At 67.2% G+C, this 110,715-nt stretch carries 106 protein-coding genes and 2 pseudogenes (2 of these 108 only partly in view); 62 read left to right on the top strand and 46 right to left on the bottom strand.

The features are described 5' to 3' along the window. Positions 1-391, top strand: the 3' end of a protein-coding gene (locus ACFPFG_RS18645) for an acetyl-CoA hydrolase/transferase family protein (RefSeq protein ID WP_312373394.1). It extends 1,124 nt beyond the left edge of the window; only the last 391 of its 1,515 coding nucleotides appear in the window; its start codon lies beyond the left edge, outside the window; it ends in the stop codon at positions 389-391. A gap of 129 nt (positions 392-520) precedes the next feature. Beyond that, positions 521-994, top strand: coding sequence for a hotdog fold thioesterase (locus ACFPFG_RS18640; RefSeq protein ID WP_012202024.1), 474 nt, complete (start codon positions 521-523; stop codon positions 992-994). On the opposite strand, the gene ACFPFG_RS18635 is transcribed toward ACFPFG_RS18640, so the two are convergent. The 6 genes from ACFPFG_RS18635 to ACFPFG_RS18610 are packed head-to-tail and all read right to left on the bottom strand — an operon-like array spanning position 995 to position 7,234. Then, positions 995-1,708, bottom strand: a complete 714-nt coding sequence (locus tag ACFPFG_RS18635) for an ABC transporter ATP-binding protein (protein ID WP_380107775.1) — start codon at positions 1,706-1,708, stop codon at positions 995-997. Then, complete coding sequence (locus ACFPFG_RS18630) at positions 1,701-2,459, bottom strand: ABC transporter ATP-binding protein (protein WP_380107773.1); 759 nt, start codon at positions 2,457-2,459, stop codon at positions 1,701-1,703. The genes ACFPFG_RS18635 and ACFPFG_RS18630 overlap by 8 nt, the downstream gene beginning before the upstream one ends. Continuing rightward, positions 2,452-3,537: a branched-chain amino acid ABC transporter permease gene (locus ACFPFG_RS18625; protein ID WP_183018667.1), complete on the bottom strand. Its 1,086-nt coding sequence runs from the start codon at positions 3,535-3,537 to the stop codon at positions 2,452-2,454. The genes ACFPFG_RS18630 and ACFPFG_RS18625 overlap by 8 nt, the downstream gene beginning before the upstream one ends. A 3-nt stretch (positions 3,538-3,540) precedes the next feature. Further along, positions 3,541-4,413, bottom strand: coding sequence for a branched-chain amino acid ABC transporter permease (locus ACFPFG_RS18620; protein WP_013799989.1), 873 nt, complete (start codon positions 4,411-4,413; stop codon positions 3,541-3,543). Between the two features lie 42 nt (positions 4,414-4,455). After that, complete coding sequence (locus ACFPFG_RS18615; protein WP_013799988.1) at positions 4,456-5,619, bottom strand: ABC transporter substrate-binding protein; 1,164 nt, start codon at positions 5,617-5,619, stop codon at positions 4,456-4,458. 58 nt (positions 5,620-5,677) lie between these two features. Further along, on the bottom strand, positions 5,678-7,234 hold the full coding sequence (locus ACFPFG_RS18610) for a benzoate-CoA ligase family protein (RefSeq protein WP_380107770.1): 1,557 nt from the start codon (positions 7,232-7,234) through the stop codon (positions 5,678-5,680). Between the two features lie 174 nt (positions 7,235-7,408). On the opposite strand from ACFPFG_RS18610, the gene ACFPFG_RS18605 reads away from it, so the two are divergent. From ACFPFG_RS18605 to boxA, 4 genes are all read left to right on the top strand, one after another. Further along, positions 7,409-8,323 (top strand): helix-turn-helix transcriptional regulator, encoded by a 915-nt coding sequence (locus ACFPFG_RS18605; protein ID WP_312373384.1) that lies wholly within the window; start codon positions 7,409-7,411, stop codon positions 8,321-8,323. Between the two features lie 194 nt (positions 8,324-8,517). Continuing rightward, positions 8,518-10,188, top strand: a complete 1,671-nt coding sequence (boxC, locus tag ACFPFG_RS18600; RefSeq protein WP_312373382.1) for a 2,3-epoxybenzoyl-CoA dihydrolase — start codon at positions 8,518-8,520, stop codon at positions 10,186-10,188. A 38-nt stretch (positions 10,189-10,226) separates the two neighbouring features. Beyond that, positions 10,227-11,654 (top strand): benzoyl-CoA 2,3-epoxidase subunit BoxB, encoded by a 1,428-nt coding sequence (gene boxB, locus ACFPFG_RS18595; RefSeq protein ID WP_047475127.1) that lies wholly within the window; start codon positions 10,227-10,229, stop codon positions 11,652-11,654. A gap of 26 nt (positions 11,655-11,680) precedes the next feature. Next, on the top strand, positions 11,681-13,024 hold the full coding sequence (gene boxA, locus ACFPFG_RS18590; RefSeq protein WP_380107767.1) for a benzoyl-CoA 2,3-epoxidase subunit BoxA: 1,344 nt from the start codon (positions 11,681-11,683) through the stop codon (positions 13,022-13,024). 141 nt (positions 13,025-13,165) lie between these two features. Here the strand turns inward: boxA and ACFPFG_RS18585 are convergent, their stop codons facing one another. Both ACFPFG_RS18585 and ACFPFG_RS18580 read right to left on the bottom strand, forming a co-directional pair. Continuing rightward, a complete protein-coding gene (locus ACFPFG_RS18585; RefSeq protein ID WP_380107765.1) occupies positions 13,166-13,933 on the bottom strand; it encodes an aspartate/glutamate racemase family protein in 768 nt (255 codons plus the stop codon). 14 nt (positions 13,934-13,947) lie between these two features. Continuing rightward, positions 13,948-14,829 (bottom strand): amino acid ABC transporter substrate-binding protein, encoded by an 882-nt coding sequence (locus ACFPFG_RS18580; protein WP_012202010.1) that lies wholly within the window; start codon positions 14,827-14,829, stop codon positions 13,948-13,950. 222 nt (positions 14,830-15,051) lie between these two features. On the opposite strand from ACFPFG_RS18580, the gene ACFPFG_RS18575 reads away from it, so the two are divergent. After that, positions 15,052-16,287, top strand: coding sequence for a D-amino acid dehydrogenase (locus tag ACFPFG_RS18575; protein ID WP_380107763.1), 1,236 nt, complete (start codon positions 15,052-15,054; stop codon positions 16,285-16,287). A 355-nt stretch (positions 16,288-16,642) separates the two neighbouring features. Here the strand turns inward: ACFPFG_RS18575 and ACFPFG_RS18570 are convergent, their stop codons facing one another. From ACFPFG_RS18570 to ACFPFG_RS18555, 4 genes are all read right to left on the bottom strand, one after another. Next, entirely contained in the window at positions 16,643-16,930 is a 288-nt protein-coding gene (locus tag ACFPFG_RS18570) for a hypothetical protein (protein ID WP_380107761.1), read from the bottom strand. A gap of 46 nt (positions 16,931-16,976) precedes the next feature. Continuing rightward, positions 16,977-17,630, bottom strand: a complete 654-nt coding sequence (locus ACFPFG_RS18565) for a hypothetical protein (protein ID WP_043780170.1) — start codon at positions 17,628-17,630, stop codon at positions 16,977-16,979. 446 nt (positions 17,631-18,076) lie between these two features. Next, on the bottom strand, positions 18,077-18,982 hold the full coding sequence (locus ACFPFG_RS18560; RefSeq protein WP_183018676.1) for a LysR substrate-binding domain-containing protein: 906 nt from the start codon (positions 18,980-18,982) through the stop codon (positions 18,077-18,079). 53 nt (positions 18,983-19,035) lie between these two features. After that, positions 19,036-19,608 (bottom strand): cob(I)yrinic acid a,c-diamide adenosyltransferase, encoded by a 573-nt coding sequence (locus tag ACFPFG_RS18555; protein WP_183018677.1) that lies wholly within the window; start codon positions 19,606-19,608, stop codon positions 19,036-19,038. Positions 19,609-19,787: 179 nt separating this feature from the next. On the opposite strand from ACFPFG_RS18555, the gene ACFPFG_RS18550 reads away from it, so the two are divergent. Beyond that, positions 19,788-20,135 carry an EF-hand domain-containing protein gene (locus ACFPFG_RS18550; RefSeq protein ID WP_183018678.1) on the top strand — a complete coding sequence of 116 codons (348 nt, stop codon included), beginning with the start codon at positions 19,788-19,790 and terminating at the stop codon, positions 20,133-20,135. An 81-nt stretch (positions 20,136-20,216) separates the two neighbouring features. Beyond that, positions 20,217-21,641: an FAD-binding oxidoreductase gene (locus ACFPFG_RS18545; protein WP_380107758.1), complete on the top strand. Its 1,425-nt coding sequence runs from the start codon at positions 20,217-20,219 to the stop codon at positions 21,639-21,641. Here the strand turns inward: ACFPFG_RS18545 and ACFPFG_RS18540 are convergent. Further along, positions 21,631-22,536 (bottom strand): LysR family transcriptional regulator, encoded by a 906-nt coding sequence (locus ACFPFG_RS18540; protein ID WP_380107756.1) that lies wholly within the window; start codon positions 22,534-22,536, stop codon positions 21,631-21,633. The two genes, ACFPFG_RS18545 and ACFPFG_RS18540, sit on opposite strands and share 11 nt — an antisense overlap. Positions 22,537-22,662: 126 nt before the next feature. Here ACFPFG_RS18540 and ACFPFG_RS18535 point away from each other — a divergent pair, with 126 nt between their 5' ends. Beyond that, positions 22,663-23,871: a CaiB/BaiF CoA transferase family protein gene (locus ACFPFG_RS18535; protein WP_380107754.1), complete on the top strand. Its 1,209-nt coding sequence runs from the start codon at positions 22,663-22,665 to the stop codon at positions 23,869-23,871. Between the two features lie 71 nt (positions 23,872-23,942). Next, entirely contained in the window at positions 23,943-24,944 is a 1,002-nt protein-coding gene (locus tag ACFPFG_RS18530) for a Bug family tripartite tricarboxylate transporter substrate binding protein (protein ID WP_197954252.1), read from the top strand. 305 nt (positions 24,945-25,249) lie between these two features. Here ACFPFG_RS18530 and ACFPFG_RS18525 read toward each other — a convergent pair whose 3' ends face one another. Together ACFPFG_RS18525 and ACFPFG_RS18520 are read right to left on the bottom strand one after the other, a co-directional pair. Then, the gene (locus tag ACFPFG_RS18525) at positions 25,250-26,539 is read right to left on the bottom strand and encodes a M20/M25/M40 family metallo-hydrolase (protein ID WP_183018682.1); all 1,290 of its coding nucleotides are present in this window, start codon (positions 26,537-26,539) and stop codon (positions 25,250-25,252) included. A 156-nt stretch (positions 26,540-26,695) separates the two neighbouring features. After that, entirely contained in the window at positions 26,696-27,970 is a 1,275-nt protein-coding gene (locus ACFPFG_RS18520) for an MFS transporter (protein ID WP_183018683.1), read from the bottom strand. Between the two features lie 65 nt (positions 27,971-28,035). Here ACFPFG_RS18520 and ACFPFG_RS18515 point away from each other — a divergent pair, with 65 nt between their 5' ends. From ACFPFG_RS18515 to sorU, 5 genes are all read left to right on the top strand, one after another. Beyond that, positions 28,036-29,085 (top strand): AraC family transcriptional regulator, encoded by a 1,050-nt coding sequence (locus tag ACFPFG_RS18515; RefSeq protein WP_380107751.1) that lies wholly within the window; start codon positions 28,036-28,038, stop codon positions 29,083-29,085. Between the two features lie 71 nt (positions 29,086-29,156). After that, a complete protein-coding gene (locus ACFPFG_RS18510) occupies positions 29,157-29,726 on the top strand; it encodes an RNA polymerase sigma factor (RefSeq protein WP_099732597.1) in 570 nt (189 codons plus the stop codon). Next, entirely contained in the window at positions 29,723-30,310 is a 588-nt protein-coding gene (locus tag ACFPFG_RS18505) for a hypothetical protein (RefSeq protein ID WP_380107749.1), read from the top strand. Before ACFPFG_RS18510 ends, ACFPFG_RS18505 begins: the two co-directional genes overlap by 4 nt. Positions 30,311-30,344: 34 nt before the next feature. Beyond that, complete coding sequence (gene sorT / locus ACFPFG_RS18500; RefSeq protein WP_183018687.1) at positions 30,345-31,553, top strand: SorT family sulfite dehydrogenase catalytic subunit; 1,209 nt, start codon at positions 30,345-30,347, stop codon at positions 31,551-31,553. Positions 31,554-31,639: 86 nt separating this feature from the next. After that, positions 31,640-31,987: a SorU family sulfite dehydrogenase c-type cytochrome subunit gene (gene sorU, locus ACFPFG_RS18495; protein WP_183018688.1), complete on the top strand. Its 348-nt coding sequence runs from the start codon at positions 31,640-31,642 to the stop codon at positions 31,985-31,987. Positions 31,988-32,000: 13 nt separating this feature from the next. Here the strand turns inward: sorU and ACFPFG_RS18490 are convergent, their stop codons facing one another. From ACFPFG_RS18490 to mnmG, 8 genes are all read right to left on the bottom strand, one after another. Then, positions 32,001-32,822 (bottom strand): class I SAM-dependent methyltransferase, encoded by an 822-nt coding sequence (locus ACFPFG_RS18490; RefSeq protein ID WP_183018689.1) that lies wholly within the window; start codon positions 32,820-32,822, stop codon positions 32,001-32,003. Between the two features lie 188 nt (positions 32,823-33,010). Continuing rightward, on the bottom strand, positions 33,011-34,045 hold the full coding sequence (locus ACFPFG_RS18485; protein WP_183018690.1) for a peptidoglycan-binding domain-containing protein: 1,035 nt from the start codon (positions 34,043-34,045) through the stop codon (positions 33,011-33,013). A 197-nt stretch (positions 34,046-34,242) separates the two neighbouring features. After that, positions 34,243-35,178 (bottom strand): ParB/RepB/Spo0J family partition protein, encoded by a 936-nt coding sequence (locus ACFPFG_RS18480; RefSeq protein ID WP_183018691.1) that lies wholly within the window; start codon positions 35,176-35,178, stop codon positions 34,243-34,245. Positions 35,179-35,191: 13 nt separating this feature from the next. Then, positions 35,192-35,770: an RBBP9/YdeN family alpha/beta hydrolase gene (locus ACFPFG_RS18475; RefSeq protein ID WP_380107746.1), complete on the bottom strand. Its 579-nt coding sequence runs from the start codon at positions 35,768-35,770 to the stop codon at positions 35,192-35,194. 2 nt (positions 35,771-35,772) lie between these two features. Continuing rightward, on the bottom strand, positions 35,773-36,543 hold the full coding sequence (locus tag ACFPFG_RS18470) for a ParA family protein (protein ID WP_183018693.1): 771 nt from the start codon (positions 36,541-36,543) through the stop codon (positions 35,773-35,775). Between the two features lie 13 nt (positions 36,544-36,556). Then, positions 36,557-37,171, bottom strand: coding sequence for a LysE family transporter (locus ACFPFG_RS18465; RefSeq protein ID WP_183018694.1), 615 nt, complete (start codon positions 37,169-37,171; stop codon positions 36,557-36,559). Between the two features lie 105 nt (positions 37,172-37,276). Then, positions 37,277-37,936 (bottom strand): 16S rRNA (guanine(527)-N(7))-methyltransferase RsmG, encoded by a 660-nt coding sequence (rsmG, locus tag ACFPFG_RS18460; protein ID WP_380107743.1) that lies wholly within the window; start codon positions 37,934-37,936, stop codon positions 37,277-37,279. Next, positions 37,933-39,903 (bottom strand): tRNA uridine-5-carboxymethylaminomethyl(34) synthesis enzyme MnmG, encoded by a 1,971-nt coding sequence (gene mnmG, locus ACFPFG_RS18455; protein ID WP_197954227.1) that lies wholly within the window; start codon positions 39,901-39,903, stop codon positions 37,933-37,935. Before mnmG ends, rsmG begins: the two co-directional genes overlap by 4 nt. A 325-nt stretch (positions 39,904-40,228) precedes the next feature. On the opposite strand from mnmG, the gene ACFPFG_RS18450 reads away from it, so the two are divergent. Both ACFPFG_RS18450 and gstA read left to right on the top strand, forming a co-directional pair. Continuing rightward, positions 40,229-40,816, top strand: a complete 588-nt coding sequence (locus ACFPFG_RS18450) for an NADPH-dependent FMN reductase (RefSeq protein WP_183018710.1) — start codon at positions 40,229-40,231, stop codon at positions 40,814-40,816. Between the two features lie 95 nt (positions 40,817-40,911). Further along, positions 40,912-41,520, top strand: coding sequence for a glutathione transferase GstA (gene gstA / locus ACFPFG_RS18445; RefSeq protein ID WP_013799958.1), 609 nt, complete (start codon positions 40,912-40,914; stop codon positions 41,518-41,520). Between the two features lie 60 nt (positions 41,521-41,580). Here the strand turns inward: gstA and ACFPFG_RS18440 are convergent, their stop codons facing one another. After that, positions 41,581-42,354, bottom strand: coding sequence for an IclR family transcriptional regulator (locus ACFPFG_RS18440; protein WP_088166419.1), 774 nt, complete (start codon positions 42,352-42,354; stop codon positions 41,581-41,583). 114 nt (positions 42,355-42,468) lie between these two features. Here ACFPFG_RS18440 and ACFPFG_RS18435 point away from each other — a divergent pair, with 114 nt between their 5' ends. The 6 genes from ACFPFG_RS18435 (at position 42,469) to ACFPFG_RS18410 (ending at position 47,037) form a co-directional block, all read left to right on the top strand. Then, the gene (locus tag ACFPFG_RS18435) at positions 42,469-43,224 is read left to right on the top strand and encodes an SDR family NAD(P)-dependent oxidoreductase (RefSeq protein WP_183018711.1); all 756 of its coding nucleotides are present in this window, start codon (positions 42,469-42,471) and stop codon (positions 43,222-43,224) included. Between the two features lie 13 nt (positions 43,225-43,237). Beyond that, positions 43,238-43,624: an NIPSNAP family protein gene (locus tag ACFPFG_RS18430; protein ID WP_183018712.1), complete on the top strand. Its 387-nt coding sequence runs from the start codon at positions 43,238-43,240 to the stop codon at positions 43,622-43,624. Positions 43,625-43,636: 12 nt separating this feature from the next. Next, positions 43,637-44,188, top strand: coding sequence for a VOC family protein (locus ACFPFG_RS18425; protein WP_380107739.1), 552 nt, complete (start codon positions 43,637-43,639; stop codon positions 44,186-44,188). An 88-nt stretch (positions 44,189-44,276) separates the two neighbouring features. Beyond that, positions 44,277-45,251: a tripartite tricarboxylate transporter substrate binding protein gene (locus ACFPFG_RS18420; RefSeq protein WP_374617819.1), complete on the top strand. Its 975-nt coding sequence runs from the start codon at positions 44,277-44,279 to the stop codon at positions 45,249-45,251. A gap of 4 nt (positions 45,252-45,255) precedes the next feature. Continuing rightward, positions 45,256-45,837, top strand: coding sequence for an NADPH-dependent FMN reductase (locus tag ACFPFG_RS18415; protein WP_212645600.1), 582 nt, complete (start codon positions 45,256-45,258; stop codon positions 45,835-45,837). An 81-nt stretch (positions 45,838-45,918) separates the two neighbouring features. Continuing rightward, positions 45,919-47,037, top strand: a complete 1,119-nt coding sequence (locus tag ACFPFG_RS18410; RefSeq protein WP_380107736.1) for an alkene reductase — start codon at positions 45,919-45,921, stop codon at positions 47,035-47,037. A 104-nt stretch (positions 47,038-47,141) separates the two neighbouring features. Here the strand turns inward: ACFPFG_RS18410 and ACFPFG_RS18405 are convergent, their stop codons facing one another. Next, complete coding sequence (locus tag ACFPFG_RS18405) at positions 47,142-48,836, bottom strand: methyl-accepting chemotaxis protein (protein WP_183018717.1); 1,695 nt, start codon at positions 48,834-48,836, stop codon at positions 47,142-47,144. A 300-nt stretch (positions 48,837-49,136) separates the two neighbouring features. Between ACFPFG_RS18405 and ACFPFG_RS18400 the strand changes: the two genes are divergently transcribed. Both ACFPFG_RS18400 and cueR read left to right on the top strand, forming a co-directional pair. Beyond that, on the top strand, positions 49,137-49,331 hold the full coding sequence (locus tag ACFPFG_RS18400) for a heavy-metal-associated domain-containing protein (RefSeq protein ID WP_012201975.1): 195 nt from the start codon (positions 49,137-49,139) through the stop codon (positions 49,329-49,331). Positions 49,332-49,375: 44 nt separating this feature from the next. After that, positions 49,376-49,810: a Cu(I)-responsive transcriptional regulator gene (gene cueR, locus ACFPFG_RS18395; RefSeq protein ID WP_380107733.1), complete on the top strand. Its 435-nt coding sequence runs from the start codon at positions 49,376-49,378 to the stop codon at positions 49,808-49,810. Between the two features lie 26 nt (positions 49,811-49,836). Here the strand turns inward: cueR and ACFPFG_RS18390 are convergent, their stop codons facing one another. Then, on the bottom strand, positions 49,837-50,601 hold the full coding sequence (locus ACFPFG_RS18390; RefSeq protein WP_380110294.1) for a TetR/AcrR family transcriptional regulator: 765 nt from the start codon (positions 50,599-50,601) through the stop codon (positions 49,837-49,839). Positions 50,602-50,731: 130 nt separating this feature from the next. Between ACFPFG_RS18390 and ACFPFG_RS18385 the strand changes: the two genes are divergently transcribed. The 8 genes from ACFPFG_RS18385 (at position 50,732) to ACFPFG_RS18350 (ending at position 59,713) form a co-directional block, all read left to right on the top strand. Then, positions 50,732-51,616 carry an ABC transporter ATP-binding protein gene (locus tag ACFPFG_RS18385; protein WP_183018721.1) on the top strand — a complete coding sequence of 295 codons (885 nt, stop codon included), beginning with the start codon at positions 50,732-50,734 and terminating at the stop codon, positions 51,614-51,616. Continuing rightward, a complete protein-coding gene (locus tag ACFPFG_RS18380; protein WP_013799949.1) occupies positions 51,613-52,494 on the top strand; it encodes a branched-chain amino acid ABC transporter permease in 882 nt (293 codons plus the stop codon). The genes ACFPFG_RS18385 and ACFPFG_RS18380 overlap by 4 nt, the downstream gene beginning before the upstream one ends. Positions 52,495-52,516: 22 nt before the next feature. Beyond that, positions 52,517-53,554 carry a branched-chain amino acid ABC transporter permease gene (locus ACFPFG_RS18375; RefSeq protein ID WP_183018722.1) on the top strand — a complete coding sequence of 346 codons (1,038 nt, stop codon included), beginning with the start codon at positions 52,517-52,519 and terminating at the stop codon, positions 53,552-53,554. A 37-nt stretch (positions 53,555-53,591) separates the two neighbouring features. Next, complete coding sequence (locus ACFPFG_RS18370) at positions 53,592-54,773, top strand: ABC transporter substrate-binding protein (RefSeq protein ID WP_183018723.1); 1,182 nt, start codon at positions 53,592-53,594, stop codon at positions 54,771-54,773. Positions 54,774-54,939: 166 nt separating this feature from the next. Further along, positions 54,940-55,770 (top strand): ABC transporter ATP-binding protein, encoded by an 831-nt coding sequence (locus ACFPFG_RS18365; RefSeq protein WP_312373328.1) that lies wholly within the window; start codon positions 54,940-54,942, stop codon positions 55,768-55,770. Positions 55,771-55,783: 13 nt separating this feature from the next. Then, complete coding sequence (locus ACFPFG_RS18360; RefSeq protein WP_380107730.1) at positions 55,784-57,628, top strand: AMP-dependent synthetase/ligase; 1,845 nt, start codon at positions 55,784-55,786, stop codon at positions 57,626-57,628. 9 nt (positions 57,629-57,637) lie between these two features. Continuing rightward, positions 57,638-58,426, top strand: coding sequence for an enoyl-CoA hydratase/isomerase family protein (locus ACFPFG_RS18355; RefSeq protein ID WP_380107727.1), 789 nt, complete (start codon positions 57,638-57,640; stop codon positions 58,424-58,426). A 99-nt stretch (positions 58,427-58,525) separates the two neighbouring features. Then, positions 58,526-59,713, top strand: a complete 1,188-nt coding sequence (locus ACFPFG_RS18350; protein ID WP_312373325.1) for an acetyl-CoA C-acyltransferase family protein — start codon at positions 58,526-58,528, stop codon at positions 59,711-59,713. 60 nt (positions 59,714-59,773) lie between these two features. Here ACFPFG_RS18350 and ACFPFG_RS18345 read toward each other — a convergent pair whose 3' ends face one another. After that, positions 59,774-60,829: a recombination-associated protein RdgC gene (locus tag ACFPFG_RS18345; protein ID WP_380107725.1), complete on the bottom strand. Its 1,056-nt coding sequence runs from the start codon at positions 60,827-60,829 to the stop codon at positions 59,774-59,776. A gap of 309 nt (positions 60,830-61,138) precedes the next feature. Here ACFPFG_RS18345 and ACFPFG_RS18340 point away from each other — a divergent pair, with 309 nt between their 5' ends. Both ACFPFG_RS18340 and ACFPFG_RS18335 read left to right on the top strand, forming a co-directional pair. Beyond that, entirely contained in the window at positions 61,139-61,684 is a 546-nt protein-coding gene (locus ACFPFG_RS18340; protein WP_065344976.1) for a Spy/CpxP family protein refolding chaperone, read from the top strand. A 175-nt stretch (positions 61,685-61,859) separates the two neighbouring features. Beyond that, a complete protein-coding gene (locus ACFPFG_RS18335) occupies positions 61,860-62,522 on the top strand; it encodes an acyloxyacyl hydrolase (protein WP_380107723.1) in 663 nt (220 codons plus the stop codon). A gap of 1,548 nt (positions 62,523-64,070) precedes the next feature. Here the strand turns inward: ACFPFG_RS18335 and dinG are convergent. Beyond that, positions 64,071-66,245, bottom strand: a complete 2,175-nt coding sequence (dinG, locus tag ACFPFG_RS18330) for an ATP-dependent DNA helicase DinG (protein WP_380107721.1) — start codon at positions 66,243-66,245, stop codon at positions 64,071-64,073. Between the two features lie 90 nt (positions 66,246-66,335). Between dinG and ACFPFG_RS18325 the strand changes: the two genes are divergently transcribed. From ACFPFG_RS18325 to ACFPFG_RS18300, 6 genes are all read left to right on the top strand, one after another. Next, positions 66,336-66,632 (top strand): hypothetical protein, encoded by a 297-nt coding sequence (locus ACFPFG_RS18325; protein WP_143343517.1) that lies wholly within the window; start codon positions 66,336-66,338, stop codon positions 66,630-66,632. A gap of 406 nt (positions 66,633-67,038) precedes the next feature. Then, positions 67,039-68,187, top strand: a complete 1,149-nt coding sequence (locus ACFPFG_RS18320; RefSeq protein WP_012201959.1) for an efflux RND transporter periplasmic adaptor subunit — start codon at positions 67,039-67,041, stop codon at positions 68,185-68,187. Between the two features lie 21 nt (positions 68,188-68,208). Further along, the gene (locus ACFPFG_RS18315; protein ID WP_183018732.1) at positions 68,209-71,313 is read left to right on the top strand and encodes an efflux RND transporter permease subunit; all 3,105 of its coding nucleotides are present in this window, start codon (positions 68,209-68,211) and stop codon (positions 71,311-71,313) included. Further along, on the top strand, positions 71,300-72,721 hold the full coding sequence (locus ACFPFG_RS18310) for a TolC family protein (protein WP_380107718.1): 1,422 nt from the start codon (positions 71,300-71,302) through the stop codon (positions 72,719-72,721). The genes ACFPFG_RS18315 and ACFPFG_RS18310 overlap by 14 nt, the downstream gene beginning before the upstream one ends. 231 nt (positions 72,722-72,952) lie before the next feature. Then, positions 72,953-73,657 (top strand): response regulator transcription factor, encoded by a 705-nt coding sequence (locus ACFPFG_RS18305; RefSeq protein WP_017407046.1) that lies wholly within the window; start codon positions 72,953-72,955, stop codon positions 73,655-73,657. Between the two features lie 4 nt (positions 73,658-73,661). Continuing rightward, the gene (locus ACFPFG_RS18300) at positions 73,662-75,062 is read left to right on the top strand and encodes a sensor histidine kinase (RefSeq protein ID WP_380107715.1); all 1,401 of its coding nucleotides are present in this window, start codon (positions 73,662-73,664) and stop codon (positions 75,060-75,062) included. A gap of 7 nt (positions 75,063-75,069) precedes the next feature. On the opposite strand, the gene ACFPFG_RS18295 is transcribed toward ACFPFG_RS18300, so the two are convergent. The 3 genes from ACFPFG_RS18295 to ACFPFG_RS18285 all read right to left on the bottom strand — a co-directional run bounded on the left by ACFPFG_RS18295 (position 75,070) and on the right by ACFPFG_RS18285 (position 77,045). After that, positions 75,070-75,468 (bottom strand): YkgJ family cysteine cluster protein, encoded by a 399-nt coding sequence (locus ACFPFG_RS18295; protein WP_013799932.1) that lies wholly within the window; start codon positions 75,466-75,468, stop codon positions 75,070-75,072. A 129-nt stretch (positions 75,469-75,597) separates the two neighbouring features. Continuing rightward, positions 75,598-76,062 carry a MaoC family dehydratase gene (locus ACFPFG_RS18290; protein WP_012201953.1) on the bottom strand — a complete coding sequence of 155 codons (465 nt, stop codon included), beginning with the start codon at positions 76,060-76,062 and terminating at the stop codon, positions 75,598-75,600. An 11-nt stretch (positions 76,063-76,073) separates the two neighbouring features. After that, on the bottom strand, positions 76,074-77,045 hold the full coding sequence (locus tag ACFPFG_RS18285) for a tripartite tricarboxylate transporter substrate binding protein (protein WP_197954194.1): 972 nt from the start codon (positions 77,043-77,045) through the stop codon (positions 76,074-76,076). Between the two features lie 126 nt (positions 77,046-77,171). On the opposite strand from ACFPFG_RS18285, the gene ACFPFG_RS18280 reads away from it, so the two are divergent. Together ACFPFG_RS18280 and ACFPFG_RS18275 are read left to right on the top strand one after the other, a co-directional pair. Beyond that, positions 77,172-78,092 (top strand): LysR family transcriptional regulator, encoded by a 921-nt coding sequence (locus ACFPFG_RS18280; protein ID WP_026062803.1) that lies wholly within the window; start codon positions 77,172-77,174, stop codon positions 78,090-78,092. A 94-nt stretch (positions 78,093-78,186) separates the two neighbouring features. After that, positions 78,187-79,350 (top strand): CaiB/BaiF CoA transferase family protein, encoded by a 1,164-nt coding sequence (locus tag ACFPFG_RS18275; RefSeq protein WP_380107713.1) that lies wholly within the window; start codon positions 78,187-78,189, stop codon positions 79,348-79,350. A gap of 119 nt (positions 79,351-79,469) precedes the next feature. Here ACFPFG_RS18275 and ACFPFG_RS18270 read toward each other — a convergent pair whose 3' ends face one another. From ACFPFG_RS18270 to ACFPFG_RS18250, 5 genes are read right to left on the bottom strand one after another with little or no spacing between them, the layout of a single operon-like run. Then, entirely contained in the window at positions 79,470-80,447 is a 978-nt protein-coding gene (locus ACFPFG_RS18270; protein WP_192368542.1) for a 5-oxoprolinase subunit C family protein, read from the bottom strand. Then, a complete protein-coding gene (locus ACFPFG_RS18265; RefSeq protein ID WP_043820657.1) occupies positions 80,437-81,348 on the bottom strand; it encodes a 5-oxoprolinase subunit B family protein in 912 nt (303 codons plus the stop codon). Before ACFPFG_RS18265 ends, ACFPFG_RS18270 begins: the two co-directional genes overlap by 11 nt. Beyond that, positions 81,345-82,742, bottom strand: a complete 1,398-nt coding sequence (locus ACFPFG_RS18260) for an acetyl-CoA carboxylase biotin carboxylase subunit (RefSeq protein WP_380107710.1) — start codon at positions 82,740-82,742, stop codon at positions 81,345-81,347. The genes ACFPFG_RS18265 and ACFPFG_RS18260 overlap by 4 nt, the downstream gene beginning before the upstream one ends. An 11-nt stretch (positions 82,743-82,753) precedes the next feature. Next, positions 82,754-83,002 (bottom strand): acetyl-CoA carboxylase, encoded by a 249-nt coding sequence (locus ACFPFG_RS18255; protein ID WP_012201946.1) that lies wholly within the window; start codon positions 83,000-83,002, stop codon positions 82,754-82,756. A 53-nt stretch (positions 83,003-83,055) separates the two neighbouring features. Further along, complete coding sequence (locus ACFPFG_RS18250; RefSeq protein WP_380107708.1) at positions 83,056-83,844, bottom strand: 5-oxoprolinase subunit PxpA; 789 nt, start codon at positions 83,842-83,844, stop codon at positions 83,056-83,058. A 239-nt stretch (positions 83,845-84,083) separates the two neighbouring features. Here ACFPFG_RS18250 and ACFPFG_RS18245 point away from each other — a divergent pair, with 239 nt between their 5' ends. Together ACFPFG_RS18245 and ACFPFG_RS18240 are read left to right on the top strand one after the other, a co-directional pair. Further along, positions 84,084-85,013 carry a LysR family transcriptional regulator gene (locus ACFPFG_RS18245; RefSeq protein WP_380107706.1) on the top strand — a complete coding sequence of 310 codons (930 nt, stop codon included), beginning with the start codon at positions 84,084-84,086 and terminating at the stop codon, positions 85,011-85,013. Positions 85,014-85,155: 142 nt separating this feature from the next. After that, positions 85,156-85,449 (top strand): annotated as a pseudogene (locus ACFPFG_RS18240) (transposase); the annotation flags it as partial. A 43-nt stretch (positions 85,450-85,492) separates the two neighbouring features. Here the strand turns inward: ACFPFG_RS18240 and ACFPFG_RS18235 are convergent. The 3 genes from ACFPFG_RS18235 to ACFPFG_RS18225 are packed head-to-tail and all read right to left on the bottom strand — an operon-like array spanning position 85,493 to position 88,558. Beyond that, positions 85,493-86,707: a diaminopropionate ammonia-lyase gene (locus ACFPFG_RS18235; protein ID WP_380107704.1), complete on the bottom strand. Its 1,215-nt coding sequence runs from the start codon at positions 86,705-86,707 to the stop codon at positions 85,493-85,495. Between the two features lie 60 nt (positions 86,708-86,767). Continuing rightward, the gene (locus tag ACFPFG_RS18230; RefSeq protein ID WP_380107702.1) at positions 86,768-87,766 is read right to left on the bottom strand and encodes a Bug family tripartite tricarboxylate transporter substrate binding protein; all 999 of its coding nucleotides are present in this window, start codon (positions 87,764-87,766) and stop codon (positions 86,768-86,770) included. Positions 87,767-87,784: 18 nt separating this feature from the next. Next, positions 87,785-88,558, bottom strand: a complete 774-nt coding sequence (locus ACFPFG_RS18225; protein ID WP_183018741.1) for a LamB/YcsF family protein — start codon at positions 88,556-88,558, stop codon at positions 87,785-87,787. 115 nt (positions 88,559-88,673) lie between these two features. On the opposite strand from ACFPFG_RS18225, the gene ACFPFG_RS18220 reads away from it, so the two are divergent. After that, positions 88,674-89,609: a LysR family transcriptional regulator gene (locus ACFPFG_RS18220; protein WP_380107700.1), complete on the top strand. Its 936-nt coding sequence runs from the start codon at positions 88,674-88,676 to the stop codon at positions 89,607-89,609. A gap of 211 nt (positions 89,610-89,820) precedes the next feature. Here ACFPFG_RS18220 and gyrB read toward each other — a convergent pair whose 3' ends face one another. The 3 genes from gyrB to dnaA form a co-directional block, all read right to left on the bottom strand. Then, entirely contained in the window at positions 89,821-92,400 is a 2,580-nt protein-coding gene (gyrB, locus tag ACFPFG_RS18215; RefSeq protein ID WP_183018743.1) for a DNA topoisomerase (ATP-hydrolyzing) subunit B, read from the bottom strand. Positions 92,401-92,602: 202 nt separating this feature from the next. After that, a complete protein-coding gene (dnaN, locus tag ACFPFG_RS18210) occupies positions 92,603-93,721 on the bottom strand; it encodes a DNA polymerase III subunit beta (RefSeq protein ID WP_012201942.1) in 1,119 nt (372 codons plus the stop codon). Between the two features lie 121 nt (positions 93,722-93,842). Beyond that, positions 93,843-95,249, bottom strand: coding sequence for a chromosomal replication initiator protein DnaA (gene dnaA / locus ACFPFG_RS18205; RefSeq protein WP_088166400.1), 1,407 nt, complete (start codon positions 95,247-95,249; stop codon positions 93,843-93,845). Between the two features lie 414 nt (positions 95,250-95,663). On the opposite strand from dnaA, the gene rpmH reads away from it, so the two are divergent. From rpmH to ACFPFG_RS18170, 7 genes and pseudogenes are all read left to right on the top strand, one after another. Further along, entirely contained in the window at positions 95,664-95,798 is a 135-nt protein-coding gene (gene rpmH / locus ACFPFG_RS18200) for a 50S ribosomal protein L34 (RefSeq protein ID WP_012207856.1), read from the top strand. A 58-nt stretch (positions 95,799-95,856) separates the two neighbouring features. Continuing rightward, entirely contained in the window at positions 95,857-96,366 is a 510-nt protein-coding gene (locus tag ACFPFG_RS18195; protein WP_183018744.1) for a ribonuclease P protein component, read from the top strand. Beyond that, positions 96,363-96,654: pseudogene (yidD, locus tag ACFPFG_RS18190) on the top strand (membrane protein insertion efficiency factor YidD). The gene ACFPFG_RS18195 and the pseudogene yidD overlap by 4 nt, the downstream one beginning before the upstream one ends. Beyond that, positions 96,651-98,363 (top strand): membrane protein insertase YidC, encoded by a 1,713-nt coding sequence (gene yidC / locus ACFPFG_RS18185; protein ID WP_183018746.1) that lies wholly within the window; start codon positions 96,651-96,653, stop codon positions 98,361-98,363. The pseudogene yidD and the gene yidC overlap by 4 nt, the downstream one beginning before the upstream one ends. A 98-nt stretch (positions 98,364-98,461) precedes the next feature. Beyond that, the gene (gene mnmE, locus ACFPFG_RS18180; protein WP_380107695.1) at positions 98,462-99,883 is read left to right on the top strand and encodes a tRNA uridine-5-carboxymethylaminomethyl(34) synthesis GTPase MnmE; all 1,422 of its coding nucleotides are present in this window, start codon (positions 98,462-98,464) and stop codon (positions 99,881-99,883) included. A 218-nt stretch (positions 99,884-100,101) separates the two neighbouring features. Beyond that, positions 100,102-100,581: a Crp/Fnr family transcriptional regulator gene (locus ACFPFG_RS18175; protein ID WP_183018748.1), complete on the top strand. Its 480-nt coding sequence runs from the start codon at positions 100,102-100,104 to the stop codon at positions 100,579-100,581. Between the two features lie 176 nt (positions 100,582-100,757). Then, a complete protein-coding gene (locus tag ACFPFG_RS18170; protein WP_183018749.1) occupies positions 100,758-101,495 on the top strand; it encodes a hypothetical protein in 738 nt (245 codons plus the stop codon). A gap of 17 nt (positions 101,496-101,512) precedes the next feature. On the opposite strand, the gene ACFPFG_RS18165 is transcribed toward ACFPFG_RS18170, so the two are convergent. Continuing rightward, positions 101,513-102,070 carry an adenine phosphoribosyltransferase gene (locus tag ACFPFG_RS18165; protein WP_012207849.1) on the bottom strand — a complete coding sequence of 186 codons (558 nt, stop codon included), beginning with the start codon at positions 102,068-102,070 and terminating at the stop codon, positions 101,513-101,515. Between the two features lie 97 nt (positions 102,071-102,167). Between ACFPFG_RS18165 and ACFPFG_RS18160 the strand changes: the two genes are divergently transcribed. Genes ACFPFG_RS18160 through ACFPFG_RS18145 form a run of 4 tightly spaced genes read left to right on the top strand, consistent with a single transcriptional unit; the run spans position 102,168 to position 105,185 of the window. Beyond that, positions 102,168-103,169, top strand: a complete 1,002-nt coding sequence (locus ACFPFG_RS18160) for a KpsF/GutQ family sugar-phosphate isomerase (RefSeq protein WP_183018750.1) — start codon at positions 102,168-102,170, stop codon at positions 103,167-103,169. Continuing rightward, a complete protein-coding gene (locus ACFPFG_RS18155) occupies positions 103,169-103,729 on the top strand; it encodes a KdsC family phosphatase (RefSeq protein ID WP_183018751.1) in 561 nt (186 codons plus the stop codon). Before ACFPFG_RS18160 ends, ACFPFG_RS18155 begins: the two co-directional genes overlap by 1 nt. Beyond that, a complete protein-coding gene (lptC, locus tag ACFPFG_RS18150; RefSeq protein ID WP_197954169.1) occupies positions 103,726-104,343 on the top strand; it encodes an LPS export ABC transporter periplasmic protein LptC in 618 nt (205 codons plus the stop codon). The genes ACFPFG_RS18155 and lptC overlap by 4 nt, the downstream gene beginning before the upstream one ends. A gap of 41 nt (positions 104,344-104,384) precedes the next feature. After that, entirely contained in the window at positions 104,385-105,185 is an 801-nt protein-coding gene (locus tag ACFPFG_RS18145) for an SDR family oxidoreductase (RefSeq protein ID WP_380107692.1), read from the top strand. 104 nt (positions 105,186-105,289) lie between these two features. On the opposite strand, the gene ACFPFG_RS18140 is transcribed toward ACFPFG_RS18145, so the two are convergent. Together ACFPFG_RS18140 and ACFPFG_RS18135 are read right to left on the bottom strand one after the other, a co-directional pair. Further along, a complete protein-coding gene (locus ACFPFG_RS18140; protein WP_197954167.1) occupies positions 105,290-105,811 on the bottom strand; it encodes an RNA recognition motif domain-containing protein in 522 nt (173 codons plus the stop codon). A gap of 255 nt (positions 105,812-106,066) precedes the next feature. After that, a complete protein-coding gene (locus tag ACFPFG_RS18135) occupies positions 106,067-106,441 on the bottom strand; it encodes an RNA recognition motif domain-containing protein (RefSeq protein ID WP_012207843.1) in 375 nt (124 codons plus the stop codon). A 493-nt stretch (positions 106,442-106,934) separates the two neighbouring features. Here ACFPFG_RS18135 and ACFPFG_RS18130 point away from each other — a divergent pair, with 493 nt between their 5' ends. From ACFPFG_RS18130 to ACFPFG_RS18115, 4 genes are all read left to right on the top strand, one after another. Continuing rightward, a complete protein-coding gene (locus ACFPFG_RS18130; protein WP_034397481.1) occupies positions 106,935-107,513 on the top strand; it encodes a TMEM165/GDT1 family protein in 579 nt (192 codons plus the stop codon). Between the two features lie 106 nt (positions 107,514-107,619). After that, positions 107,620-108,768, top strand: coding sequence for a homoserine O-succinyltransferase MetX (gene metX, locus ACFPFG_RS18125; RefSeq protein ID WP_197954166.1), 1,149 nt, complete (start codon positions 107,620-107,622; stop codon positions 108,766-108,768). Further along, positions 108,765-109,349: a methionine biosynthesis protein MetW gene (metW, locus tag ACFPFG_RS18120; RefSeq protein ID WP_012207840.1), complete on the top strand. Its 585-nt coding sequence runs from the start codon at positions 108,765-108,767 to the stop codon at positions 109,347-109,349. The genes metX and metW overlap by 4 nt, the downstream gene beginning before the upstream one ends. A 70-nt stretch (positions 109,350-109,419) precedes the next feature. Then, complete coding sequence (locus tag ACFPFG_RS18115) at positions 109,420-110,583, top strand: glycerophosphodiester phosphodiesterase (RefSeq protein ID WP_380107689.1); 1,164 nt, start codon at positions 109,420-109,422, stop codon at positions 110,581-110,583. Here the strand turns inward: ACFPFG_RS18115 and ACFPFG_RS18110 are convergent. After that, positions 110,567-110,715: the final stretch of an NAD(P)H-dependent oxidoreductase gene (locus tag ACFPFG_RS18110; protein ID WP_380107687.1), read on the bottom strand. It continues 493 nt past the right edge of the window; 149 of the gene's 642 nt are visible here — the last part of the coding sequence; its start codon lies beyond the right edge, outside the window — the gene reads right to left on this strand; its stop codon occupies positions 110,567-110,569. The two genes, ACFPFG_RS18115 and ACFPFG_RS18110, sit on opposite strands and share 17 nt — an antisense overlap.

Here is a 110,715-nt window from a genome sequence, read left to right as displayed (position 1 = left end):
CACCCACGTCATGGGCACGGGGATGATGAACGGCATCGGCGGCTCGGGCGACTTCGCGCGCAACGGCTACCTGTCCTTCTTCGTCACGCCCTCGGTGGCCAAGGGCGGCAAGATCAGCTGCATCGTGCCCATGTGCTCGCACGTGGACCATACCGAGCACGACACGCAGATCATCGTCACCGAGCAGGGCCTGGCCGACCTGCGCGGCCTGTCGCCGCGCAAGCGCGCCCAGGTCATCATCGACCGCTGCGCCCATCCCGACTTCCGCCCCCAGCTGCAGGACTACTTCGACCGCGCCCAGCACCAGGGCGCCCTGCACACGCCCCACATCCTGGGCGAGGCGCTGAGTTGGCACCAGCGCTTCGTGGAAACGGGCGACATGCGCGCCTGAAGCGCGCAAGCGCGCCAGCGGCAGTCTCCTGGGCTACAGGCAGCCATCGGCATGGCTGCCCGGACTGGCGTAGCATGCAAGGACGGCCCACGGGGCCGTCTTTTTCGTTGCACCCACAGGACTTCTCCCATGCCGATCTGGAAGCGCAGCTTCACCCTTGAAGACATCACCTCGCTGAGCGCCGACACGGCCGTCTCGCACCTGGGCATCGAGTTCACCGAGATCGGTGACGACTTCCTGCGCGGCCGCGTGCACGTGGACCAGCGCACCTGCCAGCCCTACGGCATCCTGCACGGCGGCGTGAACGTGGTGCTGGCCGAAACCCTGGGCTCGGTGGCGGCAGCCTGCTCCATCCCCGAAGGCTGGCGCAGCGTCGGCCTGAACGTCTCGGCCAACCATGTGCGCGCCGCGCGCCAGGGCTGGGTCACGGGCACGGCCCGCCCCGTGCACCTGGGCCAGACCACCCATGTCTGGGCCATCGAACTGCACGACGAAACCGGCCGCCTGACCTGCACCTGCAGCCTGACCATGGCGCTGCTGCCGCCCACGCATGCGCAGAACGTCAAGCTCGCGGCGCAGCCGCCGGTGGCGGCACAGCCCTGATCAAACCCCCAGCAACTCCGACAGGCGCTGCGGCTGCGTCAGCAGTTCCCGCGAATCGGCCTGCAGCGCCAGCCGGCCCTTGGCCATGACCACGGCGCGGTCGGTGTGGGACAGGACCTTTTTGTAGTCGCGGTCCACGATCAGGGTGGAGATGCCGGTGCTGCGGATGGCGGCGATCACGCGCCAGATTTCGGCGACGACCAGGGGGGCCAGGCCTTCGGTGGCTTCGTCGAGGATGAGCAGGCGCGGGTGCGTCATCAGCGCGCGGCCTATGGACAGCATCTGCTGCTCCCCGCCCGAGAGCTGGTCGCCGCCGTTGGCCAGGCGCTCCGCGAGCCGGGGGAAGGTGTCGAGCACGCGCTCCAGCGTCCAGTGGCGCTCTCCCTGCAGGCCGGGGCGGGCGCTCATGACCAGGTTCTCGCGCACGCTGAGGTTGGGGAAGATGCCGCGCCCCTCTGGCACATAGCCAATGCCCAGCCGCGCCATGCGCTCGGGCGGCGCGCCCGTGCAGTCGCGGCCATCGGCACGCAGGCGGCCGGAGCGTGCCGGAACATAGCCCATGAGCGTGCGGATCAGCGTGGTCTTGCCCATGCCGTTGCGCCCCAGCAGGCCCACGGCCTGGCCCGCGCCCAGCGCCAGGCTCACACCCTGCAGGATGTGGCTGTCGCCGTAGTAGGTATGCAGCTCGTCGATGACGAACATGGGCTCAGTCATGGTCTTCTCCCAAGTAGGCTGTACGCACGACCGGATCGACACGGATCTGCGCAGGCGTGCCCGTGGCCACCACGCAGCCGTTGACCATCACGGTGATGCGGTCGGCGATGCGGAACACGGCGTCCATGTCGTGCTCGACCAGCAGCACGGCATGGCCGCGCTTGAGCTCCTGCAGCAGGGCCAGCATGCGCTCGGTCTCCTCGGCGCCCATGCCGGCCAGCGGTTCGTCCAGCAGCAGCACGCGCGGGCCGGTGGCCAGGCACATGGCCACTTCCAGCTGGCGCTTGGCGCCGTGGCTCAGCGTGCCGGCCACGGCCTGGGCCTGCCCGGCCAGGCCAGCCTGCGCCAGGGCCGCATGGGCCTGGCGCAGGCTGGCCGCGCAGCGCTGGGCGGACAGGCCCAGCTGCCAGGGCCTGAGCGCCATCTGCGCCTGGGCCGCGAGCCGGCAGTTCTCCAGTGCCGAGAACTCGGGAAAGATGGTGGTGCGCTGGTAGCTGCGGCCCACGCCGGCACGCGCGCGCCGGGGCTGGGGCATGCGCGTGACGTCCTGGCCCGCGAGCGCGATGCGCCCCGCGCTGGCCGCCAGTTCGCCCGAGAGCATGTTGACCAGGGTGGACTTGCCCGCGCCGTTGGTGCCGATCACGGCATGGACCTCGCCCTCGTGCAGATCCAGGTCCACGCCGCCAACCGCCGTGAGCCCGCCGAAGCGGCGCGTGAGGCCGCGCACCGAAAGCAGTGCCGCATCAGCCATGTCCGGCCTCCTTGTGGTGGACCTCGTTGCGTACTCCAGCGCGTTGCCGAGCAAGGCCCGCCAGCCCGATCAGCCCCATCAATCCTTTCGGCAGCAGGGCCACGAGCACGATGATGGCCAGGCCCAGGCTCAGCTGCCAGTGATCGGCCATGGGGCCGACGATGGCATGCGTGGACAGCACCTCCTTGAGCGCGATGAAGGCCACCGTGCCCAGCACGGCGCCGCGCAGCGAGCCCAGGCCCCCGAGGATGACCATCAGCAGCACCTCGCCCGAGTGGTGCCAGGACAGCAGCTCGGGGTTGACCACGGCATCGCGCACCGCCAGCAGAAAGCCCGCCACGCCGGCCAGCATGCCGGCCAGCACGAAGGCCGCGAGCTTGTACCCGTAGGTGGTGAAGCCGGCCGCGCGCATGCGCTGTTCGTTGACGCGTATGCCCGCCAGCGCCGCGCCGAAGCGCGACTGGCGCAGCCCGGCCAGGAAGGCATAGACCAGCACCAGGGCGGCCAGCACCACGTAGTACTGCACGCGCGGGATTTCCATGTCGATGGCGCCCAGCGCGGGCCGGGCCATCAGGTAGATGCCATCGCTGCCGCCGCCGATGCCCGTGTCGTGGACCACGAAGTAGGCCATCTGTGCGAAGGCCAGCGTCACCATGATGAAGTAGATGCCGCGCGTGCGCAGGCTCAGCAGGCCCACCAGCAGCGCATAGCCGCCCGAGGCCAGCAGCGCCCAGCCCAGCATGGCCGGCAGGCTGCCGCCCTCGTTGCCTGCGGACAGCACGGCGGCATAGGCGCCCAGGCCCATGAAGGCCGCATGCCCCAGGCTCACCAGGCCCGTGCCGCCCACCAGCAGCTGCAGGCTGAGCGCGAAGATGGCCAGGATCATGGTCTTGACCACCAGGCCCGACAGATAGTCCGACCACCAGGGGCCGGCCAGCGCCAGCAGCGCCACGCAGGCCAGCGGCACGGCGCAGGCCTGCCATCGGCAGGCGCGCTGCGGCATCTCTGCGGGCTGCACAGGCTGCAGGGGCTGCACGGCAGCTGCCAGCAGGGCAGGAGAAGGATTGGATACGGCCATTGTTCAGCTCCTTTGCCCCATCAGGCCCTGGGGCCGCCACACCAGCACCACCGCCATCAGCAGGTAGACGCTCATGCCGCTGAGCTCCTGGAAGAACAGCTTGCCGAAGGTATCGACAAAGCCCACCAGCAGCGAGGCCAGCAGCGCACCCGTGATCGAGCCGATGCCGCCGATCACCACCACCACGAAGCAGATGATGAGCACGTTGCCGCCCATGCCCGGATAGACCGAACTCATGGGCGCGGCGATCATGCCTGCCAGTGCCGCCAGCGCCACGCCGATGGCGAAGACGATGCGGTACAGGCGCTTCACGTCGATGCCCAGGCCGCGCACCATGTCGCGGTTGCTGGCGCCCGCGCGCACCATCATTCCCAGGCGCGTGCGGTTGACCACCCAGTACAGCGCCAGCGCCACCAGCAGGCACACGCCCGAGGCGAACAGCCGGTACCACGGATAGCTCATGAGCCCGCCCAGCGAGAAGCTGCCCGACAGCCAGCCGGGCAGCGGCACGCCATGCACGTCGTTGCCCGCCAGCAGCGAGCGCAGCTCCTCGAACACCAGGATCAGCCCGAAGGTCATCAGCACCTGCTGCAGGTGCTCGCGCTCGTAGAGGTAGCTGAAGAAGGCCCACTCCAGCGCATAGCCCAGCACCACGGTCAGCGCCACGCCGGCCAGCAGCATGGTGATGAAGTGCTGGCCCAGCAGCGGGGACAGCGCAAAGGCCATGTAGGCGCCGATCATGTAGAAGCTGCCATGGGCCAGGTTGATCACGCCCATGATCCCGAAGATCAGCGTCAGGCCCGAGGCCAGCAGGAACAGCAGCAGCCCGTACTGGACGGCGTTCAGGCACTGCACGAGAAAGGTGGCAAGGTCCATGGCGATGTCCGTATGCGTCCGTATATGAGTGCGCCCCGCGCCTCACATGCGGCAGCCGCGGCCGGTATCGCCCAGGGCCTTGATGGCCACGCCCATGCGCTGGTTCTCCTTGCCCACGACCTTGCGCAGGTACATGTCCTGCACGGGGTTGTGCGACTTGCTGATGGTGAAGTCGCCACGCGGGCTGGGGATGGTGGCCTTCTCGATGGCCTGGCGGAACTCGGCCTTCTTCGCGATGTCGCCGCCCGCCGCCTTCAGGCCCACGCCCAGCATCTGGGCGGCGTCGTAGCCCTGCACGGCATACACATCGGGCATCAACTTGTAGGCCTGGGCATAGGCGGAGCGAAAGCGCCGGTCGCGCTCCGTGCCCAGCTCGTCGGCGTAGTGCAGCGTGGTCAGCACGCCCTGGGCGGCCTCGCCCTGGGCCTCCAGCGTGCCATCGGTCAGAAAGCCCGAGCCGTACAGCGGGATGGTCTTGTGCAGGCCGGCCGCATGGTAGTCCTTGACGAACTTGACGGCGCCCGCGCCCGCGAAGAAGGCAAACACCGCATCGGGCCTGGCGGCCGCGATCTCGGTCAGCAGGGCCTGGAACTCCACGTTGGGAAAGGGCACGGTGAGCTGCTTGCTGACCTTGCCGCCCTCCTTCTCGAAGCCTTCCTTGAAGGCATTGGTCATCTCCTCGCCGGCCGCGTATTTCCAGGTGATGGTCATGGCGGTTTTCCTGCCCTCCTGCCTGGCCGCCACCACGCCCATGGGATAGGAGGACTGCCAGTTGGAGAAGGACGAACGGAAGATGTTGGGCGCGCACATGGCGCCCGTGACCGCATCGGCGCCTGCATTGGGCACGATGAGCACGGTGCCGCTTTCCTTGGCCGCGCGCGCCATGGCCATGGCCACGCCCGAATGCACGGTGCCCACCAGCACATCGACCTTGTCGCGCTTGATCAGGCGGTTGACGTTGTCCGTGGCCTTGGCCGGATCGGACTCGTCATCGACCTTGAAGAACTCGATCTCGCGCCCGCCCAGCCTGCCGCCCTGCTCGTTCACGAACATGCGAAAGCCGTTCTCTATGGCCGAGCCCAGCGCCGCATAGGTGCCGCTGTAGGGCAGCATGAAGCCGACCTTGATCCTGTCCTGCGCATATGCGCCGCAGGACAGGGAGGCCGTCAGGGCGAGGACGGCCCAGTGTTTGCGATCGGTGTTCATGCGTGTCTCCTTGTGGTGGATGGGTCTTGCTTTTGCCAGGGGAATCGGAAGGGGCCGTTCAGCCGACGCTGGCCTCGCGCTCACGGAGCCTGAAACGCTGGATCTTTCCGGTGGCGGTCTTGGGAAGTTCGTCCACGAACTCGATGAAGCGCGGGTACTTGTAGGCGGCCAGACGCTGCTTCACGAAGGCCTTGAGTTCGGCCTCGGTGGCGCTGCAGCCGTCCTTGAGCACGACGAAGGACTTGGTCTTGAGCAGGCCGTCGGCGTCGGTCTTGCCGATCACGGCGGCCTCCAGCACGGCCGGGTGCTGCATCAGCGTGGCCTCGACCTCGAAGGGCGAGACATAGATGCCGCTGACCTTGAGCATGTCGTCGCTGCGGCCGGCATAGGTGTAGTAGCCATCGGCGTCGCGCACGTACTTGTCGCCGCTCTTGAGCCAGCCGCCCTGGAAGGTCTCGCGCGTCTTGTCGCGGTTGCCCCAGTACATGAGGGCGGCGCTGGGCCCCTGGATGAACAGGTCGCCCACCTCGCCATCGGCCACCGGGCGGCCGTCCTCGCCGCGCAGCTCCACGCGGTAGCCGTCCACGGGCTTGCCCGTGGTGCCGTAGCGGATGTCGCCGGGCCGGTTGGACAGGAAGATGTGCAGCATCTCGGTGGAGCCGATGCCGTCCACGATGTCGGCGCCGAAATGCGCCTTGAAGCGCTGGGCGATCTCGGCCGGCAGCGCCTCGCCGGCCGAGGAGCACATGCGCAGGCTGACCTGCTCGCGCGCGGGCAGCAGGGGCGAGGCCAGCATGCCCGCAAAGCCCGTGGGCGCACCGAAGAACACCGTGGGCCGGTGCTGCACCCAGCGCGCGAAGGTGGCCTCGGGCGTGGGCCGCTCGGCCATCAGCAGCACGGTGGCGCCCACGCTCAGCGGAAAGCTCAGGGCATTGCCCAGGCCGTAGGCGAAGTAGAGCTTGGCGGCGGAAAAGCAGATGTCGCCCTCGCCCAGGCCCAGCACCGGGCCGCCATAGAGTTCGGCCGTCCAGTACGGATTGGCATGCGTGTGGACCGCGCCCTTGGGCTTGCCCGTGGAGCCCGAGGAATACAGCCAGAAGCCCGGGTCATCGCCCAGCGTGGGCGCCGGTGCGGGCAGCGGCGGCTGCGCCGCCAGCCAGGGCTGCAGCGGCGCAAAGCCTGCGGCGCGCGCCGCCGCTTCGTCGCCGGCCACCCAGACATGGCGCACCTCGTTGGGCGCCCGGTCCAGCGCCTGGCGCAGCAGGGGCAGCAGCACATCGCAGGTCAGCACGGCCTGGGCGCGGCTGTGGCCCAGCATGTAGGCGTAGTCGTCGGCCGTGAGCAAGGTGTTCACCGCCACCGGCACCACGCCCGCATACAGCGCGCCCAGAAAGGCCACGGCCCATTCATGGCGGTCGTGCATGAGCAGCAGCACGCGCTCCTCGCGGTGGATGCCCGCCGCCAGCAGGCCGCTGGCCATGCGCTGCGCCTGCTGCTGCAGCTGGCCGTAGCTCAGCGTGCCGTGGTCGTCGATGTAGGCGATCTTGCCGGGCCGATCCCGGTTGAGCGCGAACAGGTGCGCGGCGAAATTGAAGGGCTGGGTGAAGTCGATCATCGGGGTCTCCTTCGACATCGGGCATCCGGCCCGACTTGTGATCTTCCGCGCAACATGCAATATTGTGCGTGCAACACAAAGATAGTTAGAACACAATCCAACGTCAAGCACTATATTGCATGGCTGGTGTTAACCCCGACTGTTTATCATTCACGCCCTCTTCAAGGAAACTCTATGGACCAGTTCGAGACGGCAGCCCAGTCCGCCGGGGCGGCGGATTCCCTCTCAGAAGCCCCCAGGAACCTGGTGCTGCAGGCGCTGGGCGAGCGTGTGCGCAGCCTGCGCTCGCGCCGGGGCATGACGCGGCGCGCCCTGGCGGCGGCGGCCGATGTCTCGGAGCGCCACCTGGCCAACCTCGAATACGGCACGGGCAATGTGTCGGTGCTGGTGCTGCACCATATTGCACAAGCCCTGCAATGCTCCATGGCCGAGCTGCTGGGCGACGTGACCACCACCAGCGCCGAATGGCTGCTGATCCGCGAGCTGCTCGAAGGCCGCAACGAAGAGGACCTGCGCCGCGTGCGCCTGGCCGCGGGCGAGCTGCTGGGCACGGCGCCCAGCGACCGCCAGCGCCACACGCGCATCGCCCTGATCGGCCTGCGCGGCGCGGGCAAGTCCACGCTGGGCCGCATGCTGGCCGAGCAGCTGGGCGTGCCCTTCCTCGAACTCAACCAGGAAATCGAGCGCATTGCCGGCTGCAGCGTGCGCGCCATCCACGACCTGTACGGTGCCAACGCCTACCGTCGCTACGAGCGCCGCGCGCTGGAGGAGGCCGTGCAGATCTACAGCGACGTGGTCATCGCCACGCCGGGCGGCATCGTCTCCGACCCGGCCACCTTCAACGAGCTGCTGTCGCACTGCACCACGGTCTGGCTCAAGGCCCAGCCCGAGGAGCACATGGCCCGCGTCGTGGCCCAGGGCGACACCCGCCCCATGGCCGCCAATCCCGAGGCCATGGACGATCTGCGCAGCATCCTCGAAGGCCGCGCCGGCTTCTACGCCAAGGCCGACCATGTGGTGGATACCAGCGGCCAGACGCTGGAGCAGAGCTTCGATCAGTTGAAGGCACTGTTCCTGCCCGCACGCTGAGACGGCGGCAGCAACCCACGGCATCCAGGCCCCAGGCCTGGATTTTTTTCGCCTGTACTGGCTGGTGTTTACCCTGGATATGGCCAAAACACGCACTATCGTGCGTGTTGTTGCGTGCATTTTCTGGATGAATCTGCATAATTGTGCCTGCACCGTATCTGCGACTGCACTATTTTTCATCCAAGAGGCCGTCCATGCACCCGTCCAGCCCCACTGTCGATTACCGCACCGAGCCCGCCCAGTACCGCCACTGGTCGTTCACCGTCGAGGGCGCCATCGCCCGCATGCAGCTGAACATCGCCGAGGACGGCGGCATACGGCCCGGCTACAAGCTCAAGCTCAACAGCTACGACCTGGGCGTGGACATCGAGCTGCACGACGCGCTCAACCGCATCCGCTTCGAGCATCCGCAGGTGCGCACCGTCATCGTCACCAGCGGGCGCGACCGCATCTTCTGCTCGGGCGCCAACATCTTCATGCTGGGCGTGTCCAGCCATGCCTGGAAGGTGAACTTCTGCAAGTTCACGAACGAGACGCGCAACGGCATCGAGGACAGCTCGCGCCATTCGGGCCTGAAGTTCCTGGCCGCCGTCAACGGGGCCTGCGCGGGCGGCGGCTACGAGCTGGCCCTGGCCTGCGACGACATCGTGCTGATCGACGACCGCTCCTCCTCCGTCTCCCTGCCCGAGGTGCCGCTGCTGGGCGTGCTGCCCGGCACGGGCGGCCTGACCCGCGTGACCGACAAGCGCCATGTGCGCCATGACCTGGCCGACATCTTCTGCACCAGCGTCGAAGGCGTGCGCGGCCAGCGCGCCGTGGACTGGCGCCTGGTCGATGCCGTGGCCAAGCCCGCGCAGTTCGAGGCCGTGGTGGCCGAGCGCGCGCAGCGCCTGGCCGAGGGCAGCACGCGCCCCGCCAGCGCGCAGGGCATCACGCTCACGCGCCTGGAACGCGAGGCCACGGACGACGCGCTGCACTACCGCCATGTCAGCGTGCAGATCGACCGCGCGCGCCGCAGCGCCACGCTGACCGTGAAGGCGCCCACGCTTGGGCAAGGCCCGCAGCCCGCCACCCTCGAAGCCATCGAGCAGGCCGGCGACGCCTGGTGGCCGCTGGCCATGGGCCGCGAGCTGGACGACGCCATCCTGCACCTGCGCACCAACGAGCTGGACGTGGGCACCTGGCTGCTCAAGACCGAAGGCGATGCCGCCGCCGTGCTGGCCGCAGACGCAGCCCTGCTGGCCCACCAGGACCACTGGCTGGCGCGCGAGACGCTGGGCCTGCTGCGCCGCAGCTTTGCGCGGCTGGATGTGTCCTCGCGCACGCTGTTCGCGCTGATCGAGCCCGGCTCCTGCTTCGTGGGCATGCTGGCCGAGCTGGCCTTCGCGGCCGACCGCGCCTACATGCTGGTGCTGCCCGATGACACCGGGCGCGCCCCGCGCATCCAGCTGGACGAATTCAATTTCGGCCTGCTGCCCCTGGTCAACGACCAGTCGCGCCTGCAGCGCCGCTTCTACGAGGAGGCCGCGCCGCTGGAGGCCGCGCGCGCCGCCACGGGCCGCGCGCTGGACGGCGACCAGGCCCTGGCCCTGGGGCTGGTCACGGCCGCGCCCGACGACATCGACTGGGACGACGAGATCCGCATCGCCATGGAAGAGCGCGCCGCCATGTCGCCCGATGCGCTCACGGGCCTGGAGGCCAACCTGCGCTTTGCCAGCCGCGAGAACATGGTCACGCGCATCTTCGGGCGCCTGTCGGCCTGGCAGAACTGGATCTTCAACCGCCCCAATGCCGTGGGCGACAAGGGCGCTCTCAAGCTCTACGGCACGGGCCAGAAGGCCGGCTTCGACTTCAACCGCGTCTGACCGCAGGCACGCCCCGAAACATCCACGGAGACCCCACCATGAGCGCCATCAACTACAGCGAGAAGATCCCCAACAACGTCAACCTCGGCGAAGACCGCACCCTGCAGCGCGCGCTGGAGAGCTGGCAGCCCAACTTCCTGAACTGGTGGGGCGACGTGGGCCCCGAAGGCTCCACCGACTACGACGTCTACCTGCGCACCGCCATCAGCGTGGACCCCCAGGGCTGGGCCCAGTTCGGCCACGTGAAGATGCGCGACTACCGCTGGGGCATCTTCCTGAACCCGGCCGAGGCCGACCGCAAGGTGCACTTCGGCGACCACGCGGGCGAGAAGGCCTGGCAGGACGTGCCTGGCGAGCACCGCGCCAACCTGCGCCGCATCATCGTCACCCAGGGCGATACCGAGCCCGCCTCGGTGGAGCAGCAGCGCCACCTGGGCCTGACCGCGCCGTCCATGTACGACCTGCGCAACCTGTTCCAGGTCAACGTGGAGGAAGGCCGCCACCTGTGGGCCATGGTCTACCTGCTGCACAAGCATTTCGGCCGCGACGGCCGCGAGGAGGCCGAGGCCCTGCTGGAGCGCCAGTCGGGCGACGAGAACAACCCGCGCATCCTGGGCGCCTTCAACGAGAAGACGCCCGACTGGCTGTCCTTCTTCATGTTCACCTACTTCACCGACCGCGACGGCAAGTTCCAGCTGGCGGCGCTGGCCGAGAGCGCCTTCGACCCGCTGGCGCGCACCACCAAGTTCATGCTGACCGAGGAGGCGCACCACATGTTCGTGGGCGAGTCCGGCGTCTCGCGCGTGCTGCAGCGCACCTGCCAGGTCATGAACGAGCTGCGCACCGACGACGTGGGCCGCCTGCGCGCGGCCGGCGTGATCGACCTGCCCACGCTGCAGCGCTACCTGAACTTCCACTACAGCGTGACCATCGACCTGTTCGGCGCCGACCAGTCCAGCAATGCCGCCACCTTCTACAGCAGCGGCCTCAAGGGCCGCTACGAGGAAGGCAAGCGCGCGGACGACCACCGCCTGCACGACCAGCACTACAAGGTGCTGGAGGTCGTGGACGGCAGGCTGCAGGAAAAGGAAGTGCCCATGCTCAACGCGCTCAACGAGGTGCTGCGCGACGACTACATCAAGGACTCCAACGCGGGCGTGGGCCGCTGGAACAAGGTCATGGAAAAGGCCGGCATCGACTTCCGCCTCACGGTGCCGCACAAGGCCTTCAACCGCCAGATCGGCGCGCTGGCCGGCGTGCGCATGAGCCCCGACGGCCGCGTGGTCAGCGAGCAGGAATGGCGCATGCGCGAGGGCGAATGGCTGCCCTCGGACGCCGACCGCGCCTTCGTCGCCTCGCTCATGGGCCGCTGCGTGGAGCCGGGCCAGTTCGCGGGCTGGATCGCGCCGCCGGTCATGGGCATCAACCGCCAGCCCGTGGATTTCGAATACGTGCGCTTCAACTGAAGCGCCGCGCCAGCAGGGAGTCGCCCATGACAGTCGCCTTGGTAGAACACGGCATCCTCACGCAGCACCTGATCGACCCGGAGATCTGCATTCGCTGCAACACCTGCGAGGCCACCTGCCCCGTGGGCGCCATCACGCACGATGACCGCAACTACGTGGTCCTGGCCGAGCAGTGCAACGGCTGCATGGACTGCATCTCGCCCTGCCCCACGGGCGCCATCGACAACTGGCGCAAGGTGCCGCTGGCGCGCGCCTATCCCGTGGCCGAGCAGCTGCTCTGGGACGAGCTGCCCGAGGAGCTGCCGCCTGAGGCGCTGGTCCAGGCACAGGTTCAGGCACGGACCCAGGCACAGGACGCAGCGGACGCGCCCGCCGCCGAGGACCTGAGCCAGGCCCAGGCCGTGATCGCGGCGGCCGCCACGCGCGGTGCGGATGCGGCCCGGCCCGATGACCAGGCCGATACCCAGGTGTTGCGCAGCGCCAGCTACGGCGCCACCGTGCCGCCCTGGTCGGCCGCCCATCCGTACACCAACCTGCATGGCCCCAGGAGCCCCGTCACGGCCACCGTGGTCGGCAACCTCAACTGCACGGAGGCGGGATTCGACAGCGAGACCCACCACATCGTGCTGGACTTCGGCAGCCAGCCGTTCCCCGTGCTCGAAGGCCAGTCCATCGCCGTCATCGCGCCCGGCACCGATGCCCAGGGCCGCCCGCATGTGGCGCGCCAGTACTCGGTGGCCAGTGCGCGCAATGGCGAGCGGCCCGGCTACAACAACCTGGCGCTGACCGTGAAACGCGTCACCCAGGACCACCAGGGCCGCCCCGTGCGCGGCGTGGCCAGCAACTACCTGTGCGATGCGCGCATCGGCGACAGGGTCCAGGTCATAGGCCCGTTCGGCCAGTCGTTCCTGATGCCCAACCATCCCCGATCGCACATCGTGATGATCTGCACGGGCACGGGCAGCGCCCCCATGCGCGCCATGACCGAATGGCGCAGGCGGCTGCGCAAGGGCGGCAGGTTCGAGGGCGGCAAGCTCATGCTGTTCTTTGGCGCACGCACGCCGCAGGAGCTGCCCTACTTCGGCCCGCTGCAAAGCCTGCCGCGCGACTTCATCGACAACAACCTGGCCTTCTCGCGCGTAGCCGGCCAGCCCCGGCGCTACGTGCAGGACCTGCTGCGCGAACGTGCGGCCGACCTCGCCGCCCTGCTGCGCGACGACAACGCGCACTTCTACGTCTGCGGGCTCAATAGCATGGAGGAAGGCGTGGTGCTGGCACTGCGCGACGTGGCGCAGCAATCGGGACTGGACTGGGAGCAGGTCGGCGCGCGCCTCAAGCGCGAAGGCCGGCTGCATCTGGAGACTTATTGAAACACCCCCTGAGTCGCTTCGCGCCTTCCCCCCGAAGGGGGACGACACCCTCGGTGCGGGGCGGCCCTTCCTCGGTGTCCCTGAGTTGAGCCGCGCCAGGTTCCTAGGCAGTTATTGAATGGCGCGCAACACCTTGAAAAACTAATGCGCTGGAGTTCGGACCTGTCCATAGGCATCGCCGGCCAGGGCCTGGGCCAGTATCCAGGCCGGGTCCACCAGCTCGGCACCGCGCGCCAGCGGCGACTGCGGCAGGGCCAGCGGGATCTCGGTGCAGCCCATGATCACGGGCACATCGCCATGGCGCTGCAGCAGCGGCGCCAGCACCTCGCCGAAGCAGCGCGCAGCCAGGTCCATGTCGCCCTGCTTGACGCCGTCGTAGATGCCCTGCATGAGCCGCGCGCGGCCCTGCGCGTCGGGCTGCAGCGCGGTGATGCCGCACTCCCTCAGCGCCGCGTCGTAGAGCCCGCTGTCATAGGTGCCCTGCGTGGCCAGCACGATGGCCTGTTGCGCGCCGCCGGCCTGCAGGTGCAGGGCAGCCTGGCGCGCGATGTGCAGCACATGCAGCTGCGGAAACAGCGCCTGCAGCTGCCCATGCCAGGCATGGGCCGTGTTGCAGGCCAGGGCCACGCTGCGCACGCCCAGCGCCGCCATGCGGCCCACGCCCTGCAGCAGGTGCTGGGCCGGCCCCGTGGGCGACTGCGGGTCCGCGCGCAGCGCCGCGCTGCGGTCGGGCATGGGCAGCTGCACCAGCCAGTGCTCGGGATAGGCCTGGTCATGCACGGGCAGGCCCTGCTGCTGCAGGTGCGCCGTGCAGGCCTGCACGAACAGGCGCACGAAATCCGCGCCTGCGGCCGGGCCCATGCCCCCGAGAATGCCCACCGCGCGCGGGGGCTGAAGCTGCTGCTGCATGCTGCGATCCGAAATCAAAAAGCGGGTTTGTCGCTGAGGTCCTGCAGGTTTTTCTGCAATTGCTCGCTCATCGGCAGGCCCAGGGCCACGTTCCTCGGGGCAATGGGCTGCATGAACCACTTGTCATACAGCCTGGCGAACGCGCCCGACTTCATCATGTCGCCGATCACGCCATCGACCAGCTGCTTGAACTGGGGATCGTCCTTGCGCAGCATGCAGGCATAGGGCTCGACCTGCAGCGAGTCGGCCACCACCTCGAAGTCGCCGGGGTTCTTGGCCGTGGGGATCAGGCCGAAGAGCAGGATGTCGTCCATGCCGAAGGCCGCGGCGCGGTCGTTCTCCACCAGCAGGAAGCCGTCCGCATGGTCCTTGGCCATGACGATGTTCATGCCCCAGGCCTTGTCGGCATTGGCCTTGCGCAGCACCTGCAGGTTGGTGGTTCCCGTGGTGATGGCCACGGTCTTGTCCTTGAGGTCGGCGTAGTTTTTGATGCCCGAACTCTTCTTCACCAGCAGCCGCGTGCCCGTGTAGAAATGGTTGATGGCAAAGGCCACCTCCTTGCCGCGCACCGTGTTGTTGGTGGTCGAGCCGCATTCCAGGTCGATGGTGCCGTTGGCCAGCAGCGGCATGCGGTTCTGCGAGGTCACGGCCTGCCACTGCACCTTCAGATCGGGCCGGTTCACCGCCTTCTTCACGGCCTCGGCCACGGCCTGGGACATCTCCACCGTCATGCCGATGGGCTTGCCGTTGTCCAGGTAGCTGAAGGGCACGGAGGACTCGCGGTAGGCCAGCGTGATGCGGCCGCTGTCGCGCACCTTGGCCAGCGTGTCGGCATGGGCCGCAGCCAGGCCTCCCAGGGCCAGGGCCGCGCACAGCGCGGTGGTGTGAAGTTGCATGCTTGTCTCCTCGTCTTTGGTGGATGTGCGGCCAGTGTAGGAAGGGCGGCGGCCTTTGCGGAATGACAATATCGGGCCGGTCCATGCCCGCCGGTTATGGGCTGGCCGCCTGCCCGCAGCAGCAGCCCCCGGCCATAACCTGCATGCATACCCCCTGTGCCAAATGCCATGGCGCAGCCTGCCGCGCGCGGCCTACAGTGCGGCTGCATGGAGAAACGATCAATGCATGTCTGCATCGTGGGCGCCGGCATCGTCGGCCTGGCAACGGCCTGGGCGCTGCAGCAGGCCGGCCACCGCATCACCGTGCTGGACCGCGCACCGGGCCCCGCCCAGGGCGCCAGCGGCGGCAATGGCGCGCAGCTGAGCTATTCCTACGTGCAGCCGCTGGCCGATCCCGGCATCTGGAAGATGCTGCCCCGCCTGCTGCTGGAAAAGGATTCGCCGCTGGCCTTCCGCCTGCGCGCCGACCCCGCGCAATGGGCCTGGGGGCTGCGCTTTCTGGGCGCCTGCAATGCCCATGCCTCGGCCGAAGGCACGCGCGCCCTGCTGGCCCTGGCCGCCGAAAGCCGCCGGGCCTTCGAGTCGCTCCAGGCCGACGAAGCACTGGCCTGCGACCTGCACACGCCGGGCAAGCTGGTGCTCTACCCCACCCAGCAGGCGCTGGATGCCGCCGCGCAGCAGGTGGCACTGCAGGCGGGCCTGGGCGGCGCGCCGCAGCGCATCGTCAACGCCGCCGAAGTGGCGCGCATCGAACCCGCGCTCGCCGGCTACGCCCAGCGCATTGCAGGCGCCGTGCACACGCCCAGCGAAGCCGCCGCCGACTGCCGCCTGCTGTGCGAACAACTGGCCGCCCGGCTCACCGCACGCGGCGCCGAACTGCGCTACGGCGTGGAGCTGCAGGGCTTCGAGCGCGAAGGCGACGCCATCACCGGCCTGCGCACCGCCGCAGGCCCGCTGCCGCTGCGCGCCGACCACTACGTGCTGGCCAGCGGCTGGGAAAGCGCGGTGCACGCGCGCCAGCTGGGCCTGAGCATTCCCGTCTATCCGCTCAAGGGCTACAGCATCACCGCCGATGCCGCAGCGCGGCTGCCGCACGCCGCGCCCCGGGTCAGCGTCACCGACACCGCACGCAAGGTCGTCTTCGCACGCATCGGCGAACGCCTGCGCGTGGCCGGCATGGTGGAGATCGTGGGCCGGGACACGCGCACCGACCCGCGCCGCATCGCCAGCCTGCGCCGCTCCACGCAGGAGGTCTTCGCCGACCTGCCGCTGGACGGCAACCTCCACCCCTGGACCGGCATGCGACCCGCCACACCCACCGGCTTGCCCCTCACCGGCCGCCAGCGCGGCGGTCCGCGCAACCTGTGGCTGCAGACAGGGCACGGCGCGCTGGGGCTGACGCTGGCGTTCGGGTCGGCGCAGAGGCTGGTGGGGCAGATGGAGGCGGACGATCTGTAGAACCCGGTCCCGCAGCCACCTATGTCATGTCGCCGCTCAATCTCCGTACGAGTTGCCAGTCGTCCTTGGACCAGCCATGTCGGGCATCCACCGACATGGCTGCGGCGCCAATCAAGGCAAGCCAACCGCTGGCCTCCACACTTCGCAACGGCTCCCATGCCGGCCGCTGGGCTATTTGCTGCCAATCCGAACCATGGCAACCAGTGCACTTTGTCAGCGTGTCATCAGGCCGGAGTGGTTCGACCGTGACCGTCCCGGGTGGCACTTCGCCCCAATCAGCGATGAGGGTCTCCAAGGAACCTGTTGGAGGCATACCTCCTCGACCCAGAATCCACTTGATCAAGCGCTCCCATAGCTAGACATCGGGAGGTTGATTGCGTGAATCGACATTTTTTGCTTTGGCCCAGGCATCGTGAGACATCGGATTGATGTAGGCCACCAAAATGCATCTACTGGATCCTGCTTGACAGATGGTCACTGTATCTCCGGGCTTCCACTGTCCAATCGACAAGGACGAGTTGACCGTCTCCAGGATGAATCGAGCAATCTCGGTGTTGTTCCACCCGCGCGGATCTTCCTGGGTGTCGGAGACGCCACGCCAACTCGCTGCGATGAGTAACGCGGCAAGCGCGATGATGATCATAGAGCGCCACGTTTGGGGCAGGCGCGGTGACAACGAAGTTATTTGGCTAGCCACCACAGCATCTCCTCAGCAACTCCTGGGCCATATCCCTCGCGCGTTGACGGCCCTCAGGCGGCACTCGTTGGTCGATGCTCTGAAGCAGGTTTGCTTGCGATGACACATTGCCTTTGGCCTTGGCGTCGGCATAGACATATGCCCACACCTCGGCAGGCTGCGGCTCCCCCCATGTGGGGTTACTTCTGATGGAGGCCATCGAGATCAGCGCATCGACATAGCCTTGGTCGATCAAGGCGTTGAGGTATATCAGGGTGGTGCGCCGATACTCGGCGAGGCGCTCTGGATCCGTTCTCGCATGCTCCAGACCCCGGGTCCAGTAGGCTCCGCCATAGTCCATCATGCTCTGAGGATCTCCCTGCACCGCGAGCCGGGCCGTCCACTCATCGGCCCTTGTGTATGCGTCCATCGGGAGTTGTCCGCAGCCAGGGCGCGCACTGGCCCTCTGCTCCCGAGCCAGCCGTTGCGCCATTGCGTGCCCCTTGGGGTCGGAATCCGGCGGAACCAGCAGCGCCATGCGCTCATAGAGGGACGCCATCCAGCAAGGCTCCAATGCCTTGTGGAGTTTGGCGACTTCGCCGGCCTGGTCCAGCGTGACCTCGCTGCGGGCAAGCCGGTTGTACAGAATCTCCGCCGATGCATCCACGACAACGGCAGGAAACGCCTTGGCTCTAGGTGCCGTGGGGGGCGCCACCGGCACGGGCGCCGGTACGGAAGCGATCGCCGGTGGAGCGGGAGTTTCAGGTGCTGGCGCAGCAGGCCCGGAAGCTTGCGCAGGTGGCTTGGTTGCGCTCACCTGTGCATGCCTGACCTCAGGCGCTGGTTCGGCAAAAAAGATGAGCGCCAGCCCACCGGCAAAGGCAAGAGCAGCACATGCCCAGGCAACTATCTGCCAGCGCGGACGCAAAGCTACTGAATTTCTCATGCCCCTCCTTCATGACGATGCAGTCGTCAGATCCCGGGCAATGATTGTGAATAATTCTCATTAACAAATCAATCGATCATGAGAATCCAGTTGAATTTGGCAATCGATCGTGCCAATGACCACGGCGCACCAGCCGCAGTCCAGCAGGCATGCCTGTATGAACGGCCTCAGCCAGCCAGCAACTCGCGCAAGGCCTTGCGCATTTCCTCGGTCATTGCCCGCGCCAGCACCGACCCCGGCCGCTGGGGCAGGCTGAGCGCATTGACACCCACCGTGATGCGCGGCAGCAGGGGCACGACATGGACCTTGCGGCGGTCGGCGGCCAGGGCGGTGCAGCCGTCCATGATGGCGGCGCCCAGGCCGTACTCGGCCATGGACAGGGCCGCGTGGTAGGTCTGCACGGTGACCACGGGCGACAGGCCCACGCCGTGCTCGCGGCAGGCCTGGCCCAGGCGCATGCCCAGCGGGTCGCGCGCATCGAGCGCGACCACGGGCAGCTCGGCCAGGTCCTTGAGTTCCATGCCCTCTTCACGGATGCGCGAAGGTGGCAGCAGGCCCTTGGGCAGCACGCAGAACATGTCCACTTCGGCCAGCAGCTCATGCTCCAGCGCGGGCTGGCCCACGGAGCTGATGACGAAGCCCACGTCGGCCTCCTGCAGCAGCAGGGCCGAGACCACCTGGGGCGTGTGCAGCGCCTGCACATGGACCTGCACCTGCGGGTGGCGGCGCCGAAATCCGGCCACGGCGCGCGGCAGCACCTCGCGGCTGAGCGCGAAGACGGTGAGCACGGTCAGCCGGTCCGCTGCCTGGCCATGGCGCAGGTTGTCGGCCAGGCGCTGCACCTCGTCGAGCTGCTCGAACAGCTTCTCGATGTGGGGGAACAGCGCCAGCGCCTCATTGGTCGGCGTGAGCCGCCCGCGTGCGCGCTGGAACAGCGCAAAGCCCAGCTGCAGCTCCGCGTGCTGCAGGGTGCGGCTGACGGCCGGCTGGGTGATGTTGATCAGCCGTGCGGCAGCGCTGACGCTGCCGGTCTGCATGACGGCATTGAAGACCTCGATGTGGCGCAGGCGCATGGGCCGTCCTAAACGCGGGATTGGCGCGGGATTAGCGCAGGTTCAGCGCGGGTTCACTCTTCGGCGGACTGCGCGCGGGCCAGCCGCTCGCTTTTCCAGTACACGTCGTCGCCGCCATCCATGCGGTTGAGCACGCGCGCCAGCACGAACAGCAGGTCCGACAGGCGGTTCAGGTACTGGCGCGGCGCGGGCCGCATGGCCTCGCCCTGCTCCAGCGCCACGACCATGCGCTCGGCGCGGCGCGCCACCGTGCGGCAGACATGGGCCTGGGAAGCGGCGCGGCTGCCGGCCGGCAGGATGAATTCCTGCAGCCGGGGCAGCTGCGCGTTGTAGTGGGCCAGCGCCTCGTCGAGCTGCAGCAGGGCCTCGTCCTTGAGCAGCTCGTAGCCGGGAATGGACAGCTCGCCACCCAGGTTGAACAGCTGGTGCTGCACATCGACCAGCAGCTCGCGCACGTCGTCGGGCAGGGCCTCGCACAGCAGCAGGCCGATGTGGGAATTGAGCTCGTCCACATCGCCCATGGCGTGCGGCCGGCCGCTGTTCTTGGAGACACGCGTGTTGTCGCCCAGGCCCGTGCTGCCGTCGTCTCCGGTGCGCGTGGCGATCTGTGTCAAACGGTTGCCCATGGGCATTCTCCTTGGCGATGTGGGGGGAAATCCGGGCCGGTAACGGCCCATCACCTGATTGTGCGTTACAGCCGGCACGCAAATGTTGTAGCAGGCAACAGCCGGCAAAAGTGCTGGCCGTGTTGCGCTGCAGCAGGTGGAATGCAGTCATGTTCCACGTTCGACAAGGAGTTCGACACATGACCTCTCAACTGCGCAAAGTCTCCGGTTTTGAAATCCGCAGCGTGATGTTGTTCGCGGCCATCTCCCTGGGCAGTGTTGGTGCGATGGCCCAGGAATTGGGTCCCGGCAATGGTCCAGCGACAGGTGTCAGGGCTGCGCCCGGGCCGGCAGCAACCAGCCCCAGCGCCCCCGCCAATGATGTCCAGGCCGCCTTCGACCGCGCCGACACCAACCGGGACGGCAAGCTGAGCAAGAAGGAAGCCGAGGCGCTGCCTGCCGTGAGCAGCAATTTCGCCCAGATCGATGCCGACAAGAACGGCTCGCTGTCCAGGGATGAATTCAGCAAGGCGGTCCAGCCGCGTTGATGCTGAGGCGCATGGCGGCAACCACTCACACGAGGGCGGCAGGGCCGGTGGTATTCTTTCCAGTTCCCCTGGAGAACACCGATGAACGCCCCTGTCGCCCCCGTCCGCCTGCAGCCTGATTTCGTTCAGCGCAGCATCCCCGAAGCCTTCCTCCAAGCCCTGGCCCAGCGTTTCGGCGCCCAGTGCTCCACGGCTTTGGCGGTGCGCGAACAGCACGGCCGTGACGAGGGCGCCATCCAGGCCCCCCCGCCTGCGGCCGTGGTCTTTGCCGAGAGCACGCAGGACGTGCAGGACGCGCTGAGGCTGGCCGACCAGCATGCCGTGCCCGTGATTCCCTATGGTGCCGGCTCCTCGCTCGAAGGCCATCTGCTGGCTGTCGAAGGCGGCATCAGCCTGGACCTGAGCCGCATGAACCGCATCCTCTCGGTCAACACCGAGGACCTCACGGTCACCGTGCAGCCCGGCATCACGCGCAAGCAGCTCAACGATGCCATCAAGGACACGGGCTTCTTCTTTCCCATCGATCCCGGCGCCGATGCCTCCATCGGCGGCATGACGGCCACGCGCGCCAGCGGCACCAATGCCGTGCGCTACGGCACCATGCGCGAGAACGTGCTGGCGCTGGAAGTGGTGACCGCCTGCGGCGACATCATCCGCACCGGCACGCGCGCCAAGAAAAGCAGCGCGGGCTACGACCTCACGCGCCTGATCGTGGGCAGCGAGGGCACGCTGGGCGTGGCCACCGAGATCACGGTGCGCCTGTACCCGCTGCCCGAGGCCGTGAGCGCGGCCATCTGCTCCTTCCCCAGCATCGAGGCCGCCGTGCGCACGGTGATCCAGACCATCCAGATGGGCGTGCCGATCGCGCGCGTGGAGCTGGTGGACGTGAACTCGGTGCGCATGGTCAATGCCTACAGCAAGCTCACGCTGCGCGAGGAGCCCATGCTGCTGATGGAGTTCCACGGCTCGCCCACGGGCGTGAAGGAGCAGGCCGAGATGGTGCAGGACATTGCGGGCGAGTTCGGCGGCAACGCCTTCGAATGGGCCGAGCGTCCCGAGGACCGCACGCGATTGTTCACGGCCCGCCACAACGCCTATTTCGCGGCCGTCTCCAGCCGCCCCGGCTGCCGCTGCATCACCACCGATGCCTGCGTGCCCATCAGCCGCCTGGCCGATGCGCTGCTGGACTCGGTGCGCGAGGCCGACGACAGCGGCATCCCCTACTTCATCGTCGGCCACGTGGGCGACGGCAACTTCCACTTCGGCTACCTGATCGACCCGGCCGACGAGGACGAGCGCTCGCGCGCCGAGCAGCTCAACCACCAGCTGGTGTCGCGCTCCATTGCGCTGGGCGGCACCTGCACGGGCGAGCATGGCGTGGGCATCCACAAGATGGATTTCCTGCGCGAGGAAGCCGGCGACGGCGCGGTGCAGATGATGCGCTCCATCAAGCAGGCGCTGGACCCGAAGAACATCCTGAACCCCGGCAAGATCTTCAGCCTCTGAGTCCTTCCACCGCGGCCTTCTCGCGCAGGAAGTCGATCAGCGTGGTGATGGCCCGCGTCTGGTAGTGGGACGGCATGTACAGCAGGTACTGGCGCGTGGCCAGAAAGTCCAGGCTGCCCGGCGGCAGCGGCAGGCGCTCAAGCGCGCCGCTGGCCAACTCGGCCGCCACCATGTAGCGCGGCACCACGGCCACGCCCAGGCCCTGCAGCACGGCATCGCGCAGGAAATGGAAGTTGGGCGACATCAGGCGCGGGCGTATGCGCAGTTCGGTGGGCCGCGCGCCGTTCATGCCGGCCGTGCGCAGCTTCTGGCCCGTGAGCGCCGAGGTGATCAGCGGCACGCGCTTGAGCGCCAGCAGCGAGTCAGGCTGCCCATGCTGCGCCAGGAACTGCGGCGTGGCGCAGGCCTCGTAGAGCACATCGCCGAGCTTGCAGGCCACCAGGCTTTCAGGCGGCTCGGTCATCACGCGCACGGCGAAATCCACGGCGCCCTGCATCAGGTCCTCGATGTCGTTGTCGAAGATCACCTCCAGCGTGATGCCCGGATGCATGCGCATGAACTCCGTCAGCCAGCCCGACATCTGCAGCTGGCCGTAGCCGCTGGGCACGCTCAGCCGCACGGTGCCCTGCAGGCTCTGGCCCAGGCTGTCCACCGACTCGTCCGCCGCCATGGCTTCCTGGCGTATCGCGCGGCCATGGGCGTACAGGCGCAGGCCCAGCTCGGTGGGCTCGACCTGGCGCGTGGTGCGGCGCAGCAGCTGCTGGCCGATCTGTCGCTCGAACTGGTTGAGCCGGTGGCTGACGTTGGCACGGCTCATGCCCAGGCGCACGGCGGCGCGGCTCAGGTTGCCGGCTTCGATGATGTCCACCAGCAGGGACAGTCCGCCCAGATCCATTGTCAAACCTCAGTACACACAATGTCCATTTTTTAGCACGATTGTCAAAATCCATAAACAAATGAAGAATGCGGGCCTGCCCGGGCTCTGGCCCGACGCGGTTTTCGTGGTTCGACAAGGTTTCGCATGAGTGCTCTTTCCTCTTCCCTGCCGCTGGACGGCGTGCGCGTCCTGGATCTTTCGCGCGTGCTGGCCGGTCCCATGTGCGCCATGGCGCTGGCCGACCTGGGCGCTGATGTCGTCAAGGTCGAGCACCCGGGCCGCGGCGACGACACGCGCGACTGGGGCGTGCGCGTGGGCCAGCGCAACACCTCCTACTTCAACAGCGCCAACCGCAACAAGCGCTCGGTCACGCTGGACCTGCAGGCCGAAGAGGGCCTGCGCATCGCACGCGAGCTGGCGGCCGACAGCGATGTGGTCATCCAGAACTTCAAGGTCGGCGGCGCCGAGAAGCTGGGGCTGGGCTACGAGCAGCTGTCGGCACTGAACCCGCGCCTGGTGTACTGCTCCATCTCGGGCTACTCGCGCAGCGGCCCCGAGGCCACGCGGCCCGGCTACGACCTGGTGGTGCAGGGCGAGTCCGGCATCATGGCCATGAACGGCGAGCAGGGCCAGGGCCCGCTGAAGTTCGGCGTGGCCGCCGTGGACATGTTCACGGGCATGTACTCGGCCCAGGCCATCCTGGCCGCGCTCTACGAGCGCGAGCGCAGCGGGCGCGGCCGCCATGTGCAGATGGCCCTGTACGACTGCGGCCTGATGATCACCAGCTACTACGGCATGGAGGCCCTGCTCAAGGCCGGCGACCCGCCCAAGTTCGGCAACGCCCATCCGTCCATCGTGCCCTACGGCGTGTTCGAGGCGGCCGACGGCCCGCTGGTCATCACCGTGGGCAACAACGGCCAGTTCCAGCGCTTTTGCACCGACGTCATCGCCAAGCCCGAGTGGGCCGCCGACGAGCGCTTTGCCACCAATACCGCACGCTCGGCCAACCGCGAGCTGCTGATGCCGCTGGTGCAGGCCGAGTTGCTGCGCTTCACGCGCGCCCAGCTGCTCGAATGCCTGACAGCCGCGCAGATCCCCTGCGGCGAGGTGCTGGGCCTGTTCGAGGCCCTGAACTCGCAGCGCACGGCCGATGCCGGCCTGCTGCACCGCTTCGAGGACAGCGAGGCCGGCAGCCAGTCCGTGCTGGCCCCGCCCTATGCGCTGGATGGCCAGCGCCTGCCCGTGCGCCGACCGCCGCCCCACCAGGGCGAACACACCGACGAGGTGCTGCAGCAGCGCCTGGGCCTGGACGAGCAGGCCCGCGCCGCGCTGCGCGCCAGAAACATCATCTGAGAGCGCGCAGACGTTCCCAACCAGACCGCTCCACGGCTCTCATTTCCACCCCTTCCCGATTGAGGAGACATATGACTTCCACCCCCTTCCAGGCCTCGCGCCGCCAGATCCTGTCCGCCGCCTGCGCCACCGCCATCGCCACGCTGGCACCCGCCGCCCGGGCCCAGGGCCAGTGGCCCGACAAGCTGATCAAGCTGACCGTGGCCTTCCCGCCCGGCGGCCCCACCGACACGGCCGCGCGCATCGTCGCCCAGCGCCTGACCGAGCGCCTGGGCCAGACCATCGTCATCGACAACCGCCCCGGCGCCTCGGGCTCGGTGGGCACGGCGGCCTTCATCAAGTCGCAGCCCGACGGCTACTCGCTGTCCATGTTCGGCATGCCCGCCCTGCTGGCGCCCATGCTGTTCAACAACAACCTGTACGACGTGCGCAAGGACTTCCTGCCCGTGGCCACGGTCTATGACCTGCCCATGGCCATCGTCATCAACCCGCGCGAGCTGCCGGACGTGACCAACCTGCAGCAGCTGATCGAGCATGCCAGGAAGGCCAAGCCGGCGCTGAACTACACCAGCTCGGGCACGGGCAGCTTCGGCCACCTGTCCATGGAGCAGCTCAAGGACCTGGGCGGCTTCGACATGCAGCACGTGCCGTATCGCGGCAGCGCGCCGGCCGTGACCGACCTGATCGGCGGCCAGATCGCCGTGATGTTCGCCGACGTGGTCGCGGCCCTGCCCCACATCCAGGCGGGCAAGCTGCGCGCCATTGCCGTCAGCTCGCAAAAGGCCAAGCAGCTGCTGCCGAACGTGAAGTCGGTGGCCGAGCAGGGCTTCCCCGGCTTCGACGCCGACACCTGGGGCGGCCTGATCGCCCCGCTGAACACGCCGCCTGCCGTGGTCCAGCGCCTGAACCAGGAGCTCAAGCTCATCCTGGCCGAGCCCGAGCTGCAAAAGAAGATGCTGGCCGCAGGCGCCATCGCCACCTACCAGGACGGCGCGGCCATGAAGGCGCGCCTGAATGCCGACTTCACGCGCTGGAGCAAGATCGCCAAGGACAAGAACATCTCTTCGCAGTAAAGAACACAGAGCGCCCCACGATGCGCCTTCAGGGCATGCCGCAAGGCATGCCCTTTTTTGCGTCCGCAAATGCTCGGCGCCTGCTGTTCGCTCCCGTATGGCCGCGCCCGTAGCGAAGCGCAGGGGTCGCGGACGTCCGGGTCGCCTTCTTTGACCTGACCTTTCTCGGCGAATCAAGAAAGGGCAGTCGGCCGCCGGGCCGAGACCCGGCCTCGAAAAACAACCTCCCGGCAGGGTCAGAAAAAGCGACCCAAGCCACCGTCTGGCTTTGGCTTAACGCAGGATTGCAGCCTGATAGCCGACCCTTACTTGGAGAGATCCATGATCATGCGCGTGGCCAGGTACAGGCGGGGCACGATGGTGTTCAACTGTACGTACTCCGCATCATTGGAGTGCGCGCCGTAGCCGCTCAGGCCAAAGCCCTCGATGACGGCACCCTTGGCCTTGAGCGCCGCAAAGGCCGCGTCGGTGCCGCCGCCCGTGGCCTTTTCCATCACGCTCATCTTCAGGCCCAGCTCATCGCTGTAGATGGTCTGCGCCTGCCTGGCCAGGCTGCGCGAGGCCTCGTTGGCCTCCAGCGGCGGGCGGCGCACTTCGAACTTGAGCTGCACCTTGCTGGCGTCCAGCAGCTTGTGGCCCACCTTGGCCTGCATGGCCTGCTCCAGCGCCGTGAAGTCGGCCACGCGCAGCGCGCGGGCGTCGGCCTGGGCCGTGGCCTCGGCGGGAATGACGTTGCGGTTGGTGCCGGCCTTGGCCACGGTCCAGTTGAGCTTGAGGCCGGTCTCGGGCTTGGACAGGTCCTTCATCTGCAGCAGCTGGTGCGACAGCTCGTACAGCGCGTTGACGCCGTCCTCGGGCTTGGCGCCTGCGTGCGAGGCCTTGCCCTCGACCTTGAGGTAGGCCGCGCCGATGCCGCTGGTGGCCAGGCGCACCCCGCCGTCGGTGCCCCCGCCTTCGAACGAGAAGACCGCATCCTGCTCGGCGCCCATGCGCGTGATGGTGCTGCGCGCGCCGGGCGAGCTGATTTCCTCGTCGCTGTTCATCAGCACGGTCAGCGTGCCGTAGTTGTCGAAGCCCATCTGGCGCAGCATGGCCACGGTGTGCAGGATCAGGGCCACGCCCTGCTTGTCGTCGGCAATGCCCAGGCCGTAGGCGCGCTCGCCATCGATGCGAAACGGCTGGTCCTTGAGCATGCCGCGCAGGTAGACCGTGTCCATGTGGGCGATCAGCATGATGCGGCTGGTGCCCTTGCCCTTGAACTCGGCATGCACCATGGGGCCGATCTTCTCGGGCGTGTCGCCCAGCCGGTAGACGTCGGTGGGCTGCAGGATCTCCACCTTGCCGCCCTGCTCGCGCAGCTTGCCGGCCACGTAGTTGGCGATCTGCTCCACGCCCTCCATGTCCTTGCTGCCCGACTCGATGTGCACCAGGTCGCGCAGTGTGTCCAGCAAGGGCTGCTGGTGCTTTTGCGCCAGCGCCTGGATATCGGCCTTGGGCGCGGCCAGGGCACTGCCGGACAGGCCGGCCACGGCCAGCGCCAGCGCCAGCGGGGCGCTGCGGAACATGAGGGAAAGCGGTGCAAAGGCGGAACGCATGGACAGGTCTCCTGTGTTGAAAAAGTTGTGCCTGCACGATAGCAGGCGCCGCGCAGGGCGCACGCAATTGCCGTGCCTGCCTTGTCCGTCTCACAGCCCAAAGCAAAGGCCCCGCAAGCCTTGGCCTGCGGGGCCTTTGGGGAGCGTGACCCGGGATCAGCCTGCGCTCAGAGCCATGCCGCTTTTCCGGCTCACGCCATCGCCCACGACCACGGCCGACACGACGCTCAGTACCAGGGCAATGGCCGATCCGTAGAACACGCCGTGGCTCATGCCGTGGTCCAGCATGTAGCCGAACACGGGGGCTGCAAGGCAAAAGCCCAGGTCCAGCCCCGAATACACCGTGCCATAGACGCGGCCCGTGGCGCCGGGGGGCGCGGCGCGCTTGATCAGCATGTCGCGCGAGGGGCCGGCCAGGCCCGTGCCCAGGCCCGCCATGGAGGCCACGCCCACGGCCACCATCGCCGGCAGCCAGCCCGTGCCGACCAGGAACAGCGCCACGCCCGAACCCAGCATGCAGATCGAGATCACCTTCTCCAGCCGCTTGACGCGGCCCACCAGGAAACCGCCCGCCACCATGCCGGCCGCGCCGCAGAGCATGTAGCCCGTGACGATGAGCGCCGTCACGCTCAGCGGCAGGCCGTACATGGACTGCATGGCAGGGCTGGCGAAGCTCTGGATGGCACTGAGTGCGCAGGTGCTCCAGAAGAAGAACGAGAAGCACAGCCAGACCGAGGGCAGCTTCAGGAAGGCCATGGGATGCTCCTGCGGCACGGCCGCAGCCGTGCGCGAAGCCACTGGCGCATGGGCATCGGCCGCGCGGTCGTCCAGGGCCTTGCGGTTGAACACCATGATGGCAAGGACCGTCGCCGCCAGCACCGCGCCGCACAGGCAGGCCAGCCGCCAGGACCCCGTGGCCGTGGTGATGCCCGCCATGAACAGCGGCGCCAGCGCCCAGCCGATATTGCCCGACAGGCCGTGCACCGAGAACGCATGGCCGATGCGCTTGGCCGACACGCGCTTGTTGAGGATGGTGAAGTCCACCGGGTGGAAGGGCGCATTGCCCAGGCCCGCGAAGAAGGCCGCCAGCAGCAGCATTCCATAGCCCTGTGCAAGGCTGGCGACCACGCCCGCCACGGTGAAGCTGCCCAGCGCCGCAAACAGAATGGGGCGCGCGCCGAAGCGGTCCACCGCAAAGCCGGCCATGGCCTGGCCCACGCCGGAGACCACGAAGAACAGCGACACCATCACGCTGAGTTCGGCATAGCTGTAGCCGAACTCGGCGATCAGCCATGGAAACAGCGGCGGCAGCAGCAGGTGAAAGAAATGCGAGGAACCATGCGCCAGGCCGATCAGGCCGATGGTGCGCACATCGCTGCGCAGCGGGTCCGGAGCCACGGCGTCCGGCATGGAAGAAGAAGAGGCGGTCATGGGCCGCATCTTAGGCAGCAGCGTTTCGTCTTGTATGCGATAGTCTGCCAACTTCTGTCGCAAACATGCCAAAGCCTGTCTCCACGCCCGGCACCCCTGCCCACACCCTTGCCGACACTTCTGCCGACACCCTGCCCAGCGCCTGCCCCGCAGCCGCACTGCGGTCGGCACGCAAGGCCCGGCCGATGGAGCCGGTCGAGGCCCTGCATCCGCACCTGTTCGTGCCCACGCCCCAGCGCCCCGTGCGCGCCAAGCAGCACCGTCTGTCGGCACGCACGCGCGTCATACCGCACAGCCACAGCTGGGCACAGATCGCCATCTCGCTGGACGGCGTGCTGCACCTGTCGGCCCCCCAGGGCACGCTGATCGCCCCACCCTCCAAGGCCGTATGGATTCCGCCCGGCCTGGTCCACGCCGTGGCCATGGTCGAGGAAGCCGATCTCGTCTCCATCTACGTGCTGCAGGACGATCCGGCCCAGGGGCCCGTGCTGCCGGATCACCCTTACTGCGGCGTGGCCTGCAACCCGCAGGACTGGGCGCGCTGCCGCGTGCTGGAGGTCTCGCCGCTGATGCGCGAGCTGATCACGGCCCTGCCCAAGCAAAGCGATGACCAGCCCGCACCCGACGCCGCCACGCTGCAGCGCGAACACTATCTGAGCGCCCTGCTGCTGGAGGAGCTGCGCCGCGCCAGCGAAGTCCACCTTGGCGTGAACATGCCCCAGGACAAGCGGCTGCGCATGCTCTGCGAGGCCGTGGTGGCCGACCCCACCCAGCACGAGAGCCTGGCCGACTGGGCGGCAGACACCGGCGCCAGCCCGCGCACCGTGGCCCGGCTGTTCCAGCAGCAGCTGGGCTGCAGCTTCACCGCCTGGCGCCAGCAAGTGGTGCTGGCCCATGGCCTGAGCCTGGCCGCGCGCGGCCTTCCCATACAGCAGATCGCCGCCGAGCTGGGCTACAGCCCCAGCGCCTTCAGCGCCATGGTGCACCGCACGGTGGGCATGCCCCCTGCCCGGTTCTTCGGGCAGCAGGCGGGCGCGGCGGCCCACAGGGCCGGAACAGGCGCTGTATCCCGGCCGCCCATGGACCATCAGAGGGCCATCGTCTCTTCGCGATAGCTGAGCCGATATAGGGTTTGCCGGTCGGCAGGCCATGGAATGCAGCGGCGCCCGGCGTGCTCTTATGCCGCATGATCTCCACCGCCGAGTCGCGCTACAACCAGTGGGTGCGCGAGCACTACCGATTCCTGCTGCGCAGCGCCTGGGCGCTGACCGGCTCGCGCGCGCTGGCCGAGGACGTGGTGCAGGACTGCTTCACCAGCGCCTGGCGCTTTCGCCACCAGCTGCGCGAGGCCGCGATGGCGCGGGCCTGGCTGTTCCAGATCATGCGCCGCCATGCCTTCCGCCACCTTGCGCCATCGGCCCATCTGGTCAGCGATGACGAGGCGCTGGACCAGCATCCCGCCCCCTCGCCTTCGGCGCTGGACGACCGGCTCGACGTGGTCAAGGCGCTGGCGCGCATCGCGCCCATCCACCGCGAGGTGCTGGTGCTCTATTACTTCGACGACATGCCCACGGCCCAGATGGCCGAGGCCCTGGACATTGCGCCGGGCACGGTGCTGTCGCGCCTGTCGCGCGCCCGCGATGCGCTGAAGGCGGCGCTGGAGCAGGCCGCCCCGGCGCCTGCCCCAGAGACTGCCAGCGTGATCCCGCTGCGCCCCACCCCGCTGCGCCCCACCCGATACCAAGGCTTGAAATGACTGCCCCGGACACGACCGACGAATCGGCCTTCGACCTGCGCGCACGCGCCGAACTGGCCCTGGCCTTCGACCCCGGACCACACGGCGGGCCGCCCGCCCATCTGCTGCGCCACACGCCCTGGCATGCGCGCAGCGGCGTGCGCCGGCTGATTGCCGCGCTGCTGGTGGGCAGCTCGGCCGCCACGGCCGTGTTTGCCATGCGCCCGCCCGAGCTGGTGCGCGCCGCCATCGAGCACGAGTACTACGAGCGCACGCTGCGCGGCAGCTTCATGCCCGAGGCCGAGGTCGCCCACCGCCTGGACCTGCCTGCCGGCGAGAAGCTGCCCGGCTACACCCAGCTGATGCGGCCCTGCGATATCGACGGCACGCGCGCCTACCACCTGACCACCTTCTTCGAGAAGGGCGGCATCGTTACCGTGCTGGCCTTCGACCAGCCCCAGCGCCTGCCGGATGGCCAGGGCTGGTGGGCCAACATGCACTGGCAGGTCGTTCGCTCGCGCGAAGGCCGGCCGCTGGTGCTCGTGGCCCAGAAGAAACAGGCCCTGGCCGTGGCCAGCAGGGCCCTGGGCAGCCCTGCCCCATGACACGACCCCTGACAACCACCACGAGGAGACAACCATGAACCACTTGCCCACCTCCCCCGCGCGCCGCAGCCTGCTGGCCGGCAGCGCCAGCGCACTGGCCGCCGCAGGCCTGGCCGGCCTGCACCAGGGCGCATCGGCCCAGGCACCGGCCGCCAAACCCCTGCCCGGCTACGCGGGCTGGAAGAAGGCCGATGCCCTCATCGTCCACAGCTCCACCACCATAGAGACGCGGCGCGGCGCCTTCGGCACCAGCGTGATCACGCCCAGCGACCAGCTCTATGTGCGCAACAACCTGCCCACGCCGCCCGAATCCATCGTGGCCGACCGCGATGCCTGGCAGCTGCAGGTGGAGGGCGTGCGCCAGCCCCGCAGCCTCAGCGTGCGCGAGCTCAAGTCCCTGGGCCTGGAGACCGTGGCCATGGTGCTGCAGTGCTCGGGCAATGGCCGGGCCTTCTTTCCCAGCAAGCCCAGCGGCACGGCCTGGACCGTGGGCGCTGCCGGCTGCGTGGTCTGGAGCGGCGTGCCCGTGCGCGAGGTGGTCAAGGCCCTGGGCGGCGTGGCCGATGGCGGCCTCTACATGACCGGCACGGGCGGTGAGGTACTGCCCGCAGGGCTGGACCCCAAGAGCGTCATCGTCGAGCGCTCGGTGCCGCTGTCGGCCATGGAAGACGCCCTGCTGGCCTGGGAGATGAACGGCGAGCCCGTGCCGCTGGCCCATGGCGGGCCGCTGCGCCTGATCGTGCCCGGCTACACCGGCGTGAACAACATCAAGTACATCCGGCAACTGGCCTTCACGCCGCGCGAGAGCGAGGCCCACATCATGTCCCACGGCTACCGCATCTCGCCGCCCGGCAGCAAGGGCGACCCGAGCCAGCCTTCGGTGCAGGAGATGAGCGTCAAGTCCTGGATCAACTCGCCCCTGCCCGAGGACGGCGGGCAGGCCGCCGGCCTGGTGCAGATCCACGGCGTGGCCTTTGGCGGCATGGACGCCGTCAAGGGCGTGGAGGTGTCCACGGACGGCGGCAAGAGCTGGCAGGCCGCACGCCTGGTCGGCCCCGACCTGGGCAGGTACGCCTGGCGCCAGTTCGTGCTGCAGGCGCGCCTGCCCAAGGGCACGCATGTGCTGGCCAGCCGCGCCACCGACGCGCGCGGCCGGGTCCAGCCCGAGATGCGTGGCGAGAACCAGAGTGGCTACAACAACACCAGCTGGGCCGACCACGCCGTGACCGTCACCGTGGCCTGAGCACGGCCCGCGCGCCCATCCCGCCCCCCTTCCCGTCACCTCCCGCACACGGCGCCAGACCGTGGCGGGCCCGTACCCCCATTGCCATGTTCACGATGAAACACCTGATCCACACCGCCCTGCTGGGCAGCGCTTTGCTCGGCAGCGCCCTGCTGTCCGGCCCCGCCTTTGCCAATGAAGCGGCCCAGATGGCCCTGGGCAAGAAGCTGTTCGCCACGGCCACGCCCGCCTGCGCGCTGTGCCACACGCTCAAGGACGCGGGTGCCGAGGGCGCCATCGGCCCCGTGCTCGACGAGCTGCAGCCCGACGCCGCGCGCGTGGCGCGCGCACTGCGCGACGGCATAGGCGCCATGCCCTCGTTCAAGGCCACGCTCAGCGAGGCCGATATCGCCGCGCTGTCGCTCTATGTGAGCAAGGCCAGCGCAAAGAAGTAGGCGGCACGGCCCCTCACCGGCGTTCCTGCAGTTCCCGCAGTGCCTTTTCGTAGTGCGTTTCCTCGGGCTCGGGCACATGCACCACGGCCTCACCGGCACCGCCCAGCGGCATGCGGTAGACCCAGAGGCTGTGGCGGCCCGGGCCCTGGCGCTGCCAGGAGGGCTCCACACCGGGCAGCGCAAAGTCCAGGCTGACCAGCCAGGCGCCCTCGGGCAGTTCCGTGGCGGCCTTGACGGCCGCACGGCCCATGCTTTCGGGGCGCTGGAACAGGTAGACCATCTGGTAGCCGCTCCAGTCGGCCAGCCAGATATCGGCGCGGCGCACGCGGGCCCAGGGGCAGCGCAGCGCACACAGCCAGCGCAGCGGCCAGCTCCACTCCATGCCATGGAGCCGCGCCTGCGGGTACTGGCCGCGCAGCGCGCGCAGGCCGTCACCCAGGCCGCAGCCGGCATCCAGCACGGCCGCGCCATCGGGCAGCGGCGCGGCATCGGCCAGGCCTTGCAGCGCATCGGTCGGCGTGGGAAACAGCGGCGCATCGCGCCAGGCGTTGAGCGGGTAGACCAGGGTGAGCAGGCCCAGCGCCGCCAGCCACAGCCAGGGGCTGATGGCGGCCAGGCCGCCCGGCCCCCACAGCATCAGGCAGGACAGCGGAAAGCCCGCCGCCACGGCCAGGCGCCGCCACCAGGGCGTGGCCAGCAGGCTGGCGAGCACGCCCAAAAAACAGGCCGCCAGCCAGGCGGCCAGCGGCCCTAGGGTCGATTGCAGCGCGGCGTAGACAAGCCAGGCGCCCGCCCAGGCAAGAAGGGCCGGGGCCGGCCAGGGAAGGCGCCGCATGTCAGAGCCTCATTACGCGACGCGCCTCCCACAGCCCATGAAACGAGCGCGACCTATGAGCCCGAAACGCCCCAAACCAGGAACAGCGAGCAAGGGCCGCCCCGCAGCGAGGCTGTCGCCGGCCGCCCGTATGCCCCCCTCCCGCAGGAGAGGGGGAAGGCGCGAAGCGACTCAGGGGGTGCTGCATCTCATTGCTGTTGCAGTGCTTGCGAGGTGGCACGGTCGAGGCGGCCGGTCTGCGGCAGGCTCTGGTCGCGCTGGAACTCGCGCAGGGCGTTCTGGGTGTTCTTGCCCATGGCGCCGTCAGGCGTGCCGGCGGTATAGCCCAGGGCATTGAGCTTTTGCTGGGCAGCGCGCAGCGACATGCCGGCGGCATTGGCGCCCGGAGCCGATGTCTGCGACGGTGCGGCACCGCCGTCCACGCCCAGGCGTCCACCGCCGCCCAGGCCCTGGCCCTTCACGGTCTGCGCCTTGTAGTTGCGCAGCGAGCGAACCATCTGGTTGTAGGCGTCCATGAAGGCGGCGGCGATCACCTTGCCCTCGGCCGTGCGCGTGTAGCCACCCAGCGAGGCGCCGGCGGAGCCGCCGAACAGCGCGCCCATGCCGCCCCAATCGGTCTTGGAGGACGAGCCCTCGGAAGCCGAGACCTGCACGCCCGAGCGGTTGTCCACCAGGGCCAGCATGACCGAGGCCTCGCGGGTCTTGGTGGCTGCCGCCAGCGCGCCGAAGATGCCGCCTGCGCGGCCGCCGATGGCGCCACCCATGCCACCGGCATCGCTCTGGTTGAAGATCACTTCGGGGGACAGGCCGTAGTCGGAGGCCACCATCTGGCCCTTGCCCAGGTTGCTGCCGCCACGCATCTCGCCCGAGTCCATCAGCGCGCGCTCGCGTGCCATGGCGCCCATGCCGGCCGCTCCGCGTTCCACGACGATGAAGCAGTTGGACTGCTGGATCATCAGGCGCAGCAGCTGCGAGGTGGGGGGCAGGCGGTACTGCTGGGTGAGGATGGTGTACCAGCCCGCGGTCTGGTTCTCGACCAGGGAGATGGTGCCCAGCGAGGAGTCGCAGCGCTCCAGCTCGGTATTGGCGTTCTCGGCGCTGGCACCGCCTGCGGCGCCGGTGGCCACGGTCTTGGCTTCGGGCGAACCCATGCGCATGTCGGTGGTTGCGCAGCCAGTCAGCGCCACGGCAGCGATGGCGGTCAGGGCAAGATACTTCTTCACGTTGTAATCCTCTCGGGTCTGGTCTAGGTGAATCAGCGCCAGGGCGATGGGCGTCCACGGCCTGGCGGCGTCGCCAGCCATCGATTACACACAATTACCCCGCATGACAGCGCGCAAATATACCGGGATTCACCCTTGCGAAAAAGCGCTGCTTTGCTGGAGAACGACAGATGACAGACGGTTACAAGCTGTTGTCATCACTCGGGGGCATCACCGCGCAAACGTTCGATCAGCCCGTTGAGCGCATCGAGCGAGCCGAACTGGATCGCCACTTCGCCCATTTCCTGCAGCTTGCCGCCACGGCGCACGGACTTCTTGATGCGCACTTCGACATCGGCCATGAGCAGGTCGGACAGCTCCTCTTCCACGCGCTTGATGTCGCGCGACTTGCCGTCCTTCTTGGACTTCTGGCGCACCAGGCTGAAGTCGGCACCGATCTTCTTGACCAGGGCCTCGGCCTCGCGCACCGACAGCTTCTTGGCCGCGATCTGGTTGCCGGCCGTGATCTGGGCTGCGCGGTCCAGCGACAGCAGGGCGCGCGCATGGCCCATGTCGATGTCGCCGGCCATGAGCATGGTCTGCACCGGATCGGCCAGGTTGAGCAGGCGCAGGATGTTGGTGGCCGCGCTGCGCGAGCGGCCCACGGCCTGGGCCGCCTGCTCGTGCGTGAGGCCGAATTCCTTGACCAGGCGCGACAGGCCCTGGGCCTCTTCCAGCGGGTTCAGGTCCTCGCGCTGGATGTTCTCGATCAGCGCCATGGCGGCGGCGGCCTCGTCTGGCACCTCGCGCACCAGCACCGGCACCTCGGCCAGGCCGGCGATGCGGGCCGCACGGAAGCGCCGCTCGCCCGCGATGATTTCGTACTTGCCGGCGTGCTCGCCCTTGGCCAGGCGGCGCACCAGGATGGGCTGCATGATGCCCTGGGCCTTGATGCTTTCGGCCAGCTCGTAGAGCGCGCCCTCGTCCATGTGGGTGCGCGGCTGGTACTGGCCGGGCACCATGACGTCGAGCTGCAGGATGCTGGGCAGGCCGGTCTCGGCCACCGGTCCGCCGCCCTCTTCCTTGTCGTGGACCTTGGGTCCGAGCAGGGCTTCCAGCCCGCGTCCCAGTCCCTTGGGTTTCTTGGTCACCATGGTGTTGTCCTTGTCAAAGCGATGCCAGCAGCGCGTGTCCGCGGTCCCAGTCGCCCAGCCCGCTGGCCGTGTTGAGATGGCCCGAAGGCCCTGCGTCGACGAAGCGTGCGCCCCAGGCATAGGCCATGGCTTGCACGCGCTGGGCGCTGCAGTAAATGTCGTTGTCGCTACCGACCACGATGGAGGCAAACGGCAGGCGCTGCATCATCACCGGCGACCAGCCCGGCAATTGCTCGCGCAGCTGGGGCTGCTCGGTATCGCCGGGGGCGACCAGCAGCGCGCCGCGCACCTTGCGGGCGGCCAGCGGCGAATGCGCGGCCCACCAGGCCACGAGGATGCAGCCCAGGCTGTGCGCCACCAGCACCACCGGGCGCGGGGCGTCGAGCACCGTCTCCTGCAGCCTGACGCTCCAGTCGCCGCGCAGCGGGCGGTCCCAGTCGTTTTGCTCCAGGCGGCGGTAGCCGTGGCGCTGCTCCCAGCGGCTTTGCCAGTGATCGGCGTCCGAGTTCTGCCAGCCGGGCAGCAGCCAGACGTCCTCGGCGGCCCACCCGGTCGGCACGCCCTGCCCTGCCGCTTCATGTGAACCTTGCATGGCTACATCTTCTTGATGCGGCGCACCATCTCGTGCGCGAAATCGATGAAGGCCTTGCTGCCCTTGGCGCCCGGGTCGAAGACCACGCCGGGCACGCCATAGCTGGGTGCCTCGGCCAGGCGCACGTTGCGCGGGATCACGGTGTCGAAGACCTTGTCGCCGAAGTGCTCCTTGAGCTGGTCGCTGACCTGCTGCTGCAGCGTGGTGCGCGGATCGAACATCACGCGCAGCAGGCCGATGATCTGCAGGTCGGGGTTCATGTTGGCGTGCACCTGCTTGATGGTGTTGACCAGGTCGGTCAGGCCTTCGAGCGCGAAGTACTCGCACTGCATGGGCACGACCACGCCATGGGCCGCGCACAGGCCGTTCAAGGTGAGCATGGACAGGCTGGGCGGGCAGTCCACCAGCACGAAGTCGTAGTCGGCATCGGCTGCCTTGAGGGCGCCCTTCAGGCGCTCGTTGCGGCGCTCCAGGGTGACCAGCTCGATCTCGGCGCCGCTGAGTTCGCGGTTGGCGCCCAGCACGTCGTAGCCCACGGCCTCGGAGCGCACAGCGGCTTCCTTGACGCTGGCGTTCTCCAGCAGCACGTCGTAGACCGACAACTCCAGCGCGCGCTTGTCCACGCCCGAGCCCATGGTGGCATTGCCCTGCGGGTCCAGGTCGATCAGCAGCACGCGCTGGCCGACCTTGGCCAGGCCCGCTGCAAGGTTGACGGCGGTGGTGGTCTTGCCGACCCCGCCCTTTTGATTGGCGACACAGAAGATTTTGGCCATGGTATTTACACGCTTATTTGGCGATGGCCAGCTTGAGGCCAAAACCGATCAGGAACACGCCCGCAGTCTTTTCGAGAACCCGGGAAACCGCAGGATTGGCGCGCATGCGCTCGGCCAGATGCGCGGTGAGCAGCACCACGATCAGGCAGTAGAGAAAGGTCAGCACGGCCACCGTGGCCGCCATCACCGCGAACGTGAGCAGGCCCTGGTGGCTTGCAGGGTCCACGAACAGCGGGAAGAAGGCCATGTAGAACACGATGGACTTGGGGTTCATCAGGGTGATCAGGCCGGCCTGGCGAAAGTAGTGGCGCGGCTCGATGTGCAGCACGGGCTTATCGCCGGGCCTGGCGGTGAGCATCCTGAAACCCAGCCAGCCCAGGTAGGCGGCGCCCAGCCACTGCACGGCATGGAAGGCCGCGGGATAGGAGGCCAGCAGCGCGGCCACGCCCGCCACCGCCAGCCAGATCAGCACCTGGTCGGCTGCCAGCACGCCGGCGCAGGCCGCCATTCCGGCACGTATGCCGCCCTTGCCGGTGGAGGTGATCAGCGCCAGATTGCCCGGCCCCGGAATCAGCAGGAACAGAAGAATGGCAACAACGAATGCGCTGAAATCGGAGATGCCGAACATGCTGACCCCTGAGCTATGAAAGCTGGGAGTTTATGCGAGGGCCATGGCCAGCGCATGGGGAACATGGCCCCGCCGCAACGCGGCAGTGTGCCATTCGGTAAAAAATCAGGCGGCAACGCGCAGCCAGAGGATGCAGCGCTCGGCATCCAGGCCCGGCACCTTCAATGGTTCCACGTGAAACACCTGCACGTCGGCAGGCAGCGCGGCGATTTCATCGTCGGGGTGCTTGCCCTTCATGGCCAGCCAGGTGCCGCCCTCCTCCAGCGACTGGTGCGACCAGCCGGTGAAGTCCACCAGCGAGGCAAAGGCGCGGCAGCTGATCAGCGGATAGCGCGTGGTCAGCTGCTCCACACGGCTGTGGATGCCGCGCAGGTTGGGCAGGCGCAGCGTGGCCGCCGCCTGCTGGATGAAGGCGGCCTTCTTGCCCACCGTGTCCACGCAGTGCACGTCGATCTGCGGGCAGCAGACGGCAAAGACCACGCCGGGCAGGCCGCCGCCCGAGCCCACGTCCAGCATGGCGGTGCGGCCTGCGCGCGCAGGCATCTGTGCCAGATGGCGCTGCAGCGCCGGCACGGCAGCAAGGCTGTCGAGCAGGTGATGGGTCAGCATCTCCTGCGGATCACGCACGGCCGTGAGGTTGTAGACCTTGTTCCACTTGCCCAGCAGGGCCTGGAATTCCATCAGCGTATCGACCTGGGCGGGGGAAAGCTCCAGGCCCAGCGCCCGCAGGCCGGCTTCGAGAGGGATGCGCAGATCCTGGCTCATGCGGAGATCTCCTCGCCCTGCGCGTCGGCAGCGAAACCACGGAAGCCGCCCTTCTTCAGGTGGACCATGAGCAACGAGATCGCAGCGGGCGTCACACCCGACATGCGCGACGCCTGACCCAGCGTCTCGGGCCTGTGCTTTTGCAGCGACTGGCGCACCTCGAAGGACAGGGCCGGCACCTGCATATAGTCCAGTTCGGCCGGCAGGCGCAGGTTCTCGAAGTGGGCGGCGCGCTGCACCTCGTCCTTCTGGCGGTCGATGTAGCCTGCGTACTTGGCCGCGATCTCCACCTGCTCGACCACGGCGCCGCTGAGATCGCCCAGCACCTCGGGCTGCACATCGGCCGAGGCATAGCGGCCCTCGTTCAGGCTCATCAGCTTGCCATAGCCCACATCGGGGCGGCGCAGCAGGTCGAACAGGTTGTACTCGCGCTCGATGGACTTGCCCAGCACACGCTCCGATTCCTCGGGCGCGACGATGCGCGGATTGACCCAGGTGGACTTCAGGCGCTCTGTTTCACGTGAAACAGCATCGCGCTTGCGGCTGAAGGCGTCCCAGCGCGCATCGTCGACCAGGCCCATGGCGCGGCCGGCCTCGGTCAGGCGCATGTCGGCGTTGTCCTCGCGCAGCTGCAGCCGGAACTCGGCGCGGCTGGTGAACATGCGGTAGGGCTCGGTCACGCCCTTGGTGATCAGGTCATCGACCAGCACGCCCAGGTAGGCCTCGTCGCGGCGCGGCAGCCAGGCTTCCTGGCCGCGGCACTGCAGCGCGGCGTTGAGGCCGGCGAACAGGCCCTGGGCCGCCGCTTCCTCGTAGCCGGTCGTGCCGTTGATCTGGCCGGCGAAGAACAGGCCCTGGATCTGGCGCGTCTCGAAGCTGCTCTTGAGCGAGCGCGGATCGAAGTAGTCGTACTCGATGGCGTAGCCGGGGCGCAGGATGTGCGCGTTCTCCAGCCCCTTCATGCTGCGCACCAGTGCGTACTGGATGTCGAAGGGCAGGCTGGTGGAGATGCCGTTGGGATAGAACTCGTTGGTGGTCAGGCCTTCGGGCTCAAGGAAGATCTGGTGGCTATCCTTGTCGGCAAAGCGGTTGATCTTGTCCTCGACGCTGGGGCAGTAGCGCGGGCCCACGCCCTCGATCTTGCCCGTGAACATGGGGCTGCGGTCAAAGCCGCTGCGGATGATGTCGTGCGTGCGCTCGTTGGTGTGGGTGATCCAGCAAGGCATCTGGCGCGGGTGCATGGCCGCATTGCCGATGAAGCTGAACACGGGCAGCACGCCTTCGTTGACACCGCCGGGCATGCCGTCGCCGGGCTGCTCCTCGCACTGCGAGAAATCGATGCTGCGGCCATCCAGGCGCGGCGGCGTGCCGGTCTTCAGGCGCCCCTGGGGCAGTTGCAGCTCCTTGAGCCGCGACGACAGGCTGACGGCCGGCGGATCGCCTGCGCGGCCTGCCGCGTAGTTGTTCAGGCCCACGTGGATCTTGCCGTCCAGGAAGGTGCCCGCCGTGAGCACCACGGTGCGGCTGCGAAAGCGCACGCCCACCTGGGTGACGGCGCCCACCACGCGGTCGCCCTCGACCATGAGGTCATCCACCGCCTGCTGGAACAGCCACAGGTTGGGCTGGTTCTCCAGCATGTCGCGGATGGCGGCCTTGTAGAGAATGCGGTCGGCCTGGGCGCGCGTGGCACGCACGGCCGGGCCCTTGGAGCTGTTGAGGATGCGGAACTGTATGCCGCCGATATCGGTGGCCAGCGCCATGGCGCCGCCCAGCGCATCCACTTCCTTGACCAGATGGCCCTTGCCGATCCCGCCGATGCTGGGATTGCAGCTCATCTGGCCCAGGGTCTCGATGTTGTGGCTCAGCAGCAGCGTCCTGCAGCCCATGCGCGCAGCGGCCAGCGCGGCCTCGGTGCCGGCGTGGCCGCCACCGACCACGATCACATCAAATTCCTGTGGGTACAACATGCTTATCACTCCGGGGGCCTGCCCGGCCCAAGCCCCCGACACGGAGCACTCACGCTCCGGCGCTCATGGCAGGTGGCCCTCGTTCATGTGGCGAGGGGAACCCAGCGGGGAACCCGCGATTTTCCCACCTTTGCCGCACCAATGCCTTGCGAGGGGTCGGCCGGCCCCGCCACTGCACCGCCACTGCACCGCCACTGGGCCAGCACTGCGCCGGTGTTCCACGTGAAACAGTGCGGCGGACACAGCGTGCGCACCGCAGGATGCTGCGCGGCGCCGCCCGCAGCGCGCCCCGCTTGCAAGAAACATGTGCAGGGCCTGTGATGCAATGGCGGCCATGCAGATCCTCATCTTCGCGGGCAGTACCCGCCAACAATCGCACAACCGGCGCCTGGCCGCCGCCGCCGCCGACATGGCGCGCGAACTGGGCGCCCAGCCCACGCTGCTGGAGCTGTCGGACTTCGACATCCCCATGTACAACGCCGACCTGGAGGCCAGCGGCACGCCGCCCGACGTGCTGCGCTTCAAGGCCGCGCTGCACAGCCACCCGGCCTGGCTGATCTGCTCGCCCGAGTACAACGGCAGCTACCCTGCCCTGCTCAAGAACGCCATCGACTGGGCCTCCAGCCCCGTGGCCGGCGACGCCGTCTGGTCCGATGGCACCCTGCCCTTTCGCGGCAAGGTCGTGGGCATGGCCAGCGCCTCGCCCGGCGGCCTGGGCGGCCTGCGCGCCCAGTCGCACCTGGCGCCGCTGCTGCTGAACCTGCAGTGCTGGCTGGCGCCCGTGAGCCACGCCGTGGGGCAGGCCGGCCAGGCATTCGACGACGCCGGCCGCCTGCAGCGCCCCCAGGACCAGCTGGGCATGAAGGCCGTGCTGGAACAGGTGCTCTGGGCTGCACAGCGCCTGTCGGCCTGAACCCTGCCGCCAGCGCGGTCCCGTCATGCGCAGCCCCTTCACATGGGGTTAGCATGGGCGCTTGTCTTTCTTACCCTGATCGGAAGCCATCCACCATGAAGCTCTACTACAGCCCTGGCGCCTGCTCTCTGTCTCCCCACATCGTCCTGCACGAGGCAGGCCTGGCCTACGAGCCGGTCCTGGCCAGCACCAAGACGCACAAGCTGCAGGACGGCACGGACTACTACGGCATCAACCCGCTGGGCTATGTTCCCTTCCTCGTGCTCGACGACGGCGACACGCTGCATGAAGGCCCGGCCATCGTCCAGTACCTGGCCGATCTGGTCCCCGAGAAGAAGCTGGCGCCTGCCAACGGCACCATGGCCCGCTACCACCTGCAAGAGTGGCTGAACTTCATCGGCACCGAGCTGCACAAGGGCTTCGGCCCCCTGTTCAACCCCGCCACGCCCGACGACTACAAGCCCGTGGTGCGCCAGCGCGTGCTGGATCGCCTCAAGTGGGTGGACGGCGAGCTCAATGGCCGCGACTACCTGATGGGCGAGCAGTTCACCGTGGCCGACGCCTACCTGTTCACCGTGACGGGCTGGGCCCAGTTCGTGGGAGTGGACATCTCCGAGCTGACCAACCTCCTGGCCTACCGCGAGCGCGTGCTGGCCCGCCCTGCCGTGCAGGCCGCGATGAAGGCCGAAGGCCTGCTCAAGTAAGCTGCGCCGAGCCTGCTCTCGGCGCCCCAGGGGGCCGGCTGGCGTGGACCAGCCGGCCCCTTATCTTTTGCGCGTGCGGATGCGCTGCTCTATCTGGGCCGCCGCAGCGCGCACCTGCTGGGCGATGCGCCGCACGCGCGCCGCCGTCATGCGCTGGGTCAGCGCGGCCACGCTGACCGCCCCCATGGCCTGGCCCATGCTGTCGCAAAAATGCGCGCCCACGGCCGTCACGCCCAGGCTCACCCGGTTCTGGATCACGGCCACGCCTGCGCGGGCCGTTTCCTCGCAGGCCAGGCGCAGTCCCGCATCGGTGAGCTTGCCAAAGGCCGGCAGGGCAGGCGCCACGCGCTCGATGATGGCCTCGCGCTCCTCGGGCGCAATGGCGGCCAGCACGGCCAGCCCCCCGGCGCCCACGCCCAGCGGGCGCCGGCTGCCGACCTGCAGCACCAGCGTGCGTATGGGAAAGTCACCTTCGAGCCGGTGCAGGCACACGGCCTCGAATCCGCTGCGCACCACCAGGTAGGCCGTGTCCTCGGTTTCACGTGCCAGCGCCGCCATGGCCGGCTCGCACAGGTCGCGTATGTCGTGCAGCATCGACCCGGCCAGGCCCAGCTCGAAGGCCAGCGGACCCAGCCGGTAGCGGTGGGTCTGGGCGTCGTGCACCACCAGGCGCTCGGCAATCAGCTGCTTGAGGATGCGGTGGGCAGAAGGGTGGGGCACGCCGGATTTTTCGGCCAGTTCGCTGAGCGGGCAACCGCGCACGCCCCCGGTCGCCAGCAGCTTGAGAAAGGCCACGCCCCGCTTGAGGGAGCCGGCATCGGACGATGAGGTCATGTTCGTTTATCGGACAACTGAGTGGCGCCGCCGGGCGATTTGAAAACAATCGGAATGGCCGATCAACCACGGCCCGGCCAGGGCACGGCAAGGCCGGGCGCCACGGATTTCCGAATGATGCAACTCTCCCATCCGCCATTGCAAGACAGAATCGCCGTCGTCACCGGCGCCAGCAGCGGCATAGGCGCCGCCACGGCGCGGGCCCTGGCCAGCGAAGGCGCCACCGTCGTGATCGGCTACCACCAGGGCCACGACCGCGCCCAGGCACTGCGCGAGGAACTGCCGGGCCGCCACCACACGCTGCAGCTGTCGCTGCAAGACGAGGCCAGCCACGCCACCGCCGCCCAGTGGCTGCAGCAGCACCTGGGCCGGGTGGACCTGCTGGTCAACTGCGCGGGCTTCACCGAGCGCATCGCGCACGCGCAGATCGATGCGCTGGAGCCGGCTCTGTTCAACCGCATCCTGTGCGCCAACGTGGGCGGCACCTATGCCGTGACGCGGGCCCTGCTGCCGCTGCTGCGCGCCTCGCAGGATGCCGCCGTGGTCAACGTGTCCTCGGTCTCCGCCTTCACGGGCCTGGGCAGCAACATGGCCTATTGCGCCGCCAAGGCCGCGCTGGACACGCTGACGGTGTCCATGGCGCGCGCCTTCGGCCCGGTGCGCTTTCTCTGCGTCTCGCCCGCCGCCGTGGACACCGGTTTCGTGGGTGGCCGCAGCCGCCAGGAGCTGGAGAAAAAGGCCGCGCACACGCCGCTGGGCCGCGTGGTCGAGCCCGGCGATGTGGCGCAGGCCATCCTCGCCTGCGCCACGCATCTGCGCACGGCCACGGGCACGCGCATCGTGATCGACGGCGGCCACAGCCTCGGTTGAAAGAAGGCACGTCATGCTCGTCGAACAACGCACCTACACCGCCCACCCCGGCAAGTGGCGGGACTACCTGGCGCTCTACCAGGCCGAGGGCCTGGAGCTGCAGCAGCGCATTCTGGGCCGCATGGTCGGCTACTACACCAGCGACTCGGGGCCACTCAACCAGATCGTCCACCTGTGGGCCTATACGGACCTGAACGAGCGCGCCGAGCGCCGCGCCCGCCTGCTGGCCGAGCCACGCTGGCAGGCCTATGTGGCGCGCATGCTGCCGCTGCTGCAAAGCCAGGAATCGAAGTTCCTGGTCCCGGCCCCCTTCTTCCAGCCCCGGTGGAGCGGCTGCCAGGAGCCGCTCCACGGCGCCACGGGCCCCGCCTCCGCTTCCGGCCCCCTTTCCACCGACTGACAGGAGACATCCATGCTGTGCAAAAAGCTTCACCACGCCGCCTACCGCTGCAAGGACGCGGCCGAGACCGTGCGCTTCTATACCGAGGTGCTGGGCCTGCGCTTCACCCACGCCATGGGCGAGGACCATGTGCCCTCCACGGGCCAGTACAGCCCGCACATCCACATCTTTTTCGAGATGGAGGACGGCAGCTCCATCGCCTTCTTCGAGTGCCCCAGGGACCCGGGCCAGATGAAGGACATGGAGTCGCCGGGCTGGATACAGCACTTCGCCTTCGAGGTCGCCGACGTGGACACCGTGCTGCGCGCCCGCCAGGACCTGCTGGACCGGGGCATTGAGGTGGAGGGTCCCACCAACCACGACGACTTCATCACCTCCATCTACTTCTTCGACCCTTCGGGCCACCGCCTGGAGCTGACCGCGCGCACGGCCGACGCGGCGCGCCACCAGGTCTTCGAACAGGAGGCCATGCAGGTGCTGGCCCTGTGGAACGAGACCCACGACTGGTCGCAGCGCGAAAAGCTCTACGGCGCCCAGACCGGCTACGCACGCGCGGACCGCTAGCCGCAACGCCAGCGAGGCCTGCCAGGCCAGCCGCAAGCCAAGCCACTGGACACAGCCACAGCGCGCAATACAAAAAAGGAGACATGACATGACTGCCATCACCCGACGCACGGCCCTGCTTGCAGGCGCCGCCTCACTCGCCCTGCCCACGGCCCGGGCCCAGGGCGGTTTTCCCAACCGGCCCATTCAATTGATCCACGGCTTTGGCGCGGGCGGCAACGCCGACGTGGTGGCCCGGCTCGTGGCCCAGAAGCTGCAGGAATCGCTCAGACAGCCCGTGGTGGTGGAGATCAAGAGCGGCGCGGGCGGCTCCATTGCCAGCAACTTCGTGGCCAAGGCGGCGCCGGACGGCTACAGCCTGGTCATGCTCACGGGCGCGCACACCGTGTCGGCCGCGCTGCGCAAATCGCTGCCCTACGACGCGGTCAAGGACTTCGCCTTTGTCTCCACCGTCTCGTCCTTTCCCTTCGTGGTGGCCGTGCGCGCCGAGCATCCCGCCAGGACCCTCGCCGATCTGCTGGCCATGGCCCGCAAGGAACCGGGCCGCATCACCTTCACCTCGGTGGGCGTGGGCTCCACCCAGCACATGGCCGGCGAGCTGCTGGGCTCCACGGCCAAGGTACAGCTGCTGCACGTGCCCTACCGGGGCGGCGGCGCGCCCGTGCAGGCCGTGATAGCGGGCGATGTGGACGTGCTCAGCGACACGCTGACCGTGGCCATGCCGCACATCAAGTCGGGCCGGCTGCGCGCCCTGGCCGTCACCAGCGCCCAGGCCTGGCCCACCCTGCCCGAGGTGCCGCCGGCCTCGGCCGTGCTGCCCGGCTTCGAGGTGCGCTCCTGGCTGGGCCTGGCCGCGCCCGCAGGCACGCCCGCCGACGTGGTGCAAAGGCTGGCCGCCGAAACCCACAAGGCCCTGAAGGAGCCCGACCTGCTCCAGGCCCTGGCCAGCGCCGGCAGCGCGGCCACGCCGTGCAGCCCCGAGGAGATGCGTGGCATGGTGGGCGCCGAGATCGCGCGCTGGCGCGGCGTCATCCAGCAGGTCGGCATTCCGCTGCAGGCCTGACGCCATGGACATCATCGGCCTGTGCGGCAGCCTGCGCCGCCATTCCCTGAACCGCCTGCTGCTGGAGCTGGCGGGCGAATGCCTGCCACCCCAGGCCACGATGCAGGTCTGCGACTGGCGCGCGCTGCCGCCGCTGGATGCCGACCTGCTGGCCACGGGCATGCCCGCATCCGTGCACCAGTTGCGCGAGCGCATCCGCCGTGCCGACGCCGTGGTGCTGGCCACGCCCGAGTACAACTTCTCCATTCCAGGCATGTTCAAGAATGCGCTGGACTGGATCTCGCGTGGCGACGACCAACCCTTTCGGCACAAGCCCGTGGCCCTTGTCTCGGCCTCGCCCGGCCCGCTGGGCGGGGCGCGCGTGCAGTACGAACTGCGCAAGGTACTGCAGTGCATGGAAGCCGACGTGCTGGCCCGGCCCGAGGTCTTCGTGGGCCAGGCGGCACAGAAATTCGACAGCCAGGGCCTGTGCACCGATGCCGCCACGCGCAGCTTCGTGACGGCGCAGATGCAGGCGCTGGGGCGACTCGTGGCACAGCACCGTCGCCTGCACGACAGCGCGCAAATCCCTGGCCTGCACGATTGATTCCATGGGCGTAATCTGTGCCGTACGCCGCGCCGCCCGCACGGGTGGCGCTTTTGCTTCACGCACAGAAAGCCCCGTTGCATGACCTCTCTGTTCGAACCCATACAGGCCGGCGAGCTGCGCCTGCCCAACCGCGTCGCCATGGCGCCCCTGACGCGCAACCGCGCGCCCCAGGCCTTGCCCAACGACATCATGGTCACCTACTACGCCCAGCGTGCCAGCGCCGGCCTGCTGATCAGCGAAGGCACGGCCATCAGCCACCAGGGCCAGGGCTATGCCCATGTGCCGGGCCTGTACGGCAGCGAGCAGCTCGACGGCTGGAAGCGCGTGACCGACGCCGTGCACAAGGAGGGCGGGCGCATCGTCACCCAGCTGTGGCATGTGGGCCGGGTCTCGCACACCTCGCTGCAGCCCGAAGGCCAGGCGCCCGTGGGGCCGTCCCCGGTAGCGGCCAGATCCAAGACCTATGTGATCGACGAGGACTCGGGCAAGGGCCAGTTCGTGCCCACCTCCGCGCCGCGCGCGCTTGCCCAGCAGGAGCTTCCCGCCATCGTCCACAGCTTCGCCGTGGCCGCGCGCAATGCCGTGGAGACGGCCGGCTTCGACGGCGTGGAGCTGCACGGCGCCAACGGCTATCTGCTGGACCAGTTCCTCAAGACCGGCGCCAACCAGCGCAGCGACGACTACGGCGGCAGCATCGAGAACCGCGCCCGCCTGCTGCTCGAATGCACGCGCGCCGCCGCCGATGCCGTGGGCGGCGGCCGCGTGGGCATCCGCCTGTCGCCCGTGACGCCGGCCAACGACATCGCCGATGCCGACCCCCAGCCGCTGTTCGAATACGTGGTTCGCCAGCTGGCGCCGCTGGGCCTGGCCTACATCCACATCATCGAAGGCTCCACCGGCGGCCCGCGTGAACTGCCGGACCGGCCCTTCGACTACGCGGCCCTCAAATCCGCCTACCGCCAGGCCGGTGGCCAGGGCGCCTGGATGGTCAACAACGGCTATGACCGCGCCATGGCCCTGCGCGCCGTGGAGAACGGCCACGCCGATATCGTGGCCTTCGGCAAGGCCTTCATCTCCAACCCCGACCTGGTCCACCGTCTGCGCGACGACCTGCCGCTGAACCCCTGGAACTCCAGCCTGTTCTACGGCGGCGGCGCCGAGGGCTACACCGACTACCCGTTCGCGCGCCAGGCCTGATTTGCGGCGCTGCAAAGCAAAAAGCCCGCAGGCATGGCCTGCGGGCTTTTTCGTTCGGACGATTCACGGGGTCACGTGAAACAGGGCCGCTGGCCCCTGCCTTCTCAGGCGTGTTCCAGCAACTGGGTCTCGCGGGCCGAAGCCAGCGGGGCGCGGCCGGCAGCCGGGGCCAGGCCGGGCTTGCCCTGGCCGGGACGGCCATAGGAAGCATGCGAGCCCATGGACGCCACGGCCGCACCGGCAATGCGGAACTGGCCCACCACCTGCGCCAGGCGCGCGGCCTGCTCGCGCAGCGACTCGGCGGCGGCGGCCGATTCCTCGACCAGGGCCGCATTCTGCTGCGTCATGCGGTCGATATCGCCCACGGCCTGGTTGACCTGGCCGATGCCGCCCGACTGCTCGCTGGAAGCGGCCGTGATCTCGCCGATGATGTCGCCCACGCGCTGCACGCTGTCCACGATCTCCTTCATGGTCTTGCCCGCATCCTCCACCTGGCGCACGCCCACGTCCACGGCCTGCACGCTGGTCTGGATCAGCGCCTTGATCTCGCTGGCCGCCTGGGCCGAGCGCTGGGCCAGGGATCGCACCTCGGCCGCCACCACGGCAAAGCCGCGGCCCTGCTCGCCGGCGCGCGCCGCTTCCACGGCGGCGTTCAGCGCCAGGATGTTGGTCTGGAAGGCGATGGAGTCGATCAGGCCGATGATGTCGCCGATCTTGCGGCTGGAGGTCGTGATCTCCTGCATGCTGACCACGGCCTGGGCCACCACGTCGCCACCGCGCGTGGCCGTGGTCGAGGCAGAGGCCGCCAGCTGGTTGGCCAGTTGCGAGGACGATGCCGTCTGCTGCACCGTGGCCGTGAGCTGGGACAGCGAGGCCACGGTCTCCTGCACATTGCTGGCCGTCTGCTCGGTGCGCGAGGACAGGTCCTGGTTGCCAGTGGCGATCTCCTGGCTGGCCGTGGCGATGTTGCCGCTGGCGTCGCGCACCTGGGTCACCATGGAGCCCAGGCTCTGCTGCATCTGGTCCAGCGCGCGCTGCAGGTCGGCCACCTCGTCCTTGCCCTCCACCTTCACGCTCTGCGACAGATCGCCCTGGGCGATGGTCAGCGCCGTCTGGCGCGCCTGCACCAGGGGGCGGCAGATGGACAGCATGTTCATCAGCGTCAGCGGCACCACCACCAGCACCGTGAGCACCACGGCAGCCACGAAGATCCACTGCGTCTGCTCGGCCACGCCCTGCTCCTCGGCGGCCATGGCATCGACCTGCTGGCGCAGCAGCTGGTCGAGCTGGGCGATCAGCTTCTCGACCTCGGCCACCTCGGCCATGGCCTTGCCGCTCATGCGGTTGGCCGTGGTGGCCGTGTCGTAGCCGCCGGCCTCCAGCTGGCGCGCAATGTGCTCGAACTGCTGGCGGTAGCGGTCCACGCGATCGGAGATGCCGCTGACGATGGCATCGTCGGCCGGGTCCTCATCCTTCAGAAAGCGCTGGGCCACGGATTTCACGCGGTCGATGGCGGCCAGCCACTGGGTGTGGGCCTTGCGCACCTCTTCGGTACGCTCGTACTGGATGATCATGTCCTTTTCATGGGCGCGCACGGCGCCGAGTTCGGCGCGCAACTCCACCATGTAGCCCATCTTGGCGTACGAGGTATGCATGAACTGCTGGCTCATGCCATGGATGCGGAACATGCCCAGCATCCCCGCTCCGCCCAGCAGACCCAGCAGCACCAGCACCATGGCGATGGCACCCAGCATCCGCGTGCGGATCGTGAAAGCCCGCATCATTCCCAACAAGTTCATGACCGTTTTCCTCTCTGTCAGTCAGGGCGCCTGCACGGTCTCCATATGCCCGGCGCCAACGTAAATACAAATTGTTGCAGTTTGTCAGATGATCGCCAATGGTCTATGACGGTTTTTGCATATTCCGGGCTCTTTTCAATGTATCGGTCATTGGGCCGAATCATTGAGCCGGGCCGGCCCGCATGCTTTGGGCCAAATCAACCCATTCCCGGCCAGACGCTTGACCTTGCCATGGTGTTAGGGTTCAACATGCCATCCATGGCTTGCGCCACTTCGGCGCGCCCCAACCAGGAGCGAGAGATGCAACATGTTTTCACCGTGCAGGGCATGACCTGCGGCCACTGCGAACGCGCCGTCACCCAGGCCGTGCAGGGCGTCGATGACCAGGCCCAGGTAAAAATCGATCGCGCAGCCCAGCGCGTGGAAGTCGACAGCAGCGCCAGCCGCGAGGCACTGGGCGCCGCCATTGCCGAAGAAGGCTACAAGGTCGCCTGAGAGACACCTCAAAGACACCCGCAGGCATCCGAAAGGCACGCACCATGTCCGCCCACCCCGCACAGCACTGGCCCGTCTCCATCGGCGAGGCCGCGCGCCGCGCCGGTGTCTCGGCGCGCATGGTGCGCCACTACGAAGCCCAGGGCCTGCTGCCGCCCATGCACCGCACGGACGGCGGCTACCGCCAGTACGCCGAGTCCGACGTGCACGCCCTGCGCTTCATCCGCCGCGCCCGCGACCTCGGTTTCTCCATGGACGAGATCGCCACCCTGCTGGGCCTGTGGCAGGACAAGAGCCGCGCCAGCAGCCAGGTCAAGGACATCGCCCAGCGCCACATCGACGCACTGACCGAACGCATCGCCGCCATGCAGGCCATGCAGCGCACGCTCAAGACCCTGGTGCACTGCTGCCACGGCGACGACCGGCCGGACTGCCCGATATTGGATGATCTGGCGGCGCAGGAGAGTGCGGCGCCGTAGCGTGTCTCACGGCAGGGAAAGGCGCTTCAGGCGCCCGCCTTCGCACGCTTTGCAGGCTTGCCCACCTTGGGTGGCTTGGATAACTTGGGCGTATCGAGAACATCCGCCCTGCGCAACACCCCCCCCATCAAGGTATCAATGCACTGCTGCGCCACTTCCTCGGCCGAGTACTGGCCGCCGGGCTGGTACCAGCGGCCTATCCAGCTCAGCGCGCCGGCAATCACGAAGGCGGTCATCTTGGGGTCGCAGGGGGCGAGCGAGCCCTCCTGCACGCCGGCGGCCACCAGGCGCCGGAAGGCCTGGTCTATCGCGGCCTTCTGGCGGCGCAGTTCGCGGCGGCTGTCGGGGGGGACCTGTTCGTCGCCGACACGGATCAGGCACATGCCGAAGTCCATGGTGACGATGCGCGCATAGACCTGCATGCAGGCGCGCAGCTGGTCCACGGCCTGGCCGCCTGCGCGGCGCGAGGCCTCGATGCCTTCCAGCGTCATGGCCAGGCCCTGGTTCACGCACTGCAGCAGGATCTCGTCCTTGTTCTTGACGTAGTAGTACAGCGTGGGCTTGCTCACGCCCAGCCGTGCGGCGATGTCGTCCAGCGAGGTGGCGGAGAAGCCGCGCTCGTTGAACAGCTGCGCGGCGGCCTGCAGCACGGCCTGGCGCTTGGCCTCGCGCTGCTGCTCGCGGTCGGGCGTGCCGCTCCAGGGCGAGTCCACGGCGGGGGCCGCACGGCCTTTGCGGGTGCCGGGGCTGGGGCTGGGTCGGGTCTCGGTTTCAGGGCTCGATGGCTTCATGGCGGCGGGCGCACCGGGGAAATCACCGATGCTGCATGCGGTGGGCGACAACCAGAATCTACTCCAAAGTAAACAGCCTACGCATCAGTAGGCTCCTGCCCGGCTCGACGAACCAATGCACGAGAGCGCCATGGAGACACACCCCGACGGCGGCCGATCCGCCCCCTTGCTGCAGGTCGATGGCGTCACGCTCGCCTTTGGCGGCGTGAAGGCGCTGTCGGGCGTGGGCTTCGATGTGCAGCCCGGCTCGATCACGGCGGTGATCGGTCCCAACGGCGCGGGCAAGACATCGCTGTTCAACACCATCTCGGGCTTTTACCGGCCCACGGGCGGCTCCATCCGCTTCCAGGGCGAGGACATCACGCGCGTGCCGGCGCCGCGCCGTGCGCGGCTGGGCCTGGGGCGCAGCTTCCAGAACATCGCGCTGTTCCGGGGCATGACGGTGCTGGACAACATCAAGCTGGGCCGCCACGCCCACCTGCGCACCCATGTGCTCGACGCCCTGCTCTACCTGGGCCGCGCGCGCCGCGAGGAGGCCGAACTGCGCCGCGACATCGAGGAACGCATCATCGATTTCCTGGAGATAGACCACATCCGCCATGCGCCCGTGGCCGCCCTGTCCTACGGCCTGCAAAAGCGCGTGGAGATGGCGCGCGCCCTGGCCATGCAGCCGCGCATCCTGATGCTGGACGAGCCCGTGGCCGGCATGAACCGCGAGGAGACCGAGGACATGGCGCGCTTCATCCTCGACGTGCGCGCCGAATGGGGCGTGACCGTGCTCATGGTGGAGCACGACATGGGCATGGTCATGGACCTGTCCGACCATGTGGTGGTGCTCAACTTCGGCCAGGTCATCGCCCAGGGCACGCCCGCCGTGGTGCAGGCCGATCCCGAGGTGAACCGCGCCTACCTGGGCGCGGGCGACGTGGGCGAGCTGCGCCAGCGGTTGCGCGGCGCAGCCGCACGGCCAGCGTCCACCGGGCACCTGTCCGCCATGGCGCAGAGGGCCGCATGATGGACTGGGCCTACCTGTTCGAGATCGCCCTCACGGGCCTGGCCGCAGGCGGCCTGTATGCGCTGGCCGCGCTGGCCTTCGTGGTGGTCTACAAGGCCACGCGCGTGGTCAACATCGCCATCGGCGAGCTGCTGATGGTGGGCGCCTACCTGTTCTTCACCTTCGCGGCCATGTTCGCGCTGCCGCTGTGGCTGGCCATTCCCGCCGCCGTGCTGGGCACGGGGCTGCTGGGCGCGCTGATCGAGCGCACCATGATCCGGCCGCTGCTGGGCGAGCCGCCGATCTCGGTGTTCATGGTCACCGTGGGCCTGGCCTCGGTGCTGGTGGGCCTGGTGGAGCTGATCTGGACGGCCGACCAGCGCCGCCTGCCCGAGTTCATGCCCACGCAGCCCGTGATGATCGGCGAGGCCTTTCTCGCGCCCAAGGTGGCCTGGGGCGCAGCCGTGGCCGTGGTCTTCATCGCGGCCGTGCTGCTGGTGTTCCGCTACTGGCGCGGCGGCGTGGCCCTGCGCGCCACGGCCAGCGACCAGGCAGCGGCCTATTCGGTGGGCATCAATGTGCCGCGCGTGTTCTCGCTGGCCTGGGTGGTGTCGGCCATGATCGCGGCGGTCTCGGGAATCATCGTCGGCTCCATCGGCGGCATCTCGTCGAGCATGGGCGTGTTCGGCCTGTCGGTGCTGGTGGTCGTCATCGTGGGCGGGCTGGACAGCGTGCTGGGCGCCCTGGTCGGCGGGCTGTTCATCGGCCTGGTGGAGGCGCTGGCCGGCGCCTACCTGGGCGGCGAGTACAAGCTGCTGGCCACCTTCATCGTGCTGGTCGTGGTGCTGATGCTCAGGCCCTACGGCCTGTTCGGCACGCACGAGATCGAGCGGCTCTAGACAGCTTCAGAAAGACGGCAGCATGCGCATAGGCACCCTCAAGGAAAGCTACATCGCCGATGCGGCGCTGTTCGACTCCCGCACGCAACGCACCTGGCTGGCCGTGGCCGGCGCGCTGCTGCTGCTGTTTCCCTTCATGGCCAGCGACTACTGGCTGTACCTGGCCTGCCTGGTCAGCATCAACGTGGCCGGCGCCACGGGGCTGAACATCCTCACCGGCTACACGGGCCTGGTGAGCCTGGGCCAGGCCGCCTTCATGGGCCTGGGCGCCTATACGGTGGCCATACTGCAGGCGCGCTGGGGCACGCCCGTGCTGTTCAACCTGCTGGCGGGCGGCTTCGTGGCCATGCTGGGCGGCATCGTGGTGGGCCTGCCCTCGCTGCGCGTCAAGGGCCTGTACCTGGCGATTGCCACCATCGCGGCCTCGTTCATCGCCCATTTCCTGTTCGCCAACCTCAAGCTCACGGGCGGCACGGCGGGCCTGACGCTGCAGCCGGCCACGGTGTTCGGCGTGGCGCTGGACACCTCGTTCCGGCTGTACTGGGTGATCGTGCCCGTCACGCTGCTGATGCTGCTGGGCGCGGCCAACCTGTTTCGCACGCGCATAGGCCGCGCCTTCATCGCCATCCGCGACCGCGACATCTCGGCCGAGGTGCTGGGCATACCGCTGCTGCGCTACAAGCTGCTGTCGTTCGGGCTGTCCTCGTTCTACGCGGGCGTGGCGGGCGGGCTGTGGGCGTACTTCTTTCGCGTGGTCACGCCCGAGAGCTTTCCCCTCTTGATGTCCATCTTCTTTCTGGCGGCCATCATCGTCGGCGGCATGGGCTCCATCCTGGGCGGCATCCTGGGCGCGGTCTTCATGACCATGGTCCCGGAGCTGCTCAAGCTCATCGTGGACCTGCTGCCCGGCGGCTCCGAGCTGGCCGTCTTCCTGTCGCCCGTGCGCACCATGGTGTTCGGGCTGCTGATCATCGTCTTTCTGGTCTTCGAGCCGCAGGGGCTCGCACAAATGTGGCGGCGCCTGCGCCGCTTCTTCCACCTGTGGCCCTTCCGCAATTGAGGCGGCGCCGCGCACGACAAGCTAAAGGAGACAAGCAATGCAGCAACACCCGACCTCCTCGCGCCGCCGCAGCCTGCTGCTGGCGGCAGGCGCCAGCCTGGCCGCACCGCTGGCCGCCCGCGCCCAGGCTGGCGGCGAAGACATCGTGATCGGCGGCTCCATCCCCATGACGGGCGTGTTCGCCTTCGCCGGCGTGGGCATCAATGCCGGCATGGGCGACTACGTGAAGATGGTCAACGAGGCAGGCGGCATCAAGGGCCGCAAGATCCGCTACGTGCCCGAGGACACGGGCTACAAGGTCGATGTCTCGGTGGCCGCGTTCAAGAAGATCACCAGCCAGAACAAGGTCAACCTCTACTACGGCGACTCCACGGGCTTTTCCAAGACCATCAACCCGGAGCTGGACCGCAACGGCGCCATCCTCATGGCGGGCGCCTCCTTCGCCACCGAGCTCAACAACCCGGCCAAGTACCCGAACCAGTTCCTCGTGGGGCCCGACTACACGGAGATGTTCGGCATCCTGCTCAAGCACATCGCCAAGGAAAAGCCGGGCGCCAAGGTGGCCTTCGTCTACTCCGACTCCGAATTCGGCCGCGACCCCATCGAGGCCAGCGAGGCGGCCGCCAAGAAGCTGGGCCTGAACGTGGTGGCCAGGCTGATGACACCGCCCGGCAGCGTGGACGTGTCCACCGAAGTCATCAAGCTGCGCCGCGCCGCGCCCGACTACACCATCTTCCACGGCTACATCCTCGCGCCCATTCCCGAGTTCATCCAGCAGGGCAAGCAGATGGGCATGACCAGCCAATGGATGGGCACCTTCTGGACCATGGACAGCTCCACCGTCATGAAGATGGGCGAGGCCGGCGACGGCTTCATGGGCGTCATGCCCTACCGCTACTACTACGACACCTCGGCCAAGGCGCCCATGCTGGACAAGATCCGCGCGCTGCGCCCCGAGTACCAGAGCACGGCCTATATCCAGGGCTTCCTGGCGGCCATGCTGTTCGTGGAATCGGCCAGGCGCTGCCTGGACGCGGGCAAGCCGCTCACCGGCCCCAACCTCAAGGCCGCGCTCAATTCCATCAAGGACTTCGACACGGGCGGACTGATCGGCGTGCCCATCACCATCAAGGGCAATTCGATTCCCGTGGGCCGCGTCTACAAGGCGGACATGAAGGCGCAGAAGATGCTCCCAGCGTCCGACTGGATAGCGCTTTGATGAAACGCATCCCCCTGAGCTGCTTCGCCGCTTCCCCCTTCTCTCGCACCGCTTCGCGTTGCGGGAAGGGGGACGGCACCCTCGCGGCGGGGCGGCCCTTGCTTGGTGCCCCGCGCCTGATGCACGCCATAACCAACGTCGCGGGCTCCACATGCGCAGTGAAATTTTGAAGGCAACCCCAACCAACGCAGAGACTGCAAGCGTCCTCGAAATCAACAACATCGAGGTCATCTACAACAAGGTCGTGCAGGCCCTGCGGGGCCTGTCGCTGGCCGTGCCGCGCGGCCAGATCGTGGCCCTGCTGGGCAGCAACGGCGCGGGCAAGAGCACCACGCTCAAGGCCGTCTCGGGGCTGCTGGCGCTGGAGGACGGCCTGCTGGCCAGCGGCAGCGTGCGCTACAACGGCCAGTCCACCGCGCAGTACGCGCCCCAGCAACTGGTGCGACTGGGGCTGTCGCATGTGATGGAGGGCCGGCGCGTGTTCGAGGACCTCACGGTGGAGGAAAACCTCGTGGCCGCCACCTACGCGCTCACGGGCCGCAATCAAGTCAAGCCCGACTTCGACCTGGTCTACAGCTACTTCCCGCGCCTGCATGAGCGACGCAAAGGCCTGGCCGGCTATCTGTCGGGCGGCGAGCAGCAGATGCTGGCCATTGGCCGCGCGCTGATCGCCGAGCCCCAGCTCATGCTGCTGGACGAGCCCTCGCTGGGCCTGGCGCCGAAGCTGGTGGAGGACATCTTCACCATCATCGCGCGCATCAATGCCGAGCGCGGCACCTCCATGCTGCTGGTCGAGCAGAACGCCACCGTGGCCCTGGCCGTGGCGCACAGCGGCTACATCATGGAGAACGGCAAGATCGTCATCGACGGGCCGGCCGAACACCTGGCCCAGGACGCCGACGTGCGCGAGTTCTACCTGGGCATGGGTGGCAGCGGCGAGGCAAAAAGTTTTCGCGACCTGAAGCACTACAAGCGCCGCAAGCGCTGGTTGTCCTAGCCTGGGAGCGCACATGCAAGCCCTTCCCGAACTCACCCTGCCCCAGATGCTGGCCGAACGCGCGCGCAGCGATGCCCAGCGCGTGGCCATACGGCAAAAGGACTTCGGCATCTGGAAGCCCACCAGCTGGGCGCGCTACCACGAGCGTGCCAGCCACTTCGGGCTGGGCCTGGCGCAGCTGGGCCTGCCGCCAGGCGGCCACATGGGCGTGATCTCCGAGAACCGCATCGAGTGGGTGCTGGCCCAGATGGGCGCAGGCCTGATCGGCGCCATCACCGTGGGCGTGTACCCCACCAGCCCCACGCCCGAGGTCGCCTATGTGGCGGGCCATGCCGATGTGGACATCATGGTCTGCGAGGACCAGGAGCAGACCGACAAGCTGCTGGCCGCCCTGCCCCAGCTGCCGCGCCTGAAGAAGATCATCGTCATGGAGACCAAGGGCCTGCGCAGCTTCGCGCCGGAGGTCCGCGCCCTGATCGCCACCTTCGACGAGGTCGAGCGCCTGGGCGCCCAGGCTGCCCAGGCCGCCGGCCGCGCCCTCATCGAACAGGCGCTGGCACGCCAGACGCTGGATGACGTGGGGCTGATGATCTACACCTCGGGCTCCACCGGCAAGCCCAAGGGCGCCATGATCACCTACCGCAACATCCGCGGCGTGGTGCCCGGCATTGCCGAGCGGCTGGGGCTGGACGGCGGCACGCGCCACCTGTCCTACCTGCCGCTGTGCCACGTGGCCGAGCAGATGCTGACCAGCTTCGTGCCGGTCTACCTGGGCTCGCAGGTGCACTTCGGCGAGTCCATCCGCACGGTGCAGGAAGACCTGCGCGAAGTCGCGCCCAACATGTTCCTGGGCGTGCCGCGCATCTGGGAGAAGCTGCACGCGGCCATCAGCATCAAGATGCAGGAGACCGGGCCGCTGCGCCGCGCGCTCTACCGGCGCGCCATGGCGGCCTGCGCGCCGCTGGCCGAAAAGCCCCGCAGGCAGTGGAGCCTGGCCGAGCGTCTGGCCTGGGCGGCCAGCTACTGGAGCGTGCTGCGCGCGCTGCAGAACTTCATCGGCCTGCGCGAGGCGCGCGTGGCGCTCACCGGCGCCGCGCCCATACCGCCAGACGTGGTCCGCTTTTTCCGCACGCTGGGCGTGCCGCTGATCGAGGTCTATGGCCTGACCGAATCCACGGGCATGGTCACGGGCCACCGGCTGGACGACGTGTCCGTGGGCACCGTGGGCGTGGCCACCGAAGGCGTGCAGTGGCGCATCGCCAGCCACGGCGGCCATCCCGGTGACGAGGGCGACGGCAGCGGCGAGCTCCAGATCAAGGGCGACATGGTCTTCGCGGGCTACTACAAGAACCCCGAGGCCACGGCGCAAAGCCTGCAGGACGGCTGGCTGCACACGGGCGACGTGGTGCGCGTGCAGGACGGCCAGCTGCGCATCGTGGACCGCCTCAAGGACATCATGATCACCGCCGGCGGCAAAAACCTCACGCCCTCGGAGATCGAGAACACCATGAAGGCCAGCCCCTTCATCAAGGAGTGCATCGTCGTCGCCGAGGGCCGCAAGTTCGTGGGCGCGCTGGTGCAGATCGACTACGAGACCGTGGGCCAATGGGCCCAGGCGCGGCGCATCCCCTTCACGCATTTCCGCTCCCTGGCCGAGATGGCCGAGGTGCGCGCGCTGATCGATGCCGAGATCGCGCAGGGCAATGCGCGCCTGGCCCAGGTCTCGCATGTGCGGCGCTTCCATCTGCTGACCAAGGAGCTGGACCACGACGATGGCGAAGTCACGGCCACGATGAAGGTGCGACGCTCGTCCATCTACAAGACCTACGCCGCCGAAATCGACGCCCTGTACCACTGACCCGCTCCCATGACCGACACGCAAGACACCCCGCTGCGGCTGCAGCGCGAAGGCGCCATCGCCACGCTGACCTTCCACCGCCCCGCCGCCCTCAACGCCATCGACGTGCCCATGGCACTGGCACTGCGCGATGCCGTGCGCGCCCTGGCCCAGGACCGCGCGCTGCGCTGCGTGGTGCTGGAAGGCGCAGGCCGCGCCTTCATGGCGGGCGGCGACCTGGACACGCTGGCCGCCGACCCCGTGCGCGGCGCGGCCGAGCTGCTGGCGCCGCTCAACGAGGCCGTGGCGCTGCTGGGCCAGCTCGATGCGCCCGTCATCGCCAAGGTGCATGGCGCGGCGGCAGGCGCAGGCCTGTCGCTGATGCTGCAGGCCGACTTCGTCTACGCGGCCGAGGGCACGCGCTTCAACCTGGCCTACATCAACCTGGGCGCCAGCTGCGACGTGGGAGCCTCCTGGGCGCTGCCGCGCATCGTGGGCCTGCGCAACGCGCTGGAGATCGCCATGCTGGGCGAGACCCTGGACTGCGCCCAAGCGCAGCGCCTGAGCCTCATCAACCGCGTCCTGCCGCCCTCCGAACTCGACGCCGCCGTGCAGCAGCTGGCCCAGCGCCTGGCCGCCGGCCCCACGGTGGCGCTGGGCCATATGCGCCGCCTCATGCGCGCCGGCCTGGACCGCAGCCTGCGCGAGCAGCTGGCCGCCGAGGCCTGCGCCTTCGATGCCTGTGCGCGCACGGCCGACCTGCCGCGCGGCATTGCGGCGTTCCACGCCAAGCAGGCGCCGCAATTCGAGGGACGTTGACCTCCCGCCCGGAACTGACGCCGAGGCGGCTGCGCTGCCTGCCGCCTGCCCGGCACAATGCACTCCATCCCCGTGTTCATCGCTTCGAGGAGCTTCACCATGACCCCACGCGACGTCTTCGTCGTCGGCACTGCGCGCACCGCCATCGGCACCTTCGGCGGCAGCCTCAAGGACGTACCCAACACCCAGCTGGCCACCACGGCCGTCAAGGCCGCCATCGAGCGCGCGGGCCTGGCGCCCGACGCCGTCGGCCACGTGGTCATGGGCAATGTGATCCCCACCGATACCAAGGACGCCTACCTCTCGCGCGTGGCCGCCATCGATGCGGGCTGCCCCATCGAGACGCCGGCCTTCAACGTCAACCGGCTGTGCGGCTCCGGCCTGCAGGCCATCGTCTCTGCCGCCCAGGCCATTGCGCTGGGCGACTGCGACGTGGCCATCGGCGGCGGCAGCGAGTCCATGAGCCGCGGGCCCTACTTCGACCAGGCCGCCCGCTGGGGCGCGCGCATGGGCGACGCCAAGAGCATCGACTACATGCTGGGCATCCTGCACGACCCCTGGCAGAAGATGCACATGGGCATCACGGCCGAAAACGTGGCCGAGCGCTACCACATCAGCCGCGAAATGCAGGATGAACTGGCGGCAGCCAGCCACCAGCGCGCGGCCGCTGCCATTGCGGCCGGCCACTTCAAGGAGCAGATCGTTGCCGTGGAGATCGCCACGCGCAAGGGCGTCGTGGTCTTCGACACCGACGAGCATGTGCGCGCCAGCACCACCATCGAATTGCTGTCCACCATGAAGCCCGCGTTCCGCAAGGACGGCGGCAGCGTGACGGCCGGCAATGCCTCGGGCATCAACGACGGCGCCGCCGCCGTGGCCCTGGCCGCAGGCGATCGCGTGGCGGCCCTGGGACTGAAGCCCCTGGCGCGCCTGGTGGGCTACGCCCATGCCGGCGTGGACCCCGCCTACATGGGCATAGGCCCCGTGCCGGCCACGCAGAAGGTGCTGCAGCGCACGGGCCTGAAGATTGCAGACATGGACGTGATCGAGGCCAACGAGGCCTTCGCGGCCCAGGCCTGCGCCGTGATCCAGCAGCTGGGCATGGACCCGGCCAAGGTCAATCCCAACGGCTCGGGCATATCGCTGGGCCACCCCGTGGGTGCCACGGGCGCCATCATCACCACCAAGGCCATCGCCGAGCTGCAGCGCACGGGCGGCCGCTATGCGCTGGTGACCATGTGCATTGGTGGCGGCCAAGGGATCTCGGCCATCTTTGAAAGAGTCTGAGCGCCGCCTGGGCGTGGCGATGTTTCACATGAAACATCGCCACCGCAGCCGCCTGCCGGCCTAGAACGGCGCTTCTTCAGGCGCCGTATCCACGGGCGCCAGGGCCGGCCCCGTCAACGCACCACGGCCCGAGGCCGCTGCACGCGGTGCCGCTGGTGCCGCTTGTGTCGCTGCGGGAGTCTGGGCAGCGGGCGTCTGCAGCGATGCCGGCAGATCCTGGCCCAGGCCCGTGCGCCCTTCCCCGCCCAGCGCCTCGATCAGATCGGGGATGAGCCGGGACAGCTCGCCCGTGGCAATCGCCACATCGGCATCGAAGCCGCCGTCGTCTTGCGACTGGCCTTCCATCACGGCATCGAGCAGCGCGATCTTGCGGATCTGCAGACCCTCGGTCAGCACGAAGCTCACGCGGTCATCCCAGGTCAGCGCCAGGCGCGTGGGCAGCTTGCCGTGCTCGATGTGCTGGCGCACCTCGTCGATGTCCAGCGGATGGCGCGCATAGCGCACCACCGCCTTGGATTCGTCGGCCGCCTTGAGCTCGCATTCACGGTCAATCGAGAAGCCGGCCGGGCTTTCCTGCGTGGTCAGCCAGTGCGCCATGGCGGCCTGGGCGCTGGTCTGCGTATCGACCAGGGCCAGCGCAAAGCCTGTGAGGCCCTCCACCAGCGAGCTGACCACCTCGTCGGCGCGCGCCTGGCTGCCGGTGTCCAGCACCAGTGTGCGGGCCTGGGGGTCCAGCCAGACCCACATGGCGCCCTGCTTGGTGAAGGCCATGGGCAGCAGGTCCAGCTTGGCCTCGTCCTTGAGTTCCTTCTTTTCCTTCTTGCCGGGCTTGCGACCTTCGGTGGCCTCGATGTGGGCAGCCTTTTCGTTGACGCGGCGGTTGAGCACGCTGGCCGGCAGCATCTTGGCCTCGGTCATGAAGCGCATCACCCACTGATTGGCCACGGACTCGGCCAGCGGGCCATGGGGCTCGCCGCGCGGCGGTACCCAGCCAGCGCTGCGCTCCTGCGTGGCGCCGCACTCGGCAAACGGGCTCTTGCCCAGGGCTTCTTCAAGCTGCTGCAAATCGCCCTGCCAGCTCTCGGCAATGCGATAGACGATCATGTTTTTGAACATAGCGAACCTTTGCTCGGACGGACTGCGGCCGTGCCGCAAGAGGGTGTGCAACACCGGGCTGCGCCGCCTCCATCCAGAGGGAGAAAACAGAAAAAACAGCAGGGGCGCCATGCCTTGGCGCCCCGCCCGGTCATTGTGCATGCCTGGCACCGGACGGCGCTGCACAAGCTTGTCAATTCTTTACAAGCCATGCGCAAAACCTCACTGCCCCGATACATCGGACGACCACACTTCAATCATCCGCTGCACAGGGCTCGCCAAGTGCCTTGACGGCGGCCTTCAGTCACCCTCTCCAGAAAGGATTTTGGAATGACCACCACCTTCCGCCGCACCCTCGCCAGCGCCGCAGCTGCCACCGCCTTGCTGGCCTCGTTCGCCCTGCCCTCGTACGCCCAGACCGCCGCGCCGGCAGCACCGGCTGCAGCCACCACGCCCAAGCCCGAACGTCCCATGCACAAGCCTGGCGAACGCCGAGAGCACATGCAGCAGCGCATCGCCAAGCTCAAGGCCGACCTCAAGCTCACGCCGGCCCAGGAGACCGCATGGAACACCTATGCGGCCACCTTCAAGCCCGGCGAGCGTCCCCAGCGCATGGAGCGCGAGGACTTCGCCAAGCTGACCACGCCCCAGCGCATCGACAAGATGCGTGAAATGCGCGCCCAGCGCGCGGCCGATGCCGATCGCCGCGGCGAAGCCACCAAGGCCTTCTACGCCCAGCTGGACGCCAGCCAGCAAAAGACCTTCGATGCCGCCACGCTGCACAAGGGCCACCCCGGCCACCACGGCATGGACCACGGCCCGCGCCATGACCACAAGAGCGGCCAGGCCCGCCCTGCCCCGGCACCCGCCCAGTAAGCAGCCACCTGGCCTGCCCGCCACCAGCGGGCAGCCGGATTGCTTGCGCCAGCCCTTGCACGGACGCCTTGTCAGGCGGCCGACAGTGCAAGGGCTTTTTTGCTGACTCCCCGATCTTCCCCGGACTGCCTAGAGTGGAACAGGCACAGCATTGTGTGCTGCCCCGGAGAAGATCATGGCCCCCAAAAACACTCAAACGACGCCATCCAGCTGCCAGAACCACGCAACGGCGCGCAAACATCCACCAGGACGTTCAGGGCGACCAGAGCGACCAGGACGAACCGGAAGTTTTGCCGCCGTGCTGCTGGCCGGTGCAGCGGCCGTCCTGCCCCTGGCGGCGCAGGCGCAGTCCACGCCGGAATCCTCCCCCTCCATATACCTGCAATACGGCGCGGCCGAGCACAGTGCCGACAGCTGGACCGTGGGCGTCACCGTGCCCTGGCGCAACTGGCGCCATGCGCTGTGGGGCGGCCAGCTCAGCGGCTACTGGGATGTCTGGGGCGCCCGCTGGTCGGCACCGCTGGAGGGGCGCGATCGCGGCACCTGGGTCATCGGCGTGAATCCCACCGTGCGCTGGCGCGCCAGCAACGGGCAGTCGCCGTGGTTTGCAGAAACCGGCGTGGGCCTGAGCTGGGCGCTGAACCGTCGCTACGTCACGGACGAGAAGGAATTCCCCACGCGCTACAACTTCGCCACCCATATCGGCGTGGGCTACCTGTTTGGCAGCCAGGGCCAGCATGAGCTGGTGCTGCGGCTGGAGCACCATTCCAACGCAGGCATCAAGAAACCCAATCCCGGCGAAAACTTCCTGCAGCTGCGCTACGCCCACCATTTCTGATCACGGTTGCGGATCCCGGCAAGACCACCTTCGAGGTGGTCTTTTTTTGTCCGCAGCCGCCCTGTGGAAAAACCTGGGCATAAAAATCTCGTAAATCCCTGTTTATCCACAAGGAGGATGCGCCATGGAAAGTTGTGCCCAAAACGGGTGCAGCAGCGACGCAGCATCCACCACAGGGTTTGAAGTGTCTTAAGTTGTTGATTTTTATAAGACAAATTCAGTTATCAACAATTAAGCACTTCACTTACTACTACTACTAATTAAAAAATAAGAGAGATAGGAATAACAGCCAAGGACGGTTTTTCACAGCGGCAAGACCGTTCTGGATAAAAAAAGGCAGCCGGTCCGTCAGGAAAAACGGCCTGTCAACAGGTCACAGCACTGCCAGACCATGTGCTCATCCATGTCTGGCAAGTCTTGTTTTCACCTTGGTAAACAAAAAAATCCTTTTAGATCAACAACTTGAAGTTCAATAAAGGAAAAAATTCACCTCGCACAAAACTGTGGATAGATGAAGACCAACTCAACAGTTATCCACAGAAAAAATCGAAACAGGCAAACTATCCCCGTTCGGGAGACACCGGGAACAGGGCTTTGATCACATGTTTTTCAATCGGGCAAGACATTGTTTTTTTTGAGGAATAGTGAGTTATCCACAGAGATGTCATGCCTCTACTACTACGACTATTCTTTATAAGAGGATCAAAGAACAACCGAAGGCGAAGTCACGCGGGAAGCGAAGGCCGAACGGTTTTTCAAAAAAAACAGACGTGCCAGGTTGTCTGGAGCCTGGGCATGTCCAGACGAGGGACTGCTCCAGCGAAATTGGCGCGCCTGTGTTCAAAAAAATTCCGGATCAGCTCGCGCGGCATGGCCGTATGCACGAAGACAAGACTTCCTCGCGGCCTCGCAGGAACGCTGTGGAACGGGCGCTTTTCCACAACGGGCTGTGCACTGGACGTGGAAGACTTCAGGAAAACGCGGCCTGCCAGGCGGACGCAAGCGGATGCGCCAGAGCCAGTGTTCGGCCATTCAAAAAAATTCAACCCCTTGTTGCCAGCCTGCAAGAGGACGGCGCATCCAGATCAGGAGCAGCAGATCCAGTCCAGGCAAGGGCAATCACGAAAAGTGATGGCTGCTGGCGCACCAGGGCAAGAGGACGTGAATCAGCCCGAGCGCTTCAGCGGCCTGCAGAGGACCGTGGAGGCATGGCAGCTGTCAGGCCCTGGGTTGCCCACGCCAGCGCGTCCTGGGCGTTCTGCTGGCCCGTTGGCGGGGTATGGCGGGTATGGCCGGGCCGGGGAGCAGGCACGGTCTGCGAGATCCAGCGGTATCCCGCGGGATCCGGGACCGTGCTGCAGAGGGCATGTAGGGAGATGCGGGAGCCGGGAAATACGGTTGCCCACAGGCTGTGTGCAAGTGGCCTGTGGGCAATCGGCAAGCTCGCTGATCGAAAAAATCAGCCGTGATCAATGACTTGCGTATGCAAGGGAATGCAGTGGCGACAGGGCTCGGCCTGTTTTTCGCATGCTTTCCACAGGGTCCGGCTCAGCGTGCCGGGCGGCGCTGCAAGGCAAAGGGCGGCAGGCCCTTGAGCAGCTGCTGGCCATAGCTGGTGTTCACCAGGCGCCGGTCATAGCAATACACATGGGCCTGGTCTTCCTCGGTGCGTATGGCGCGGCCCACCCACTGGGCCAGGCGGATCGCCGTGGCCGGCACCACCAGCTCATTGAAGGGGTTGCGGCCGCTGCTGCGCAGCCATTCGGCCCGGGCCTCGCCCACGGGGTCATCGGGCGGGGCAAAGGGCAGCTTGGTGATGAACAGGGACTCGCACAGCGCGCCGGGCAGGTCCAGGCCCTCGCCGAAGGACTGCATGCCGAAGATGATGGAGGGCTCGCCCATCTCCACGGCATCGCGGTGGCGGGCCAGCAGCAGGGCGCGGGGCATGGCCGTCTGCACCAGCACCTGCGAGCGCATGGCCGTGGACAGCGCATCCACCGCCAGGCGCATCTGCTCGCGCGAGGTGAACAGCACCAGGGCGCCGGCCTGCACGCGGGACAGGTCGCCCAGCAGCGCGTCCACCATCTCCTGGGTGAAGCGGGCGGCCTCCTTGGGGTCGGCCACGGTTTCGCGCGCCACCAGGGTGCCCTGGCGCGCGTAGTCGAAGGGGCTGGGCACTTCCAGCGTGGTCACGGCCGCATCGTCGTGCAGGCCTGCCTCGCGCAAAAAGAAGTCGAATTGTCCACAGCTGGTCAAGGTAGCCGACGTGAGCACGGCACCGCGCACCTGGGACCACAGATGGTGGCGCAGCGTGGCACCGGGCAGGATGGGGCTGGCATGGGCCTTGACCACGATGTACTCGCCATCTGTCTCCAACGTGAACCATTTGGCATTGGGAACGCGGCTACTGTCGTCATCCTGCGCTGGCTGCTGCATCAGCAGCTGGGCCGTGTCATAGACGGATTCCAGGCGGGGAGCCAGTGCGCCAACCTGTGCATAAGCTGTAGACAGCCTGCGTGCTTCCTCTGGATTGTCCTTGATGGCGGCGCGCAGTGCCTTGGAGATGGCGCGCAGCGCATCCAGAAAGCTGTTGGCATGGTGGGCTGCCTTGCCCAGAGGCTCCAGCAGGGGCTCGGGCAGCATGCCGCGCGGTGCGCGCACCCGGGCCGGCCCCCAGCTGTCCTTTTGCGACTTGAGCGTGTCGCCGTACAACTCCATCACCAGGCGCGCCAGTTCCTGCAGCTGCTGGCGCAGCTGGCTGGCATGGCTGGGCAGGTCGGCCAGTTCCTCCACTTCGACCAAGGTGTTCACGCGCAGGGCGCGGCTGGTCAGCTTGTCTATCCAGCCCAGGCGGCTCAGGTCCATCTCGCCGGCGAATTGGCCCAGCGCCGTGGCGGGTAGATGGTGGGCTTCGTCCAGCACCAGCAGGCAGTTGTCCAGTTCGGGCAGCAGCCGCGCGCCCAGGGAGGACAGCAGCAGATCGTGGTTGGCCACGATGACCTGGGCGGCCACCAGGTCCTTGCGGCGCTCGTAGTAGACGCAGTTGCTGAAGGCCGGGCAGTGCTTGCCGGTGCAGGACGAGGATTCGGCCGCCACGGGGCTCCAGGCCTCGGCCTCGGGAGGGGTTTCCAGAGAGTCGCGGTCGCCGTCCCAGGCCTGGGACGCCAGCGCGTTGGCCATGCTTTTGTAGAACTGCATGCGCGCCTCCAGCTCCTGGGCCGGGCGTGCCACGCGGCTTTGGGCCTGCGCCTTTTCTTCGGCGAACAGATCGTCCAGATCCTCGTCCTGGGCCTCGCCGGTGCTGGCCAGCCGCTCCAGCTTGAGCTTGCAGACAAAGCGGCCCCGCCCCTTGGCCAGCGCGAATTTGAAGGGCTGCTCCAGCTGCCGGGCCAGCGCGGGCAGATCCTTGTTCACCAGCTGTTCCTGCAGGGCGACGGTGGCCGTGGAAATCAGCACCCGGGTGCCGCGCGCCAGCGCCATCGAAATGGCGGGAATGCTGTACGCCAGCGATTTGCCCACCCCCGTTCCGGCCTGCACCACGGCAATGGACCGGGTGGGCTCCGGTGCGCCCTCATCGATTTTTCCCAGCTGGGCCTGGCTGAAGGTCTGCGCGATCTGGGCCGCCATTTTTCGCTGCCCCTCACGATTTCGGAACCCTGGGATGGCCCCGACCACGTCATCAAAGGATTTCAGGGCCTGTTCAGCCCATTTTTTTTCATGCATTTCGGCGTGTTTTGACCAAATGGATCATCTTGGTCCACCTGTTTATAAAGATTCGTACAGTGATATGTATTAAATAAGATGCGAAATCTTATGAAATACAGCGCACAAAGCGCGTTTTTCGTATGCCGTACAGCCTACAAGCTGCCCGTCATATGGATCACTGAACCCGCCAATCGCATGTGTGCACAGGTGGGTATCGGTCACCGGGATGGACATCTGTCCACCGGCTGTTCCTGGATTGTTCCCATGGCCGTTGATGGCCATGCGCGTGGCCGCATCCACAGTCTTGCCCACAGCGGCCAGGGCGTTCGGCCTGTGATCAATCCTGTGTGCATGTTGTTGGCATGCTTGTGGATTGATTGGGTGATTGTCGCCATTCACCGTTGATTTGCAACGGATTTTTCATGGGTTCAGGTTCCCCGCGATTTCCAGAGGATGGTGGAAGTTGTCACCACTGTGGAAAACAGGGCCTGTGCAGATCTTTGGCTTTGCGGATGGTGCTTTTCCCCGGGATATCCACAGGTCTGTGGCCGCCGTGGCCTGGCCTTGGTCCATCGCCAGGCGGCAGGTCAGCGGCGGCACAGCGGATCGCGCTGGATCTCGAAAAAGCGCAGACGATCCCTGCCAGGGCTCAGCCCCGGGCGCCGGCCCAGGTACGCGAATGTCTTACCAAACGGTAATGAAGGCTTCACGCACGCAGGAAGATGCGTTTTCTAGCATCTGTTTCATCTCAGGAGACAAGGGTCGGCTCGCTGCAGTCCCTGCGCTCCAGGCATGGATTGAAGGGGCAAGAATGATCAAGACATTTGCGGGCCTGCCCAAGGCAGCCCGGTTTCCGGCGGCATCGGCATGCGCTGTCATCGCCGTGGCCTGCCTTGTGGCGGGCTGCGATGCATCCAAGGCATCGGCACAGAACGAACCTGCCGCGCAGGCGCCTGCGCCGGCCGGCGTGGTGCGGGTAAAGCCCGAGTCGCTGAAGATGCTGGACATCGCCGTGGTGGCCGATCCGCAGGGCACGCAAATGGCCTGGGCGCCCGCGCGCGTGGCCTTTGCCGAGGACCGCGTGGCCACTGTCTCGGTGCCGCTGGCCGCGCGCGTGGTGTCGGTTCGTGCCCATGTGGGTGACATCGTCAAGGCCGGCGACGAGCTGGCCACCCTGGTCAGCCCCGAGGCGCTGCGCGTGCGCTACGAGGTGGAAGCTGCCCGCAGCGCGCATGACGTGGCAACCGTGGAAGTGCGGCGCCAGCAGACCATGGTGGACAAGGGCGTGGGCGTGGAAGTGGATCTGCGTGCGGCCCAGGCCAAGCTGCGCGAGTCGGCCCAGGAGCTGGCGCGTGCCCAGGGCACGTCGGCGCTGCTGGGGCAAGGCGGTGGCGACCGGCTGGTGCTGCGTGCGCCGCGCGCCGGCGTGGTGGCCGAGCGCAAGGCCGTGGTCGGCGCCTCGGTCGAGCCCAGCGGCGAGCTGTTCCTGATCGGCGATCCCGCCGCCATGAACGTGGTGGCCGATGTCTTTGAAAGCGATCTGCCCGGCATCCGCCTGGGCAGTGCCGTGCAGGTCGATGTGCCGCAGTTGCCCAAGCCCCTGACCGGCACGGTGCGCCACCTGGGCGCCACGCTGGACAAGGAGTCGCGCCGCGCCTCCGTCATCGTGCAGCTCGATGCGCAAAACCCCGTGCTGCGTTCCGGCATGCAGGCGCGCGTGGGCCTGCAGGTCTCCAACGAGCACGAGATGCTGATCCCCGTGACGGCCGTGCTCATCAAGGATGAAAGCCGCAGCATCGTCTTCGTGCAGACCGGCGAGCAGCAGTTCGAGGCCCGCACCGTGGTGCTGGGCCGGCCCTCGCGCGGCATGGTGCCCGTGGTGTCGGGCCTGAAGTCGGGTGAAAAGATCGTCGTGCGCGGTGGCCTGCTGCTCGACGGCGCAGCCAGCCAGCTGCTCTGATCGCGGCCAGGAGACTCATCAATGCTGCGTTCCCTGATAGCGTTTGTGGTGCACCGGCGGCTCGTCGCCCTGTGTGCCACCCTGATCATCGCCATCTATGGCGTGTACTCATACCTGCACACGGCCATCGAGGCCTATCCCGATGTGACCAATGTGCAGGTCGGCGTGATTGCCCAGGCGCCGGGCCTGGCCCCCGAGGAGGTGGAGCGCCAGATCACCCAGCCGCTGGAGCGCGAGCTCAACGGCACGCCGGGCCTGGTGTCGCTGCGCTCGGAGAGCTACTTCGGCCTGGCCATGATCAACCTCGTCTTCAATGACGATGCCGACAGCTTCCATGCGCGCGCCGAGGTGTCGCAGCGCCTGCCCCAGGCCAATCTGCCCGATGGCGTCACGCCCGAGATGGCGCCCGACTACACGCCGCTGGGCAAGATCTTCTACTACCGCCTTAAGAGCGACCGCCACACGCTGGCGCAGCTGCGCACCGAGCAGGAATGGCGCGTGGTGCGCACCCTCAAGCAGGTGCAGGGCGTGGCCGACGTGGTCAGCATCGGCGGCTTCGTCAAGGAGTACCACGTCGAGGTGGATCCCGAGAAGCTGTATGCGCTGGGCCTGTCGCTGGAAGACGTGAGCGATGCCCTGTCCAAGTCCAACCGCAACGTGGGCGGCGGCCTGATGCGCCGTGGCGAGCAGTCGCTGATCATCCGCGGCATCGGCCTGCTGCGCACGCCGCAGGAGATCCAGGGCGTGGTCGTGGCCATGCGCGGCAGCGCGCCCGTGACCATCGGCGACGTGGCGCGCGTGGTGCAGTCGCACACGCCGCGCCAGGGCTCGGTGGGCATGGACGATGCCGACGACGTGGTCCAGGGCATCGTGCTGCTCAAGCGCGGCGAGAACCCCTCGGTGGTGCTGGACCAGATCCATGCCAAGGTGGCCGCGCTCAATGACGGCGGCCTGCCCGAGGGCATGCACATGGAGACCAACTACGACCGCTCCGACCTGGTCGGCCACACGCTGGGCACGGTGCAGCACAACCTGCTGTTCGGCGCCACGCTGATCGTGGGCGTGCTGTGGCTGTTCCTGCGCAGCCTGCGCGGCTCGCTGATCGTGGCCACGGTGATCCCGCTGTCGCTGCTGGTGGCCTTCATCGGCCTGCACCTGCTGGGCATGCCGGCCAACCTGATCTCCATGGGCGCCATCGACTTCGGCATCATGGTGGACGGTGCCGTGGTGCTGGCCGAGAACATCATCCGCAACGCCCGCCTGCGCAAGCCGCAGACGCAGGCGGACATGCGCCACATCATCATCGACTCGGCCGTGGCCGTGGCCAAGCCCACGCTGTTCGCCATGGCCATCGTGATCGCGGCGCTGATCCCCGTGTTCTCGCTCGAAAGCATCGAGGGCCGCATCTTCCGTCCGCTGGCCATGACCTACAGCTTCGCGCTGCTGGGCGCCCTGGTCTTCGCCATGGGCCTGGTGCCGGCACTGTGCGCGCTGTTCCTCAAGCCCCAGCACGTGATGGTGGAAGAGCCCAAGATCTTCGACCGCGCTCACCACGGCTACCAGCACTGGATTGCCAAGGTGCTGGACGCAGGCCGCCGCCGCGCCATGATCGTCGTCGCCTCGCTGGCCATCCTGGTGGCGGCCGGCCTGTCGGCCGCCTGGCTGGGCACGGAATTCCTGCCCGAGCTCGATGAAGGCGATGCCTACGTGCTGGTGCAGATGCCGGCATCGATCTCGCTGGAAAAGGGCCAGGAAGTGCTGCGCGACGTGCGCCTGCGCCTGAAGACCTTCCCCGAGGTGATCACCGTCACCACCGAGCAGGGCCGGCCCGAGTCCGGCACCGACAACGAGACGCTGAACCTGGCCAAGGTGCTGGTTCGCCTGAAGGGCCACGGCGAGTGGCGCAAGGGCCTGACCAAGCCCCAGCTCATCGAGCAGATGCGCGCCACGCTGAGCGAGATTCCGGGCGTGTCGTTCAACTTCGCCCAGCCCATCCGCGACAGCGTCGAGGAATCGACGTCCGGCGCGCGCGGCCAGGTGGTGCTCAAGGTCTTCGGCCCCGACATTCCGCAGCTGCGCTCCATCCTGCAGCAGACCGTGGACCTGGTGAAGGACATCGATGGCGTGGTCGACCTGGGCCTGTACCGCGATGCGCCTGCACCCCAGGTCCACGTGGAGTTCGACCGCCAGTCGCTGGCGCGCCAGGGCATTGCCATGGAGACCGCGCAAAAGACGCTGGAGGCGGCGCTGGCCGGCAACATCTCCACCACGCTCTGGGAGGGCGAGTACCCCGTGCCCGTGCGCGTGCGCCTGCCCTATGTGGACCGCATGGACGAGGAGCGCATCCGCAACATCGCCATCCCCCTGCCCAACGGAGGCTCGGTGCCGCTGCATTCGGTGGGCCAGGTGGCCATCAAGATCGGCAACTCCTCCATCTTCCGCGAAGGCAATGCGCGCTACATGGCGCTCAAGTTCAACGTGGAAGGCCGCGACATCGGCTCCGTGGTCAAGGACACGCTGGCCACGTTCAAGAAGAACGTGAAGATCCCCGAGGGCTACCAGGCCGTCTGGGGCGGCGAGTGGGAGAACCAGCAGCGCGCGGCCGCACGCCTGAAGATCGTGGTGCCGCTGTCGCTGATCATCGTCTACGCCCTGCTGTTCGGCGCGCTGGGCCAGGCGCGCAGCGCCGGCATCATCTTGCTGTGCGCGCCCTTCACCATGGTGGGCGGCATCGCGGCCCTGCACTTTGCGGGCATCGAGCTGTCCATCAGCGCGGCCATCGGCTTCATCGCGCTGCTGGGACAGGTGGCGCTGGCCGGCCTGCTGGTGATCTCGGCCGTGGAGGAATTGCGACGGCAGGGCATGCCCATGATGCAGGCCCTGGTCGAGGGCGCTGCAGAACGCATGCGCTCCATCGTGCTCGTGGCGCTGCTGGCGTTGCTGGGCCTGCTGCCCATGGCGCTGTCCACGGGCGTGGGCAGCGAGACGCAAAAGCCCTTCGCCTCCGTGATCGTGGGCGGCATGGTGGTGCTGCCCCTGGTGGCCCTGGTGCTGCTGCCCGTGCTCTATGCGCTGCTGGGCCCCAAGAACATGTTGACGCAGGAAGAACTCGATGAAAAAGAGTGATAGCCCCCTGAGCGGCTTCGCCGCTTCCCCCTCTCGCTTCGCGGGGGGGACGACGCCCTCGCCGCGAGGCGGCTCTTGCTCGGCGTCCCTGGCTTTTGGTCGCGCCGGTTTTGCAGGCAGCGCCCGTTATCGGGCCCTGTTTGTGGCTGTGGCGCTGTGCTGGGGGGCGGGTTCTGCGCTTGCGCAGCAGGCTGTGCCCGCTGTGCCGGCCATCACTGCGGCGCCTGCCTCCGAGGTGGCTCCGGCGGCTGCGCCGCAGCAGCCGGTGGGGATGCAGGAGTATCTGCAGATGGTGGTGCGCAACCAGCCCCAGCTGGCGGCGCAGCGGCTGCAGATCGGGATTGCGCAGGCGGACAGCCGCACGGCGGCGGCGTTTCCCAATCCCACGGCGTCGTACAGCAGCAAGCCGGGCGAGAAGCAGTGGGGCATCGAGCAGCCGCTGCCCATCTTCGGCCAGCGGCGTTTGCGCATGGAGAACGCGCGCAAGGGCGAGACGGCGGCGCGTGCCAATGTCGAGGTGGCCGTGGCCACCACGCTCAACGATGCAGCCACGGCCTTCATCGACCTGCTGATGACGCAGCAGCGCCTGAAGGTCTGGGAAGAGGCGCAGGAGTCGCTGAACGGCGCAGGCAATATCGTGCGCGGCCAGATCGAGGCCGGTGCGCGCAGCCGCTATGACGGCGCCCGCCTGAGCCTGCAGCAGGCCCAGATGGCCATGCAGGTCAGCCAGGCCCAGTCGGACTGGCAGGACGCCGCCTCGCACGCCGCCGCCCTGGCCGCCCTGCCCCAATGGGCGCCGCGCGCCACGGGCAGCCTGCAGGCCGTGCCCGTGGGCCAGCTGCTGCACGAGCAGGAGCTCTGGGAGGCCGCGCGCCAGCGCCTGCCGGCCCTGGTGGCCGCCCAGGCCGAGCTGGACCAGTTGCGCCACAAGGTCGAGCTGGAACGCCGCGAAGCCCTGCCCACGCCCAGCGTGAGCGTGGCGCGCGTGCGCAACCGCCTTGACGGCAACTACAACCAGATCGGCGTGTCGGTGGAGCTGCCGCTGTTCGACCGCCGCGAAGGCCCGATCGCGCGTGCCCAGGTGGAGGCCGAACAGGCCCAGCTGCGCTACGACGCCGCGCTGATCGAGGCGCGTACCGAGCTGCAGCGCGCCATCAAGCAGCTCAAGCTGCGCCGCGATGCCGTGCGCGCCTACGAAAAGCAGGGCCTGGCGCAGATCGCGCCGCTCAACCAGATGGCCCAGGACGCCTACAAGCTGGGCCAGGGCTCCATCCTGGAGCTGATCGATTCGCTGGGATCGATCAACGAGCACCGCCTGGAGCACCTGGACCTGGTCAAGGAAATGATGCTGGCCGAGTGGCAGGTGCGCGTGGCCAGCGGCGATCTGCCGATGTGGGCAGCGCCCTGAGGCGCTTCACGCCCTTCCCCTCCTGCTGTGCGGGAGGGGCGGTCGGACCCTGGGTGGCACCCCGCGGTGTGCCTGGTCCGGATCACGCCAGTTTCATGCGGTGCGATGCCGCGCAGCGCAGCCCAAGGCTGAAAAGAGGTGGTCAACATGCCGGCACCCCCACCGATCTCGGCGGAGTCTGGCGCGCCGTATAGTGTCTGCCTCAGTTTCGAGTCAGGCCCTGCCGCCCGCATGTACCGCTATCTCATTATCGAAGACGACGCGCTGAACGCGCGCTACATCGCCGAAGGCCTGCGCCAGCAGGGCGCGCAGGTGGCGGTGTGCAGCGATGGTGTGCAGGGCATCGCCATGGCCGTGGGCGAGAGCTGGGACGTGATCATCCTCGACCGCATGCTGCCCAACGGCTTCGACGGCCTGCAGATCCTGCAGACGCTGCGCTCCATGGGCAAGCAGACGCCGGTGCTGGTGCTCAGCGCCCTGTCGGCCACGGACGAGCGCGTGCGCGGCCTCAAGGCCGGCTGCGACGACTACCTGACCAAGCCCTTTGCCTTCTCCGAGCTCTCGGCGCGCCTGGAGGCCCTGGTGCGCCGCGCCCAGATCCCGGCCCCTGCGCGCGAGATGCGCCTGGCCGACCTGCGGCTGAACCTGCTCACGCGCAGCGCCGAGCGTGCGGGCCAGCCGCTGGCCCTGCAGCCGCGCGAGTTCCGCCTGCTGGCCTTTCTGATGCAGCATGCGCACCAGATCGTCACGCGCACCATGCTGCTGGAGTCGGTGTGGGACTACCGGTTCGACCCGCAGACCAATGTCATCGACGTGCACATCAGCCGCCTGCGCGGCAAGGTGGACAAGGGCTTCGAGCCTGCGCTGATCCACACCGTGCGCGGCGTGGGCTACAGCCTGTCGGACCGGCCGCAGGACCTGCCGCAGGTGGCCTGACCCCATGTCGCTGGCCAAGCCCTGGAGCTCCACGGCCTTCCGGCTGGCGCTGACCTACGGCGTGCTGCTGGTGCTGACCATGTCCATCGTGCTGTCGGTGTTCTACGTGCAGACCGTGGGCGTGCTGCGCATGCGCATGGACCGGCAGGCCGAGAACCACATGCGCCGCCTGGTCGAGCACCGCGACAAGTACGGCGAGCCCGCGCTGGAGGCCGAGATCCAGCAGACCCTGCTGGACGGCGTCAACACCGATACCGAAATCCTCATCCTCATGGATGGCGAGGGCAACCCCATCATCGGCAATGCCGACGTGGTGCCGGCGCGCCGGCTCACCGAGATGGGCGTGCGCGACCTCAAGGTGCGGCGCAATGGCAAGATCATCGCCGGCCGCGTGGCCGTGGCCCAGCTGTCCGACGGCAAGCTGCTGGCCGTGGGCAGCGACATGCAGGTGCAAAGCGATGTGGAGGAGCTGTTCGGCCGCGCCAGCCTGCTGGCCGGCCTGGTGGCCCTGGGCATGGCCGTGCTGGGCGCCGGGGCCTTCCGGCGCGTGGTGGAAGAGCGTGCCGCCGACATCCGCAGCACCATGGCGCGCGTGGCCACGGGCGACCTGCGCCAGCGCATTCCGGTCACGCGCCGCGACGATGAGTTCACGCTGCTCAACCGCGACATCAACACCATGCTGGACCGGCTGGAGCTGTTGATGGACGGCATACGCCATGTCTCCAACACCATCGCCCACAACCTGCGCACGCCGCTGACGCGCATCCTGCTGCGCCTGCGCAATGCCCAGCAGGCCACGCCCGAGGAAAAGAACGAGACGCTGGCACTGGTGGCCCAGGAAGTGGCCGAACTGGGCGTGGTCTTCGACAAGCTGCTGCAGATTGCCGAAGTGGAAAGCGGCGCCAGCCGCAAGAACTTCGCGCCCGTGGACCTGCGTGCCCTGCTGGTCGACGTGGTGGAGTTCTACGAACCGCTGGTCGAGGACGCAGGCGGCGTGCTGCGCCTGGAGGTCGAGGGCATGCCCATGGCGCTGGGCGACGGCGACCTGCTGGCCAGCGCCGTGGCCAACCTCGTGGACAACGCCATCAAGTACGGATCACTGCCCGACAGCGACCACGGCGCCGACATGCTGCTGCGCGCGGGCGTGGCCCACGAGCACGGCATAGACGGCGGCGCCTGGGGCGTGGAAATCATCGTGCAGGACCGCGGCCCCGGCGTGGACGCGCAGACGCGCGAGAAGATGAGCACCCGCTTTTACCGCGCCGAATCGGACCGCGAAGGCTATGGCCTGGGCCTGGCCAGCGTGCTGGCCATCGTGCAGCTGCACGGCGGCAAGCTGGGCTTCGAGAACATGCATCCGGGCCTGCAGGCAAGGATCTGGCTGCCCGGGTTGCCCACGGCCTGAAGCCGTTTCAGCGGTCCTTGTGACCGTAGGCGCAAAAGCCGGGCTTGGGCCCCTTCTTGGGGTGCAGGCGACAGGTTTCGGGCCGCTTGTCGTATACCGTGCAGCGCCGCGACTTGGCATCCAGGAAATTGCAGTCCCCGCTGGCGCGCCGCGCCATGGTGAAGATGTTGTGCTTGGGGTTGTAGTGGTCGATCAGCCGCATCTTCATCAGCCGCTTGGCGATGAGCTTGGGCTCCACGTTGTCCACCTCGAACGGATCCACCAGTTCCAGCCGCACCAGATCGGGCAGCTGCACCTCCAGCGGCATGGTGCAGCAGTTGGCCGCACAGCTGTCGCACATGCCGGGCTTGTATTTGCTCCAGGAGTCGAGGCGGTCGACGTCGACGATGCTGATGGGGGATCTCATGGTGGGGGATGGGCGTGTGCAGGGCCGCTATTTTTCGCCAGAAAGCCCGGCGGCGGTTGCCGCGCCGGCGTAGCCAAGCGACGGGGCGGGTCTTTGGGGGACGCTGCCCCTGCATCCATCCCCTGGCCTTCAGGCCGGCCGCTTCCTCAACAGGTATTTCTGAAACCCGTCGGACACCCGCTCGTCGCGCTGGTTCAGCACCTCGGTGGCCAGGGTCAGCACGCCCGTGGTGTTGCCGGGCTTGAGCTCGGACACCGTCAGCGTGCAGTACAGCGTGTCGCCCACATAGACAGGGGCCAGGAAGCGGCTGCCCTGCTCCAGAAAGCCCTTGAGCGATTCCTCGACCATGTGCGGGAACAGGCCGGCGCCCGCCGCCGTCTGTATGGCCACCTGGTAGCCGTGGGCCAGCATATGGGGCATGCCGCGCGCACGGCAGTACTCCACGTCGTAGTGCACGGGATGGTTGTCGCCGCTGGCCAGCTGGAAGGCGGCGAACAGGGCATCGGTCATGGTGCGCGAGGGCAGGGCGAAGACCTCGCCCAGCGCGAAGTCTTCAAAGTAGCGCTGGGCGCACAGGGATGGGTGGCGTGGCATGGCGACTCTCCTCAGTTCGCGCTCATGTGGGCGGCGCGGGCGACCTTGCCCCATTTGTCCAGCTCCTGCTTGAGGAAGGCGGCCAGCGCCTGGGGGCGCGGCTGTTTTTCCAGCACCAGGCCCATGTCGTAGGCCTTTTTCTGCAGCCCGGCATCGTCCACCGTGGCCTGCAGGCTGGACTGCAGGCGGGCGATCAGTGCTGGCGGCGTGCCTGCGGGGGCGAACACGGCGTTCCAGGTATAGGCCTCGTAGCCGGGCACCTGCTCGGCGATGGCCGGGGTGTCGGGCGTCTGCGGCAGGCGCTGGGCCATGGTGGTGGCCAGCAGGCGCACCGTGCCCGCCTTGACCTGGGCCAGGCCCGTGGGGGCGCTGTCCAGCATGAAGGCCAGGTGCCCGCCGATGAGGTCCTGTATGGCTGGCGCACTGCCCCGGTAGGGCACATGCTGGGCCCGGGTGCCCGCCATCAGGTTCAGCAACTCCGCGCCCAGGTGCGGAGCGCTGCCCACGCCCGCCGATGCATAGCTGACCTGGCCGGGCCGCGCCCGCAGATAGGCCAGGAAATCCGGCAGGCTCTGCACGGGCAGCCGCTTGTCCACCACCAGCACCAGTGGCGCCCTGGCGAGCAATCCCACGGGCGCGAAGTCTTCCTCCGTGCGGTAGCCCAGCTTGTCGTGGATGTAGGGATTGACGGCATGCGCCACCGTGGTCAGCAGCAGGGTGTAGCCGTCAGGGGCTGCCTTGGCAACCGCCTCCGTGCCGACCAGGGTGCCGGCACCCGTGCGGTTCTCGATCACCACGGGCGTGCCCAGCTTCTGGCTCCAGACATCGGCCATGGCGCGGCCGAAGGTGTCGGTGGGGCCGCCTGCCGCATAGGGAATCACCAGCTTGATGGGGCGCGCAGGATAGTCCTGCGCCCCGGCCGCGCCGGCGGCCAGAAGCAGTGCGGTGAGCAGGGTTTGGCGTCTTGCCGTCTTGAAGTCCATAATTTTCTCCGTTGTCTCCTGGCGCCGACTATAGAAATGCGCTGCCAATGCGGCCAGTCGAATCATTGATAGGGCGGTTAGAAACCGTCTAACACCAAGGAAATGCCCCCGGCGGGCATGCAACGGATGCGATATGAATTGACGGATCTCAGGGTTTTCCTTGCCATTGCCCAGGCCAAAAGCCTCAGCGCAGGCGCGGCTGAAATGCATTTGACGGCGCCATCGGCCAGCTACCGGCTCAAGAATCTGGAGCAGGCCATGGGTGCATCGTTGTTTGAAAGAACGTCCAAAGGCATGGTGCTGACCCCGGCGGGAATGACGGTCAAGAAATACGCCGATTCCATTTTCGGCAGCGTGGACCGCTTGCACGGAGAAATGCAAAGACACATCAACGGAATATCGGGACATATCCGCGTCTTTGCCAACAGCAGCACGCTGACGGGAATCGCGCCCGTGCTCAGCCGCTATCTGGCCCATTATCCGAACGTCAATGTGGACCTGGAGGAGCGCCTGAGCGAAGACACGGTGCGCGCCGTGCTCGACGGCAGTGCCGATGTGGGCCTGGTGGCCGGCCAGATCGATCTGCACGGCCTGCATGCCATCACCTATGGCCACGATGAACTGGTGTTTGTGGTGCCCGCTGGCCACCCCTTGGCCGCCAGCAGCAGGGTGCCGCTGGAAACCGCGCTGACCTACGATCTGGTCTCGATCGGCCGCAAGACCAGCAACTTCCTCTACCTCCAAGGCATGGCGTCCAGGCTGGGCATGAATCCCAGGGTACGTGTGCACGCACCTACGTTCGAGGCCGTGCTGCAGTGCGTGCAGGAAGGCGTGGGCATTGCGCTGGTGCCACGCTCCATTGCCCGGCCGGCGCTGCAGGCGCGCAGGCTGGCTGCCGTGGGCCTGGACGAGGCCTGGGCGCAGCGCGAGCAGAAGGTGGTCACGCGCGAACCCGAAACCCTGCCCGCCTATGCCCGCGATTTCGTGGCCTATGTGGCGGCCCAGCCTTTGCCCGAGGAAGGCGCCGTGCAGGAATCCCTGCCTTAGAAGATTTGGAATTCCGCTTAGAAAATGCCGACTGGCTGGGTGATGGTCGCACTTCTAGAATGCGGCGAATCGAATATTCGCCTCGTTCAAGAAAATGCAGACACGCCCATTGGATGGTTTGACGGTATTGGCCATGGAACACGCCGTGGCAGGGCCTTTTGCCAGCCGGCAACTGGCGGACCTGGGTGCCAGGGTCATCAAGCTGGAACGATTGCCCGATGGGGATTTTGCACGGGGCTATGACGACAAGGTCCATGGTGAATCATCCTTTTTTGTCTGGGCCAATCGGGGAAAGCAGAGCCTGGCTGCGGATATCAAGACCGCCGAGGGGCAGCATGTCGTCGGGAAAATACTGGAAAACGCCGATATCCTGATCCAGAACCTGGCACCGGGTGCCATGCAGAGAATGGGCATGGATTTCGGCAGCCTGCATGAGAAATATCCGCGTCTCATCGTCTGCGATATATCGGGCTATGGCGAAGGCGGCCCGCTCAGCGACAAAAAGGCCTACGACCTGCTGATCCAGGCGGCAGCCGGCCTGATCTCGGTCACGGGCACGCCTGATCAGCCCGCGCGCGTGGGCATTTCCATCGCCGATATCGCGGCCGGCATGTATGCCTACTCGGGCATTTTGTCCGCCCTGCTGCAGCGTGCCCGCACCGGCCGGGGCCTGCGCGTGGAGGTGTCCATGCTGGAGGCGCTGGCCGAATGGATGTCCTACCCGCTGAACTTCGCCCATTACGGCGGCACGGCGCCTGCGCGCAGCGGGCTGACCCATCCTTCCATCGCGCCCTATGGCCAGTACACGGCCGGTGACGGCCGGAGCCTGATCTTCGGCCTGCAGAACGACCGCGAATGGCACAGCTTCTGCACCCATGTGCTGCAGCAGCCCGCGCTGGCGCAGGACGCGTGCTTTGCCACCAACCTGCAGCGCGTGGCGCACCGTGCGGAACTCGATGCGGTGATCGCATCGGTGCTGGCCCACCTGAGCCGCGAACAGGCCATGCAGCGCCTGGATGCAGGCGGCATCGCCAACGCGCCGCTCAACGACATGCACGCGGTCTGGAACCATCCCCAACTGCAGGCGCGCCAACGCTGGCGCGAAGTCGCCACGCCCGCCGGCTGCATCCAGGCCCTGCTGCCCCCGGCCACGCTGTCGGATGCCGAAGCCGCCATGGGCGCCGTGCCCGCGCTGGGCGAGCACACGCAGGCGCTGTGGGAGGAGTTTGGCGGGCAGGCTCGAGGCCGGCAAGAGTGATGCCCGATGGGTCCAGGCGGGCGATGGTGGTTGAACTACGCAACCCATTCGAGCGTGGCGAACTCGACCGCTTCCTTGGTTGTCATCGGCTCTCTTGAGAGGGATGAAGAGGGTAGCGCTCAGGCCGAGAGCGCTGCGCGCAAGCGCTCGATGCTTCGCCGCCGCTCGGCGCGCGCTTCGAGCGCCTGCGCCATATCGACTTCGACAAAGCGCGCCTTGTGGTTTGGCTGCATCTGGGCGATGAGATCCATGTCGGCGCTGATGACGGTGCCGACCATCGCGTAGCCGCCGCCCGAGACCGCGTCGCGGTGCAGGATGATCGGTTCGCGTCCGCCTGGCACCTGGATGGAACCGTATGGGTAGCCCGCATCGACGATGTTCGACGGGTCGTCGCCCGCGCCGAATGGCGGCGTGCGCTCGTGGAACTTCAGCGGCGTGCCGTTCTTGTAGCGGTAGCCGATGCGGTCGGCCTCGGAACCGACGGTCCAGGTGTCGGCGAAGAAGCTCTGCACCGACACCTCCTGCAGTCGGTGGAAATAGATGCCCGGCAGCACACGCAGGACCACTTCCTTGTCGAGCACCGGCAGCAATGCGGCCTCCACCGTGCGACCCGCGCGGGCGGTGGCGGACGGTACTCCCACGGGCAGTCTGTCGCCGGCCAGCAGCTTGCGGCCATTGAGGCCGCCGAATGCGCCCAGGCCATAGGTCGAGCGGCTGCCCAGCACCACCGGCACGTCGATGCCGCCGGCCACGGCGATGCACATGCGCGCGCCGAGCTTCATGAAGTCGAAGCCGAGCCTGTCGCCGGCCTGCACCGCGAATGCGGTATTGCGTGGCACCTCATTGCCGTTGAGCTTGATCTTCGCGTCGGCGCCGGTCACGGCCACCAGCGCGGGCGCGTCGAACTGCAGCTCGGGCCCGAGCAGCGTGCTTTCGATGACGGCCGCACCTTCGTCGTTGCCGACCAGCAGGTTTGCGAGCACCAGGCTTTGCTGGTCGAGCGCACCCGACAGCGGAATACCCAGGTGGTAGTAGCCGGGGCGGCCGGCGTCCTGCACGCTGGTCGCGAGGCCGGGCTTGAGCACTTCAATCGCCATGGAGCACTTTCAGGAGCTGTTGGTTGTAGCCGCCCGGGTCGGCCAGGAAATCGTTGAGCGAGAACGACACTGGCGCGATGCGCAGCGCGTAGGTGCCGGCCTCGACCTGCGCGATCTGGCGGTCGTACTCGGCGCGGTCAATGGGCTTGTACTTGACGATGTCGCCGGGCTGGAAGAACACCATCAGCTCCTTCAGGTAGGACAGCCGTTGCGCCGGGTCGAAGATGGGCGCGGGCGTGACACCGAACATCTGGTAGCCGCCCGCCCCACGCACCGAGTAGATGCAGCTGAAGCAACCGCCATGGCCCAGCGTGAGCCTGGGCGTGTCGGTGCGCGGGCTCAGGTACTTGGGCACCTGGATCTGGCGCTGGCGCTCGACCATCTGGAAGAGAAAGGGCAGGCCGGCCACGAAGCCGACCATCGACACGAACCAGGGCGCCGACGAGTGCGCCTCGATGAAGGCCTCGACCGAGACGTGGCCGTTGATGCGCGCCGCGTACTCGATGTCGGTGCCCGACGGGTCCTGGTGCCGCTCGCGAAAGCGCATCAGCGTCTCGTGCGTCCACGGGTCGTTGTAGAGCACGGGAATCTCGACGATGCGCGTCTGCATCTGCAGGTCGGCATCGCCCAGGCCCGCTTCGATGTCTTTGAGCATGGCCAGCAGTGCGTCGGGCGCGATCGCATCGGGATCGAAGCGCACGAGGTAGGCGGCGTTGGCGGGACAGATCTCGGTCACGCCCGTGATCTCGCCCGCCTGTGCGCGGCGGCGCAGCTCGTTGCAGATGGCCATGCCTTTGAAGAATGCGGGCAGCGACATCTCTTCGCTGATCTCGACGAACAGGTGCTCGTCGCCGCCGAAGCTGTAGCGGGCCTGGGTGGGGAGGGTGCTGGCAGCGGTCATGCGGTCACCTCCGCAAGTGGGGCGGGTGCGTCGGCCAGCGGATTCACCGCCAGCCAGGTTTCGAGAAAGCCCGTGTGGAATGCGGCCTGCGCCACGCCCGCGTCCTCGCACAGTGCGCGGTGCAACGGGATCGTGGTGTGGATGCCTTCGACCTGCAGCTCGTCGAGCGCGCGCCGCATGCGGGCCAGCGCACCGGCGCGATCGGTGTCGTGCACGATCAGCTTGCCCAGCAGCGAGTCGTAGTACGCCGGCACGGTGCAGCCGGGGAACAGCATGGTGTCGAAGCGCACGCCGGGGCCGCCCGGCACCACGAGCTGCGACACGAGGCCCGGGCTTGGCATGAAGTTCTTCGCGGCGTTCTCGGCGTTGATGCGCACCTCGATGGCCGCGCCGGTCAGCCGGATGTCTTCCTGCTGCAGGCGCAGCGGCTGGCCCAGCGCGATGCGCAGCATCTCCTTCACGAGGTCGATGCCGGTGATCATCTCGGTGATGGGGTGCTCGACCTGGATGCGCGTGTTCATCTCGATGAAGAAGAACTCGCGCGTGTCGTCGTCGTACAGGTATTCGAGCGTGCCCGCGCCGCGGTAGGCCACGGCATGGGCCAGCCGCAGCGCCGATTCGCACAGCGCCGCGCGCGTGGCCTCGCTGATGGCGGCCGAGGGCGCTTCTTCCCACACTTTCTGGCGGCGTCGCTGCAGCGAGCATTCGCGCTCGAAGCAGTGAACCACGCGCTGGCCGTCGCCCAGGATCTGCACCTCGATGTGGCGCGCCTGGCGGATGAAGCGTTCGAGGTATACCTCGCCGTTGCCGAAAGCGGCCTGCGCTTCCGCCGTGGCGGTGGCGAACTGCTGGCGCAGCTCGGCTTCGTCGTGCGCCACGCGAATGCCGCGCCCGCCCCCGCCGGCCGAGGCCTTGATCATGATGGGGTAGCCGATGCCCTTTGCCAGCGCGACGGCGCTGTCGGCGTCTGTCACCACGCCCGCGCTGCCGGGCACGGTGGGCACACCGGCCTTCATGGCTGCGGCGCGCGCGGCGGCCTTGTCGCCCATGGTGCGGATCGCGTGCGGCGTCGGGCCGACGAACACCAGGCCCGCGGCCTCGATGCGCTCGGCGAACGCGGCGTTCTCCGACAGGAAACCGTAGCCCGGATGCACGGCGCCGGCGCCGCTGTCGGCTGCCGCTTCAAGAATGGCGTCTACGCTCAGATAGCTCTTGGTGGCATGCGCCGGGCCAATGCGCACGGCTTCGTCGGCCATGCGCACCGCGAGGCTTTGCGCGTCGGCGTCGCTGTAGACGGCGACGGTCTTGAGGCCCAGTTCCTTCGCGGCGCGGATGATGCGCACCGCGATCTCGCCGCGGTTGGCGATGAGCAGTTTGTCGAATGCGGCGGTCATGGTCCGGGGCCTCACGCCGTTTCGATGACGGCCAGCGCTTGGCCAGGATCGACGGGTTCGCCGTTCTCCACGGCAAAGCCCCGCAGCCGTCCGGCCACGTCGGCCGTGACTTCGCTGAACTGCTTCATCACCTCGACCAGGCCGATCACATCGCCCACGGCCACGGTGTCGCCTTCGGCCTTGAACGGCGGCGCGTCAGGCGCCGAACGGCGGTAGAAGGTGCCCGGCAGCGGGCTCAGGACTTCATGGGTAGCGGGCATCGATGCACTCCTGGAAACGGGAACAAGAACGAAAGCGGGAAGAACGGAAAAGCTCAAGGCTGCGCCGGCGCAGCTGCATCGGCAAAACCTGCAACTTCGATGCCGTGCTCGGCCAGTGCGCGGCGCGTGGCCTTCACGAGCGCCAGCGCGCCGGGCGTGTCGCTGTGGATGCACACCGAGTCGAAGCCGATCGCCACGTCCTGGCCTTCGACCGTGCGCACCACGCCTTCGGTGCAGGCGCGCAGCACCTTGGCGGCCACGGCCTCGGGTTCGAGCGCGCCGACGCGGCGGGTGAAGACGATGGAGCCGCTCAGGTCGTAGTCGCGGTCGGCATAGAACTCGCGCGCCACGGGCTGGCCCAATTCGCACGCCACCTGGAAGGTGACGGACGATTCCATGCAGAACAGGCGCAGCGTCGGTTCGATCTGCTGCAGGGCCGTGACGAGTGCGCGCGACAGCGTCTCGTCGCGCGCCGCATGCATGTAGAGCGCGCCGTGCGGCTTGATGTGCTGCAGCGTCATGCCGGCCAGCCGCGCGAATTCGCGCAGCGCGCCGAGCTGGTAGACCATGTCGTTCACCAGCTCGTCGGCCGGTGCATCGATATGGCGGCGCCCGAAGCCCACGAGGTCGCGAAAGCCCGGGTGCGCGCCGATGCCCACGCCGTTTTCCCGGGCCAACAACACCGTCTTGCGCATGATGTTCGGATCACCCGCATGAAAGCCTGTGGCGATATTGGCCGAACTGATCAACGGCATCAATTGCTGGTCCACACCATCGCCGATGGTCCATGGACCAAAGCTCTCGCCCATGTCGGAGTTCAGATCAATCAGCGTCTTCTTCACTTTTTTGCCTTTTGTTGTTGGCACGGCCCGATGGCGGCAATGCGGGACAAGGTGAAGATTAGTGAGCTGAAAATCGGCTGAAAAGCATTATTTACAGGCGATGCGATATCTGAAAAACAGATACGCCGACTGCCTGCAATGAGCGCTACCCTGTAGATCAGTGAATCCTCGGTATCGGATTTGCACGCGCTGGCATGTAATTTTTGAGAGATAAGTAAATACCCCAGGAAGACCGCACCATGTCTCTCACCCTTCGCCAGCTCAAGTACTTCACGGCGGTGGCCGAAGTGGGTCGCATCTCACATGCGGCACTGCAACTCAACATCTCGCAATCGGCGGTGACCACGGCAGTCCGGGAGCTGGAGGAAATGCTGGGGCAGCAGCTGTTTGAGCGACAGCCTCATGGCGTGGAACTGACCCGGGCCGGACGGCGTTTTCTGAGCCATGCCTATGCCGTGCTCTCGGCTGCAGACGAGGCGATCCGCATGCCGCATGAGGGAGTGAATGTCGAGGGGACGCTGACCATTGCCGCCACCTACACGGTGCTCGGCTACTTCTTGCCCCATCACCTTCAGCGTTTCGAGCAATTGCATCCGCAGATCAAGGTCAAGGTGCACGAAGTAGTGCGTGAAGCCATTGAGGAGGGGCTGATCACGCAGCAATACGACATGGGCGTACTGCTCACCTCCAATGTGGTGCTGCGCGAGCTGTCGCTCGAGACATTCTTTGGCTCGCAACGCCGACTGTGGGTGCCGGCCAAGCATGCGCTGCTCGAAAAGGCGGAAGTCACGCTGGCCGATGTGGCGGCCGAGCCCTACATCCTGCTCACCGTGGACGAGGCTGCGGGCACTGCATTGAAATATTGGAGCAAGACGCCGTACCAGCCTCGGATCAGGCTGCGCACGAGCTCTGTAGAAGCAGTGCGCAGCACCGTGGCGAATGGCCTTGGCGTGACCGTTCTCTCGGATATGGTTTACCGACCTTGGTCGCTGGAGGGAAAGCGCATTGAAACCATCAGTCTGCGCGACGCCGTGCCTACGATGAACATCGGGCTTGGGTGGAAGCAAGGCATCGAATTTTCCCCAGCGATGTCGGCGTTTCGCGACTACTTTAGGCAGTTGTTTCTCGAGCCGGTCGTGCATCAAGGCAGAAGGAGGCCCGGCGGTTGATGTCGTTGGTCGGACATGCTCCGAATTTCTCGCGCATGCGAATGCATCAATTGAAGAATGCGGGCGATGCTTGGGGAAGGTCTGCATCAATCGCCTGACGACCTGCTTGGCATCGACGTGGAGCACTGAGACGATACGCAGCCTGAAGCAGCACAGCCTGGGCTTGGGACAGACAGCCCAAGCGAACGCGGCGCGGGGTGTTCCTGGACGAGATGGAGAAGGTCGCGACTTGGGCCGACCTTGTGATCCTGGTGTCGCCCTTTTTGCCGCAGGGCAAGCGCGGCCGCCCCCTGTTCCCGTGCGAGACCATGTTGCGCATCCACTTCATGCAACAGTGGTTCGCGCTGGGCGACCCAGCGATGGAGGAAGCGTTGCACGACCTGCCGGTGTTCGCGAGCTCGCAGGGCTCGAAGGCTGGGACGAGCGGCTGCCCGACCCGGGTTATCAGTGATGCGGGCTGCTCGATTGCCGCTGCCGTGCTACGGCGCAAACCATGCCAGCTGGCGCCGCTGTACCGATTCGGCGGTTTCGCCCACAAGCTCTTCATAGACCTGTGGCGCGGTGGCGCCTTCGGTGTTGATGAACAGCACGCTCGCGTCGGGGTGCAGGCCTGCCCTGGCGGACAGCGCGCAGTCGCCGCGCAGCACCTCCAGTGCCGCCAGGCCGGCCGTGCCGGATTCCCCGGCAACGATGGGAATGTCGGGGCCGCCCCGGGCCAGGGTGCGCATTGCCGCCACGGCCTGGTCATCCTCGATGGTCATGAAGTGATCGACACTGGGTGCCAGGAAGCGCCAGGCCAGGGGCGAGGTGTCGCCGCAGGCCAGCCCCGCCATCACAGAATCGACCGTGCCCGTGGCCTTGGCGGCATGTCCCTTCATGGCGCTTTGCAGCAGGCAGTCGGCCTGCGCGGGCTCGACGACGATGAAGCATGGCCGTTGCGCGCCATGGAGTTCCCACAGGTAGCTGGCCAGCCCGGCCGCCATGCCGCCCACCCCCGCCTGCAGGAAGACATGGGTGAAGGCGCCGGCTTCATCGGCGCGAGCCCCGGTCTGCTCGGCGATCTCGGCCGCGATGGTGCCGTAGCCCTGCATCACGTCGCGGGGGATGTCCTCGTAGCCTTCGTAGGAGGTGTCGGAGATGACCTGCCAGCCATGTGCCTGGGCCAGTCGCTCGGCCTCCCGCACCGACGCGTCGTAGTTGCCCGGGACGCGGATGATCTTCGCCCCGAAGTCGGCGATGGCCTTTTCGCGCTCCAGGCTCACCTGTGCGTGCAGGACGATGGCACATCGGCACCCCGCGTCGCGGGCCGCAGCCGCCAGGCTGCGGCCATGGTTGCCATCCGTGGCGCTGACCACGGTGTAGTGCTGCAGCAACTGCGCGTATCGGCCGCTCAGCACCAGGCCCGGCTCCAGCCCGGGATGCAGGCGCACAACCTGGCGCACGAGGGCGACGGACGCGCCCAGCGCCTTGAAGCTGCCCAGGCGGGAGCGCAGCGATTCATCCTTGACGCACATGCGTGCCACGCCCAGCCGCCGGGCCAGCGCGGGCAGCTCGTGCAAGGGTGTGGCCCCGGGTGTGAGGCCGGGCCAGGCGGCCAGCCAGCGGCGGCTTTCCTGGGCGCGCTCGATGCTCATGATCGCGCGAAGTTCGGCGGGGTAAGGCGCGCGCACGGCGCGCGGGTTGGCGTACAGCATGCAGTGTTCCCTCGAAAGGCATGGATGGAGTGCGGGCGTTGGCGGGACAAGGAGGCGGGTTCAGTCGGCCTGGATGCCCGCTTCGCGCACGACCTTCTCCCATTTGGCGGATTCGCCGCGGATGAAGCTGCCAAACGCGTCCGGACCCATGCGCGTGTAGTTCAGCCCCTGGGCCGCCAGTATGGAATGGGCGCTGGGGGACTGCAGGGTCTTGTCAACCTGCGCGGCCAGCATCTGCCGCACCGCCAGCGGCGTGCCCGCGGGCGCCAGCAGCCCGGTCCAGTTCCTCACTTCCACGCCCTGCACGCCCGCTTCGGCAAAGGTGGGGATCTGGGGCAGGGCGGCGGTGCGCACCGTCCCCATCGTGGCCAGGGCGATCAGTTGTCCGCCGCGGATGAAGGGCAGGGCGGGCTGTGCCGTCGCGAAGGACATCGAGACCTGGCCGCCCACCACGTCGGTGATGGCCGGGACATTGCCCTTGTAGGGCACATGCGTGATCGACGTGCCGGTCACCGCCTTGAACAGCTCGCCAGCCAGATGCCCGGTGGTCCCCGTTCCGCCCGATGCGAAAGTCAGCCCGCCCGGCTTTTCCCTCGCACGCGCGATCAGCTCCTTGACCGAGCCCACGTGCAGGGACGGGTGGACCACCAGCACGGTCTCGGCATCGGCGACGAAGGCCACCGGGGTGAAGTCCCTGTCCGCGCGATAGGGCATGCGCTTGTAGATCAGGGGGTTGATGACCTGCGTGCCGATGGTGCCCATGACCAGCACATGGCCGTCGGGCGCGCTCTTGGCCACGGCATCGGCACCGATGTTGCCTCCCGCGCCGGGGCGATTCTCGACCACCACCGGCTGGCCGAAGGCCGTGGTCATGTCCGTGGCGACGAGCCGAGCCAGTGCGTCCGAATAGCCTCCGGCCGGAAACGGCACCACGATCTTCATGGGCCGGGCGGGGAACCTGGCGGCGGGCTCTGCGGCCAGGGATGCAGCGGGCAGTGCGGCCACCGCGAGCACCGCACCTGCCAGGGTGGCGCAATGTCTGGAGAAGATGGTCTTCATGGTGTGCTCCTGCGTGTCTCAGAAGGCCATCTCGGTCAGCGGGACCACGCGCACGCCCTGGCGCTCCAGCTCGGAGCGCACCTGGGTGGCCAGCGCCAGCGCCGTGGGCTCGTCGCCATGCGTGCAGAACGAGCGCAGGGCCGACGGCAGGCGCTTGCCGGAAGGGGTGATGATGGCCTGCTCTTCGACGAAGCGCAGTACCTGGCGTGCGGCCACCTGCGCATCGACGATCACCGCATGGGGTTCGGTGCGCGGCGTCATCAGGCCGGATTCCGTATAGGTCCGGTCGACATAGGCTTCCTCGGCGACCTTCAGGCCCTGCGCATGGCCCGCCTTGACCATCTCGGAGCAGGCATTGGCCACGAAGATCAGCTCTCGGTCCGCCGCGCGTATGCCCCGGGCGATGGCCGTGGCGATCTCCGCGTCATGGTGCGCCATGTTGTTGAGCGCGCCATGCGGCTTGACGTGCGTTACCCGGGCTCCTTGGGCGCTGGCGATGGCCTGCAGGGCGCCGATCTGGTAGGTGACCATGTACTCCAGGTCGCTGGCATTCATGCGGATCTGCCGGCGGCCGAAGCCCCAGATGTCGTTGAAGCCCGGATGCGCGCCGATCGACGCGCCGTGCGCCAGCGCCAGCCTCACGGTCTGCACCATGACCGTGGCATCTCCCGCGTGGAATCCGCAGGCGATGTTGGCCGATCGGATCACCTTCATCAGCTCGGCGTCGTTGCCGATCCGGTACTTGCCGAAGCTCTCGCCCATGTCGGCATTGAGATTGATGTATGGCTGCATCGGGGGCTCCTGGGTTCCGGTAGGGGGCAGAGCCAATGTACGAACCGGCAGAAACTGTGTCCAATGCATTTGTGGACTCTCAGATGTTGCAGGCAATGCATAAGCGGAGGTGGACATGCTGGATCTGAAGGCACTGCGGTGCTTCGTCGTCGTGGCCGAGCGGCTCAGCGTTTCCCGGGCCGCACCAGTGCTGCACATCAGCCAGTCGGCACTGTCGCGCCAGATACAGGGGCTCGAAGAAGTGCTCGGCGTGTCGCTGTTCGACCGGATCGGCAAGCGGCTGGTATTGACGGCCGAGGGCGATGACCTGCTGCCGCGTGCTGCCAGCCTGGTCGATCAGGCCCTGGACCTGTCCACTCGCCTGCGGTCCATGGCGCGCGGCGAAGCGGGGCTGCTGAGGATAGGTGCGACGCCGCAGACGATCGAAGGCCTGCTCTCGCCGGTCCTGGTGTCCCTGCGGGCCAGGTACCCGGCCATAGAGACATCACTGGTCGAAGGATCGAACGACTTTCTTCTGGAGCAGTTGCAGACGGGCGCGGCCCACGTGGCCATCGCCGCGCTGCCGCAGCAGCATTCGTTCGAGAGCCAGGCGCTGTTCATGGGCTACCTGCACGCCGTCGTCCCCGAGTGCCAGACCTTCACCAGCGGCAAGAGCGCCGAGGTCGGCGCCCTCGCCGACCAGCCCCTGCTGCTGCTGCGCAAAGGCTTCATGACGCGCAAGGTGTTCGACCGTGCCTGCGCGCAGGCGGGCATGCGCCCGCGCGTCATCCTGGAAAGCGACAGCACCCAGACCCTGCTGGCGCTGGCCAATGCCGGCTACGGCATTGCCATCGTCTCTTCCGCGGCTCTGCGCCACCGCCTGGCCATGGAAGGCAGCCGCCTTGTCGCGCTGACGCTGGACGGCCAGGCGCTGGGCCAGATGATCTCGGCGGTCTGGGACCCCGCGCGTGCGCGGTCCGCTGTTCTTGAGCCGTTTCTGAGGGAGCTGGCGGAGCATGCTGTGCCGGGGATCAGTTGTTGCCGTTCAGGCAGCCCGCCAGTACTGCCATAGAGCAAGCGGCGGCCTGAGTTGCGGACGTTTTGACCCATCCTCAGGCTTGAGCGCGTCGCTGGTCGGTTGCCAGGAACATGGCGCCCCAAGGATCAATGCCAACGCGGCGCGGCTCGAAGAACGCTCCACGCCCTGCACCTTCCAGCCGCAGCAGTGCTCGGCATGCAGGCCGGTAGGCCTGCCGTCGCCCTCCACGCCCAGCGCCTGGGTATCACACGTCGATATTCCCGGCCCGCAGCGCATTCGCCTCGATGAAGTCCCGGCGCGGCTCCACTTCGTCGCCCATGAGCATGGTGAACACGCGGTCGGCCTCGATGGCGTCGCCGATCTGCACCTGCAGCAGGCTGCGCACGGTGGGGTCCATGGTGGTTTCCCACAGCTGCTCGGGGTTCATTTCGCCCAGGCCCTTGTAGCGCTGGCGGGCCGTGGTGCGTTCGGCTTCGTGCAGCAGCCATTGCATGGCCTGGCGGAAGTCGCCGGCCTTGTCGCTCTTGGCCTTTTCGCCCTCGCCACGCGTGACCTTGGCGCCTTCGCCCAGCAGGCCGTTGAAGTTCTGGGCTTCGTCGGCCAGCGCGGCGTAGTCGTGGCTGCGCACGAACTCCTGGGTGAGGATGGAGCTCTTGATGTTGCCGTGGTGATGGCGGCTGATGCGCAGCACGGGCTTTTCGGAGACCGGATCGATTTCGGCCGTGACCTCGGCGGGCACGCCCGTGGTGGTCAACTCGCGCAGCTTGGCCTCCAGGATGGGGGCGCAGGCCTGGGCCGCCTCGATGCTGTCCAGCGTGATCTGCACGCCGTCGGCGATGGCGCGCAGGGCCTCGGCATCCATGAAGTTGGACAGGCGGTCGATGACGGTCTCGGCGGCCAGGTGCATGTTGGCCAGCTTGGCCAGTTCCTCTCCGTCCAGCGTGCGCGGGTTGGCACCGCCGGTGCTGACGCTGGCGTTCATCAGCGCGATGCGCAGCAGGTACTGGTTGAGCGCGGGGCCGTCCTTGATGTACAGCTCTTCCTTGCCGTTCTTGACCTTGTACAGCGGCGGCTGGGCGATGTAGATGTGGCCGCGCTCGACCAGGTCCGGCATCTGGCGGTAGAAGAAGGTCAGCAGCAGGGTGCGGATGTGGGCGCCGTCCACGTCCGCGTCGGTCATGATGATGATGCGGTGGTAGCGCAGCTTGTTGGGGTCGAAGTCGTCGCTGCCGCTCTTGCCCGATTCGGCCGTGGCCTTGCCGATGCCGGTGCCCAGGGCCGTGATCAGGGTGACGATTTCGTTGCTGGTCAGCAGCTTTTCGTAGCGGGCCTTTTCCACGTTCAGGATCTTGCCGCGCAGCGGCAGGATGGCCTGGAACTTGCGGTCGCGCCCTTGCTTGGCCGAGCCGCCGGCGGAGTCACCCTCGACGATGTAGATCTCGCACAGCGCCGGGTCCTTTTCCTGGCAGTCGGCCAGCTTGCCGGGCAGGCCCATGCCGTCGAGCACGCCCTTGCGGCGCGTCATCTCGCGGGCCTTGCGCGCGGCCTCGCGGGCACGCGCGGCATCGACGATCTTGCTGCACAGGATCTTGGCGTCGTTGGGCTTTTCCTCCAGGTAGTCGGTCAGCGCCTTGGCGACGATGTCCTCCACGGGCGCGCGCACTTCGCTGGAGACCAGCTTGTCCTTGGTCTGGCTGCTGAACTTGGGCTCGGGCACCTTCACGGAGAGCACGCAGCACAGGCCTTCGCGCATGTCGTCGCCGCTGACCTCGACCTTGGCCTTCTTGGCCAGTTCGTTCTGCTCGATGTACTTGCCGATGACGCGCGTCATGGCGGCGCGCAGGCCCGTCAGGTGGGTGCCGCCGTCGCGCTGCGGGATGTTGTTGGTGAAGCACAGCACCTGTTCGGCATAGCTGTCGTTCCACTGCATGGCGACTTCGACGCCGATCTCGGTGCCGGGGATGCCGCCGTAGCTTTCCGCGGGGCGGTTGCCGTTGGCGTGGAAGGCCGTGGGATGCAGCACCTTCTTGTTGGCGTTGATGAACTGCACGAAGCCCATGACGCCACCGGCGCCGGAGAAGTCGTCTTCGCGGCCGTCGCGCTCGTCCTTGAGGCGGATGCGCACGCCGTTGTTCAGGAAGGACAGTTCGCGCAGGCGCTTGGCCAGGATCTCGTAGCGGAACTCATGGTTCTGCGTGAAGATTTCCGTGTCGGGCAGGAAGTGGACCTTGGTGCCGCGCTTGTCGCTCTTGCCGACCACGCGCATGGGAGAGACCTCGACGCCGTCCACGATCTCGATCGGGCGGTTCTGCACGTGGCCGCGCGAGAAGTCGATTTCGTAGACCTCGCCGTCGCGGCGCACGTTGAGCTTGAGCCAGATGGACAGCGCGTTCACGCAGGACACGCCCACGCCGTGCAGGCCGCCCGAGACCTTGTAGCTGTTCTGGTTGAACTTGCCGCCTGCGTGCAGTTCGGTGAGGGCGATCTCGGCCGCCGAGCGCTTGGGCTCGTGCTTGTCGTCCATCTTCACGCGCGTGGGGATGCCGCGGCCGTTGTCGATGACGGACAGGGAGCCATCGGCATGGATGGTGACCAGGATGTCGTCGCAGTAGCCGGCCAGGGCTTCGTCGATGGAGTTGTCCACCACTTCGAAGACCAGGTGGTGCAGGCCCGTGCCATCGGAGGTATCGCCGATGTACATGCCGGGGCGCTTGCGCACGGCCTCCAGGCCTTCGAGGATCTGGATCGCACCTTCGCCATAGCCGCTGGAGTCTGAGCCTTCGGGGGCAATGGTCTGGTTTTCTGGCTTGTTCTCGTCGGTCATGGAAGGCCCTGGGGTAGTTCCGTCGGAAGCTGTCGCTTCGCTTGAAAATGTTCGATTCGGCCGCTGGCGCGGTGCGTAGGGACGCGCGCTGCGGGCTACGAGTCGGGTAGGGTGGTTGCGCACCTTGCACCGGCTTGTGCCACCGGGCGGCGGGTGCAGGGGCTGCGCAATGTGTCAGGCATCGGTGTCGTGTGGCGCGCGGTCAGATGCGCATGGGCATCACGACGTACTTGAAGCTGTCGTTCTCGGGGATGGTCAGCAGGGCCGAGCTGTTGCCGTCCTGCAGGTCGATCCTGATCATGTCCTGGCTCATGTTGGACAGGGCGTCGATCAGGTAGGTGACGTTGAAGCCGATCTCGATGGTGTCGCCACCGTAGTCGATGTCCAGCTCGTCCATGGCCTCTTCCTGCTCGGCGTTGTTGGAGGCCACGCGCAAGGTGCCGGGCTCCACCGTCAGGCGCACGCCCTTGAACTTGTCGCTGGTCATGATGGCCGTGCGCTGCAGGCTGGCCAGCAGCGGGGCGCGGCCCAGGGTCACGCTGTTGGTGTGGTTGCGCGGGATGACACGGTTGTAGTCGGGGAACTTGCCCTCGACCAGCTTGGTCACGAACTCCATGCCGCCAAAGGTGAACTTGGCCTGGTTGTTGGCGAACTGCATCTCGATGTGGGGCTGGTTCTCGCCGCCGGCATCCGACAGCAGGCGCTGCAGCTCCAGCACGGTCTTGCGCGGCAGGATCACTTCCTGCTTGGGCACTTCCACGTCCAGCTGGCTGCTTGCGAACGCCAGGCGGTGGCCGTCGGTGGCCACCAGGGACAGCTGCTTGCCCTCGGCCACGAACAGGATGCCGTTGAGGTAGTAGCGGATGTCCTGCACGGCCATGGCGAAGGAGACCTGGCCCAGCAGGTCCTTGAGCACCTTCTGCGGCACGCTGAAGGAAGGGCCGAAGGCCGCAGCCTCCTGCACCAGCGGGAAGTCCTCGGCCGGCAGGGTCTGCAGCGTGAAGCGGCTCTTGCCGCCCTTGAGCACCATCTTGGCCTGCTGGGTCTCCAGGCTCACGGTCTGGTCGCCGGGCATGGTCTTGAGGATGTCGATCAGCTTGCGCGCGCCCACGGTGGTGGTGAAGTCGCCGGTGTCGCCGCCGAGCTCGGCGGTGGTGCGGATCTGGATTTCCAGGTCGCTGGTGGTCAGCTGCAATGCGTTGCCGGTCTTCTTGATCAGCACGTTGGCCAGGATGGGCAGCGTGTGGCGGCGTTCGACGATGCCGGACACCGATTGCAGGACCGCGAGAACTTTGTCTTGTGTGGCTTTCAGGACGATCATGTCAACCTCTGATTTAAGGATGCGGGTCTCGGTAGGAGCGGCGGCTCACAAATGAGCCCCCTCTTGCCGCTCGAATCCCCCATTTTGCCGCGTACATACGACCTGAACGGGGGAGTTTTCATCAACCTTTGAGAGTTTGCTCCAGCACGTGCAGCTGCTGGTTCAGCTCGGTCAGTTGCTGGCGTTCGCCGGCGATCTTGCGCACCGCGTGCAGCACGGTGGTGTGGTCGCGCCCGCCGAACAGCTCGCCGATCTCGGGCAGGCTCTTCTGGGTCAATTCCTTGGCCAGGTACATGGCAATCTGGCGCGGCCGTGCGATGCTGGCCGGGCGCTTCTTGCTGTACATGTCGGCCACCTTGATCTTGTAGTAATCGGCCACCGTCTTCTGGATGTTCTCCACACTGATCTGGCGGTTCTGGATGGACAGCAGATCACGCAGGGCCTCGCGGGCCAGCTGGATGGAGACTTCCTTCTGGTTGAAGCGCGAATAGGCCAGGATCTTGCGCAGCGCGCCTTCGAGCTCGCGCACGTTGGAGCGCACGTTCTTGGCCACGAAGAAGGCGACTTCCTCGGGCATCTCGGCGTTCTCGGCGCGGGCCTTGTTGATCAGGATGGCCACGCGCATCTCCAGCTCGGGCGGCTCGATGGCCACCGTCAGCCCGGAGTCGAAGCGCGATACCAGCCGCTCGTGGATGTTCGCCAGACCCTTGGGATAGGTGTCCGAGGTCATCACGATGTGGCTCTTCTTGGCCAGCAGCGCCTCGAAGGCGTTGAAGAACTCCTCCTGCGTGCGGTCCTTGTTGGCGAAGAACTGCACGTCGTCGATCAGCAGCAGATCCAGCGAGTGGTAGCGCTCCTTGAATTCGTCAAAGGTGCGGCGCTGGTAGGCCTTGACCACATCCGAGACGAACTGCTCGGCATGGATGTAGAGAACTTTGGCGTCGGGCTTGTCGGCCAGCAGCTTGTTGCCCACGGCATGCACCAGGTGGGTCTTGCCCAGGCCCACGCCGCCGTAGATGAACAGCGGGTTGTACAGGTGTCCGGGCGAGCCCGCCACATGCATGGCGGCCGAGCGTGCCATGCGGTTGGCCGTACCTTCCACCAGGGTCTCGAAGGTCAGCGCGGCGTTCAGGCGCGTGCGAAAGACGGGCGCTGCCGCGTCTTCGCTGGTGACCGTGGGCACCGAGGTGACAATGGTTTCCGGCGGGGCCGAGCGCTCGCTGGTGGAGGGGCGGACGTAAGTCCGCACAACGCTTTCCCGCTGAGCGAGTGCCAACTCAAGCGTCACCGGCTGGCCATAGAGCGACTCCAGCATGGCCGAGATGCGGCCTGCATATTGGGCGCGGATCCAGTCGAGCTTGAAGCGGTTGGCCACGTAGACGGTGACTTTGGAGAAGTCTTCGGCGACGTGCGCGGTCAGGGGCTTGATCCAGGTGTTGAACTGCTGTTCGGGCATTTCCTGCCCCAGTTGCTCAACGCAGACTTGCCACAGGCCCTGGCCTGCATCGTTCGTAGGTTCCTCTGTCATTGTCGAAGTCTAGTTGTGGATAGGAGGAACTGTTGCGAGGCTGCCATTGTAGCTTTTGCGGAAGTTATCCACAAAATATCAGGAGCTTGTCCTCTGCCTTGTCGCAAAATGGGCAGGCATCCTTCGGGTTCGAAGGGCATTGCATCAAGCGGGCAACGCTGTGATAATCGCGGGTTTCCCTGAATGTGTTCAGGGTGATATGTCCCGCCCGTCTGCATCGGGTCTGCATGCTGCCGCTGGCGGCCTTGGGCGAAACCTCTCGGGGTTGCGCCTTGGGCTGCACATGGCAAGTGCATCGTGCAGATTTTTGGCAGGTGGCCTGGCGGTTTGCCTTTGTGGCGGCTGCTGGCTGCACTGCGTGTAGCGTGCCGGATACGGGACCGGTGCAAAACTGAACCTTCTCTAGGAACCAACATGAAACGTACTTACCAACCCTCCAAGACCCGTCGCGCCCGCACCCACGGCTTTCTGGTCCGCATGAAGACCAAGGGCGGCCGCGCCGTGATCAACGCTCGCCGCGCCAAGGGCCGCAAGCGTCTGGCCGTCTAAGGCCAGCCATTGCTGGGCGGTTTGCTCGCTGCACTGAACCCCTGAACGGGGTGCTGGCATGCAACGGCTGAAAACACGTCCGCAGTTTCAGGCCGCCATGGCTGCCGGTACGGTATCGCGTACCGCGCATTTCGCCCTGCACCGTCTCGTTCTGACGGAGCAGGGCGGCGCCATGGCGCCACCGGCAGGGCCCGGGTCGCAAGACCCGCAGGCCCTGTTCGGCGTTGGCGCCGTGCGCCAGGATGCCTGGCTGGGCGCCATGGTGCCCAAGCGCTGGGCGCGCCGCTCGGTGACGCGACACACCATCAAGCGGCAGATCTATGCCGTGGGCAGCGAGCATGAGAACCTGATGCTCCAAGGCGCCCATGTGGTGCGGCTGCGCTCGGGCTTTGACCGGCGCCAGTTCGTGAGCGCCACTTCTGATGTGCTCCGGCAGGCCGTGCGCGCCGAGCTGCAGCAGTTGTTCGCCTATGCCGCGAAACGCCTGTCGCAGCCTGCGCCCGGGCTGCCGCAGCCCGCACAGGAACGCGCCGCAGCCGCTGGCGAGAGCATCGGGGTCGCGCCATGATGCAGCGGCTGCTGATGGCGCTGGTGCGCGGCTATCGGCTGATGCTCAGTCCCTGGCTGGGCTCGGCCTGCCGCTTCACTCCCACCTGCTCGGCCTATTCCCTTGAAGCGTTGGAGCAACACGGCGCTGCGGTAGGCTCCTACCTGACGCTGCGCCGCCTGGCGCGCTGTCATCCGTGGTGTGACGGGGGGGCATGACCCTGTGCCAGAGCAAAAGCCCAGGCTGTTCACCAGCCTGACGGCTGCGCCCGAAAACACCCAACCTTCCTCACCTAAGAAGTCTTCATGAACGATATTCGCCGCACCATCCTGTGGGTGATATTTGGCTTTTCGCTGGTCTTGCTATGGGACAAATGGCAAGTGCACAGCGGCAAGAAGGCCACTTTCTTCCCCGCGCCTGCCGTCGCCACGGCCCCGGCACCTGAAACGGGCAAGGCGCCCGGCGATGCCAGCGTGCCCTCGGCGGCGGCTGCGGCAACGGCCGGTGCCGGCGAGGTGCCTGGCGGTGCTGCCGCCGCGCCCGAGGCAGCCCCGCGCCAGAACGTCACGATCAGCACCGACGTTCTGCGCCTGACCTTCGACAGCCAGGGCGGCACGCTGCGCCATGCCGAGTTGCTGAAATACGCCGACTCCGCCCACAAGGACAAGCCGGTCGTGCTGTTCGACGAGAGCGTGCACCGCGTGTACCTGGGCCAGTCGGGCCTGATCGGCGGTGGTTTCCCCACGCACAAGACGACCATGACCGCGCTGCCCGGCGCACGCGAGCTCAAGGACGGCGAGGACCAGATGGAGCTGCGCTTCGAGTCGCCCGACATGGGTGGCGTGAAGCTGGTCAAGATCTGGACGCTCAAGCGCGGCGCCTATGACATCGGCGTGCGCCATGAAGTGGTGAACACCGGCACGGCCGCCGTGAGCCCGCAGCTGTACCTGCAGCTGGTGCGCGACGGCAACAAGCCTGAGGGCGAAGAGTCCACCATGTACTCCACCTTCACCGGTCCGGCCGTCTACACCGACGAGAAGAAGTACCAGAAGGTCGAGTTCAAGGACATCGAGAGCGGCAAGGCCAGTGTCGAGAAGTCTTCCTCGGGCGGCTACGTGGCCATGGTCCAGCATTACTTCGCCAGCGCCTGGCTGCTGGCCGAGGGCGTCCAGCGCGAGAACTTCCTGCGCAAGGTGGACAACAACCTCTACGCCGTCGGCATGATCACGCCCGTGGGCACCATCGAGCCCGGCCAGAGCAAGAGCGTGGAAGCGCGCCTGTTCGCCGGTCCCCAGATCGAAAAGCGCCTGGAATCGCTGGCGCCCGGGCTGGAGCTGGTCAAGGACTATGGCTGGCTGACCATCCTGGCCAAGCCGCTGTACTGGCTGCTGGACAAGCTGCACGGCTTCCTGGGCAACTGGGGCTGGTCCATCGTGGCCCTGGTGCTGCTGCTGAAGATCGCCTTCTACTGGCTCAATGCCAAGGCCTACTCCTCGATGGCCAAGATGAAGGCCATCAACCCGCGCATCATGGAAATGCGTGAGCGCCTCAAGGACAAGCCCCAGCAGATGCAGCAGGAGATGATGCGCATCTACCGCGAGGAAAAGGTCAACCCCATGGGCGGCTGCCTGCCCATCATCATCCAGATCCCGGTGTTCATCGCGCTGTACTGGGTGCTGCTGTCCAGCGTGGAAATCCGCAACGCGCCGTGGATCGGCTGGATCACCGACCTGTCGGCCAAGGACCCGCTGTTCATCCTGCCCGTGCTGATGACCCTGTCCTCGCTGCTGCAGACCGCGCTGAACCCCGCTCCGCCGGACCCGATGCAGGCCAAGATGATGTGGATCATGCCCCTGGTCTTCAGCGTGATGTTCTTCTTCTTCCCGGCCGGCCTGGTGCTGTACTGGCTGACGAACAACATCCTGTCCATCGCCCAGCAGTGGATCATCAACACCCGCATGGGCGTGCCGCCGCAGTTCAACCTGCCCAAATTCGGCAAGTCCACGCCAGCCAAGTAAGCCTGCACAGGCCCTGGCTCCAAAGCCCGCTTCGGCGGGCTTTTTCATGGGCGGCCTATCATCGGCGGCCTGAAATCCCTCCCAAGAAAGCTCCATCCATGCTGCCCCGCCACAACGACCCCATCGCCGCCATCGCCACCGCCCCGGGGCGGGGTGCCGTGGGCATCGTGCGTGTGTCCGGCAAGGGCGTGGCGCCGCTGGTGCGGGCGCTGTGCGGGCGCGACCTCAAGCCGCGCGAGGCCACCTATCTGCCGTTTCGCGATGCCCAGGGCGGCCCCATCGACCACGGCCTGGCCCTGTTCTTCCCGGCGCCGCACAGCTATACCGGCGAGGATGTGCTGGAGTTGCAGGCCCACGGCGGCCCCGTCGTTCTGCAACTGCTGCTGGCGCGCTGCCTGGAGGCTGCGCAAGCCTCGGCAGAAGGCCATCGCAGCGTGCTGCCTGGCCTGCGCCTGGCCCAGCCAGGTGAATTCACCGAGCGTGCCTTTCTCAACGACAAGATCGACCTGGCCCAGGCCGAGGCCATTGCCGACCTGATCGACGCCAGCACCGAGGCGGCCGCGCGCAGTGCGAGCCGTTCGCTGTCGGGCGCTTTTTCCGAGGAAATCCATGGCCTGCGCGACGCGCTGGTGCACCTGCGCATGCTGGTCGAGGCCACGCTGGACTTTCCCGAGGAAGAGATCGACTTCCTGCAAAAGGCCGATGCCAGCGGCCAGCTCACGCGGCTGCGCGGCAAGCTGGACCAGGTGCTGTCGCGCGCCCACCAGGGCGCGCTGTTGCGCGAAGGCATCAAGGTCGTGATCGCGGGCCAGCCCAATGCGGGCAAGAGCTCGCTGCTCAACGCGCTGGCCGGAGCGGAGCTGGCCATCGTCACCCCGATTGCCGGCACCACGCGCGACAAGGTGCAGCAGACCATCCAGATCGAGGGCGTGCCGCTGCATGTGATCGACACGGCGGGCCTTCGCGAGAGCAGCGACGAGGTCGAGCGCATCGGCATCGCGCGCGCCTGGGACGAGATCGCCGCGGCCGATGCCGTGCTCTTCCTGCACGACCTCACACGCATGGGCGAGGGCGACTACCTGGCGGCCGATGCCGCCATTGCCGAAACCCTGGCCCAGAAGCTGCCGCGCCAGGTGCCCGTCATCGATGTCTGGAACAAGACCGATCGCGCGGAACCTGCCCGGATGCAGGCGCATGGCGGCCGTGAAGGCAGCGTGGCACTGTCGGCACGCACGGGCGAGGGCCTGGATGCCTTGCGCCGGCGCCTGCTCGACGTGGCCGGCTGGCAGTCCGCCCCTGAAGGTCTGTATCTGGCGCGTGCGCGCCATGTGGAGGCACTGCAGGCCGTGGCCGCCCACCTGCAGGAGGCCGAGCTGCAACTGGCGGCCCAGGCCGCCCACCTGGACTTGCTGGCCGAGGAACTGCGCCTGGCCCAGGTCTCGCTGAACTCCATCACCGGGGAATTCAGCTCCGACGATCTGCTGGGCGTGATCTTTTCCAGCTTCTGCATCGGCAAGTGAATGCAGTGCCGGTGCAGCCCGGCACGCTTGCACGGATGGTGATGCAGCGGCAGTATTTATCTTTTGCTACAAAATTTGCCGACGAAAACCCGGGCACCGGCATTGGCGTGTCCGCTGCTGTCGCTTAGCATGCGGCGTGCCGCAGCGACCCTCGTCGCTGCCTGCCGCCGGGCGTAGCCCTGGCGCGGGTGCGCGGCCCCCTTCGAACCGGATCCGCCATGTCTTCTTCCTCCCACAATGATTTGCGGCCACTGGCCCAGGCCATGTCGTCGGCCGTGGCTGTCGATGGTGTGCAGAACGCGCTGACCTTGGAGCAGTGGGATCTGTTGGCGCCTTACCTGATGCCCGTCATGCTGGCTGCAGGCGAGCTGTTGTTTGCCGAAGGTTCGCTGGACCGCAATCTGTACTTCGTGGAGTCCGGCAGCCTCAGCGTGCACTACCAGGATACGAAGGAACGCATCCGCCTGGCCATCGTCGGCCCGGGCTCCATCCTGGGCGAGGGCGCCTTCTTCGCGCACCGCGCGCGCCATGCCACCGTGCAGGCGGCCGCGCCGGGACGGCTGTGGTGCCTGACGGCCATGCGCTTCGCCGAACTCAGCAATCGCCAGCCCGGTGTGGCGCTGGCCCTGGTCATGGCGGCCGGCCAGGTGCTTGCCCGCCGTGCGGTGGACAGCCGCCGCCGGGTGGCCAGCACCTGAACTGCATCCGGACAGCACTTCAGAGGGCTCCCAGCGGGGCCGGGGCAGATTACAGACCGGGCTTTGCTTTGCGACAAATTGATACAGCGGTTTTTGCAACACCTGTGCTCAAAATGTCGCCAAGTTGCAGGCACAATGCCGCGAGTTTGTGACTATTCGTGACAATGAGAGCCCCCATGTCTGTGTTCAACTGGTTTTCCCGCAAGCCTCAGCCAGATCAAGGCCGTGGTTCGCCTGGAGACGATGGCCAGGCCAGTTCCGTGGCACGTCGTGATGCGGGGTCCGGCGGGCGCCGCAGCGAGCGTTCCGAGCGCCGTGAGCAGCTCTACGGTGTGGTGCGCGATGTCATGGTGCGTGCCGGTGTGTTGTCGGCCAGCTACAAGTTCAAGGTGCTCTCGCTGGACAACGTGGGCCAGCGCTTCGTGGTGATGATGGACTTGGCGCGGGCCTATGCCAGCGAAACCGCGCGGCTCAGCGAGATCGAGGCCATGCTGGCCCAGGCCGCCAAGGCCCGCATGGGCGCGGTCGTGACGGCCGTGTACTGGCGGGTCAGCGACCAGAACGCTGCAGCCCAGGCCCAAGCCCAGGTGCATTCCGCGGCGACGCGCGCCCCGCGCCCCGCCTCGCCCATGGCCGTCCCGGTGGCGGCCGCGATGGAAGCAGCAGCGCCACAGCGCCGCAGGCAGGACATGGCGCCGTTCGAGCCCATAGACGATCAGGAAATGGCGGCATTCAAGCTGGCCGTGGCAGCCATGCCCTCGGCGCGCCGTGGCACGGGATCTGCAGCTGCCGTTGGCGTGCGCCGCTCCGGCCCCTTGCTCGGGCCAGGTGCAGGCGATCGCGGTGCGGACTTTCCCAACAGCACGCTGGACCACCTGGACCTGGGTGTCACCCAGTACGGCGAACTGCGCTGATCGGGCCGCTGCCTGGCTCAGTGGCCGGCGAAATCCACCAGCGTGAACAGCGGCAGTCCACTATCGCGCAGCAAGGTGGAGCCGCCCAGCTCGGGCAGATCCACAATGGCCGCGCCCTCGATCACGGTGGCGCCGAGTTTCTCCAGCAATCTCTTGCCGGCCATCATGGTTCCGCCGGTGGCGATCAGGTCGTCGATCAGCAGCACGCGGTCGCCCGCCTTGACGGCGTCGGTGTGCAGCTCCACGGTGGCACTGCCGTACTCGAGTTCATAGGTTTCCTCCACCGTGGTGAAGGGCAGCTTGCCCTTTTTGCGGATGGGCACAAATCCCACACCCAATTCGTGGGCCACCACGGCGCCCAGGATGAAGCCGCGTGCATCGAGCCCGGCCACCACATCGGGGCGCATGCCGCGCTGCATGTAGCGGTGCACGAAGGCGTCGGTCATCACGCGAAACACCTGCGGGTCCTGCAGCAGCGGCGTGATGTCGCGGAACTGCACGCCGGGCGCCGGCCAGTCGGGAACGGTGCGTATGTGGGTGCGCAGGTAGTCGTTGACGCTGGGGGTGGTATGCATGGCGCTGGATCGGGGGCTGGAGAAGACGGGCCAGTGTACCCAGGCGCCTGATGGCGACCGCCGCCGCCGGATGGCCAGACCGCCTAAAATCATCCAGATGAATTCTGATGCTGCCACCCTGGATGCGCTGGACACGCCCCGTGCCCTGCGCCTGGCCCGCGACACCCTGGGCATCGAGGCCGATGCCCTTCAAGCCATGTCGCAGCGCCTCGATGGCGTGTTCGGCGAAGTGGTGCAGCGCATCCTGCGGCTGTCCGGCCGCGTCGTCGTGATGGGCATGGGCAAGAGCGGCCATGTCGGGCGCAAGGTGGCTGCCACCCTGGCTTCCACGGGCACGCCTGCGTTCTTCGTGCATCCGGCCGAGGCCAGCCATGGCGATCTGGGCATGGTGACCGGCATCGACCTGGTGCTGGCGCTGTCCAACAGCGGCGAGGCCGACGAGCTCGCCGCGCTGCTGCCCGCCATCAAGCGCCAGGGCATCGCGCTGGTGGCCATGACCGGCGGCGCGCAATCCACGCTGGCCCGCCATGCCGACTGGGTGCTGGACACCCGTGTCGAGCGCGAGGCCTGCCCCCTGAACCTGGCGCCAACGGCCAGCACCACGGCGCAAATGGCCATGGGCGATGCCCTGGCCGTGGCCTTGCTCGATGCGCGCGGCTTTGGCGCCGAGGACTTTGCGCGCTCCCATCCGGGCGGCGCGCTGGGCCGCAAGCTGCTGACCCATGTGCGCGATGTCATGCGCAGCGGCAACGAGCTGCCGAAGGTCGGGACCGATGCCAGCTTTGTCGAACTGATGCGCGAGATGAGCGCCAAGGGCCTGGGCTGCTCGGCCATCGTCGATGCGGCAGGCGTGCTGCAAGGCATCTTCACCGACGGAGACCTGCGCCGCCGCGTGGAGGCCGGCACCGACCTGCGCGCACTGCAGGCTGGCGATGTCATGCACAAGGGGCCCCGCACCATCGCCGAAGACGCGCTGGCCGTGGACGCCGCCAGCATGATGGAGGAGCACGGCATCACCGCGGTGCTGGTGGCCGATGCGCAGCGCCAGCTGCGCGGCGTGGTCCATATCCGCGACCTGATGCGCGCCAAGGTGATCTGATGGCACGCGCTCCCTTGACGCCCGTGCAGAACTGGGACGCACAACTGCTGCTGCTGGCACAGGATGTGCGGGTGGCCTTCTTCGATGTCGATGGCGTGCTCACCGATGGCGGCCTGCTGTTCTCTGGCGAGGGCGAGGTGCTCAAGCGCTTCAACACGCTGGACGGCCATGGCCTGAAACTGCTGCAAAAGGCCGGCATCACGCCCGCCGTGGTGACGGGCCGCGACTCGCCGGCCCTGCGCCTGCGGTTGAGCAATCTGGGCGTCACGCATGCGCGCTTTGGCACGGAAGACAAGGTGCCTGCCGCCGAGGCCATTCTGGGCGAGCTGGGCCTGCAGTGGCACCAGGCGGCAGCCATGGGCGACGACTGGCCCGACCTGCCCGTGATGCGGCGCTGCGCCTTTGCCTGCGCGCCGGCCAACGCCCATGACGAGGTGCTGGCCGTGGCCGACTGGATCACGCCGCGCAGCGGTGGTGAAGGGGCGGTGCGCCAGCTGTGCGACCTGCTGCTGGCCGCGCGTGGCGCCTATGCCGGGCTGCTGGCGGAATACGCATCATGATCCAGGCCTGGCGCCGCGTCGGTGACCGGCTTTCCCTGTACCTGCCCGTGCTGCTGATGGGCCTGCTGGCGCTGGGCACTTGGTGGCTGGTGCGCAATGCTCCGCAGCCCGTGGCCAGCGGCACCGAAAAGGCCGTGGCGCACGAGCCCGACTACTTCATGAAGGATTTCTCGATCAAGAGCTTCGACGCCACGGGGCGCCTCAAGAGCCAGATCGAGGGCAGCGTGGGCCGCCACTATCCGGATACCGACACCCTCGAAATCGACAATGTGCGCATGTTCGCAGTCTCGCCTGAAGGCCGCATCACGCGCGGCAGCGCCAAGCGGGCGCTGAGCAATGCCGATGGTTCCGAGGTGCAGATGTTCGGCAATGCCGTCGTCACGCGCGAGCCATTTGTGACGGCAGGTAAACAGCCGCAACCGCAGTTGCAATTCCAGGGCGAATTCCTGCACGCCTGGCCCAACGAGGAAAGAGTGAGCTCCAACCAGCCCGTGGTGCTGACCCGTGGCAAGGACCGTTTCACGGCCGACAGCATGCAGTACAGCAACCTGGATCTGGTGATGAAGCTGCAGGGCCGCGTGCGCGGCACCCTGCAGCCGTCCAGGACCCGGTAAGGCGCCAGCGCCAGCGCAGGCCTGCCGATGGAGAACAAGCCATGACGACATCCTCGCGCAGCCCGGCGCCCCTGGCCTTCATCACCGGTGCATCCAGCGGCATAGGCCAGGCCCTGGCCTGGCATGCCTACCAGCAAGGCTGGTCGCTGGCACTGGTTGCGCGGCGTGGCGACGTGATGGCGCAATGGGCTGAGCAGCAGGGCCTGGCAGCGTCGCGCTTTGCCATCTACGAGGCCGATGTGGCCGTGCCCGACAGCATCATCGCTGCCGCCCGGCGCTGCGAGCAGCAGCAGGGCCTGCCCGATGTCGTGATTGCCAATGCCGGCGTCAGCTGGGGCGTGGACACCTCGATGCGCGAGGATATCGACACCATGCAGCAGGTGCTGGCCGTCAACACCATGGGCGTGGCGGCCAGCTTCCATCCCTTTATCGCGCCCATGGTGCGGCGTGGCAGCGGGCAGTTGGTCGGTATCGCCAGTGTGGCCGGGCTGCGCGGCCTGCCGGGACACGGTGCTTATTGCGCCAGCAAGGCTGCAGTCATTGCCTATTGCGAAAGCCTTCGCGGTGAATTGCGCAGTAGTGGCGTAAAAGTCACTACATTGCTTCCTGGTTATGTGGATACACCCCTCACACGCGGTAACCGGTATGGCATGCCATTCCTATTGCAGCCCCATGAGTTTGCGGCGAGGGCCTGGAGCTCCATTGATGCCGGGCGCAGCCTGGCCATCATCCCCTGGCAAATGGCATGGGTCGGACGTTTGATGAAAATTCTGCCCAACCCCTTGTTTGACCGGCTGCTTGTAGGACGAAAGCGCAAACATCGTCATTCTAAAAATCCCTGAAGTTCATCGTGCCCGGGGAATATGTTTATGCATAAACTTGCACTCGCAAAAAGGCTCCCTGAAGGAGCCTTTTCTTGTTTGGGGGAGCATGGAGACCGGGGGCCTCATTCTCCGTTGTTATTGTTGTTTCCCCAGCCGCCGCCACGGCCGCCATTGCGGGGGCCGGAGCCATAGGGACTGCGGAAACCACCATCGCCACGGCCGCCGTAGCCGCCGCCTCCACCGCCGTCACCACGGCCATAGCCACCGCCGCCGCCGCCATCGCTGCGTCCGTAGCCTCCGCCATCACCGCGGCCACCGCCACCGTAGCCACCGCCGCCGCCATCACCACGGCCATAGCCGCCGCCACCAAAGCCGCCCGAGCGCGGTGGACGAGGCTCCATGGGGCGCGCTTCGTTCACCACGAGGCTGCGCCCGCCCAATGGTTGGCCATTCATGCCCTGAACGGCTGCCTGTGCCTCGGCATCGCTGCCCATTTCGACAAACCCGAATCCCTTGGAGCGGCCTGTGTCGCGTTCCATCATGACCCGGGCGCTGGTGACAGCGCCGAACTGGCTGAATGCCTGCTCCAAGTCGTTGTCACGCACACCATAGGGAAGGTTGCCGACGTAAAGCTTATTGCCCATCAAAAACTCCTCAACTCCTCAATGCTCACTGGTTTGCGCTCGGCTTCAGGACGCACAGACATCAGGTTCTTTGTATACAAGAGCCTGTCCAACCTTCCTAAACACATAGCGTTCGAACGGGTCTGCCCGAAACCAAATTATGAAGCACAAAAATCAAAAAGATAAATGCTCGAAAACACAAGCTGATAACGTTTGGCAACAAAAAAGGGGCCCGAAGGCCCCATTTTTTTGCTAACGCAAGCTCTAAGCGAGTGCTTAGTAGCTGTTGCGACGGCCGCCGCCACCGCCGTAGCCGCCATCACGGTTGCCGCCGCCGAAGCCGCCGCCACCGCCGCCACCACCAAAGCCGCCGCCGAAGCCGCCGCTACGGGGAGCGCGGGGCTCCATCGGACGGGCTTCGTTGACCACCAGGTCACGGCCGCCGCGGTTTTGGCCGTGCAGGCCTTGGATAGCAGCTTGTGCTTCGGCATCGCTGCCCATTTCGACGAAGCCGAAACCCTTGGAACGGCCGGTGTCGCGCTCCATCATCACTTTGGCGCTGTTGACGGCGCCGAATTCGCTGAAGGCTTGCTCCAGATCGCTGTCACGGAAGGTGTACGGCAGGTTGCCGACGTAAAGCTTGTTGCCCATGGAGGACTCCTGAAAAAACTGGAAAACGCGATGGAGCCCTAGGGAGTCAACACGGGATGACAACGTTAGAGACGCAAACGCACTCGCCCTCATTGAGCCGAAGCCCGAACGAAAGCCTGCCCATTATGTGGCAGAAGTTTTCGCACGTTATTACTGTTTCGCAAAAATTCGTCGTGCCCGCCACAGAATGCCCCTGGGAGTAACCCTGAAATTGCGGCAACGCATAAGCAAGTGCCGTGGCGGCAGTGGTGGCCGGCATGCGGATCGGGGTGCTGCTATGATCGCTGGCTCAGTCTTTGGGGAGTAGATCGTTCGGCTCAGCAGCCGGATGCATGCGTCAACAAACTTGGGCCTTCGCTGGCCTATGGCGCATGCGGCGCGCAGTGCAATGCTGCGTGTGACCGGTCGAGACCATTGACCGCGCACCGATCCAAAGGCCGGAGTCGGAGCGTGGTCAATGCGTGCTCTATCCGGCCGGATAAATCCCCACACCATGGAAGCCTTCCTGATTTCAACCTCCGTCGTCGCCCTTGCCGAGATGGGGGACAAGACCCAGCTGCTGTCGCTGGTGCTCGCCGCGCGTTTTCGCAAACCCTGGCCCATCGTTGCGGGCATTTTCGTGGCCACGCTGGTCAACCATGCGCTGGCCGGTGCCGTGGGCGCCTGGATCACCAGCTACCTGGGCGAGAACGCCATGCGCTGGATCCTGGGCCTGTCCTTCATCGCCATGGCGATCTGGATGCTGATCCCCGACAAGCTCGACGAGGACGAGGTCTCCGGGCATTCGCGCTGGGGCGTCTTCGGCACCACGCTGGTGGCCTTCTTCCTGGCAGAGATGGGTGACAAGACGCAGATCGCCACCGTGATGCTGGCGGCCAAGTACAACGCCTACCTGTGGGTGGTGGCCGGCACGACGCTGGGGATGATGCTGGCCAACGCGCCTGTGGTGTGGCTGGGCGACAAGCTGGTCAAGCGCGTGCCCATACGCCTGGTGCATGTGGTGTCGGCCGTGATCTTCCTGGTGCTGGGCGTGCTGGCCCTGTTCCTTCCGGGGACGGGTGTTTTGGCATAATGAGCCTTCATGCGCCGATTTGCTTCTGCTTGCGGGCGCTTTATAAATCCTGCTAAAGACGACACCAGAGAACCCGGCCTCGTTTTTAGCGATGCCGGGTTTTTTCATGTCCTTCATCGCCACACCACAAACCATGCACTTCGACGAGCCCCTGCCGCTGCAGGGCGGCGGCTCGATCCGGGACTACGACCTCGCCTACGAGACCTACGGGCAGCTCAATGCCGACCGCAGCAACGCGGTGCTGGTCTGCCATGCGCTCAATGCCTCCCACCATGTGGCAGGCGTCTACGAGGGCCAGGACAAGAGCGAGGGCTGGTGGGACAACATGATCGGCCCGGGCAAGCCCGTGGATACGAACCGGTTCTTCGTGATCGGCGTGAACAACCTGGGCTCGTGCTTCGGCTCGACCGGCCCCATGCACGCGCATCCCGACACCGGCAAGATCTATGGCGCCGACTTCCCCGTGGTCACGGTGGAGGACTGGGTGGACGCCCAGGCCCGGCTGCTGGACCGGCTGGGCATTGACCAGCTGGCCGCCGTGCTGGGCGGCAGCCTGGGCGGCATGCAGGCGCTGTCGTGGTCGCTGCGCCACCCTGACCGCATGCGCCACGCCGTGGTCGTGGCCAGCGCGCCCAACCTCAATGCCGAGAACATCGCCTTCAACGAGGTGGCGCGCCGCGCCATCGTCACCGACCCGGATTTCCACGGCGGGCATTTCTACGAGCACGGCGTGGTGCCGGCGCGGGGCCTGCGCATCGCCCGCATGATCGGTCACATCACCTACCTCAGCGACGACGTGATGAACCAGAAGTTCGGCCGCCAGCTGAGGGAAGGGCTGGACCTGAAGTACAGCACGCAGGACGTGGAGTTCCAGATCGAGAGCTACCTGCGCTACCAGGGCGAGAAGTTCAGCAGCTACTTCGACGCCAACACCTACCTGCTGATCACGCGTGCGCTCGATTATTTCGACCCGGCGCGCGCGCATGGCGGCGACCTGACCCGGGCGCTGTCCGTGGCCAAGGCCGGCTTCCTGCTGGTGAGCTTCACCACCGACTGGCGCTTTGCCCCCGCGCGCAGCCGCGAGCTGGTCAAGTCGCTGCTGGAGAACAACCGCGACGTCAGCTACGCCGAGATCGACGCGCCCCACGGCCATGACGCCTTCCTGCTCGACGACCCCCGCTACATGAACGTGATGCGCTCCTACTTCGACGGCATCGCCCAGGAAACCACGACAGCCGCCAAGGAGGCCGCATGACCGAGCTGAACACCATGCAGGCGATTGCGCGCCTGATCCCCAAGGGCTCGCGCGTGCTCGACCTGGGCTGCGGCGATGGCGCCCTGCTGTCGCACCTGCAGCGCGAGCGCGGCTGCACCGGCTACGGCGTGGAGCTGGACGACGCCAACGTGCTGGCCTGCGTGCGCCGGGGCGTGAACGTGCTGCAGCTGAACCTGGAGGACGGCCTGGCCATCTTCCAGGACAACAGCTTCGACGTGGTGCTGCAGATCGATACGCTGCAGCATCTGCGCAATGCCGAGACCATGCTGCAGGAGACGGCGCGCATAGGCCGCGCGGGCATCGTCGCCTTCCCCAACTTCGCGCATTGGCCCAACCGCCTGTCCGTGCTGCGCGGGCGCATGCCGGTGACGCGGCGCCTGCCCTACCAGTGGTATGACACGCCCAATATCCGCGTGGGCACCTACAAGGACTTCGAGGTGCTGGCCACCCGCAACCGGCTGCGCATCCTGGACTCCTTCGGCCTGCAGGATGGCCGCAGCGTGCGCACCCTGCCCAATCTCATGGCGGGCACGGCCGTCTTCCATTTCGAGCACGCCTGAGCGGCGCGAGGCCATGTCCGTGTCATCGCCGGGGCGCACAATCGGCCGACCCCGGATTCAGGAGACCGACATGAACCGCTTCCCACGCCGCCGCGCGCTGGGCCTGGCCGGCGCGGCCGCCGGCCTGCTGCTGGCAGGCTGCGCCACGCCGCAGACCACCAATTCCCCATCGCAGGCCGCTGACTGGCCGCCGCGGCCCGCGCTGATCGCGCACCGCGGCGCGTCGGCGCTGCGCCCCGAGCACACGCTGGAGGCCTACCGCGAGGCCATACGCGCGGGCGCCGACTTCATCGAGCCCGACCTGGTCATCACGCGCGATGGCGTGCTGGTGGCGCGGCATGAGAACGCCATCGCCATCCTGGCGGCCGACGGCAGCCTCAAGGAGGCCACGACCAATGTGGCCGACCGCCCCGAATTCGCGACGCGCAAGACCACCAAAACCATCGACGGGCAGGCCATCACGGGCTGGTTCGTGGAGGATTTCACGCTGGCCGAGCTGAAGACGCTGCGCGCGCGTGAGCGCATTCCTGCGATCCGCCCGGCGAATGTGCAGTTCAATGACCGTTTCGAGGTGCCCACGCTGCAGGAGGTCATCGACCTGGCCCGATCCGAAAGCGCACGCACGAGCCGCACCATAGGCATCTATCCCGAGACCAAGCATCCGAGCTACTTCCAGTCCATCGGCCTGCCGCTGGAGCCCGTGCTGCTCAAGCTGCTCGCGGACAACGGCTGGAACCATGCACAGGCGCCGGTGTTCGTGCAGTCCTTCGAGGTCGAGAACCTGCGCTGGATCCGTGCGCGCAGCAGCCTGCGCCTGGTGCAGTTGCTGGCGCCCAAGGGCAAGCCCTATGACAGCGCGGCACGCGGCACGGGGCCTGGCTATGCCGACATGATCACGCCCGCAGGCCTGGCCGAGATTGCGCGCTACGCCAACGGCATAGGGCCGAGCAAGAGCATGGTGATCCCCGTGGTGCAGGGCGCGAATGCCGCGCCCACTGCGCTGGTGGCCGATGCCCATCGCGCAGGGCTGCTGGTCCATCCCTGGACGCTGCGGCCCGAGAACGCCTTCCTGCCCCTGAGCCTGAAATCGCCGCCCGCACAGGACGGCACCCGGCGCGGCAATGCACGGGCCGACATGGACGATTTCCTGCGCACCGGCATCGACGGCATCTTCACCGACGATCCGTCGGTGGGGCGCGCGGCCATCGATGACCTGCTCAAACCGAAGCCTTGAGACGGCGCGCCGCCGCGCGCCGGCCTGCTGCCTGCGCCTGCTCCAGCCACTGCTGGCGGCGTGCGGCATCGGCGCCGAGCACGGGCCCGAAACTGTGTATGCGTACCGGCCGGATGCCGCTGAATTCCAGGA

It is taken from the genome of Delftia deserti, assembly GCF_042653485.1.
GTDB lineage: Bacteria > Pseudomonadota > Gammaproteobacteria > Burkholderiales > Burkholderiaceae_C > Comamonas > Comamonas acidovorans.
The sequence above is the reverse complement of the archived record's forward strand: the minus strand, read 5'-3'. Positions and strand labels throughout refer to the sequence as shown.

Excerpts from the sequence above, each read along its gene's own strand:
- ACFPFG_RS18640 (WP_012202024.1), top strand. The coding sequence starts at position 521 with ATGCCGATCTGGAAGCGCAGCTTCACCCTTGAAGACATCACCTCGCTG.
- ACFPFG_RS18635 (WP_380107775.1), bottom strand. The coding sequence starts at position 1,708 with ATGACTGAGCCCATGTTCGTCATCGACGAGCTGCATACCTACTACGGC.
- ACFPFG_RS18630 (WP_380107773.1), bottom strand. The coding sequence starts at position 2,459 with ATGGCTGATGCGGCACTGCTTTCGGTGCGCGGCCTCACGCGCCGCTTC.
- ACFPFG_RS18625 (WP_183018667.1), bottom strand. The coding sequence starts at position 3,537 with ATGGCCGTATCCAATCCTTCTCCTGCCCTGCTGGCAGCTGCCGTGCAG.
- ACFPFG_RS18620 (WP_013799989.1), bottom strand. The coding sequence starts at position 4,413 with ATGGACCTTGCCACCTTTCTCGTGCAGTGCCTGAACGCCGTCCAGTAC.
- ACFPFG_RS18615 (WP_013799988.1), bottom strand. The coding sequence starts at position 5,619 with ATGAACACCGATCGCAAACACTGGGCCGTCCTCGCCCTGACGGCCTCC.
- ACFPFG_RS18610 (WP_380107770.1), bottom strand. The coding sequence starts at position 7,234 with ATGATCGACTTCACCCAGCCCTTCAATTTCGCCGCGCACCTGTTCGCG.
- ACFPFG_RS18605 (WP_312373384.1), top strand. The coding sequence starts at position 7,409 with ATGGACCAGTTCGAGACGGCAGCCCAGTCCGCCGGGGCGGCGGATTCC.
- boxC (WP_312373382.1), top strand. The coding sequence starts at position 8,518 with ATGCACCCGTCCAGCCCCACTGTCGATTACCGCACCGAGCCCGCCCAG.
- boxB (WP_047475127.1), top strand. The coding sequence starts at position 10,227 with ATGAGCGCCATCAACTACAGCGAGAAGATCCCCAACAACGTCAACCTC.
- boxA (WP_380107767.1), top strand. The coding sequence starts at position 11,681 with ATGACAGTCGCCTTGGTAGAACACGGCATCCTCACGCAGCACCTGATC.
- ACFPFG_RS18585 (WP_380107765.1), bottom strand. The coding sequence starts at position 13,933 with ATGCAGCAGCAGCTTCAGCCCCCGCGCGCGGTGGGCATTCTCGGGGGC.
- ACFPFG_RS18580 (WP_012202010.1), bottom strand. The coding sequence starts at position 14,829 with ATGCAACTTCACACCACCGCGCTGTGCGCGGCCCTGGCCCTGGGAGGC.
- ACFPFG_RS18575 (WP_380107763.1), top strand. The coding sequence starts at position 15,052 with ATGCATGTCTGCATCGTGGGCGCCGGCATCGTCGGCCTGGCAACGGCC.
- ACFPFG_RS18570 (WP_380107761.1), bottom strand. The coding sequence starts at position 16,930 with ATGATCATCATCGCGCTTGCCGCGTTACTCATCGCAGCGAGTTGGCGT.
- ACFPFG_RS18560 (WP_183018676.1), bottom strand. The coding sequence starts at position 18,982 with ATGCGCCTGCGCCACATCGAGGTCTTCAATGCCGTCATGCAGACCGGC.
- ACFPFG_RS18555 (WP_183018677.1), bottom strand. The coding sequence starts at position 19,608 with ATGGGCAACCGTTTGACACAGATCGCCACGCGCACCGGAGACGACGGC.
- ACFPFG_RS18550 (WP_183018678.1), top strand. The coding sequence starts at position 19,788 with ATGACCTCTCAACTGCGCAAAGTCTCCGGTTTTGAAATCCGCAGCGTG.
- ACFPFG_RS18545 (WP_380107758.1), top strand. The coding sequence starts at position 20,217 with ATGAACGCCCCTGTCGCCCCCGTCCGCCTGCAGCCTGATTTCGTTCAG.
- ACFPFG_RS18540 (WP_380107756.1), bottom strand. The coding sequence starts at position 22,536 with ATGGATCTGGGCGGACTGTCCCTGCTGGTGGACATCATCGAAGCCGGC.
- ACFPFG_RS18535 (WP_380107754.1), top strand. The coding sequence starts at position 22,663 with ATGAGTGCTCTTTCCTCTTCCCTGCCGCTGGACGGCGTGCGCGTCCTG.
- ACFPFG_RS18530 (WP_197954252.1), top strand. The coding sequence starts at position 23,943 with ATGACTTCCACCCCCTTCCAGGCCTCGCGCCGCCAGATCCTGTCCGCC.
- ACFPFG_RS18525 (WP_183018682.1), bottom strand. The coding sequence starts at position 26,539 with ATGCGTTCCGCCTTTGCACCGCTTTCCCTCATGTTCCGCAGCGCCCCG.
- ACFPFG_RS18520 (WP_183018683.1), bottom strand. The coding sequence starts at position 27,970 with ATGACCGCCTCTTCTTCTTCCATGCCGGACGCCGTGGCTCCGGACCCG.
- ACFPFG_RS18515 (WP_380107751.1), top strand. The coding sequence starts at position 28,036 with ATGCCAAAGCCTGTCTCCACGCCCGGCACCCCTGCCCACACCCTTGCC.
- ACFPFG_RS18510 (WP_099732597.1), top strand. The coding sequence starts at position 29,157 with ATGATCTCCACCGCCGAGTCGCGCTACAACCAGTGGGTGCGCGAGCAC.
- ACFPFG_RS18505 (WP_380107749.1), top strand. The coding sequence starts at position 29,723 with ATGACTGCCCCGGACACGACCGACGAATCGGCCTTCGACCTGCGCGCA.
- sorT (WP_183018687.1), top strand. The coding sequence starts at position 30,345 with ATGAACCACTTGCCCACCTCCCCCGCGCGCCGCAGCCTGCTGGCCGGC.
- sorU (WP_183018688.1), top strand. The coding sequence starts at position 31,640 with ATGTTCACGATGAAACACCTGATCCACACCGCCCTGCTGGGCAGCGCT.
- ACFPFG_RS18490 (WP_183018689.1), bottom strand. The coding sequence starts at position 32,822 with ATGCGGCGCCTTCCCTGGCCGGCCCCGGCCCTTCTTGCCTGGGCGGGC.
- ACFPFG_RS18480 (WP_183018691.1), bottom strand. The coding sequence starts at position 35,178 with ATGGTGACCAAGAAACCCAAGGGACTGGGACGCGGGCTGGAAGCCCTG.
- ACFPFG_RS18475 (WP_380107746.1), bottom strand. The coding sequence starts at position 35,770 with ATGCAAGGTTCACATGAAGCGGCAGGGCAGGGCGTGCCGACCGGGTGG.
- ACFPFG_RS18470 (WP_183018693.1), bottom strand. The coding sequence starts at position 36,543 with ATGGCCAAAATCTTCTGTGTCGCCAATCAAAAGGGCGGGGTCGGCAAG.
- ACFPFG_RS18465 (WP_183018694.1), bottom strand. The coding sequence starts at position 37,171 with ATGTTCGGCATCTCCGATTTCAGCGCATTCGTTGTTGCCATTCTTCTG.
- rsmG (WP_380107743.1), bottom strand. The coding sequence starts at position 37,936 with ATGAGCCAGGATCTGCGCATCCCTCTCGAAGCCGGCCTGCGGGCGCTG.
- mnmG (WP_197954227.1), bottom strand. The coding sequence starts at position 39,903 with ATGTTGTACCCACAGGAATTTGATGTGATCGTGGTCGGTGGCGGCCAC.
- ACFPFG_RS18450 (WP_183018710.1), top strand. The coding sequence starts at position 40,229 with ATGGCGGCCATGCAGATCCTCATCTTCGCGGGCAGTACCCGCCAACAA.
- gstA (WP_013799958.1), top strand. The coding sequence starts at position 40,912 with ATGAAGCTCTACTACAGCCCTGGCGCCTGCTCTCTGTCTCCCCACATC.
- ACFPFG_RS18440 (WP_088166419.1), bottom strand. The coding sequence starts at position 42,354 with ATGACCTCATCGTCCGATGCCGGCTCCCTCAAGCGGGGCGTGGCCTTT.
- ACFPFG_RS18435 (WP_183018711.1), top strand. The coding sequence starts at position 42,469 with ATGATGCAACTCTCCCATCCGCCATTGCAAGACAGAATCGCCGTCGTC.
- ACFPFG_RS18430 (WP_183018712.1), top strand. The coding sequence starts at position 43,238 with ATGCTCGTCGAACAACGCACCTACACCGCCCACCCCGGCAAGTGGCGG.
- ACFPFG_RS18425 (WP_380107739.1), top strand. The coding sequence starts at position 43,637 with ATGCTGTGCAAAAAGCTTCACCACGCCGCCTACCGCTGCAAGGACGCG.
- ACFPFG_RS18420 (WP_374617819.1), top strand. The coding sequence starts at position 44,277 with ATGACTGCCATCACCCGACGCACGGCCCTGCTTGCAGGCGCCGCCTCA.
- ACFPFG_RS18415 (WP_212645600.1), top strand. The coding sequence starts at position 45,256 with ATGGACATCATCGGCCTGTGCGGCAGCCTGCGCCGCCATTCCCTGAAC.
- ACFPFG_RS18410 (WP_380107736.1), top strand. The coding sequence starts at position 45,919 with ATGACCTCTCTGTTCGAACCCATACAGGCCGGCGAGCTGCGCCTGCCC.
- ACFPFG_RS18405 (WP_183018717.1), bottom strand. The coding sequence starts at position 48,836 with ATGAACTTGTTGGGAATGATGCGGGCTTTCACGATCCGCACGCGGATG.
- ACFPFG_RS18400 (WP_012201975.1), top strand. The coding sequence starts at position 49,137 with ATGCAACATGTTTTCACCGTGCAGGGCATGACCTGCGGCCACTGCGAA.
- cueR (WP_380107733.1), top strand. The coding sequence starts at position 49,376 with ATGTCCGCCCACCCCGCACAGCACTGGCCCGTCTCCATCGGCGAGGCC.
- ACFPFG_RS18390 (WP_380110294.1), bottom strand. The coding sequence starts at position 50,601 with ATGAAGCCATCGAGCCCTGAAACCGAGACCCGACCCAGCCCCAGCCCC.
- ACFPFG_RS18385 (WP_183018721.1), top strand. The coding sequence starts at position 50,732 with ATGGAGACACACCCCGACGGCGGCCGATCCGCCCCCTTGCTGCAGGTC.
- ACFPFG_RS18380 (WP_013799949.1), top strand. The coding sequence starts at position 51,613 with ATGATGGACTGGGCCTACCTGTTCGAGATCGCCCTCACGGGCCTGGCC.
- ACFPFG_RS18375 (WP_183018722.1), top strand. The coding sequence starts at position 52,517 with ATGCGCATAGGCACCCTCAAGGAAAGCTACATCGCCGATGCGGCGCTG.
- ACFPFG_RS18370 (WP_183018723.1), top strand. The coding sequence starts at position 53,592 with ATGCAGCAACACCCGACCTCCTCGCGCCGCCGCAGCCTGCTGCTGGCG.
- ACFPFG_RS18360 (WP_380107730.1), top strand. The coding sequence starts at position 55,784 with ATGCAAGCCCTTCCCGAACTCACCCTGCCCCAGATGCTGGCCGAACGC.
- ACFPFG_RS18355 (WP_380107727.1), top strand. The coding sequence starts at position 57,638 with ATGACCGACACGCAAGACACCCCGCTGCGGCTGCAGCGCGAAGGCGCC.
- ACFPFG_RS18350 (WP_312373325.1), top strand. The coding sequence starts at position 58,526 with ATGACCCCACGCGACGTCTTCGTCGTCGGCACTGCGCGCACCGCCATC.
- ACFPFG_RS18345 (WP_380107725.1), bottom strand. The coding sequence starts at position 60,829 with ATGTTCAAAAACATGATCGTCTATCGCATTGCCGAGAGCTGGCAGGGC.
- ACFPFG_RS18340 (WP_065344976.1), top strand. The coding sequence starts at position 61,139 with ATGACCACCACCTTCCGCCGCACCCTCGCCAGCGCCGCAGCTGCCACC.
- ACFPFG_RS18335 (WP_380107723.1), top strand. The coding sequence starts at position 61,860 with ATGGCCCCCAAAAACACTCAAACGACGCCATCCAGCTGCCAGAACCAC.
- dinG (WP_380107721.1), bottom strand. The coding sequence starts at position 66,245 with ATGCATGAAAAAAAATGGGCTGAACAGGCCCTGAAATCCTTTGATGAC.
- ACFPFG_RS18325 (WP_143343517.1), top strand. The coding sequence starts at position 66,336 with ATGAAATACAGCGCACAAAGCGCGTTTTTCGTATGCCGTACAGCCTAC.
- ACFPFG_RS18320 (WP_012201959.1), top strand. The coding sequence starts at position 67,039 with ATGATCAAGACATTTGCGGGCCTGCCCAAGGCAGCCCGGTTTCCGGCG.
- ACFPFG_RS18315 (WP_183018732.1), top strand. The coding sequence starts at position 68,209 with ATGCTGCGTTCCCTGATAGCGTTTGTGGTGCACCGGCGGCTCGTCGCC.
- ACFPFG_RS18310 (WP_380107718.1), top strand. The coding sequence starts at position 71,300 with ATGAAAAAGAGTGATAGCCCCCTGAGCGGCTTCGCCGCTTCCCCCTCT.
- ACFPFG_RS18305 (WP_017407046.1), top strand. The coding sequence starts at position 72,953 with ATGTACCGCTATCTCATTATCGAAGACGACGCGCTGAACGCGCGCTAC.
- ACFPFG_RS18300 (WP_380107715.1), top strand. The coding sequence starts at position 73,662 with ATGTCGCTGGCCAAGCCCTGGAGCTCCACGGCCTTCCGGCTGGCGCTG.
- ACFPFG_RS18295 (WP_013799932.1), bottom strand. The coding sequence starts at position 75,468 with ATGAGATCCCCCATCAGCATCGTCGACGTCGACCGCCTCGACTCCTGG.
- ACFPFG_RS18290 (WP_012201953.1), bottom strand. The coding sequence starts at position 76,062 with ATGCCACGCCACCCATCCCTGTGCGCCCAGCGCTACTTTGAAGACTTC.
- ACFPFG_RS18285 (WP_197954194.1), bottom strand. The coding sequence starts at position 77,045 with ATGGACTTCAAGACGGCAAGACGCCAAACCCTGCTCACCGCACTGCTT.
- ACFPFG_RS18280 (WP_026062803.1), top strand. The coding sequence starts at position 77,172 with ATGCGATATGAATTGACGGATCTCAGGGTTTTCCTTGCCATTGCCCAG.
- ACFPFG_RS18275 (WP_380107713.1), top strand. The coding sequence starts at position 78,187 with ATGCAGACACGCCCATTGGATGGTTTGACGGTATTGGCCATGGAACAC.
- ACFPFG_RS18270 (WP_192368542.1), bottom strand. The coding sequence starts at position 80,447 with ATGGCGATTGAAGTGCTCAAGCCCGGCCTCGCGACCAGCGTGCAGGAC.
- ACFPFG_RS18265 (WP_043820657.1), bottom strand. The coding sequence starts at position 81,348 with ATGACCGCTGCCAGCACCCTCCCCACCCAGGCCCGCTACAGCTTCGGC.
- ACFPFG_RS18260 (WP_380107710.1), bottom strand. The coding sequence starts at position 82,742 with ATGACCGCCGCATTCGACAAACTGCTCATCGCCAACCGCGGCGAGATC.
- ACFPFG_RS18255 (WP_012201946.1), bottom strand. The coding sequence starts at position 83,002 with ATGCCCGCTACCCATGAAGTCCTGAGCCCGCTGCCGGGCACCTTCTAC.
- ACFPFG_RS18245 (WP_380107706.1), top strand. The coding sequence starts at position 84,084 with ATGTCTCTCACCCTTCGCCAGCTCAAGTACTTCACGGCGGTGGCCGAA.
- ACFPFG_RS18235 (WP_380107704.1), bottom strand. The coding sequence starts at position 86,707 with ATGCTGTACGCCAACCCGCGCGCCGTGCGCGCGCCTTACCCCGCCGAA.
- ACFPFG_RS18230 (WP_380107702.1), bottom strand. The coding sequence starts at position 87,766 with ATGAAGACCATCTTCTCCAGACATTGCGCCACCCTGGCAGGTGCGGTG.
- ACFPFG_RS18225 (WP_183018741.1), bottom strand. The coding sequence starts at position 88,558 with ATGCAGCCATACATCAATCTCAATGCCGACATGGGCGAGAGCTTCGGC.
- ACFPFG_RS18220 (WP_380107700.1), top strand. The coding sequence starts at position 88,674 with ATGCTGGATCTGAAGGCACTGCGGTGCTTCGTCGTCGTGGCCGAGCGG.
- gyrB (WP_183018743.1), bottom strand. The coding sequence starts at position 92,400 with ATGACCGACGAGAACAAGCCAGAAAACCAGACCATTGCCCCCGAAGGC.
- dnaN (WP_012201942.1), bottom strand. The coding sequence starts at position 93,721 with ATGATCGTCCTGAAAGCCACACAAGACAAAGTTCTCGCGGTCCTGCAA.
- dnaA (WP_088166400.1), bottom strand. The coding sequence starts at position 95,249 with ATGACAGAGGAACCTACGAACGATGCAGGCCAGGGCCTGTGGCAAGTC.
- rpmH (WP_012207856.1), top strand. The coding sequence starts at position 95,664 with ATGAAACGTACTTACCAACCCTCCAAGACCCGTCGCGCCCGCACCCAC.
- ACFPFG_RS18195 (WP_183018744.1), top strand. The coding sequence starts at position 95,857 with ATGCAACGGCTGAAAACACGTCCGCAGTTTCAGGCCGCCATGGCTGCC.
- yidC (WP_183018746.1), top strand. The coding sequence starts at position 96,651 with ATGAACGATATTCGCCGCACCATCCTGTGGGTGATATTTGGCTTTTCG.
- mnmE (WP_380107695.1), top strand. The coding sequence starts at position 98,462 with ATGCTGCCCCGCCACAACGACCCCATCGCCGCCATCGCCACCGCCCCG.
- ACFPFG_RS18175 (WP_183018748.1), top strand. The coding sequence starts at position 100,102 with ATGTCTTCTTCCTCCCACAATGATTTGCGGCCACTGGCCCAGGCCATG.
- ACFPFG_RS18170 (WP_183018749.1), top strand. The coding sequence starts at position 100,758 with ATGTCTGTGTTCAACTGGTTTTCCCGCAAGCCTCAGCCAGATCAAGGC.
- ACFPFG_RS18165 (WP_012207849.1), bottom strand. The coding sequence starts at position 102,070 with ATGCATACCACCCCCAGCGTCAACGACTACCTGCGCACCCACATACGC.
- ACFPFG_RS18160 (WP_183018750.1), top strand. The coding sequence starts at position 102,168 with ATGAATTCTGATGCTGCCACCCTGGATGCGCTGGACACGCCCCGTGCC.
- ACFPFG_RS18155 (WP_183018751.1), top strand. The coding sequence starts at position 103,169 with ATGGCACGCGCTCCCTTGACGCCCGTGCAGAACTGGGACGCACAACTG.
- lptC (WP_197954169.1), top strand. The coding sequence starts at position 103,726 with ATGATCCAGGCCTGGCGCCGCGTCGGTGACCGGCTTTCCCTGTACCTG.
- ACFPFG_RS18145 (WP_380107692.1), top strand. The coding sequence starts at position 104,385 with ATGACGACATCCTCGCGCAGCCCGGCGCCCCTGGCCTTCATCACCGGT.
- ACFPFG_RS18140 (WP_197954167.1), bottom strand. The coding sequence starts at position 105,811 with ATGGGCAATAAGCTTTACGTCGGCAACCTTCCCTATGGTGTGCGTGAC.
- ACFPFG_RS18135 (WP_012207843.1), bottom strand. The coding sequence starts at position 106,441 with ATGGGCAACAAGCTTTACGTCGGCAACCTGCCGTACACCTTCCGTGAC.
- ACFPFG_RS18130 (WP_034397481.1), top strand. The coding sequence starts at position 106,935 with ATGGAAGCCTTCCTGATTTCAACCTCCGTCGTCGCCCTTGCCGAGATG.
- metX (WP_197954166.1), top strand. The coding sequence starts at position 107,620 with ATGTCCTTCATCGCCACACCACAAACCATGCACTTCGACGAGCCCCTG.
- metW (WP_012207840.1), top strand. The coding sequence starts at position 108,765 with ATGACCGAGCTGAACACCATGCAGGCGATTGCGCGCCTGATCCCCAAG.
- ACFPFG_RS18115 (WP_380107689.1), top strand. The coding sequence starts at position 109,420 with ATGAACCGCTTCCCACGCCGCCGCGCGCTGGGCCTGGCCGGCGCGGCC.